The following is a 115343-nucleotide window of genomic DNA, read 5'->3' as shown; positions in this document are numbered from 1 at the left end:
CACTGCGTACAGCCGAAGTTGCAACAGATTTTGCTTCGTTGCCTTGTTTCGACGCGGCAGTGGATTTAATATCTTTAAAAAATTGTTCCACCTTACCAACCGAACCATTCTCCATAACACTCATATGATTGTTGACAGGAATATCCAGTTTCTTAAGAATGGTGATAATTTCTTTACTGCTCATGTTAAGGGACTTCGCATATTCATAAACTCGCAATTTTTCCTTGTTTTCCTGTTTACTCAATATACTCCACCTCCGACATTATACCGACTTGCTTGGAGATCATTTTTGCAAACCCAAGGTCTGTTACTGCAAGAACAACCCGCGTGTCTTTACCGATGCTTGACCCTATACGGTCACGATCTAGACCGATAAGAAGCGGAACCTTGTAAGTAGCACATTTGTCGCGAAATTTCTTTTGTGTATTCGCCGAGGCGTCACCTGCTACAATAACCATCTTGGCTTCACCTGAACGGATCGCTTTGTGTACAATCTCATCACCTGTAAGAAGTTTACCAGCGCGCATGGAGAGCCCGAGGTAAGATAACACTTTCGTATCACTCATGCTCTTCACGCTCCTGTGCAGCTAAGAATTCATCCTCAACTGCAACGAAATCCGCAGCGAGTTGTTCATAGATTTCTGGTGAAACTTTGCCCTTAAGTGCTCGATCCAGCGCCCGATTTTTGAGTGCAAGCTTGAAGCAAGACTCTTTGCCACACAGATATGCACCGCGTCCAGACTTTTTACCAGTCAAATCAATCAACACTTCGTCCTCTGGCGTTTTAACGATGCGAATCAGTTGTTTTTTGGGCATCATTTCCTGGCATGCCACACATTTACGCAGCGGCACTTTTTTAGGTTTCATACGTCAGCGCCCCCCCGTGCTTTCCTTTAGTCGACGGAGACGGAATCCTGATGCATTTCCGAAGAAGAATCTTTTTCTCTGCCGAATTCCTGCTCCGCCTGGCTCTCGCTCTTAATGTCGATTTTCCAGCCCGTTAATTTGGCTGCCAATCTGGCATTTTGGCCTTTAATGCCAATGGCAAGGGACAGTTGATAGTCAGGAACAATCACCCGAGCCATCTTTTCTTCCTCGAACACATGGACTTCCAAGACCTTGGAAGGACTCAATGCATTAGCCACATATTCATCCACTTGTTCGGAATAACGAACGATGTCGATTTTCTCACCGCGCAGCTCACCCACAATGGTCTGCACGCGCATTCCTTTTGGACCTACACAAGAACCTACTGGATCAACTTCCTCGTTGCGAGAATGAACTGCAATTTTGGAACGGAATCCTGCTTCGCGAGCAACGGAACGAATCTCAACGACACCATCAAAAATCTCAGGTACTTCCAGTTCAAAGAGACGTTTCAAGAGGCCGGGGTGAGTACGAGACAAAATGATTTGCGGCCCCTTAGTCGTGTTTTCGACTTTGGTAATGTACGCCTTGATGCGGTCACCGTGAACGAACTTCTCATTTGGCATTAATTCGGTAAGCGGCAGTGCCGCTTCGATTTTGCCCAGATCGATGTAGATATTGCGCAAATCCTGACGCTGCACTACTCCCGTAACGATATCTTCTTCCTTATCCACGAAAGCATTGTAGATCAGGCCGCGTTCGGCTTCACGAATCCGCTGGGTAACAACCTGTTTGGCCGTCTGTGCGGCGATACGTCCAAAGTCACGCGGCGTAACTTCAATCTCCGCAATATCTTCCAACTGGAAGTGTGGGTTAATTTCCCGTGCAGCAGGCAACGAAATTTCAGTGCGTGAATCCAGAACTTCTTCCACGATCAGTTTGCGTGCATATACGCGAATAACCCCCGTATTGCGGTTCATGTCAACACGTACGTTCTGTGCTGTATTAAAATTACGCTTGTAACTGGAGATAAGTGCAGCCTCGATCGCTTCAAACAGCACATCCTTGCTGATCCCTTTTTCCCGTTCCAATTCATTCATTGCTTCAATAAAATCCATACTCATGAATGTTGATCCCCCTTTCAAACATGGCATCCCATACGTAAAACGGCGAAAGGCTCGAAACTTGTGAGCACCTTGCCGTTATCGTGAGATGTGTCTTTTTCATTAATCAAGTGAACAAGGCACTTTAAAACAAAATGGCCAAGCGCGCACTGGCAACCTTCTCGTATGAAATGGTGTGCTGCTTCTTGCCTGCTTCAATCACAAGCTCCCCATTATCAAAAGAAAGCAGCTTGCCTTCGAATTCCTTCAATTTATTCACCGGCTCGTAGGTTGTAACAAATACGTTTTTGCCTACGGCTTTGGCAACATCCTCCGCTTTTTTTAGTGGACGCTCCGCACCGGGAGAAGACACTTCAAGGAAATATACAGACGGAATCGGATCGTTCTCATCCAGCTTGACGCTCAGCTTTTCGCTGATCAAGACACAATCGTCGATGTCGATTCCACCCTCTTTGTCGACATACACCCGTAAAAACCAGTTGCTGCCTTCTTTGACGTATTCGATGTCAACCAGCTCGAAGCCTTGTTCATTCAAGTAGGGTTGGATCATTTCTTCCACGGTAGATTTAATATTCGTTGTGCTCAAAACCGATAACCTCCAACTTAGGTCACACCAGCTCTAATCGCTGGCTGATGATTAAATACCCAAGATTCTTGTATACCAAAGACTAAAGAGTGGGTTTCCCCACTCTTCAGAAATTCGTACTATCTCGTTCACTTCAAAAATTATAACATAGTCTGGTAATAGTGACAAGTAACCATCCTTGGCACAGCAAACCATACTAATGAAGGAAAAATCAAACTCTGTGGCCTCAGTACAGAACAAATGGGTTCATCCTGCTATTTTTTTTCATTTAGAACAAGGAGAGTTGATTGCTCTCAGGTAAACCACGGAAACATCCCATATTGGTCAGCAACTCAACGATCGTTTTAGTCGCTTTGGACTTCTGCTGGAAGTCCTCAATCGACAGAAACTCACCATGTTCTCGGGCTGCAGCAATGTTACGAGCGGCGTTATCACCAATACCTGCCAGTGCAGAGAATGGAGGAATCAGAGACTTCTCGTCCACGATGAATTTTGTCGCTTCCGAGCGGTACAGATCAATCGGTTTAAGCGAAAAGCCACGGGCAGCCATCTCCAGTGCCATTTCAAGAACAGGAAGGCTGTTTTTCTCCTTTGGCGGCGCCTGGAACCCGAGCTGTTCGATCTCTACGATTTTGCGATAGATGGCGTCATAGCCTTGGCACACCAGCTCAATATCCAACTCGTCTGCACGAACGGTGAAGTAAGTCGCATAATATTCAATCGGATGATACAGTTTAAAATATGCGGTACGCACTGCGGAGATAACGTAAGCAGCCGCGTGGGCCTTTGGAAACATGTATTGGATTTTGAGACAGGAGTCAATGTACCACTGTGGCACTTTGCAGTTTTTCATCTCATCGATCCATTCCTGTGGAAGACCGCGTCCTTTACGTACACTTTCTGTAATCTTAAAAGCTAGACTCGCATCCATTCCCGCTTTGTAAATCAGGAACAACATGATGTCATCCCGGCAACCTATTACCGTTTTGATGTTACATGTACCGTTCTTAATCAAATCTTGCGCATTACCAAGCCATACCCCCGTACCGTGAGATAGCCCCGATATCTGCAGTAAATCGGCAAAAGAGGACGGCTGGGATTCGACAAGCATCTGACGCACGAATTTGGTCCCCATCTCCGGGACACCGAAGGTAGCAACAGGAGAGCGAATTAACTCTGGAGTTACGCCAAGGGCATCCGTTGAGTTGAACATGCTCATTACTTTAGGATCATTCATCGGAATTGTCGTTGGATCAACGCCAGTAAGATCCTGCAGCATACGCATCATGGTCGGATCATCATGCCCCAGAATATCAAGCTTAAGCAAGTTTTCTTCAAAAGCATGATAGTCAAAGTGGGTTGTTTTCCACTCGGCTGTTACATCATCTGCTGGATACTGAACAGGTGTGACATCTTCCACTTCTATATAATCGGGAACAACGACAATGCCGCCGGGATGCTGTCCCGTGCTTCGCTTCACACCAGTACAGCCGGATGCCAGACGGTTCAATTCGGCCCCGCGCCATTTTTTGTGATGTTCTTCTTCATATTTTTTGGCAAAACCAAAGGCTGTTTTCTCAGCGACCGTTCCGATCGTGCCCGCACGGAACACACTTTTCTCACTAAACAGCACTTTCGTGTAGTTATGGGCATGGGGCTGATAATCCCCCGAGAAGTTCAAGTCGATATCGGGAACTTTATCTCCTTTAAACCCAAGGAAAGTTTCAAATGGAATATCCTGTCCTTCCCCTTTGAGTTTCCCACCGCAATCAGGACATGGTTTCTCTGGCAAATCAAATCCACTCGGTACACTACCGTCAAGGAACCATTCACTATGCTTGCACTCGGAATTCACGCAGATATAATGCGCAGGAAGCGGATTAACTTCCGAAATCCCAAGGAAGGTTGCTACCACAGATGAACCAACTGATCCCCGGGAACCTACCAGATAGCCATCCTGATTTGATTTTTTCACCAGACGTTCCGAGATCAGATAGTTAGCAGAGAATCCGTATTTGATAATCGGTTGCAATTCTTTTTCCAAACGGGCAATAATAACTTCTGGCAGTTCTTCACCATAGATTGATTTGGCCGTGTTGTAACACGTATTACGGATTTCCTCATCTGCGCCCTCCAGAATCGGGGTAAAGAGTTTATCTGGGAAGAGCTTAATTTCCTCAAAACGATCAGCAAGCTGGATCGTGTTAGTTACAACAACTTCGTATGCCTTGTCCTGTCCAAGAAACTGGAATTCCTCCAGCATTTCGGCTGTCGTTCTAAAGTGAGCATCAGGTTTGCGCTGATCTTTAAGCGGACTGAACCCCGTTATGCCATGAATCGTAATATCCCGATAAATTTTATCTCTCGGCTCCAAATAATGCACATTGCCTGTAGCGATAACAGGTTTGTTCAACTTGGCTCCAATATCTATGACTTTACGAACCGCAAGTTTCAATTCCTCGGGTGTGGCAACAAGTCCTTTGTCTACCAGATGCATGTACATCGTCAGTGGTTGAATCTCCAGAATGTCGTAAAACTGGGCGATCTCCTCAGCCTCTTCTACCGATTTGTTAAGTACAGCCTCAAAGAACTCTCCTTTTTCACAACCGGATATGACAACCAATCCTTCTCGCAAACCTACCAGCTTGGACTTTGGTATACATGGAACACGTTTGAAGTACTCTGTATGTGACAGAGAAACCAGCTTGTACAGATTTTTCTTGCCTATATCATTCAACGCGTAAATTCCGCAGTGGAAAGGACGGGTATTCGACAAATCCACTCCAACAAAATCATTCAGGCGATCCAGCATTGTCAGACCTTTTAACTGAGCTGCATCATTGATAAGTCCATTCAAGATACCCGCGAGAGCAATCGTATCATCAATGGCCCGGTGATGGCTTTCCAGTGCAACTTTGTACTTGTCTGCCAATGTATTCAGCCGGTGATTTTTCATTTTTGGATATAAAAGACGAGCAAGTTCCAGTGTATCTAGCACCGGATTTGGCAACTCAGGCATGCCCAGATTTTTGAGTGAAGCCTGAATAAAACCCATATCGAATCGTGCATTATGCGCGACCAGTACACCATCCCCTGCAAAGGCAACAAAATCACGAATAACCGGCTCAAGCTCAGGTGCATCCTTAACCATCTCATCGGTAATGTTCGTCAACTGTTGGATGTTATATGGAATTCGTTCGTGCGGATTAACAAAAGTAGCAAACCGGTCTACTTCTTTGCCCTCTTGTACTTTAACTGCAGCGATCTCGATAATTTTGCTTTGTGTAACCGAGAGACCCGTTGTCTCGATATCAAATACGATATACGTAGCCGTCTTAAGATCTATCGGTTGCGGACTTAGGACAACAGCTACGGAATCATTCACCACATTGGCCTCCAGGCCGTAGATCATTTTAATCCCATTTTTTTTCGCTGCCTTGGATGCTTCCGGGTAGACCTGTACACCGCCGTGGTCGGTGACAGCAATCGCCTTGTGTCCCCAATCAGCAGCTGTTTTCACATATTTATCAATGGACGTTACCGCATCCATCGTACTCATTGTGGAGTGCAAGTGGAATTCTACACGTTTCTCCTCCGCAGTATCCTTACGGGATGGAGGTGCCTTGATTTCGGTCAGATCCGAAGGAATCATGGCAAGTTCAGGAATTTGCATAAACCGGTCGTATTCTACACGTCCGCGTACTTTCACCCATTTTCCATTCGCCAGCAAGCTGAGAATTTTGACGTCTTCTTTGGTTTTAGCAAACATCTTCATTTGCATTGAATCCGTAAAATCCGTCAGATAGAAGGTGAACAGCGTATTTCCATTCCGCAGTTCCTTGCGGTCCAGGCCAAAAATCGTTCCCTGAAGTGTGATTTTCTTCTCTTCATCCTGAACTTCCTGCATAGGCACTGCCGGTTCTTTGATCTCATAACCCATTTGTAACCGCACATCACCTTGATCTTCATCCTCAGGCAGTTCGCTTTCTATGACTTCGCTCATCATTTTTTCAATAACTTGTCGTTCTTCTACCTTTTTTTGAGCCTGGAACTGCTCCATGGCTTCCTTGTTGCTTCCCGCTTCGCCCACCTGCATTTTCACACGTAAAGGCAAGTGGAAATACTTCTCGTAGAACCTGGTAATGGCCTGGTCAATCTGTTTCTTGCGTGCCAGTTCCATGGATGTGGAATCACTCATCGTTAGTTGCAGCAGATCGGCTTCACATTCTACTGTGGCACGATTCATCCATCCGTTCACAGACGGAATTTCACGTGTAACCCACTCCAGAAATAGGTTCCAGTACTCATTCACAATATCGCCAGACAGAACCTTGTCCGTATATTTGAAGGCAAAAGTAATTTTGGCAATATGATTCATCTTCTCCTGAATATGCAGACTGAACGTTCGATAGATCGGTGCTGGTACCAGTGTATCCTTTCCAATCTGGATATGCCATTCGCGATTCGTACGATTGGTCTCGACCTGTTCAATCCACCCATCCAGGAAATAAGGGTCAGTCAAACCTGCCGGAAGTTCTGCCTGTTTCAACAACAACTCAAACCGTTTTCTTTTCTCCTCAATTCCACTCATTGTGTTCCTCCTGTGCCCCCTTAAAACGTGAAAAGCCTCTGCATTCAAAAATGTCCCCGATCCGAACCCGCACCGATCCATTTTATCCGACAGAAGCTCTTCATTCATTGCTAAACCGGTGAATAAGCTTTCAAAATCAAGCCATTGACTAGTATGCTCTTGCAAACACAACGGTGTGCTGTGCTTTTTCGCCACAAGCCAGACATGTGTGCTTTTCTTCCGCTGGCTGGAACGGGATGTTCCGGCTCGTTGCACCCGTGACTTCTCTTACTTTATCTTCACATACTTCCGATCCACACCATCCTGCCAGTGTAAATCCACGTTTGTTTTCCATTAATTCTTTCATCTCATCCAATGTATCCACGGAGTAGAAATTATCTGACATAAATGTACGCGCACGATCAAGCATGTCAGCCTGTACTTGTGTCAACATCGTTTGAATTTCTTCAACCAAGTTTGCCTGCTCAACCACTTTCTTTTCTCCGGTAATCCGCGATACAAGCACACATACGCCGTTTTCCATATCACGAGGGCCTATCTCCAAACGGATCGGCACACCGCGCATTTCGTATTCGTTAAACTTCCAGCCTGGACGAACATCGCTGCGATCATCCATCTTCACACGAATACCAGCCTTTTTCAGTTCTGCGAACAGTTCATCCGCACGACCTACAACGGCATCACGTGTTTTTGGCGGTCCAATCGGAATCATCACCACTTGCGTTGGTGCCACTTTTGGMGGCAATACAAGACCACGGTCATCCCCGTGAACCATAATCAAAGCTCCGATCAAACGCGTGCTCGTTCCCCATGAAGTGGTATGGGCAAGTTCCAGAACGTTGTTACGGCTCAAATATTGAATCTCGAATGCTTTGGCAAAATTCGTACCCATGTAGTGAGAAGTACCTGCCTGTACCGCACGTCCATCTTTCATCATAGCTTCAATGGAGAAGGTATCCACCGCACCCGCGAACTTCTCGGATTTTGTTTTCTGCCCTGTAATAACCGGAATGGCAAGGTATTCTTCGACCACTTCACGGTAGATCTCCAGCATTTTCATCGTTTCTTCACGCGCTTCTTCTTCTGTCTCATGCGCCGTATGTCCTTCTTGCCACAGAAATTCACTGGTGCGCAGGAAAGGCAACGTTCTTTTTTCCCAGCGGACAACGTTAGCCCATTGGTTAATCAATACCGGTAGGTCACGATAGGATTGAATCCATTTGGAGTACATATGTCCAATAATGGTTTCTGATGTTGGGCGGATCGCTAAACGTTCTTCGAGTTTTTCTCCACCCGCTTCGGTTACCCAGGGCAACTCAGGGTTAAAACCTTCCACATGCTCTTTTTCTTTTTGGAAAAAGCTCTCCGGGATGAACATCGGGAAATACGCGTTGCGGTGCCCCGTTTCGCGGAATCGGCGATCCATTTCATCCTTAATGTGCTCCCAGATTTCAAAACCGTCCGGTTTAAACACAATACAACCACGAACCGGTGAATAATCCATAAGATCTGCTTTTTTAATAACATCAATGTACCAGCGAGAGAAATCCTCACCCTGTGGTGTAATTTCAGTCACGAACTGTTTATCATTTTCCTTTGACATAAGACTCCAGCGTCCTCCCATAACGACTAGTACTCCATATTACTCAGCACATAGTCAAACCGTAATTATCCGTTAATTAAACGTAGTATATCATTATATGTTACCGCCAGCATCAGCACAAAGAGCATCGCGAATCCGACAAAATGAACCATGCCTTCCCGATTAGGGTCAACCGGTCGACCACGCAGCGCTTCAATTCCAAGGAAAACGAGACGACTACCATCAAGCGCAGGAATTGGAAGCAGATTGAATATGCCCAGATAAAGGCTTAGAATCGCCGCCCATCTTGTTAATTGCTCGATACCTTGCTTGGCAATCTGTCCAGTAACCTCAAATGTACGTACAGGTCCACCAATGTCATCCATGCTAAATTGATTAATCAGATGTCTGAACCCTTCAAAAATAACCTTGGTGGTATCCACCATAGCTACTCCTGAAAACTTGAACATCTCCACAAATCCTACAGAACGTGTAGGCAGAACAGGTGCAATTCCTACCTTACCACCTTCCTGACCTTCTATCGCTCGAGGTGTAATGGTGATATTAAGCGTCTCATTCCCCCTGCGCAGTGTCCATTCCATCGGCTTGTCTTTGGATTCAGCAATCATCGTCACCATTTTTTTTGAATCCGTACCGATCACCACGCCATTAATGGTTTCGATAATATCGCCTTTTTGTAAATTAGCCTGATCCGCTGCCCCGCCTTTAAACACTTCGCCAATCTGCAAATTCTTCGGGTTTTCCACCGGCACGCCTGCCATCAGTGCATACGCAGCGAACAAAACAAAAGCAAGAATAAAGTTCATGAGCGGGCCTGCAAAAATAGCCAAGGCGCGTTGAGCTACCGTTTTGCTGCCAAACTGCCGATCTTTAGGAGCAATCTGTGTCTGTTTGCCGCGGCTTACCAGCATCGCTTGCGGATGAATCTGATAGTGTTGTATTTCACCATCCACATCCAGTTGAAGATTAAGTGTATTCTCCATATCGATGGAGATCACTTCTCCGCGAATTACATTTTTACGGTTATCCAGTTGATCCAGATAGATCATTTTGACCTGGTCCTCCACAGCTCGTACCGCTATGGTCTGTCCTTCCTGGATTTCAATCAGTTCCGGATCTTCTCCTGCCATTCGTGCATATCCGCCAAAAGGCAGCAAGCGCAGTGTGAACTGCGTCTCATTTCTTTTATATGAGAATAATTTGGGACCAAAACCGATCGCAAATTCCCGTACAAGAATGCCGGCACGCTTCGCAAAGTAATAATGCCCCCATTCATGCACCGTCACGATGACAAAGAACATCAGCACCGTTAGAAATACCACTTGTATGGTTTCCAATCCCTATTCATCCTCCTTCACGGCACGTACCGCAGTCTGTCCCTCTAGACTATCATTATTCTCTAATGCCGCACAAGAGAATCCCTTCTTCCGGTTTATCTCAAAAAAAGAGATTACAGCAAGGACGCAAGCTTGCGACTGTCCTGATCACAGGCAGCGATCTGCTCCAGATCAGGTTTGTCCACATTCCGGAGCGCTTCCAGCACAGAAGCAATGATATCTTCTATTTTAAGGAACGAAATCTCCTTTCGCAAGAAACGGGCTACAGCAACCTCGTTGGCTGCATTAAAAGCCGTCGTTGCAGTTCCTCCCATTTTACCACATTCATATGCCATTCTTAAACACGGGAAACGGTCCATGTCCATCTCCCTGAAATGAAGCTGTCCAATCTGAGCGAGAGACAACCGTTTTGCAGGAGATGGCATACGATCAGGATAGGTCAGCGCGTATTGAATCGGGACACGCATATCCGGAGTACCTAGCTGCGCAATGATACTTGTATCTTCGAATTCTACATAAGAATGAATAATGCTCTCCGGATGAAGAAGTACGGTAATCTGTTCATAATCAAGCCCAAACAACCAATGTGCCTCAATGACCTCGAGTCCTTTGTTAACCATCGTTGCAGAATCGATCGTGATTTTCGATCCCATTGACCAGTTTGGATGTTTAAGCGCATCTTCTACGGTCACCTGTTGCAGCTGCTCACGTGTAAGATCTCGGAACGAACCACCTGACGCAGTCAATGTAATTCCGGCCACACTTGAGCGGTTCTCTCCGTTCAGACACTGGAAGATCGCCGAGTGCTCACTATCTACAGGCAAAATAGATACGCCTTTTGCTGCTGCTCTTGCGGTCACAATATGACCAGCCGTAACCAAGGTTTCCTTATTCGCAAGACCAATTTGTTTACCTGAATCGATCGCAGCAAGCGTAGACTCTAGTCCAACACTACCTACGACAGCCGTAACAACTGTGTCCGCATCGGTTCCTGCAGCGATCTCAATGAGGCCTTCCGAACCGTAATACACTTTTGTGCCTGCTGGCACATGTGAAGCAACCTTGTCAGCAAGTTCCTTGGAACCTACCGAAATCTTTTTGGGCTGGTAACGTCTTACCTGTTCAATGAGCAGATCTGTATTGCTTCCAGCAGCCAGCGCTTCCACTTGAAAGTGCTCCGGATGCATATCAACAACTTCCAGTGTTTGTGTTCCGATCGAACCGGTCGAGCCAAGAATCGCTATTTTTTTCATTGCTGCACCTCACGTTTAATGAATCCAATGCTTCCAGGCGGTTAACTCGTCATCTTGCACCTGTTTCCTCCTAATAAGGCAATAGCATCAGTATATGTACAAATGGAAACACCACAATCCAACTGTCGCACCGATCCAGAATACCACCATGCCCAGGAAGAAGATTGCCTGAATCCTTAATGTTGTATACGCGTTTGTAGGCTGACTGGATCAAATCTCCCATCTGACCTACTACTGCACAGGCTATCCCGATCACAATCGCTCTCTGCCAAGAGAGCAAGCCATCTGAAACTAGGGCAAACACCACAGAGGTAACAATAGCAATGACAATACCACCGAGCGCCCCTTCCACGGTTTTGTTCGGACTGATTGAAGGCCAGAGTTTGTTTTTCCCAATCCATTTCCCTACAAAGTAAGCTCCAGCATCACTTGCCCAGATTGAACCCAGCAGTAGAAACGTCCAGTACAGGCCATGATGTAGATGTCTAGACTCTGCGATGTAATAGAATCCCGTTCCAATATAGAGCACACCTATAAAAAGCATAGCCACCGTATTAATCGGCAATCTGTTCTTGGTTACAACTGAAGCGGTCATCAAAATCAACATGACTATCCATAAAATTTGAAACAAGGATAAAGGTCTTTCATCCCATACCATTTCCCAAGGAAATACAATAGAGATGATTCCCGCATATCCAATCAGGGCTACACCTGAAAAAGGCTTCACCCCGGTCATTTTTACAAACTCATAATAACCGATGAGAGCCATAAGCAAGACTAACCCGTGATACCAGGGCCCGCCAAGCATGCAAAACCCCAAAAACAACACTCCTGCAATAATTCCTGTCGTTAATCGCTGTTTCAACGGCTTCATCCTCCATCTATTTCAAACCGCCGTAACGCCTTGTTCTGCGCTGATATTCGGCTACTGCTTCAAGCAAATGCTGTTTGCCAAATTCGGGCCAGTATATATCCGTAAACCATAATTCACTATATGCAAGCTGCCATAACATGAAATTGCTCAATCGCAGTTCTCCGCTCGTTCGGATCAACAAATCCGGGTCGGGCAAATCTGCGGTCAGCATATGTTTGTCAATGAGTTCAGGTGTGATATCTTCTGCATCTAATTCTCCCGACTTTACCTGAAGAGCAATCTCTTTCACACACTCCGTCATCTCACGGCGGCTTCCATAGTTCATCGCAAAGTTCAACACCAAACCAGTATTATGCTCCGTAAGGCGAATGGCTTCCCGCAAAGCATTAACCGTATGTGAAGGCAAATGCTCCTCATGTCCCATCATACGGATACGCACATTTTTTTCTATCAGTTCTTCTAACTCAATAGCCAAAAATTCTTGCGGAAGTCTCATCAGAAAATCCACTTCTTCTTTTGGACGCGTCCAGTTTTCTGTCGAAAAAGCATACATCGTTAGATATTTGATGCCCAGTTCATCCGCCGCGATGGTTGCACGTTTCACTGCCTTCATGCCGTTCTGGTGCCCGGCTATACGCGGGAGACCCAAACGTTTGGCCCATCGTCCATTGCCGTCCATGATGATGGCGACGTGCTGCGGGATATTATCTTCGGATATAGTCAGCGTTTCCTGCTTGTCAGCCCCATTCCACCACGACCGAACCCGTTTGATCATTCCTGTTCCTCCAAAATCCCTGAAGTTTCTTCATCTGAAGCTTGGAAAAAGAGACAAAACCCCACCGTATTGGAGGGGCTGCGCTTGTCTTACACTTCCATGATTTCTTTTTCTTTGGCAGCAAGTACCTTATCGACTTCAGCGATAAATTTATCAGTCGACTTTTGAATGTCGTCCTGATGTCTCCGGGATTCATCTTCGGAAATCTCGGACTTTTCCATTTTCTTAATATCATCATTCGCATCACGGCGAATGTTACGAATCGCAACTTTACCCTCTTCGCCAAACTTTTTAGTCAGTTTGACAAGCTCAGATCTACGTTCTTCCGTCAGCGGCGGAATAGCCAGACGAATCATACTGCCATCGTTAGCCGGGGTCAGACCCAAATCTGATTTCATGATCGCACGTTCGATATCACTCATCGCTGATTTGTCCCAAGGCTGAATCATCAGTGTTCGGGAATCCGGTGTACTGATATTCGCCAGTTGGTTCAAAGGCGTCATTGCACCATAATACTCAACTTGTACACGATCCAAAAGAGCAGGGGTTGCACGACCTGCACGCAAGGTAGCCAGGTCACGACGCAGTGCCTGAATCGCTTTTTCCATACGCTCCTCAGCATGTTGTTTAACTGCTTGTGGCATTAATCTACACTCCCTTTAACGATTGTTCCGATACGCTCGCCCAGAACAACGCGTTTGATGTTTCCTTGTTCAGTAATGTTGAATACAATCAACGGAATGTCGTTATCCATGCAGAGCGAGGACGCCGTCGAATCCATTACACCAAGGTTTTTGTTAAGTACATCCAGGTATGTCAACTGCTCAAACTTTTCAGCTGTACTATCTTTGAATGGATCTGCCGAATAGACACCATCCACTTTGTTTTTAGCCATCAAGATTACTTCTGCCTCAATCTCCGCTGCGCGCAGTGCTGCTGTTGTATCCGTGGAGAAGAACGGATTACCTGTACCTGCTGCAAAAATAACGACACGGCCTTTCTCCAGATGACGAATGGCTTTACGACGAATATACGGCTCAGCAATTTGCTGCATAGCAATCGATGTCTGCACACGAGTTGGCACTTCAATCTGTTCAAGTGCATCTTGCAGCGCCAGAGAGTTCATCACCGTCGCGAGCATACCCATATAGTCCGCAGTTGCACGATCAATCCCGTTTTCACTGCCAGCAATACCGCGCCAGATGTTTCCGCCGCCGCATACAATCGCAACCTGCACGCCAAGCGCAACCACATCTTTCACCTGCTCAGCAATGGATGAAATTGTTGCTGCATCAATGCCATAGCCGTTTTGACCGGAAAGTGACTCTCCGCTCACCTTTAAGACAACACGTTTAAATACTGGCTGTTCCAATTGTTCACCCTCCACTTTGAATTGAACACCTTTCAGTGTCCAACCAACAAAACTTTCTCGCGCATGGACTCCTGCTTAAAAAGAAAGGAACACAGAAGTGTTCCGCTCTTTTAGGAAAAACGTTCAACCGATAAGTTCCTGTTTTCCTGAGATATAAGGGAGTTTACGCTTCGAAGTTTCATCATTCTTATATCTTCGAAAATCATTCCTGCTTTGTCGGCTTGATCAAACGTCTTATTTGTTAACTTGGGACATAACTTCTTCTACGAAGTTATCCACTTTTTTCTCCAAACCTTCACCCAGTTCATAACGCACGAAACGACGAATGGAGATATTTTCACCAATTTGGCTGATTTTTTCATTCAGCAATTGCGAAATTGTTTTGTCTGGATCTTTAACGAAAGTTTGCTCCATCAGGCAGTATTCTTCGTAGTATTTACCGATACGGCCTTCAACCATTTTCTCAACGATTTTTTCTGGTTTACCTTCGTTAAGTGCTTGAGCTTTCAAAATTTCTTTCTCTTTTTCCAGCTCTTCTGTAGGAACTTCTTCACGTGTAACGAATTTAGGGTTAGCAGCTGCGATTTGCATAGCTACATCTTTAACGAAATCTTTGAATTGGTCTGTTTTACCAACGAAGTCTGTTTCGCAGTTAACTTCAACCAATACGCCGATACGTCCGCCAGCATGGATGTAAGATTCTACAACGCCTTCAGTAGCTGCACGTCCTGCTTTGCTTGCTGCTGCTGAAAGGCCTTTCTCACGCAACAATTCAGCTGCTTTCGTGATATCACCGTTTGCTTCTTCCAGTGCTTTTTTGCAATCGAGCATTCCTGCGCCCGTTTTTTCGCGAAGTTCTTTTACTGCGCTCGCATTAACTGCCATTATAAATTCCCTCCAGATTAAGTATTGTACATACACGTACACTCTAAAAAAAGGGCAGTGAGAGGTTATCCACCTACCAACCACCCTTTTCATTTAATTCATGAATGTTATGTTCGAAGACTATTAAGCGGAAGTTTCTTCGCCTTGGTTAGCTTCGATAACGGCATCAGCCATTTTACCTGTCAGCAATTTAACAGCGCGGATCGCGTCGTCATTACCTGGGATAACATAATCGATCTCGTCTGGATCGCAGTTAGTATCAACGATACCAACGATTGGGATACCCAATTTGCGAGCTTCAGCAACAGCGATACGCTCTTTGCGTGGATCGATGATGAACAGGGCGCTAGGCAGGCCTTTCATATTTTTAATACCGCCCAAGAATTTCTCAAGACGATCTTTTTCTTTGCGAAGCAAGATAACTTCTTTTTTAGGTAGAACAGCGAAAGTACCGTCTTCTTCCCAAGCTTCCAACTGCTTCAAACGATCAATACGTTTTTGAATAGTAGAGAAGTTAGTCAGGGTACCGCCGAGCCAGCGTTGGTTAATGTAGAATTGACCAGCGCGTTCAGCTTCTTCTTTAACGGAATCTTGAGCTTGTTTTTTAGTACCTACGAAAAGAATAGTACCATTCTCGCCTGCGATTCCTTTAACAAAGTTGTAAGCCTCTTCGACTTTTTTCACCGTTTTTTGCAAATCGATGATATAAATTCCGTTTCTTTCAGTGAAGATATAACGATCCATTTTTGGGTTCCAACGACGAGTTTGGTGACCGAAGTGTACCCCAGCTTCGAGAAGCTGCTTCATGGAGATTACTGCCATCTTCACACACCTCCTAATATGGTTTTTTATTGTGTCCTCCGCCAGCATCATTTTTCGCTAAGACTCTCCATCAGGAAAGCACCCTCAACAAAATTAGCACAGCGTGTGTTTTAACACCGTTATCTAATATAGCATAAGTGAAAGCACGTTGCAACATTATTTGAATCTAAATTTATGGTTTGGTAGATCTATGGAAAAACGCTTCGATCATCAAAAAGAACCGTCCAGTCCGAGCTTGCATGCTCAGCTTGACGGTTCTTTGGTGATTTTGGCGATAATTGACTTAAAGCTCTCACCTGTTTGAAGAAAATAAGTACCTACTTGGATCTTCTTATTAATTCCTTGAGCTTTGCCTGCCTTGATAAAGGCTTGTGCATCGTCCACTATGCCAGCTTCCTTCAGTTTTTCGGCAACCATAACCAAACTATTTCCGGAACGCACCTTAAACGTTACAGCAGGTTTATTAGGATTAGTTGGCGTCACAGGTGTATTTGTCTTAGGTTGATTTGTCTGTGATTGGCTTTTAACATTACTGGACTCCGGCTGCTGTGGTTGCTTTGGTTCTGCAGGTTGGGCAGCAGAAGTAGCTTGTTCTGGTTTTTCAGCCGACTTCCCTTGCATCTGGCTGCTTTCCTGCTTTTTCTTGTTCACCCATTCCGCTTCAGTATACACCTCGTCTTGGGCACCGACCAGTTTCATATCCAGGCTCTTTGCTGCGGTTTCCAGTTGTTCTTTCGTCCAATTGTCAGTCTGCATCGGATCAAGATTACTGTCAGAAAGAGCCTTTTGTCCTACTGTGGCCAGTTGAAGCAAAATTGCACCAATAATCATGCCACTCCCTATCCCAATCCACAAAGATCGCTTGTCCATGGTCAGATCTCCTCCTGCTCTGCAAGTTGCAGTATTAATTGCACCTCACCAAGCTGTATGCCTGTTTGTCTAGAAATAGCATCCATAGACTTTCCTTCATCATGAAGTCTAAAAAGCTCTCTGTAACGATCTTTAATAGATTCACGCTTCGGCTCTATAATAGGCTCGTTCTCAAGTTGTAATGCCGATGCTGTTTGTTGATTCACTTCAGCCCTCACACTATCCCTGAGACTCTGTGCTTGTAAACCTTGTGATCCCTGGCCCGTTACAATATCTGCAGGTGGTAGCGAGATGGGTTCAGCAGTCTTTGCTTTTTCCTGTTCCAGTTGATCCAGCCGTTGTTGCAATTCCTGAAGCTGTGACTGCATCCGCTGATCTGCTGCTGTGGCTTCCCCTTTAAGTTCAGCCACACGTTGAATAAGTGCATCGTTATCTTGTTCAATCTCTGTCATGTAATGTTCGAGTGTTGACTCCATCTCCTGCACCAGCTGATGCGATGGCTGCTGTATCTTGTCTTTTCGAGGCATAATGAATGCATAAGCGATAGCACAAGCTCCTAATATGACAATAATAATCCATGGTGACAAATTGTTTCGCTCCTTTTGTTACGACCACACGGGGGCGCAACCTTTCAGCCTGTGTATACTCTTTTACATAGACAGGTCAATGTGTTTGCCTTTGTATGGATGCTCGGCAGGTTTGAGATGCTCCTGCTCCTCGGTCGTATCCCGTCCATCCGTCCCACTATGCTGATCACCGCCGCCCGCATGACCATCACGCACCGAAGTATGCGCTGTTTCTGCCATGGCCTCGCTGCGCTGCCTTGCTTCATTCGCTTCTTTCGTCGTCTGTTCAGCGAGCAGATTCTGGTCGGTAACCGGCCTCTGCTGGGCTTCACTTTGATATCGTCCCGCTTCACTGGTTCGCGGCACCGCAATCTGCAGCTCCACTGCTTTGAAACTCATACGCTCACCTCACGGTTTCGAATGGATTCCCTCATAAGCTTGTAGCAGGTTTAAACGTACGGCACCATGGTAATATCACCGTCTTGATAATAAAATGACATTCGACTAACAGGATCTTTAATAAATTTCGTATATCTGCCGATAACTATTTTAGAGCCTCCATAGATCATCTTCAAAATATCAACACGAGCTCTGCTTGTATCTTCAAGTACCTTTTCAATTTCCAAGATACGCATTTTCATTTCTTCGCTTTGATGAAGAGCTGATTTGTGAGTTGAGTTTAATTTGATTCTCATGGCCATCTTGTCTGGCGTTAGTTGTCCTGCTGCAGCCAGCTGATCCAGGAGAGTCAATGCTTTCTTGGTTTTATCCAAGGAGTCCATCTGTTCTCTAATTTCCTTACGCAGTTCATTCATTTCGTTTCGGAGTCTTGGTAGCACGCCAACCTCAATTGAGGTAACTGTAGACATCGTGTTGCCTACAACACGCGCTGACACATGCTCTCCGGCTTGTATTGAGCCTCCAACGATAAGTCCTTTTGTTCCTGCACAGATTACAGCATGACCCGCACGGACATTAGAGTGCATAATACTTTGGGATACAAGTACATCTTCACCTGCATCAACATTGCCATCTTGAATGAATGTGCATTTCACATGGTGTCCAGCATGAATTAAACCTTTGTTGTAACCGATGATCCCGCCGGTAATTTCGATAGAGCCGCCTGCCTCCAGTTCCGCTCCTTCGACACCTCCGACGACACGAATGTCACCTGCCGCTTTTACTTTAAAGCCAGTAAGTACATTACCTCGGATAACCACGTTACCCACAAAGTCGATATTCCCATGTTTATAATCGACATCGCCATTAACTTCGTATACAGGAAATACATTGAGTTTGTTTCCATCTGTTCTGCTCACTAGGCCGTCAATTGCAGCATACATCGCAGAGCCATCTGGACTCACAACAACATTTTTTCCAATTTTAAATCGAGCTTCTTTTCCGGGACGAAAAGGAATTTCCTCACCAGTCACTGCTTTGCCAGGCACACCATCAACAGGATCGATACGCTTGGCGATGATCTGACCGCTGCGTACATTGTCTAACCGGATCAGCTCTTTGTAATCCACTTTTCCATCTTCTGCTTCCAGTGGCCGCTGTTCGCTGTCATCTTCTTTGCCAATCAAAACCYGAATATATCCATCGATTCCTTGTACAGGAGAAACGCCTTCGGCTATCTTGCATTTATCTTTCAGGTAGGCAGACGGGTTATTCACAAAAACTAATAATGCTTCTCGCAATAGACCATGTTTAATGCCCTTGCTCTCCACAAATTGTTCAAGCTCTTCCGTGGTGCAGGAAAAGCCTTCTTCTTCATTGTAATATTCAAGATAAGCGGTACATTTATCATCGGATAAAACAACGTTTAGTGATTTTTCCATAACAGTCCCTTGTGTCAACGCAGATCTTCCTCCTTATTAGCCTGTCCACTCCCTATACATGTGGTTAATTTCTGCTCTCTAGTCTTTACGCATCAGTAAATCTTTTTGCTTATCTAGTGTGCCACGAAGCCGCAAGATGGCTTTGGAATGTAATTGGGATATACGAGACGGCGAAAGAGACATAACCTCTGCGATTTCACTGAGAGAAAGGTCTTCGTAATACAAAAGAGAGACCACTGTTCGTTCTTTCACTGTCAGCTTTTCAAGCCCTTGTACCAGCGCATCTTTTAGATAGAACTCATTGACCTTATAATCTGGATTTTTGGCTTTTTCATCTACCATTAAAGAGAGACGTGTCTCTGACTCTTCTTCTCGGATCGGATCTTCCAGTGAGCAGAGTGACATCACTGCCACCTCCTGAAGCATATGTTGAAAATCCTTAGTTGACACGTCCAGATACTGACTCATTTCTTCATCACTGACAGAACGCAAATAGGTCTGCTCCAATTGTTGGTACGCATCTTCAATCCGTTTCGCTTTCTCACGCACAGATCTGGGAACCCAGTCCCCTTGACGTAAACCGTCTAGTATTGCTCCGCGAACCCTCCATGAAGCGTAGGTCTCAAATTGCAATCCTCGTTCATAATCGAATTTTTCCAATGCATCAATAAGTCCCATTACCCCATTGCTTTCCAAGTCATCTTTCGGGACATTTTTGGGTAAACCAACTGCCAGACGACCTGACACATAGTTAACAATATGAAGATATTTTTCGATCAACATTTTTTTTGCTTCAAGATCTCCGTATTCTTTCCACTTTTCCCACAGATCTGAATGGTTCAAATGTGAAGCTTTACGCTCGTTCAATTGATTTCACCCTCCTTATTTGTCTGTCAGGTGACGAACGGCCTGCGCCAATTCCTCCGGGTCCTTGGTCCGGACGAGTTTAGGCGGATCCAATGGGGCAAATCCCGTTGGAGCTTTCGTCTCAGATGGCGGATGATCAGCCCCGGCGGAGTCGCTCTGTCCATTCTTGAGCAAGTCATTCAGCTCTTGTCCATCGTCTTCGAGTTTGATGTCCACCTGTGAACCTCTTAGATCTTGAATACCCTCTGAATCATAAACAGATCCATTTTCTACACGAGGACCAAACAATATTCCCAATCCCCAACGCAAACCATATGCAAGGACATACCAGGCTGCGAATCCTATTAATCCGCGTATTAAACTGGTCATCAACACATTGCTGCTGAATGCTACAAAAAAAGTCAGAACGAATCCGACTATGCCTGCTCCAAGATTAATGCGGTAGTTTCCTATCATTATATTATAATTCCTTTACACCCATTTGTACGCTGCGAATAGTCAAAAGTCCTGTCTCACAATTCATTTCGATAGTGCGCCCGTAATTTCCTCCTGTATCTTCGCCAAGTAGAGGAATTTTGAGTTGTTCCAACATTTCCCGACAGGAATCTGCATTCCGCGGTCCAATTCGCATCGTGTCTCCTGCGCCTGAAAAAGCAAACATCTGTGAGCCTCCGGCCATTTTAGACACAATTCGTGATTGAGACGCGCCCATCTTTAGCATTTTCTCAAGCAATTCTGGCAACGCTGTATCTGCATACTTTGCCGTGTTTAGTTTACCCTCCCGGGCAATCACAGAACTCGGAAGCATGACATGCGCCATTCCAGCGAGTTTTAGCTGTGGGTCATACATCGTTAGTCCCACACACGACCCTAAGCCAGTTGTACGGATTACGCTAGGAAGTTGAGCGATATTCAGATCCGCCATCCCGACTTTAACGATGCTCTTGTCCTCAATCATGGTCCAGTGGCACCCCTAGCGATTCAAAAATCTTCGCAAATGACGGCGGGTCAGGAATCAGGAAAAACTGTCCCTCCACTTGATCTTCACCCTCAAAGAAAGAAGTATCAATTAATAATGCGGCATCGCCCATCTCTCCGAATTGCAGCAACCCATAACTAAGAATCGCTCCAGCCATATCAATGGCCAGCCCTGGAACCGTTGGATACATCGACAGCTTCGTGAAATCCGCCAGAGAAGACAGGTAAGATCCGGCCAGGATGTTCCCGATCTCAGACAGAGCGGAGTGTTCCATATCCGTGAACGCCAAACCCTCTTTTAGCTCAAAACCAGCAAGACGGTTCAATAACAATTTTGCAGCCTCAGGTGTCATCATAAAGAAAAGGTTACCTGGCGCTTCGCCTTCAACACGAAGAAATATTGTAACTACAATACGCTCATCACCACCCACTTTTTCAGCAATCTCCTCAAACGGAAGCATCTGAACGGTGGGTACACCCATATCAATCGGTCTATTAAGGAGCTGAGACAACGCCGTAGCGGCGTTGCCTGCTCCAATATTACCGACCTCTTTGAGCACATCCATTTGGAAACCCTCAAATCGGTTAAACATTTCCACGTGCTAGCCCTCAACACTTTCCAGCTGCACAATCTCGCTTTTATTTAATACTTCATTAAGGTTGAGCATAATCAACAAACGACCATCTTCCAATTTTGCAACACCACGAAGATATCTTGCTTTCACGCCACCAACCACTTCTGGCGGAGTATCGATCGAACTGCTCTTAATGTCAATAACATCATTGGCTGAGTCAACGATAAAACCAACCTGCATATCGTCAACCCCTACAATAACGATCCGTGTTTGATCTGTATACTCCGTTTCCGCAAGGGAGAAGCGTCCGCGGAGATCAATAACCGGAATAACAACACCACGCAGGTTGATAACTCCTTTTACAAAGGAAAGTGTTTTGGGAACGCGGGTAATCGGCATCATGCGCTCAATGGTCTGAACCTTGTCTACCTCAATTCCATACTCTTCGGTTCCCAATTTAAAGACGATGACTTTCAACTCTTCTTCCATGTAAAAAAACCTCCCTATTCGAATTAAAACTCTATCATCATGCTTATTTAATAAATGCGTTTGGATCAAGAATCAGTGCTACTTGCCCATCTCCAAGTATAGTCGCACCGGAAATTCCTTCAATCGCAGGAAGATACGTGCCCATAGACTTCAGAACAATCTCGCTCTGGCCAATGAATTCTTCAACAGCGACAGCTGCCAGACGCTCCCCTTTTCGAATCACAACAATCTCGGTTTCTTTCTCATCTGCATCGTTGAAATCCGGCACTCCGAAAACTTCGCTTAATGAAAGGTACGGAATCAACGACTCACGGAACGTAATCATTTTATTGCCATGGATATTACGCACTTGCTCACGCTGTACAATCGCGGTTTCTACGATCGAAGACAATGGTACTGCATACTTCTCTGAACCAAGTCGTACAAGCATCGCAGCAATGATAGACAGAGTCAATGGAAGTTGTACAGAGAAGTTTGTCCCTTTACCTGGCGTGGACGTAATCGTTACATTACCGCCAAGCGAAGTGATTTTCGACTTTACAACGTCCAGACCAACGCCCCGACCAGAAATATCCGAGATTTTATCAGCCGTACTGAATCCTGGAGCGAACAACAATTGATTTACCTCATCATCGCTCATTTTCGCGCCTTGCTCCTCCGTCACAACACCGCGTTTGATCGCTGTTTGCAGGAGTTTGTCACGATAAATCCCTTTACCATCATCTTCAATCTCAATAAATACGTGGTTACCACTGTGGAAAGCTCGCAGATTAACTGTACCCAATTCCGGTTTTCCAGCCGCAACACGCTCCGAGATAGACTCTACACCGTGGTCAACCGCATTACGCAACAGATGCACAAGCGGGTCTCCGATTTCATCAATAACTGTTCTGTCCAGCTCTGTTTCAGCACCTGTTATGACGAGATCGATCTTTTTATCCAATGTTTTAGCCAAGTCACGAATCATTCGTGGGAAACGGTTAAAGACTGTGTCTACTGGAACCATCCGCAATTTCAGTACGATGTTCTGCAAGTCCGTACTCACACGGCTCAAGTGGGCTACAGTATCCGACAGATCGTTATTGCCTGTCTCACTTGCTAATTGTTCAAGGCGTGAACGGTCGATCAACAGTTCGCTGAACAAGTTCATCAGCACATCAAGTCGCTCAATGTCAACACGAATCGTACGTGAAGGTGCGGCTGCCTGTTTCGGTGCTGCCGTCTTCGCGGAAGTTGCTTTAACTTCTTCTTGAGGCACAGAATCTAAAACTGGGGCATCCTTATCAGCTAAAGGAGCTGGTTCAGCTTCTACCGCAACGGCGGCTGCAACCTGATTCGTCATCTGCTGTAACGTTTCCTGATCCAGCTGAATCAATTTGACACTCTCGATTTCAGAGATGCTCATAATGCCCTTTTCCAGTTCTTGCGCCTCTTTGGTCGTTATGTAATACAACGAGAAACTGCGCTCAAACTTTTCTTGCTCGATATCCTGAACAGAAGGATAAGCTTTAACAACCTCACCTGAACGCTCAAGCATGTCAAACACCATGTATGCCCGAACACCTTTTAACTGGCTATGCTCACTTACAAGGACGTCAACATAGAATACGCGGTGTCCTTCTGCTATAGACTGATCAAGCACTGAATATTGGAATTCGTCCAGCTCTACAGCATTGGAGATCGTTGCATTCGTTTGCTTATCTGCCTTTGCAACTGGAGCATTCCCTCCTGTCCATTCACCACTTTCAATCGCCTGGAGAGAAGCAACAATAGAGGTGACATCCGCTTTACCTTCCCCGCCTCCGGTAATATCCTGAACCATATTCTCCAAGGCATCCAGACTCTTGAACATGGTATCAAAAATATAATCCTGCATTTTCAGTTTTTCATTACGCACCATATCGAGTACATTTTCCATTTTGTGTGTCAGTGAAGCCAGATCTTCGAATCCCATCGTTGCCGCCATACCTTTGAGAGTATGAGCTGAACGGAAGATAACCTGCACTATGCCCAGATCTTCCGGATTCGCTTCAAGTTGTAGCATGTTTTCGTTAAGGGATTGCAGATGATCATTAGACTCATCAATAAACATGGATAAATATTGGTTCATGTCCATTGTGAGGCACCTCCTCCGTAAGTTACACTCCGTTATTTCACTGCTTGAACAAGTCTTGGCGCAATCTCCTGCAGTGGCAGAAGATGACGCACGCATTGCAGCTCTACAGCTGAACGCGGCATTCCATAGACAACACACGTTTCTTCATTTTCGGCAAAAGTCGATGTGACTCCGGTCTCGTATAATTTTTTCATCATACGCGCCCCGTCGCTTCCCATACCAGTTAGAAGAACAAGATGTCGTTGTAAAGATGTAAACGGCAGAAGCGACTCAAACATCGTATCCACTGAAGGTCTGTGACCATTCACCTGTTGATCCTCACTCAGCTTCAAGATGAATCTACCATCTGCTGCCTTCTGTACTCTCAAATGGAATCCACCAGGCGCGATATAAGCCGTTCCCTTCTTAAGCATCATACCGTCTTCTGCCTCAACCACATGGAGCGGACTGAATGTATTCAACCGTTGAGCCAAGGAACGGGTGAAGTTAGGTGGCATGTGCTGCACAATAATTACCGGCGCTGGTAAATCTGCTGGCAGCTGTTCCAGTAAGGTCTTGAGAGCTCTTGGTCCACCTGTAGAAGAACCGATCGCAACAATTTTGTTGAAAGATCCTTCCATCCCACCCGAAGCTTTATAAGCCGTGTTAGGTTTGATCGACTCTTTCGCAGGTACAGGCATAGAACTGGCTGCTGGCTGCTTTGTCGTGAGCCGAGGTGCATCCGGTGGTCTGACCTCTTTGCGAGCTTGCAGTGGACTTACAGGCGGCTTGCTGGCTTTATCCATTTTTGAACGAACAGGTTGATCAGGCTTAGCTATGATTTCCTTTTTAGTGGTCGTTCGATCCGGTTTTGGCTGAATCGATGGGACACTTGGTTGCTTTTTAGCCTGTACCACTTCAGCACGTTCTTCGAATGAACGCTCACTTTTCGAGAGTAACGGCGGAGCCATCTTAGGGATCGGTTCACCATTTCCCCTCGCTCGCTCTTCTTTCTTAGCCAGTTGTACCGGAGGAATCACAGTATTGCGAGACGCCTCCATTTTCTTGATCGATTCTTTTCGTTCAGCTTTTCGCTTCACTTCTTGCATGGCTGCACGCATTCGTTCGATCAGCGCTTTGCCAACCTGAGCAATATCTTGATCATGCACGACAGACGGCTTACGAATAAAGTCAAATGCGCCAGCTTCAAGAGCCATAATGGTCTCTTTCATACCTTGTTCATTAATACCAGAGAGCATAATCACAGGAATGAAGGAATCCTCCATAATTGATTTCAGCGCATCTAGTCCATTCATTTCGGGCATTTCAACATCCATCGTGATCACATCAGGTTTCAGCTCTAATGCTTTTTGAATGGCTTCTTTGCCGTTTGACGCAGTGGCTGTAACTTTAAACTCTGAGTCCGCTTCAATTAAATCCGTCACAATTTTGCGCATAAAAGCGGAATCATCGACAACCAATACTTGATAGACCGCCATATTGTGTCACCTCTGTTTCCTTTATTCAGAAATCATGTTGTTCGTTTAAGCCACTTTTTCATAAATCCCCTGATTCCTGACAAGGTTCCGGATTCCGGAGTTGCAGGTACAGCCAGATATCGAAGGGCAAGTTTCTGTATATCTTTAGAAGCCTTGCAATGGGGATAGGCTAAGCGATAAGGCATCTGTTTCTTCACCGCTGTAACGACCTGAGCATCCTCAGAGATATACCCCAAAAGCGGAATATCTGTTTGCAAAAACCTTCTCGCCACTCCAGCGATTTTATCCGCTACACGCTCCGCCTCCTTTTCGTCTTCAACACGGTTTACGATCATTCGAAAAGGTGTTGCGTGCTCCTGGCTGTGCATTACTTTGACTAAGGCATAGGCATCGGTTATTGAAGTCGGTTCAGGTGTAGTTACAATCAGGCATTCATCAGAAGCACTGATGAATCTCATATTTTCCCTGGAAAGGCCAGCCCCGGTGTCGAAAATGACGTAATCCATCTCTTGCGCGATGTCCTCTACCTGACTAGCAAAAAATTCCAGATCACGATCAGACAAGGAGAATAATTCCTTCATTCCCGACCCCCCTGCAATATATGGCAGGCCATCAGCACCCAGTTGTATGATTTCCCTTATAGTTTTATGTCGGTATAATAGATGATACAGATTATAGGAAGAAGAAGTTCCCATTAAAACATCGATATTTGCCATACCGATATCTGCATCAAAGACCAGTACCTTTTTCCCCATAGAGTGCAGTGTCAGTGCAAAGTTTAGTGTAAAGTTGGACTTGCCTACCCCGCCTTTACCACTAGCTACCGTAATGATTTTCGAAGAACGGTTGCTCGTTTTGTTTTCATCGCTCTCCAATGGCGCCGAGACCAAACTTCGGAGTGATGCTGCCTGATCCTTCATTGTTTTCCTTCTCCCAATAATACATTGGATAACCATTCCACATCTGGCTTAAGCAGATCGTCTGGCACATTCTGACCATTTGCCACATAAGCAAGTTTGAGCGGGAAACGATGAAGAAGATTAAACAACGGACCGCAGGTTCCTGTTTCATCCATTTTGGTGAAAATTATTTTATCCAGTCCATATTTACTGAAATGCTCAGTAATCTGGACCATATCCATGCTTTTCGCGGTCATACTCATCACTAGAAAGGTTTCACTGTTCTCAACAGGAGCAAGCAAACTCTGTAGTTCAGAGACAAGTAATTCATTTCTATAGTTTCTACCTGCAGTATCCATAAAAATGAGATCACAATGTTCTAATCGGGAAATGGCACGCTGTGTATCACCTGGGGACTGTACAACTTCCAGCGGCACATTCAAAATCGATGCATACGTTCTAAGTTGTTCAACCGCAGAGATTCGGTACGTATCTGAAGTAATGAAACCCACTTTACGTTGATTTTTAAACATCTGCTCCGCAGCCAGCTTGGCAATCGTTGTCGTTTTACCGACTCCCGTTGGGCCAGCCACGTAAACAATGCGAGTACTCGGCAAGATGCCCTCTTGAATGCGATCTTTTAGAAAAGTCGCTACCTCTAAACGCAGCGCCTCATTAACATCGGATTCTTGCATTTCACTCTGGGCTAACCCCTGCTGAATGGGCTCAAACCAAGATTCCCATACTTCAGGCCAGATTTCTTGTTCAGCCAATCGCTCTTGAATATTCAATAATTCTTCAGAGATCGTTGACTCAACTGTACCTTGCTTGGAAAGCTTAGTCATCATCTGCTTCAAGTCCTGTAGCTCATTCATCAGCTTGTCCTGTTGCTGTTCCACACCACGATCCTGAATACTAGGCGTTGAACCCGAAAAATCCGCCCCTTGCGGTCGCGGTTTATGCTCACTGTTCAGAAAATCTGAACCGTAATCCATCTTTTCATCTGTACCGCTTAACTTGGATACAGATGGAACAGCCGCTGTTTTCCCCTGCACACTTTGGTCCAGCGCCGCTACAGCTTCCGCTTCTTCGGAACCAGCCACAAATGAACGAGCGGTTTGAGCATAAGCTTCAGGTACAAACGAACGAGGCACAGGCGTAAATGATTGTTGACCCTTCTTAACAGAAGATCCCTTCGCCTGATTAGGCTGTTGTTTATCAACTGCTGCAACCACTTCGATCCGTTTTTTACGGAACATCCCGAGCACTCCGCCCACCTTTATTTCTTTGGTGGACAGAATGACGGCGTCACTTCCCAGGTCTTTGCGAATTTGAAGCATAGCTTCGGGCATGGTCTCAACAACGTATTGTTTTACTCTCATAAGTTCACCACCCCGATACTTTGAATTTCAACATTCGGCTCCAACTCACTATAGGAAAGCACCGGAATATCCTGCATCGTTCTTTCAATCACCTGACGCAGATACATTCGAATGGTTGGAGAAGTTAACACGATAGGCTGTTGACCCGATTGAATTAAACGATTTACTTGTTCACTCAACTTTTGGTAAACACTTTGCGTAGATACTGGGTCCAGTGCAAGATAGCTGCCTTGCTCCGACTGTTGCACACTTTCAGCAATTTTCTTCTCGAGTCCTGGTCCAACCGTAATCACCCGAAGCGTTTCCCCTTTTTGCGAAAATTGTTGTGTAATCTGGCGCGATAAGGATTGTCTAACATATTCCGTCAACACGTCAGGATCCTTCGTATACGTTCCGTAATCTGCAAGTGTTTCAAAGATTGTTACCATATCTCGGATGGATACTTTCTCACGAAGAAGCTTGGCAAGCACTTTTTGTACATCACCAATCGAGAGAACTGAAGGGATAAGTTCATCCACCAATGCAGCATAATTCTCTCTAAGGTTATCCACAAGCGCCTTCGTTTCTTGTCTTCCAAGGAGTTCGTGCGCATGTTTCTTAATGAGTTCTGTCAGATGAGTTGCAACTACAGAAGGAGGATCCACCACTGTATATCCGGCGAGTTCTGCTCGATCTTTGGTGACTTCATCAATCCAAAGTGCAGGCAATCCAAAAGCTGGCTCTGTTGTTTCTATTCCTGTTACAGACTCTTCGTCATAACCAGGACTCATCGCGAGATAATGGTTCAGGAGCAACTCTCCGCCCCCAACCGCGTTACCCTTAATTTTGATTACATACTCATTAGGCCTTAGCTGAATATTGTCGCGAATACGAATCACAGGTACCACCAAGCCCAGTTCAAGAGCACACTGTCTTCGAATCATAATAATCCGATCGAGCAAGTCTCCGCCTTGTTGATTGTCAGCCAGTGGAATCAAGCCATAACCAAACTCGAATTCGATCGGGTCCACCTGAAGCAAGTTAATAACACTTTCAGGACTTCTGACCTCTTCAATCTGTTGCTCTTCTTCCAACTGCTCTTCTGCTTCCTGTTTCATATTCAGATTGTTCTGCATTCGCCAAGCGGCAAAAGCAAGCATACCTGCGAGCGGAAGCGTTGTAATCACATGAATTGGCGTGAAGAATCCCAACATTGCAATAACAAAAGCTACGATATAGATAAGTATCGGATATGTAAACAACTGGCCGGTAATATCTTCTGCCAAGTTTCCTTCCGATGAAGCTCTGGTCACGATCAGCCCCGCCGCTGTTGAAATGAGAAGTGCAGGAATCTGACTAACCAAACCGTCCCCTATAGTCAATACCGAGTATGTGGAGAGTGATGTTGCAAAATCGAGACCGTGCACTGTCATACCGATGATAAAGCCACCGATCAGGTTGATCAGGAGAATAATGATACTTGCAATGGCATCCCCTTTTACAAACTTGCTGGCACCATCCATCGCTCCATAAAAGTCCGCTTCACGTTCAATTTTGGAACGACGCTCACGTGCTTGCTGTTCATTGATCAAACCGGCATTCAAGTCCGCATCAATACTCATCTGTTTACCGGGCATTGCATCGAGTGTGAACCTTGCTGCTACTTCAGCTACACGCTCAGATCCTTTGGTAATAACGATAAACTGTACGACCACCAAGATCAAAAACACGATAAATCCAATGGCTATCTGTCCGCCAGCTATCCAGCTACCAAAGGTAGCAACAACAGCTCCCGCATCACCTTTACCAAGGATTAGCTTCGTTGTTGAGATGTTGAGCGCCAGTCGGAACAATGTAGTAATGAGCAGCAAAGCCGGAAATATGGAAAATTGCAATGCTTCTTTGCTGTTCATGGCAACAAGCAGGATCATTAAAGCAATAGAGATGTTGACAACAAGCAACATATCGAGCAGCCAGATCGGGATCGGGAGAATCATCATCAACACAATGCCGATAATCCCCGCAAGGATAGCTAAATCTTTTGTTTTCAATGAATGTACGGCCTCCGATCCCTTTTATTTCGTTCTGCCCTTAAGTTTATATACATAAGCCAGCACTTCGGCTACAGCTTGGAACAAATCGGCCGGTATAGCGTCACCAATCTCAGCTCTCTGGAACAATGCCCGTGCCAGTGGTTTGTTTTCCATCGTAATTACACCATGTTCTTTGGCAATTTCTTTAATCCGCAGAGCAACATAGTCCTGTCCTTTAGCAATAATTTGCGGAGCCTCCATCTCAGATCCCTCATACTTCAGCGCTACTGCAAAGTGTGTCGGGTTTGTGATGATTACATCTGCGTTCGGTACTTCCTGCATCATGCGTTGCATAGCCATACGACGCTGACGCTCCCGAATTTTGCCCTTGATCAGCGGATCGCCTTCCATTTTCTTATACTCATCCTTGATATCTTGCTTTGACATGCGTATATTCTTCTCATAATCGTACTTCTGGTACATGTAGTCGAATACGGCAAGCACTAAGAGTGCAACTGCAATTTTGACACCAAGATTCAAAGTAATTGAAGCGGCGAACTGTAAAATCGCATCCATTGAAAAGTGTGATAATGAAGCAATATCAGACTGGTAACTAATAATCGTGCTGTAGACAAGGTAGCCGATGATAGACATTTTCAATATGGATTTTGCAAATTCCACTAAGGAACGAAGTGAAAAAATATTTTTAAAACCTTTGATTGGATTTAATTTCTCAAGCTTCGGCTTTAAACCCTCACCTATAAGAAGAAACCCCACTTGCATGTAGTTAACGATTAACGCAATCAGTGCTGCGCCAAGCAAAACGGGAGCGAGCAACAACATCACTTCAATCCCGTAACGCATCATCAGTGCCATCACATTTTCTTCAGTAACATTCATGCTGAGTCGGTTGATAAAAATATCAGTAAACAGCTTTACCATGCGCTCTTTATAGAACGAACTAAACATCATCATGGTCAGAAATGTAAACAGGAGAATCGAGGCACCGGATAACTCCATACTTTTAACGACCTGGCCCTTTTTTCGTGTATCCTGCCGCTTTTTAGGGGTTGCTTTCTCTGTCTTCTCCCCAGAAAATAACTGGAGATCAAGTTGAAGTTTCATCTGGATCCTGTCCTCCGTTTCACTCATGCTGGCCTTTGTCCGATCGTTCCAAGCAGTTTTTCCATCGAACGGAACATGACCTCAAACAATTGGCCAAACACAAAGGCGAAGCTGGGAACCAGCAGGAGCAAAATAGCAATTCCAACGAGTACCTTGAGCGGCATACCTACAGCAAATACATTAAACTGCGGAGCCGTTTTGGCTAAAAAGCCTAACCCTACATCGGTCAGAAACAGCGCGACCACAATCGGGGCTGCCATCTGGAATGCGAGCATGAATGACTCACCTAACGTACGTATGAGGAATTCCGCAATGCTACCATCAGCCATCTTCAATAAGAATACATTCGATAACGGAATCCACCGATAACTGTATACGATGCCATCCAGCAGATAATGATGTCCATTCATAGTTAAAAACAATAGTACAGCAAAGGCATATTTAAAGTTACCTGTAAGAGGTGCAGATGCACCTGTCATCGGGTCATACACATTAGCTATACCAAAACCAATTTGGATATCAATAAACGCACCTGCAGTCTGCACAGCCGTCATCAAGAGATAAGCCACAAATCCCAGAAGCAGACCGATGAGGACTTCTCTGATGATCAACAGGATATAACTCAAGTCAGTTGGAACAGTCTGATGAATGCCAAAGGTCATATAAACCGTCAACGTAACAAAGGCAGATATTCCCACTTTAAACGAAGCAGGTACATTTCGAGCTGAAAAGACTGGTGCAGTTACAAAAAATGAGCCTATTCGACAAAACATAAGCAGAGCGACAGGGAAACTTTGCAGCAATGTCTCCATCGGCTAAAGCCTACCCTATGTATCTGTACAAATTATCGAGTATGTTGAACGTGAAATCGATTAATATATTCAAGATCCAAGGACCGAACAAAAGCACCGCGAGCAGTACTGCGACAATTTTAGGTACAAAAGCAAGGGTCTGCTCTTGAATCTGAGTCGTTGCTTGGAAAATACTAATCATAAGTCCTACAACCAGAGCTAGTATGAGCATAGGTGCACTGGCCAGCAATGACGTGTATACTGCTTTTCCGGCCAGACCGATAATAAACTCCGAAGTCATGACCGTCCTCCTTTAACTCTCCGGTTCAAGTATTAAAACTTAGCAACAGTGACTTGACTACCAGATACCACCCATCCACCAAAACAAAAAGCAGTATTTTAAAAGGTAATGAGATCATGACCGGGGGAAGCATCATCATACCCATGGCCATGAGTGTACTCGCAACAACGATGTCGATTACCAGGAAAGGAATAAATATCATAAACCCCATCTGGAAAGCTGTTTTGAGCTCACTGATTGCATATGCCGGTACCATTACCGTAATTGGAATATCCTGATACGATTTCGGCTGTTCCGCCTGATTGTATTTCATGAAGAGCATGATATCCTTCTCACGCGTATGAGTAAACATGAATTTCTTAATCGGATCTGCTGCCTTTTCCAGCGCCTCCGTTTGGGTCAAATCTCCTTTAAGATAAGGCTGCAATGCAACCTGATTAATGGAAGACAACGTTGGAGACATAATGAAAAGCGTTAGAAAAAGAGCCAGACCGACCAATACCTGATTCGGAGGCATTTGCTGGGTTCCGAGTGAAGTTCGGACAAACCCAAGCACAATCACAATCCGAGTAAAACTGGTCATCAGTACCAGCAATGCCGGGGCTATGCTAAGCACCGTAATTAAAAGAATAATAGATAATGAACTAGTACTTGGCGTACTGCCATCACCGTTCCCAATCTGTATATCAATGTTAGGAATCGGCTCGGCAAAAGCCACCGTAACGGATGCTAGGCTGATAAGTCCTATGAAACAACACGCTAACCAAATCTTTTTCTTCATGAATCCCTCGACCGATCTGTAGTATTGTCTTGATCCAGGATCTTCTCCATCTTCTCTTTACGGTTTGGCATCTGCCGAAGTTTGGATTCAAACATCTCATGAAAAGAAGCAGTATCCTCAATTTCCAATTCGCGAGGCGGCTCTTCTTTACGAAGACGTTTAGCGAGCTTGGCAATGATCGGTGGAAGATTTCCTTGCTGTGAAGCAGCGTCCCGTTCAAAGGAATCTACAATTCTCTTCGCTTCTTCCAAATCCGAAACTTTATCCAGCAGCTGTATATTCTCGCCAACACCAATCAAATAAACGTTTCCGCCAATCTCTAGAATTTGCAGTGACTTATTCTGTCCTAGTCCGACCCCGCCCAGAATGCGAATGGTTCCGCTACGAAACCATTGCTGATTTCGTTTGTTCAAGAATCGGATCAGGTAGACAATAAGAACCAGAATGACGGCCAGGACAACAATCACCCATACTAGCTGTAGATAATAATTGATTCCCGCGCCAGCTGGTTCTGGAGTACCACCCTGAGCCATCAACATGTTTCTTAAGCTCCCAGTGTTTTGCTGATTGCTTCGATAACCCGATCAGATTGGAAAGGTTTAACGATAAAATCTTTAGCTCCAGCTTGGATAGCATCGATAACCATCGCTTGTTGTCCCATTGCGGAACACATAATTACTTTAGCATTTGCATCTATTTTTTTAATTTCTTTCAATGCAGCAATACCATCCATTTCAGGCATTGTGATATCCATTGTGATCAGGTCCGGACGAAGTTCTTTAAATTTCTCAACAGCCTGTGCACCATCTGGTGCTTCTCCTACGACTTCGTACCCATTTTTGGACAAAATGTCCCGGATCATCATTCTCATAAATGCAGCGTCGTCTACGACTAAAATTCGGTTTGCCATGTTGGTTCAAATCCTCCCTAGATTTTGCTTATTGTAATTTCTGAATACGGTCCCATTGGCTTAGAATATCTATAACACGAACACCGAAGTTTTCGTCAATGACGACAACTTCTCCCTTGGCGATCAGTTTGTTATTGACCAAAATATCGACAGGTTCACCAGCTAACTTATCCAGTTCAACAATCGAACCTTGTGATAATTCCAATATATCTTTAATTTGCTTTTGGGTCCTTCCTAATTCTACGGTGACTTTAAGGGGAATGTCCATCAATAAATTCAAATTGTTCTCGTCTACATGAGCAAAAGCCCCATTTTGCAAATTGGCGAATTGAACAGGTTGTACATTCACATTCCTATTTGGTGCACCACCATAGTGTTGAGGCTCACCGTAAGCTGGCTGTGGTGGCATATTGTATGGCTGCTGTGGTGGCATACCATATGGTTGCTGTGGAGGCATCCCCATCGGAGCTTGACCATATCCACTATAGTCCTGAACAGGCTGCTGTGGAACATGCGGTGGTATCTGTTGCTGAGCTGGCGGCTGTTCCATAACCGGTGGCGGTGTTGGAGCAGAAGGCGCAACAGGTGGTGCTGGTTCTGGTGTCGGCGCCGGTGTTGACTCAACAGGTGCACTCGATGTGGACTCCTGAGCTCCTCCTATCAGCATATCTACCATGCTTTTAGCAAAATCCACAGGGAGCAATTGCATCAGATTAGAGTCAATCAAATCCCCTACTAATAGACGAAACGAAACTTGAATAAGTGTTTCATCTGGCGGGAGGTTGGTAACACCTTCGCCACTTTCCAAATTGAGAATATCAATCCCTGGAGGAGAGATATTAACAAAACGGTTGAAGATCGTCGACATAGATGTGGCAGAAGATCCCATCATTTGGTTCATTGCTTCCTGCACGGCACTAATGTGAATCTCGTTCAGATCTTCATCAGCAGGATTCCCCTCGCCACCAAGCATTAGATCAGCGATAATTTGCGCATCTCTCTTTTTAATAACCAGAGAGTTAATTCCCTCAAATCCATCGACGTAATTTACATGCACAGCAACGTGAGGTTTAGGGAATGCCTCTTCGAACTCTGTTCGACTAATAATGGATACTTTAGGTGTTGTAATATCCACTTTGAGGCCAAGCAACGTAGACAACGCAGTTGCGGCACTGCCAAATGTAATGTTACCAATCTCCCCCAGGGCATCCTGTTCCAGTTCCGTCAGAAAATCATCCACCGTTTTCTGAGCAGGCTCGGAACTCGATATGGATTCCGATTGCCGAAGCAAAGCATCAATCTCTTCCTGGGATAAATAATCCTTACTCGTCAAATTCCTCAACTCCTTCGGTGACAACTTGATCTATTTGCACAGCCACACGGTCCTTAATGGTTCCCGGACTGCCGATATACTTCAGCCTGTCACCAACTTTAATGGAAAGCCCCTCTTCCACCGGTTTATTAAGCGTAATCACATCGCCAACCGATAACCCTAAAAACTCAGCTATCGAAATTCTGGATTCACCAAGTTCGGCTACAACTGGTAGTTTGGCTTTGTTTACTCGTGATCTCAACGCATCGTACTCTTCCGGAGCTCTTGTTTTCTTCTCCGAAACAAACCACTGATGCGTTGACAACCGGGACATAATAGGCTCAAGAACGACATGCGGTATACACAAATTGATCATGCCCGTAGTATCGCCAATTTTGGTACTTAGCGAGATCAAGGCAATGGTCTCATTGGGGGATACAATCTGCATAAACTGCGGATTCGTCTCCAACGCTTCCATTCTTGGCGAGATATCCAGCACTGTCTTCCAAGCTTCCTGCAAACTTTCGAAGGCTCGGCTGAAAATCCGCTCCATAATTGTCGTTTCAATTTCCGTCATGCTTGCAATTTTGGTCGGAGCACTACCCGTACCTCCAAGCAAACGATCCAGCATCGCGTATCCCACGTTAGGGTGAACTTCCATTACCATTCGTCCCTGTAATGGTTCCGCTTCGAAAATGTTCAAAATCGTCATTTTGGGAATAGAACGGATAAACTCGTCATAAGGCAACTGTTCTACCTGCACGACATTGATCTGAACGAACGTCCGCAGCTGGGCCGAAAAATAAGTGGTGAGAAAACGAGCAAAGTTTTCGTGAATACGAGTCAGACTTCGAATGTGATCCTTGGAGAAACGAACCGCCCGTTTAAAATCGTAAGACCTGATTTTCTTCTGAGTTTCTTCCTTTTTCAATTCTTCGGCGTCCATTTCGCCTGAAGAAAGGGCTGCTAATAGGGCGTCAATCTCGTTTTGTGATAATACATCCACCATGTCCTCACCCCCTTACCAATCTACAGCTTGTTCTATTCACTATAAAGGTGCTATAACAATGTCTGATACGCTAGTGCTTTTCAAATTCGGCTCAGGCAATGCCTCATTAATTAGCCCTGTCAGTCGCTCATTGAATTGTTTCATACCTTTGGCCGAACCAAGCTCCTCGGCTTTGGTGTCTGCTAGAGCCTGAATAATAATTGGTTTCACTGTAATACTTTTAATTTTCTCAAAGTCTTCTTTGGCTTTCTTATCCGCTAGCTTGAAAGAGAAGCTAACTACAATAATACGGTCTGCATCAGCCAAATTGGTCTTAATCTGTCCAAGCTCGGACGAAACCTCTACAATTTCATCTGCAGTCAGCTTTTTTTCTTCAGCAGCTGCCGCCGTATGTGTATTGTCGTTCTTGCCTTGACCTTGCATAAATACAAAAACTACGACCACAATGAGTGTGATTGCAAGCAATGCTGTTGCAATCCAGGGCATCATCTTTTTCATCAGGACTCCTCCGTTTGCTGCACTTTAATCGTGGCTGCCTGAACTCCAATTTCACGGTTGTATTCTTTGATCTTGGAAATCACTTCATCGGCCTTCTCAAGCACGATCAGTCTTTTTCCCGTTACCAGAGTAATATACGTGTCCGGCGTCTCTTCCACGATCTCGACCATCAGCGCATTTAACCACATGGGAGAACCATTTAACCGCGTAACTGAAATCATGCTAAGCCCCCTCAATCAGAGTGGAGGAGCAAGCTCCCCCACCATTCAAAATTACTATCAGTTATTAACGTTTCAGGTTAACGACCTCTTGGAGCACTTCGTCTGATGTTGTGATGATCCGGGAGTTCGCTTGGAAACCGCGCTGAGCAACAATCATCTCGGTAAATTCATTCGTCAAATCAACATTGGACATTTCGAGCTGGCCCGCAACGATAGCACCCGTGCCGTTTTCTGCACTATTTGCTGTCACCGGTTCAAGCGCACCATCCGGATTGGCATTCGCCGTCATACGATACAAGTTGCCGCCAATTTTCTCAAGGCCTGATGGGTTCACTACCTTACCAATACCAAGCTGTACGTCAGCCCCAGTTGTTCCGTCAGCCATCGTTTGGTTAATCGATCCATCTTGACCAATTGTGAATGAAACAACGTCTTCACCAATCTGAATGTTCCCTCCACCACTATCTAGTACAAACAAACCATCAGAGGTAACCAAGTTGCGATCAGCATCAAGTGTAAAGTTACCTGCACGTGTCAAGTATGGAACCTCTTGATCCTCACTCAGACGAACCAGAAAAAATCCATCTCCGTTAATGCGAAGGTCAGTAGGTCTATTCGTAGTCATAGGACTGCCTGCCAAGTGTAATGTGTCAATGGAACCTACCGACACACCTAGGCCAATCTGCTGCGCATTAACACCACCCGATGGGGTATCCGTTGGAGCAGTGACGCCTGAAGTCGTTTGGCTCATAATATCTTTGAACATCACACGGCTTCCTTTAAATCCAACCGTATTTACGTTCGCAATATTATTACCAATAACATCCAGCTTCGTTTGAAAACCCCGCATCCCGGAAACACCTGAGTACATCGATTTCAACATTTTACAAAATCCTCCCAGCATTAAAATGGTTACCGCGTCAATCGGTCAGCGGCATTCCGGCTCCCGAGAAGGGCCAGCCGGTCAAGAAATAATTACAGCACTATCGATTTGAGTAAAGACATTGTCTTTCATACTTGCACTATCCATCGCTGTAACAACAGTACGATTTTTGACATTCACGATAAAGGCCATATCCTGCATCAAAATGAGAGACTCTTTGGCTCCCTTGGCAGCAGCCTTGTCCAGAGCAGAACCGATTTGTTTCATTTGCTCGGTTTTCAATTCAATACCACGCTGTTCTAATCGTTTAGCCGCATGGTTGCTAAGTTTGAGCAGATTATCTTCCAACACTTGAGCAAAGGGCTTGGTCGGCGCACTAGATACTTCTCCCACTTGGGGTTTGCGGAGCAGATTGGGAGTGACAGGTCCTGTATACAATTGACCAACTGTTATACGGTCACTCATATGCTTTGCTCTCGATCTTCTTCAGGTTCACTCATTTCGGCATTAACATCGGATGGATCACTGACGTTAGAATTCACAGTCTCATTTTGAATGTCCTGAACAGGGGCTTTCGTCTCTTCCTCCTGCTTCGCACGGTTCACTTGAATAATTTCATCCAGCTTGATTTCGTCTTTGCCCACTTTCGCGTACTGCACACCATCCCGCACAATAATAGAGTCCACGATACCTTGACGAAGTGCACCACTGTCTGTTTTGTCAGAAGAAAGCCAGCTGATCTCCATACCAATCATACCTGATACGGCCCCAAGTGACTGATTCAATGTTTTAAGCTGTGTAGAGATGTTTACAAGTTGCTCCACGGAGCTAAATTGGGCCATTTGAGCGATGAACTCTTTATCTTCCATCGGCTGCATTGGATCTTGATTCTGCAACTGAGTAATCAATATTTTGAGAAATTGATCTTTACCAAGCTCTTTGGTTGCAGCACTTGTTGTCGCTTTATTCGCAGCTGAGTAGTTGGGCCACACATTATTTGTAGAGAAAATTTCATTTGCCATATATTCACCTCATCCCTGTTTAAGCCTCTGCACTAAATGAATCTCGCCTTATTTCATTACCTTCCACTTGTTCACTACGCCAGTTGCGCAACTCTTCTTGCAGTCCGGCTGCTGTTACAGCTTCATCGGTATGCTCCCCACGCTCACGGGAACGGCGTTGCTGCTGAGATTGGTTTCCTTGTTGACGACCCCCATCCTGATACATTTCGGATCCAAGCGAACTGTTCTGAGTTACTTCGAGTCGCTCCACTTGAATGCCCTGTGACTGTAGCGAGGAACGAAGCTGCATCATCTGTTGTTCGAGCATGTCTTTCGCCATGACATGTTCTGTCATGAACCTAGCAACCAATTGTCCGTTTTGTAACGTGATCTGTACATCCAATTTCCCCAAATGCTCTGGACGAAGTGAGATTGTAGCTTCGGAAAATCCTTTTTGATTCACGATATCCAGCTTACTCACCACAAACTGTGTCATTTCCTTAGCAAAATTTGTAGCTTGCATAACAGGCTCTGCGGGCTTACCGGCTGTTGTACCTGAGCTTCGCAAGGATAATTCTCCAGCTGTTACAATGTTAGATTGATGGGTCACCGGATCCACATCGATAACGGATGTTGAATCGGACTTAGCTGTAAGTGCTGTTGCTTTGGATTCTACTTGAATCCCTGATTGTGCAGTGATCTGAGATGTCTTTGCTTCTGTTTTGGACAATGTTGTCGAAGCAGCACCTGATCCTTGAATAGACGGATCTTTTTGCAGTGAGAACGTATCTAGTATCGATTTAAGTTCAGACCAGCCTTTTTTGCCATCCGTTTCGACTCCAGCTTCCTTCAACTGACCTTGTAACTGCTGAAGTAATTGTTGGAATTCAGGAGCACGTTTCAACGCAGCACTGTCTGGTTTTAAAACTTCTGCTGCCAATTGTGTTAACACGTCCTGTAGTACAAATCGGACTGCAGCAGGATGCTGAGAAAGCTCAACAGCAGATACAGATTTAGCAGCTTGATCCAGATTAGAAGTGACTTCGCTCAACGTTGTCTGCTGATTGCTGTCTGAATTATTATTTAATAGTGCATACAATTGCTGGATCAACGATTGAAGACCTGCAAGCAAAGCCGGATCATTTTCCAAAGCTTCATCTAACGTATCCAGATCACCAAATAACTTTTCAAGCTTTCCACTTAAATCCGATGAATCAGTATCAACAAATAATGAACTTAACGTTTCCGTTAAAGATGTGTTACTCCCTTCAGTGTCTGAAGCAAAAGTAAACATCAGGGGAGCAGACGTTTTCGCTGTTACTGTACCATTTGTTGAATCAGTGCTACCTTCGCCTGTTCCACTAGCCAATGATTGTGCCAGTGTCTGCAAGAACTCGCCGCCAGTTTCTGTAACTGAACCTTTGGACTGTGCTGTAGATGCCTGCGTAGAACCAGAAGTTTTTGAAGAAGCTCCGGCATTCATTTGATATACGAGTGACATTTTTTCACCTCCCCTCCATGCGGTAAGATTAAAACTGTTACTTGTTCCCCATCAGCCGATTCAACACCTTGGCTGTTGCAACCGAATCTTCTTTTGACATATTCTCAAGCAGTTGTGATCGTGTCGCATCATTGACTGAGTTAAGTATAGTCAATGTTTTGTCCGGGCTTATTTTATACGTTTCGAGCAAAAGTTTGGCTCCGCTTGATGCAGACATGGAGGCAAAGGTTTGGCTCAACTGATTTTTATCCAAATTTTTACTATTAGAAGTCGTTGTAGATGCCGCTGCTGTTTCCTTTTTCAAACGGGACTGTAGTGCATCCAAAGCAAGATCGCCTGAAGGTTTGGCATCTTTCATTAGCATGCTCACATCAGCTGCCGTTTTCGGATCCATCTTTTCCAGCACCTTCGTTCGGGCAGTCGACTGCATCGCGTTTAACATAAGCACCATTTCTTCATTTGTCATATTTTGCAGAATCGGTGCGGCTTTGCTCGGGCTCATATCAGCATACATCTTAGCCAGGCTTTTTATCTGTTTCTGATAGTCACTTTCGCTCTCTGGTTGTGCAGTTGCTACCGTTTCAGCTGCCTTGTTAGCGTCATCCAGTTTCTTTTGCAATTCAGCCGTTTTTTGCGTCTCCGCGGAAGCTGCATCTTTAGCCGCTTTCAGTTCAGCTTCTTTCGCAGTTACTTGGGATTTCAATTTCTCAATCGTTGCTTCTGCGCTTTCAACCTGCTTTTCGCTCTTCTCCAGCTGCTCCTTCTCAGGATCAAGCACCGGATCGGGCACCCAGTTTTTGACTACAGGAATTTTTTTGGCAAGTTCAAGCGCGTTATTCCGAACATCTACATTAAATAGGGTAAGCAATACCCCTAACAGCACAACCGTAAATACAATCGGGATCGAGATCATCAGAAACTTTTCCCATCCACTCCCGGATTCTTTTTCGATATCAGTGTCATTAACAGCCACCGTTCATTCCTCCTTCACGAGACAACTTCGCATCCCGGCTCACATCAGTTCGCGCGAGCTTTGGCGGCGAAGCGTACAGTAGCCATCTCGTCCAGATCGTTCTGTTCCCGGAGGAGCATCTCCTGTTGAAATCTGCCTTTGGCCTTATCTCTCGCTCCAAGCCACACTTTTTCGTCAATCACTTTACCATTCAGAAAGTTCTGATTCCGCTGCACATTGACTTGAGCGTGCTCGACATCACTGTTCTTACGCGATATACATTCATCAAGATGATAAGCATATCGCTGCATTTCCTGCAAACTGGATACGGAAGCACAGTTTTCAGTTGCTGATTGAATAATGTTCATCAGATTAGTTCGATCATTGATCAATTGCAACAAATGTTCTTCTTCCGTCTGGAGTTTACCAATCGCTGTGGATAACATCCATTCTGCCTGTGTCTTCTCATTGCTTTTCAGGTCAACAACCTTCTGGAAATGATATCGAAATTTCATCGTTCACTCTTCATCTCCTTGCGAATTCAAGAATCAAACGCTCCTGCACTTCACTTAACGTTACTTTTTCATCGACTTTTTGCTTCGTAAAATTCCAGATATGATCAATTTGATCCATTGCTTCATCAATGGCTGCATTTGATCCACGTTGATAAGCACCGATGTTGATTAAATCTTCGGATTCCTTGTACACCGCCATCAAACGTTTCATATTGTTGACCGCATCAATCTGGTCTTCGGGAGCAATGTCCTTCATGACCCGACTGATACTTGCAAGTACATCAATCGCTGGAAAATGACCTTTATTGGCTATCGCGCGGTTCAACACAATATGACCGTCCAATATTCCCCGGACTGCATCTGCAATCGGTTCGTTCATGTCATCCCCATCAACCAAAACGGTATAAAAGGCGGTAATGGAACCTGTTGGCCCTGTTCCTGCGCGTTCCAGCAGTTTTGGAAGACTTGCAAAAACGGAAGGCGTATAACCTCTCATCGCGGGTGGTTCCCCTACAGCCAAGCCGACTTCCCTCTGAGCCATGGCATAACGGGTAACCGAATCCATCATTAACATCACGTTCATGCCGCGATCTCTGAAATACTCCGCAATCGTTGTTGCTATTACAGCACCCTTGATTCGAATCAGAGCCGGCTGGTCTGATGTTGCCACGATGACGACAGAGCGTTCAAGGCCTTCCGGACCAAGGTCACGCTCGATAAAGTCACGAACCTCACGTCCACGCTCACCCACCAGTGCAATTACATTCACATCTGCTGCCGTATTACGGGCAATCATGCCCATCAAAGTACTTTTACCAACGCCTGAACCGGCAAAAATACCAACCCGTTGCCCTTTACCTACAGTAAGCAAACCGTCAATTGCTCTCACGCCCACACTCATCGTCTCAAGCACACGTGGTCTGTCCATAGGATTCACAGGTGTGTTTGAAGTGGAATACATCGGCATCCTGGATGGCAACAATGAACCGTCAAGCGGCTGACCAAGTCCATCCAGCACTTTACCGAGCAATTCAGATCCTACTTGCACACCTAGCGGTTTACCTGTTCCGACTACATCACAACCGGGACCGATGGATTGAAGTTCCCCCAGAGGCATAAGCAACACCTTGTTATCCCGGAACCCTACAACTTCAGCCTGCAACGGCTTGGCAGATTTACCAGGGTAGATGTAACACACATCCCCAATGCTGGCGTCCGGACCCTCTGATTCCACCATAAGTCCAATAACCTGAGTTACTTTTCCGTTTATACGCACAGGATCAAATTGTCGCAGATGCTCCATATAACGCTGTGAACTAAGAACCTTCATGTTGATGTCTTCGCTCCTCATCCTCAAGTGCTATGCGGATCAGTTCTTTTTTGATCTCGGCAAGCTGTGTATCAATTCTTGCATCAACACTTCCAAATGAAGAACGGATGACACAACCCTTATCTTTAACCGTAGCATCAGGCAAAATTTGCAATTCTGCTTGTGAATCAATCGAAAGAGCCAGTTCCTCCCGGGCAGCCTGTACAAAAGAGAACTGTTCAGGTGCTACACAGAGTGCGATCTGTCCTTGCTCTCTTTTTCTAGACAAACTCTGACGTATCAGCTCAAGCGTGTGTTCAGGCTCTACTGTAAGCTGTTTATCTATAACTTTCTCCGCGATGCCGCATGCAAGTTCAACAAGAAACGGCTCTGCTTCCTGAATAATCTGTTCTTTGGCAACATAAGCTTCCTGAAGCACGCTTTGTGCTTCGTTCATCATCTCTTCGATCTTCACCTGGAGATCCAGTTCGGCCTGTGCTCGTCCCTCTTCAAACCCTTGCTGAAAACCTTGGGCGCGGAGAGCTTCGGTCAGATGTTCATCCTGCTCTCGTTGTTCCTGCCACCAGCGATCAATCTGTTCTCGGGCTTCCAGAAGCATTCGCTCTGCTTCTTCCGAAGCATCACGCACCTGCTTTTCCGCAAACTCCTTGGCATCCTCCAGCATTTCAGCAGTGAGACGTTCTGTCTCTTCATCCACTTGTGCCCGAAGCTCTTCCACTTCAGAAACTGCCGTGCCGTCCTCATCCAATCCCGTCTCATCCTCACCACCATAATAGTGATGATTTTCGAGCTTCTTATGGTCTCCGACTGGGACATACTGGAAAGATTTAATCAAATTAGACAATGATATCATCTCCTCCGCCACGAGCGATAATGATCTCACCAGATTCTTCTAATCTGCGGATCGTACCTACGATACGTGTCTGAGCTTCCTCCACATCACGCAGCCGCACAGGGCCCATGAATTCCATCTCTTCCTTGAATGTTTCAGACATCCGTTTCGACATATTACGGAATACAGCTTCACGCACTTCTTCGCTCGCGACTTTGAGTGCAAGCTGCAGATCCGCATTGTCGATATCCCGAATAATACGTTGAATGGAACGATCGTCCACATTGACGATGTCTTCGAACACAAACATCCGTTTTTTGATCTCTTCTGCAAGTTCCGGATCCTGAATCTCGAGGGAGTCCAAAATTGTACGTTCCGTCCCCCGATCGACACCATTCAAAATCTGAACGATGGATTCGATACCGCCCGCATTTGTGTAATCCTGTGTTACTGTCGAGGACAGCTTCTGTTCCAGCACACGTTCCACCTGTGAAATAACTTCTGGTGAAGTACTGTCCATCACGGCTACTCTGCGAGCAACATCGGCTTGTTTCTCCTGAGGAAGGGAGGAGAGAATTGCTGCCGCTTGCTCAAATTGCAGATAAGACAACACAAGCGCAATCGTTTGCGGACTTTCATTCTGAATAAAGTTCAGAATTTGAYTCGGATCAGCTTTCCGCGCGAAATCAAAAGGTCTAACTTGCAGCGTAGCTGTCAAACGATTGATAACTTCAAGCGCTTTAGTGGAACCGAGTGCTTTCTCCAAAATTTCTTTAGCATAGGTAATACCACCCTGAGAGATGTACTCCTGCGCCAAGCAAATCTGATGAAACTCCGACATAATCATGTCTTTTTCGGATGCGTCAACCTTGCGCACGTTGGCAATTTCCAACGTAAGCTGTTCAATCTCCTCATCACGCAAATGTTTGAAGATTTGAGCAGATACTTCCGGACCTAATGTAATCAACAATATTGCTGCTTTTTGTCTGCCAGTTAATCCTGCATTGCCTGCTTTTGCCAATGTCTTCACCTCTATTCGTCAGCCAGCCACGTACGCAGCAGATTGACGAATTCGTCCGGCTTTTTCTTGGCCAAACTCTCCAATTGTTTGCGTACCTGACTTTCGTTCGTCACACTGTCCAGTGTTATGGACGGGAACTCTGTTGCTACTGGAAGCGGAATTTCTTCCTCTTCTAGAATTTCATTTTGTTTACGACGACGACGTACCAACAAAATAACTACTGCTGCGATTAAGACCGCAATCAGCGCTCCTCCACCCCACATCATTGCAGGTGTTAACTGGAAGCCCGTATTTGTATCTCCAGCCGTTGCAAACCCTTGTGACATAACTGATACTTTCTTTGTTAGGTCTGCGTCAGTTATTGTTGTGCCTGAGTCTGCCAATGATGCTCGAACGATATTAACTAGAATATTTTCAATTGCATCTCGAACGGGCTGTTGCAACTCATTTTGCCCTGCGGGTGGTTCAACCGCCACGTTGATGGTTAAATCTTTTACAGTATATGGGCTTGAAATGATATCTCTAGCAATTCGATTCACTTCATAGTTGATCGTGCTTGATGATTCTTCAGAATTCGCATTGCTATTTGAATCAGAAGAAGGATACCCCGGAACGTCCTGTTGGCCAGTTCCTGCTACACCACCTGTCGGAGTTCCTCCGCCAGTGTAACTCTTCTGAATTTGCTGCACGCTGATTTCGATGCCCTTCATATTCTCTTGATCAACAGGCGAAACCATGTTTTCTTTACTGGTTACTTTATCAAAGTTCAGTTTTGAGAAAACCAACACGTTGACCTTGTCCTCACCTACAATTTGAGAGAGGAATTGTTTAACGTTGTTGCGCACTTCGCTCTCAAACTTTTTCTGTAACGCCATGTTTTCCTGGACTTCAGATGACAAGCCGCCACTGCCACCGCGAGCGGTTGGAATCAGTTCAGCCTCATCCGTGTTCGTGATGGTGATATTCTCGATTGGAAGGTTTGGAATGGCTGTTTTAACCAAATTAAAATACCCATCCACTGCTGCCTGGTTAGGATGGTACCCTGGTTTAAACTGCAATGCTACGGAAGCCGATGCTTTATCCTGCTCTTCCAGACCTGCAAAAATGTTATCCTTTGGCATATTGACAAGGACTTTCGCATCTTGAATCCCCTGCATGCGCTGAAGCAGTTTTTCAACTTCTCCGTTTAACGCATTGTTATATTTCACATCAAACTCTTTATCCGTCATTCCGATTGGTGATGATGAGCTTTCAAATGCTTTATAACCCAGCGAACCGTTTTGAATGATACCTTGAGACCCGATATTTACTTTGGTTAAGGCTACATCTGTGCTAGGAACAGAAATGCTTTTTCCGTCCTCGCTAAGTTTATATGGGATATTAGAAGAGTTCAGATAATTGATTACACCAGCTGAATCACTTGCATTTAAATCTTTGAACGCAACTTCATACTCTGTCTTGGATAACTGCATCGTGAGAACCACTGCTGCCAAAATCAGAAATAAGAAGGTTGAAATAAATAATGTTTTCTGCTTTTTGCTAAAGCTATTCCAGTACTGTGATGCCTTGTCTCTGTACTGGGCAATTCTCTCATTCACTCTGTCACCCCATCCGAAACTTTGCTTAGTCTGTCCTGACAAAAGCCCGAGCGTTCTCCTAGCTTTGATCAGGAGCAGCATCGCAGCTGCTTGTCGTAATGATCAGCGCTACAGTGTGCGCAAATGAACTCTTATAATTGCGTGCGCATAACCTCTTGATATGCCTCAACCACTTTGTTGCGTACCTGAGTGGTGAATTGCAGACTAAGCAGAGCTTGTTCCGAAGCAATCAACACCTGATCTACATTCGCCTTGCCTACCAAAAATTGATTTGACATTTCATGCGCCTGAGTTTCCTGTGCTGCGACAGAACCCAACGCATTTTGTAAGTATGTACCGAAGCTCTGAATGCTTTCGGCTGGTGTAGAAGGTTTGTTTTCAGTCGCCGCGCTCTTCATCTGCAACGGCTGAACTCCCTGAGTGTTAAACATATTGTTCTGAATCATGAATGTCCCTCCCCTTATCTCTTCTATTTATTGGTTGTCGAAGGATGCAACAGTTAGCCTTTTCCAATTTCCAGTGCTTTGGAAATCATCGCCTTCGTTGAATTCAGTGCAGTAACGTTAGCCTCATAAGAACGCGAAGCCGAGATCATATCGACCATCTCTTTTGCAATATCCACATTAGGCATGAATACATAACCTTCTGCATTGGCATCCGGATGAGTCGGGTCATAGACCGGTTTGAAAGGTGACTGATCATCCCGAATCTCAGTTACTCTGACTCCGTCACCTGAACCTCCGCCACGCATCTGATTTTGCAGCATCGTACTAAAGGACGGTTTATTCGGTTCAAGCACCACCATTTTCCGTTTGTACGGAACTGCGACCCCATTCGACATGCTCGCGCGCGTGGTTTCAGCATTGGCAATATTGGAAGAAATGACGTCCATACGCAAACGTTGAGCCGTAAGAGCCGAGGCACTGATTCCAAAACTGTTGCTAATGTTCAACGTGGTTATCTCCCTTCTACGCCTACTCGCATCATTTTAATTTGTTCGTTAACCTGCTGAATATAAGCGTTATAACGCAACTGATTGTCCGCCAGAAGGCTCATTTCTCTATCGATGTCCACGTTGTTCTGGTTGTTATTCATGGAGGTGGACTGGTCCATATTAACTACTGGTGTTGGTACTGAAGAGGAAGGACCTATGACAATGTGCCTCGGATCCGTTACTTTACCTTTAAGAACAGGCAAATCACCGTTCATCTGTTCCTGTAACATTTCTTCAAAAGAAACGTCTGATCGCTTGAAATACGGGGTGTCAGCGTTCGCTACGTTGTCAACAATCGTTCGTTGTCTCATGTTCGACGCATCGAGTGCACCTTGTAATCTTTTAAAGCTAATATCATTTAAAAGATTCACGATACCCCTCCTCTCATTAGTATATATGGAAAAAGATTGAATCATTTTGTGCGAAAATACTGTTGTTTTTTCGACAAAAACATTCGTGTTTACACGGTTTTCTAGGACTTAAGTAGAATTAACTCTGATGTTGTCGTATAACATAAGTTTCTTCGAGTTTGGGATATATTACAATAAGAAAAAAGCCCTATCTTTTCTGAAAGAGAGGGCTTTTTGTGTATTTTCTGCAAATTATGATTTTTTTCGTAAATATTCAGTCCCAAATCAAAAATGTGTTAACAATCTAGTGGTCCATCCTTAAACATTCTTAAAATAAAACTCATTTTCCCTGCTTGCTTTTCGGTCTAAACACATCCAAATGCACGCTACTTGAGAAGGATAAATGTTTGTTAAGTTTAGCATTTTTTACCGCCACATTAAGGTTTTAAGCTCATAACAAAATGTAATTTTATGAAGTCAAATCTGTTTTTTTCCGTGTTTCATGTATAAGAATTCATTGGATACCTCATTTTTCACGCAACACTTTCTTAACAATTGTATGGGTCACTACTAATTTATAATTGTAAATCAATTGATGCCTTCTCCGTTTTCCACAAAACGACGTTTTGCGTATTTGCGCAAGTTTTCTCAGTTAGAATACATAACAACAGATAACATTTAAATAATTAAAATTCTTTTAATGGAAATACATGGTGGATGAAAAATGAGAATGCCCACTAATCCACTACCCTTTATATCAATACTTATGCGGCACAAGTCCTAGATTCTAGCACCAATGATTACCACTACTCTTTTATCGGTCTAATGATCGAAAACTGTTAGATGATAATAAAATAAAAGGGTTGTACTGATAAACAGAACATCTGCACAGCATAATCTGCAATAAATACAGAACATGTTGATGAATGCCCCTGCTTCTCAGGTACAACCCTATTTTCCAATTAAAATAATGATCTTATGACTTGGTATAGTTACATAGACTTAAACGCAGATGACTATGATTAAAGAATATACTGGCTTAAATCCCGATCAGTTGCGATATCATTTAACTTTTCACGTACATACTCCGGTGTAATCACCATGCGCTCTAGCGTAAGCTCAGGAGCCTCAAAGGACAAATCCTCCAAAAGTTTCTCCAAAATAGTGTGCAGACGACGAGCCCCAATATTCTCTGTATTTTGGTTCACTGATTCCGCCAGTTTGGCAATCTCCCTGATCGCCTCTTCAGAAAACTCAATCTCAATATTCTCTGTTCGGAGCAAATCAACATATTGCTTCGTTAGCGCATTCTGAGGTTCGGTCAGGATAGAAACAAACTCCTCCAGAGTAAGACTGTTCAACTCTACACGAATAGGGAAACGGCCCTGAAGCTCAGGAATCAGATCCGAAGGTTTGGCCACATGGAATGCACCTGCCGCCATAAACAAAATGTAATCCGTTTTGACAGGCCCATACTTGGTCATCACCGTCGAACCTTCTACAATCGGTAGAATATCACGCTGAACACCCTCACGGGAGACATCCGGGCCACTTCCGCGGCCTTGACTGGCTACCTTGTCGATCTCATCGATGAAGATAATGCCTGTCTGTTCTGCGCGTCTTATGGACTCCTGCGTCACATCATCCATGTCAATTAATTTGCTCGCTTCTTCCTGGATAAGCACTTTACGAGCTTCCTTAATGGCCAGTTTACGTTTCTTCGTACGACGCGGAAGCAGGCTACCAAACATCTCTTGCATATTCATGCCCATCTGATCATTACCCTGACCAGCAAACATATCCATCATGTTCGGTGTACTGTCTTCTACATCAATTTCAATAATGTCATCCTCCAGTTTACCAGACAACAGATCAAATCTGATTTTACGACGACGTTCCGCAACACCTGAATCGGGTTCTGGCTCTTCTTGCTCCTGAGCAGTATTTCCATTCCCGTTATTACCAAAGATCATCTCAAACGGATTACGCTGGCTTTTGGACTTAGACTGGGAAGGAGCCAAAATATGTACGATGCGCTCATTAGCCGCTTCTTCCGCTTTATCCTTCACTTTTTCAGTGCGCTCCAGCTTGACCATACGCAGAGATGTTTCGATCAAGTCCCGAACCATGGATTCTACATCACGCCCAACATATCCCACTTCGGTAAACTTGGTAGCTTCAACTTTGACAAAAGGCGCCCCTACCAGTTTCGCTAGACGACGTGCAATCTCCGTTTTACCAACACCCGTAGGTCCAATCATCAATATATTTTTAGGTACGATATCATCCTGTGTATGTTCTGGTAAAAGGCTGCGCCGATAGCGATTACGAAGCGCTACTGCTACTGATTTTTTTGCCTGTTTTTGACCTACGATGTATTTATCAAGTTCGGTAACAATCTGTCTTGGCGTTAAGGCTTGAGTGTTCATATGCTTCCCTCCTGCAAATATGTTTACATCCATTTCGCTGCAAGAACAAAGAATCTCCTTAACGTAGACCGGAGCAGATGCAGCATCATGATCCTGTACGGGAGATTTCTTCGTTCTTACAATTCTTCGACGATAATATTACTATTCGTGTATACACAAAGCTCTGAAGCCACCTGAAGAGACTCACGCGCGATATCTTTTGCTTCCATCTGTCCAGCATGACGTTTAAGTGCCCGCGCAGCTGAGAGAGCAAAATTACCGCCTGAACCGATCGCAATGATATCATCATCCGGCTCAATAATCTCGCCACCACCTGAAATAAGCAGCATTCCTGTTTTGTCCATTACAATCAGCAATGCTTCGAGTTTCCGCAGAATCCGATCTTGCCGCCAGTCCTTCGCAAGCTCTACCGCAGCCCGCTGCAAATTCCCATGATGTTCTTCCAGTTTACCTTCAAATTTCTCAAACAGGGTAATCGCATCGGCCACTGAACCTGCAAATCCGGCAACAACCTGTCCACGATATAAACGTCTTACTTTTTTGGCTGTGTTCTTCATTACAACGCTCTGGCCCATGGTTACCTGACCATCGCCCGCAATCGCAGCCTTGCCATTATGACGAACAGCACAGATCGTTGTAGCATGAAATGACATATCCATAATATCAGCTCCCCCCACGAATAATTTATACGCGTTCCGGAACGGTTAGACCTTCTGAAGCAGCAAATCTGGCGATCCCATCCAGTGCACGGTTAGCAAGTGCTTCATTTTTTTCTTTTTTGTTACGTATTCTAGTTTCCAACTTCGGTAGCAAACCAAAATTAGCATTCATTGGTTGGAAGTGCTTGAAATCTGCAGTCGTAATATATTGAGCCATGCTGCCTAATGTAGTTTCCACAGGCAGGACGACAAGTTCCTGCCCGAGCGCCGCTTTAGCTGCGTTCATCCCAGCAATAAGGCCGGATGCTGCTGATTCAACATATCCTTCTACTCCTGTCATCTGACCAGCAAAGAACAGATTAGGACGTTCCTTAAACTGGTACGTTGGACGAAGCAGTTTCGGCGAATTAATAAATGTATTCCGGTGCATAACACCGTAACGAACGAACTCTGCATTCTCAAGACCTGGAATCAAAGAGAAGACACGCTTCTGTTCTCCCCATTTCAGATGGGTTTGAAAACCAACCAAGTTATACAACGTGCCCGCCGCATTATCCTGTCTGAGTTGCACTACAGCATGAGGCAATTCACCTGTATGCGGGTTAAGCAGACCTACCGGTTTCATTGGACCAAACAACGCCGTTTGTTTACCCCGTTTCATCATGACTTCAATGGGCATGCAACCTTCGAAATAGATTTCTTTTTCGAATTCTTTAAGCTGTGCAACCTCCGCGGTAATAAGAGCTTCATAAAAAATGTCAAACTCTTCCTCCGTCATTGGACAGTTCAGATAAGCCGCTTCTCCTTTGTCATAACGAGAGGCAAGATATACCTTGTTCATATCGATTGAATCTTTTTCAATGATCGGAGCAGCAGCATCATAGAAATAGAAGTATTCCTCACCCATCAATGCCTTAATCTGCTCGGACAATGCTGGCGAAGTCAATGGACCAGTCGCAACAACAACAATCCCGTCCTCTGGAAGTGAAGTAAGTTCTTCGTTTACTACTTCAATAAGTGGATGCTGATGCAGGGTTGATGTAATCTCACCCGAGAAACCGTCCCGGTCAACAGCTAGTGCTCCACCTGCCGGTACAGCATGTCGATCGGCTGCACCCAGCACGAGCGAGTTCAACATTCTCATTTCTTCTTTCAACACGCCAACTGCATTAGCCAATCCATTGGCACGCAGAGAGTTACTGCAGACGAGTTCTGCAAACTTATCCGTATGATGAGCCGGCGTTTTGACAACCGGTCTCATCTCATACAATTTCACACGTACACCGCGGCTGGCAATCTGCCATGCTGCTTCTGATCCAGCCAGTCCGGCACCGATAACCGTTACTACTTGTTGTTCACTTGTCAAAATCGTTTACCCCCATAATATGCTAATCCGTTGATTCATCATCCGGCTCTTCTACCGGCTCCTGATGATCACATGAAGTACATTGTAATCTTGTCCCTTTTTTGTTCCGTTTCTCAATCATTAACGATCCGCAGCTTGGACAAGGCTTAGCTGAAGGTCTATCCCATGAAACAAAATCACATTCCGGATATTTGTCACAACCATAGAATATACGACCTTTTTTACTTCGCCGTTCTACGACATGCCCTTCCTTACACTTCGGACAAGTTACACCGATATCTTTAATGATTGGTTTCGTATTGCGGCAGTCAGGGAATCCTGAGCATGCGAGGAATTTCCCAAAACGACCTAGTTTATAAACGAGAGGCTTGCCACATTTCTCACAGATCTCATCCGATACCTCGTCTTCAATCTCGATCTCTTTCATTTCTTCTTCGGCGAACTCCAGCCGTTTCTCGAAAGATTCATAGAATTCAGCCAGCACTTTAACCCAGTCTTCAGAGCCTTCCTCCACATGGTCGAGATCGCCTTCCATGTTAGCGGTAAACTCAACATTCAGAATTTCCGGAAAAAACTCTTCCATCTGTTCGATGACCAGCTCTCCCAGCTCTGTCGGCATAAATTTCTTCTCTTCGATCGCAACATATCCGCGTTTCTGAATGGTCTCCAGTGTCGGCGCATAAGTACTCGGTCTACCTATACCGAGCTCTTCCAAGGTTTTAACCAGCCGTGCTTCTGTATAACGGGGTGGAGGCTGCGTAAAGTGCTGTTTAGGCTCGATCTCCTGCTTTTCCAGCACGTCCCCGCTTTTGAGTGGAGGCAGCAAACGATCTTCCTCTGTTGTACCATCGTCGTTACCTTCAACATACACTTTCATGAATCCCTGGAAGCACACCTTGGAACCTGCTGCACGGAAAATCGTATCTCCAGCAGCAATATCTACCGAAAGTGTATCCAAAATAGCAGAAGACATCTGACTTGCTACAAAACGTTCCCAAATTAACTTGTATAAACGGAACTGATCGCGACTCATGAACGATTTAATCGAATCTGGATCACGCAAAATGGAAGTTGGACGAATTGCTTCGTGCGCATCCTGCGCGTTTGAAGCCTTTTTGGAGTAATTCCGCGGGCTCTCGGGTGCAAACGTCTCCCCATACTTGCCAATGATGTATTCTTTCGCTTCTTCCTGTGCGGAAACGGCGATACGAGTCGAGTCTGTACGCATATACGTAATGAGACCGACTGTGCCTTCTTTTCCAAGATCTACACCTTCATAAAGCTGTTGTGCAACAGACATCGTCTTGGAAGCCCGAAAATTAAGTTTACGTGCCGCTTCCTGTTGCAGTGAACTTGTCGTAAATGGCGCAGAAGGATTGCGCGTGCGCTCCTTCTCTTTCACTTCCTTGATCGTAAAGTCGGCGCCTTCGATCTGTTTCAGAATCGCTTGGACTTCCTCTTCACTGCCAAGCTCGGTTTTGGTTCCGTTTAACTTATGAAACTTCGCTTCAAACGGATTGCCATCGGCACTCAGTTTGGCAGTAATGCTCCAGTACTCTTCCGGTTCGAATTCATCAATCTCATTTTCACGATCCAAAATAATTTTGACCGCAACGGATTGAACACGTCCCGCAGATAACCCTTTTTTCACTTTCTTCCATAAGAGTGGACTGATCTTATATCCAACGAGCCGATCCAGAATCCGTCTGGCTTGTTGAGCGTTGACCAAATCCATATTAATTTTACGCGGCGTTTTGAAAGCGTCCTTAACCGCCTGTTTGGTGATTTCATTAAATACGACCCGGCAATCAGCCGTGTCATCCAGTTCAAGCGCGTGTGCCAAGTGCCAGGCAATGGCTTCACCCTCACGATCCGGGTCAGCTGCGAGATACACTTTTTTCACTTTTTTACGTGCATCCTTAAGTTCCTTCAGTACTGAACCTTTACCGCGGATCGTAATATATTTCGGATTAAAATCATTCTCTACCTCAACGCCGATCTGACTCTTTGGCAAATCACGTACATGTCCCATCGAAGCTTTCACGATGAACTTGCTGCCTAAATATTTGCCTATCGTCTTCGCCTTTGAGGGCGACTCCACGATTACGAGTGCATCCGCCATAGGTTCATCCTCCTCTCAGTCATGAAACTGTTTCTTGCTATATAAGTTGAATTTAAGATTTCACACTAAACACTCCGATGACAGAATAACCTTCCGATCGCTGTTATCCCCAGATTTTTTATTCCTTTATTCAAGGTTAAAATCCAGTGATAAGCTTATGCTTCCGATGCAGCTTTCTTTCAGAAAGCTTTTAGGCGAACACTTCGTTTCTTCAGGTTTTTTCTGTCCTCTCCGTTGTTGTGTAAGTTAAGCGTTCAAATTATATAGTTAAATACTTCACTTCATACTTCGTATTATATACTCCACATACTGCACAGGTTGCAGCATCGTCATACCCTAGCATATTTGGTTCCTGGTAATTGGCTAATCTGCTTTTTTATGATTAAAGATAACAGAACTGAATGTAAATGTCCAAAATCCCAACCTAACCGATCAATCAGTTGGTCCAAAGATTGCTCTTCCTGCTCAAGTAAAACGATAATACGTTGTTCATCTGTAGAAAGCTCTATATCTGGAAACAAACCTTGCTCTGCTGGTCCCGAGTTTTCTGCCGAACGTCCTCTATTGTAAGGAAGTTGTTCTGCATTTTGCAAGTCCAAATGGTACTCTTCCAATAAATCAGCCACACAAGTGACTAATTTGGCACCCTGCCTTATTAAATTATGTGCCCCTCGACTCTTCGGAGAAGTAATCGGCCCTGGAACAGCAAATACATCTCTGCCTGCCTCGAGTGCTGCATCCGCGGTAATGAGTGAACCACTTCGTATATCCGCTTCTACAACGAGCGTCCCCAATGTTAATCCTGCGATAATCCGGTTTCGCTCAGGAAAAAGCCCCTGACGAGCCCTCGTTCCCAGAGGGTATTCAGACAAAAGCAGACCCGTTTCCGCAATTTGTTCTGCAAGACTCGTATTTTCAGGTGGATAAACCGTATCTACCCCTGTACCAAAAACAGCAATGGTTTTACCACCAGCTCTTAATACAGCTTCATGACACACGCGATCAATCCCCCTGGCAAGTCCACTTACAATGGTTAACCCCGCTTGAGACAATTGTTCAGCAAGCCTTTCACCAACCTTACGCCCATAAACTGTTGGCATACGTGTCCCAACCATCGCAATTGAAGGTGTATTCAATAACTCAATGTCTCCTCGAGCATACATAATCCAAGGTGGCTGGACGGTTTCCTTCATTAATATGGGATAATTCGAATCCAGATAAGTAATAACCTCGATTCCACGATCATAAACCTGTTCTCTTCTGCTTTCAATCCAGTTGGCATTAAAACCCTTCGTCAAACGAGCTGCCTGATCTTTTCTAAGTCCAGCCGCAATCCAGTCTCCTTCCTCATAATAAAGCAGTTCCTGCAGCGAGTGCTGGCCTGTCATCAATTTAGAAATACTTTTCTTCCCAATGCCATCCATTTCATAAAGCCCAAACAAAATCCAACGTTCTTCCATGTTTCTACCTCCCGTAAAGGAGAGAAAAACTCCCCTCATATTGTGTGATAATCAACGATAAAATGCAAGCGGTTGCACTAATTGCACCTTGAAGCTCATCTGCATTTCTTAAAAAAACGCAAAAAAGCAACCCTTCGCCCTATTAAAAGGACAAAAGGTTGCTTACCTTTACCGTCTGCTGAATCAACGACTCCAGAAATGAGTCATTTCCGAGCTGTTTCTTCTATTATAACGGAATAGGATTAATGTGTCGTGCACAAATTCAAGATACCACGTTCTTCAAGCACACTCACCAATGTAGAGCCCATTTCAGCCGGTGTTGGAGCAACTTTGATACCGCATGATTCCAGCTTTGCAATTTTCTCTTTGGCAGTTCCTTTACCGCCAGAAATAATTGCACCCGCATGACCCATACGTTTGCCTGGAGGCGCTGTAACACCACCGATGAATCCTACCACCGGTTTAGTCATGTTAGCTGCCACCCATTCTGCTGCATCCTCTTCCGCAGTACCACCGATCTCACCAATCATGATGACAGCGTGCGTCTGTGGATCTTCATTGAAACGTTTCAAGATATCGATGAACTCGGAGCCCTTAACTGGGTCTCCCCCGATACCTACCGCAGAAGATTGGCCAATGCCACGAGTTGTAAGCTGATGAACAGCCTCGTATGTCAGTGTTCCACTACGTGAAACGACGCCAACATGTCCTGGCATATGGATGTAACCAGGCATAATGCCGATCTTACACTCACCCGGAGTAATAACACCTGGACAGTTAGGACCAATCAATACTGTATTTTTTCCGTCCATGAAACGGTCTACTTTGACCATATCCAGAACCGGAATACCCTCAGTAATACAGATGACCAAATCTAGTTCTGCGTCAACGGCTTCCATGATGGAATCTGCTGCGAATGCAGGAGGAACATAGATGACGCTCGCTGTTGCGCCAGTAGCTTCCTTCGCTTCCTGCACCGTGTTGAATACCGGCAGGCTGACTACTGAACCGTCTTCCAGCGTGATGTCAACATTGGTTCCGCCTTTACCTGGCGTAACACCGCCTACCATCTGGGTTCCATAGTCCAATGCGCCCTTCGTGTGGAACATTCCCGTTGAACCCGTAATGCCTTGCGTAATGACTTTTGTATTTTTATCGATCAAAATACTCACGTTGCTTCACATCCTTACGGTTATTTTTCAATTCCCGGACAGCTCCGGTACGAAGGAATGAACCTATTTTACGAGGGCAACAATTTTCTGTGCTCCATCGGCCATGGAATCAGCAGGAACGATATTCAGGCCGGATTCACCCAAAATGCGTTTTCCCAGTTCCACGTTAGTTCCTTCAAGACGAACAACCAGCGGTTTGGTCAGGCCAAGCTGCTTCGCGGCTTCAACAACCCCGTTGGCAATGACATCACAACGCATGATACCACCGAAGATGTTAACAAAGATTCCGGCTACTTTGGCATCAGACAGAATGATCTTGAATGCTTCTGTAACTTTCTCTGTTGTTGCACCGCCCCCAACATCAAGGAAGTTGGCCGGGTCTCCACCGTAATATTTAATGATGTCCATCGTAGCCATCGCAAGTCCCGCACCGTTAACCATACAGCCAATGTTGCCGTCAAGCGCTATGTAGCTGAGGTCGTATTTGGAAGCTTCGATTTCTTTTTCATCTTCCTCATCCAGGTCACGCAGTTCTTGAATGTCCTTGTGACGGAAGAGTGCGTTGGAGTCGAAATTCAGCTTCGCATCCAGCGCGATAACGTTTCCATCTCCGGTAACAACCAGCGGGTTGATCTCGGCAATAGAGCAATCTTTTTCGACAAATGCCTTGTACAATGCAAGCATGAACTTTACAGCTTTATTCACGAGTTCATTCGGAATGTTAATGCTGTAAGCCAGTTTGCGTGCCTGGAACACTTGCAACCCGATTGCAGGGTCAACTACCTCTTTGAAAATTTTCTCAGGTGTAGCTTCAGCGACTTCTTCGATCTCTGTACCGCCTTCTTCGGAAGCCATCATGACTACACGTCCTGTAGCACGATCGACAACAACACCCACATAATACTCTTTGCGGATATCGCATCCTTCTTCAATCAAAAGACGTTTCACTTCTTTACCTTCTGGTCCTGTTTGATGGGTTACTAATACTTTGCCCAAAATTTCGGATGCATAGGCACGAACTTCCTCAGTGCTCTTTGCTACTTTCACGCCGCCGGCTTTACCCCGACCCCCTGCGTGAATTTGCGCTTTAACAACAGTCACCGGACTGCCCAGTGCCTCTGCGGCCGCAACCGCTTCATCGACTGTATAAGCAACCTTTCCGTTTGGAACGGTAACTCCATACTGTTTCAGTACTTCTTTTCCTTGATATTCATGGATATTCATTCTCGAATCCTCCTATCAACATGACTGCAACAAGGCGGGCTGGTAGACGAACAAAAGACATATGTTGACTATTTTCACTTAAACCCAATTCATTGTAACATGTTTTTAAAACGCTTTCCTTAAAAAATTAATGGTTAATAGACAGCTTTTTGATATGGATATGATCCCTTTTTGTGAATGCTTGGATATATATGGAAAAACCTCAGCCGAATAGACTAAGGTTTTTCATCACGTAGAGACGTTTATTATTATTTTTTAGCGGTATTCATATTCGTTTCATGAACTTTTTCGAGCAAGCCTTTAAACTGTCCCAGCAAAGCCTCAAATTCTGTGCTGTTCAGGCATGCATCTCCCTGAATGGCATCAGGTATGGATAATGCTTTATTCTTAAGCTCACGTCCCGCATCGGTCAGTGTAATCATCACTTTACGCTCGTCTTGTGCAGAACGCTCACGATGGATGAACCCGGCTGTTTGCAAACGTTTAAGAAGAGGCGTCAGCGTACCTGAGTCGAGGTATAAAGCCTCACCGATTTCCTTCACCGTGCATTCCTTCCGCTCCCACAACACCATTAAAACCAGATATTGAGAGTACGTCACACCCAGCACCTCCAGATAGGGCTGGTACAATTTTGTGATTTCACGTGAACACGCGTATATGGCGAAGCATAATTGATTATCTAGCTTTAAACGGTCTGTTTGCATGTTATCTGTCTCACCTACCTAATATACTTTAAATTAGTTGTTTTAGGGTTTAAATATACTTCTCTACCATTGTTTATGGCGATTGGAGTTCCCCTTCTTAGTATATTATCACAAAATAGATTAAAAAAAGAATAATTGAGCACAAATTATTTTACTTTGTTATTTAATCACGTTAAATTAAGTTGTATAAAATATAATTACAGGTGGCCAAATATAACAAAACAATCGATTTACTCATGTAAGTTCGAAAAGGACAATTCAGGAATAGGGGAAACCTATTGTTGCACATTCATGCCGGGTTGACGCTCTGATTCCTTTTATATAAAATGCTAGTAGAAGCTGAGGAAGCACCTTAATTCGAGACTGGCTCGCCATGTGCGAAGCCTACAATTCGAGTGAGGTGTTTCTTTGTTATGTATGGAAAATTGTATAGCTCATGTCTGTACGGAATTGACGGCGTATTAATTGAGGTGGAAACGGATTTATCCAATGGTTTACCTCTAACTTCCATTATCGGACTACCTGATTCAGCGATCAGAGAAGCAGTGGAACGGGTTCGTGCAGCAATAAAAAACTGCGGTTATCAGTATCCTTTGCAGCGCATTACAATTAATCTGGCCCCGGCTGACCTGCGCAAGGAAGGTTCCTCCTTTGATCTTGCTATTGCAATCGCTCTACTTACGACCAGCGGGCAGGTTGTTCTGCCTCCACAAGAACGCACTTTGGTACTCGGGGAGCTGGCTCTGGATGGCTCAATTCGGCCTGTGCCGGGCATTTTATCCATGGTTGACCTGGCTAAAAGGCAAGGATTCACCTCTGTTCTTCTTCCTTATGAAAACGTGGAAGAGGCTTGTCTGATCCGCGACATCGGGATTTATGGGATTCGCCACTTGAAAGATCTGGCTCCTGATCCCACGAATACATCTCAATGTTTAAAGTCCAGCATAGCCGGGGAAGCAACAAAAGCAGGCCCTCTCATTTTAAGGGACTACAGTCATCTGCGTATCTCCGGTATGCCCGGTGGACGTTTAACTCAAGGGAGACTGACCTGCTCTTCCTCATCCGAAGACTACAGCGATGTGCTTGGACAACACCATGTTAAACGAGCACTGATGGTTGCCGCTGCCGGAATGCATAATATTATGCTAGTCGGCCCGCCTGGTACGGGTAAAACGATGTTGATCAAACGACTACCGACGATTTTGCCTCCTTTATCGGAAGAAGAAGCACTGGAAGTAACCAAAGTTCTAAGCGCAGCTGGTCATTTAAAAGAAGCTCCGCCTGGACTGATCGCAGACAGACCTTTTCGCTCGCCCCATCATACGATATCCACCTCGGGCCTGATTGGGGGCGGTGGGATTCCAAAGCCAGGAGAGGTCAGTCTCGCCCATCGTGGAATTTTGTTTCTCGATGAGTTGCCGGAATTTCAGCGTCAAGTTCTTGAAGTGTTGAGGCAGCCGCTTGAAGATCAAACGGTTACAATCAGTCGGGCAAGAGCTGCGTTCACATTCCCTGCACAATTCATGCTCGCATGTTCAATGAACCCATGCCCCTGCGGATATTTGTCGGCGCAGGCAGAGGAGCAACGCTGCATCTGCAGTCCAGCACGCGTCGCAGCATACCGGGCGAAAATTTCCGGCCCACTGCTGGATCGAATCGATCTGCAAGTCGAAGTCCCGCCGCCCGGAGATTGGCGTAAGTCAGGGACTTCCCCTTCTTCCGTCGAGATGCAGGCCAAGGTGATGACTGCTCATTCCATTCAGGCCAAACGTTATGCAAAGCGTTCCATCCGTTGGAACAGCCAGCTCTCCGGCACGTTTTTACGTAAAACCATTAATCTTCCTCATGAAGCAGAACAATTGTTGGATCAAACATTACAGACGCTGAATTTAAGCATGCGGGCTCATGACCGAATAATGAAAATGGCTCAAACCATCGCTGATTTGGATCATGAAGGTAAGATTTTGACTGCACATGTGGCGGAAGCGATCCAGTATCGTCAATTAGATTTGAGTTTATTTTAATGCTGATGTTCAGCTACTATATACAGCCGTATAAGAACTCTTTTTTCAATAAGTAATGAAGAGCACCTATACGGCCTGGTTGACATGAAGAAGCACTTCTAAAAGTGAGCCGGCAGGCAAACGTGATCATAAGATGTCAAAGCCGAAAGACAAGAAAACGATTAATAGAGATTATTTAAGCATGCTTGAGCAGGTTTTAAGCAGGTTTTAAGCAGAGCAGCTCATGACGTTACATTGTCCAGAATCTCAAGCGCTGCCCATCTTCAGCATTTGTCCTCTTTGATTGCGCTTTAATAAGTAGATTCTATTGCAAAATCAGGACCACCCGTTCTGCCCAAAACTTTCGATTGCCGTATTTATACTTGAGCTGGGCATGTTTCTCGAATATCATGAGTGAACTTTTTCCCTTTAGATATCCCATGAACGTGGAGACTGCCATTTTCGGTGGGATCGCTACCAACATGTGAACATGATCGGGCATCATGTGACCTTCTATAATTTCTACTCCCTTGTACTTACATAGACGTTTGAAAATTTTGATTAAATCTTTTCTCACTTGATTATAGATTTCTTTCCGTCTATACTTCGGGGTGAATACAATGTGGTATTTGCACATCCACTTTGTGTGAGCGAGGCTTTAGCTCTTGTTTGCCATCTAAGACCATTCCTTTCTTTTGAGCCTGAACATCTCAATTTTATCGGAATGGTCTTGGTGGTCAAACCACAGGTCCCTCCACCCGCATAGCGGGTGGTTTTTTGTTTCGCGCGTTTCACGCACTCAACTGGCTAAAGCCATAATAAAAAAGACCACATGAATGTGGTCTCTACTAATTTATTATTCAAATAACGTTAGCTTGTCCTTGGCAGGGGTACGCTCTTTCGCTGATGGAATGACGTCTGGATAACCCATATAGATCATGCCAATTATTTTTTCCCCAGCCTTGATGCCAAGTGACTTTCGAAACTTAGGTGCATATAAAAATGGTTTGGTTACCCAAAACGTACCAATCTTTTCACTCCATGCTGCGAGCATAAAGTTCTGGACCATAGCGCTAACCGCGGCAAAATCCTCATCCCAAATCGCTTGTCTCGGGTCTTCCTCCAGAACGACCAGCAAAACGGCAGGTACCTGCTGTACACTGGACGAATATTTGTTGTCCTCGCCCATCTCGCCTTCAATGGCCTCTGCGAGCTTTTTGCGTCCTTTGCCATTGAACAATACAAATCTCCATGGCTCACGCAATTTATGGTTAGGCGCCCAAACGGCTGTATCCAGCAAATCGATGATCTGCTCCGTTGGAACAGGCTCTTTTTTGAATTTTTTGACGGTGCGGCGATTCTCGATCGCATGACGGACTTCGTTGTTCGTCTCCTTCGTTTTACCCATGGGTCATGCCTCCCTCTCCAAATAGTACACGTCAGGTTACAGCCTCCATTATACACCCTTATGCTGAGAAGATTCAAAGAACGGGCAGATAACGAAAACTTCATTTTTTTCGCTAGTTCTGTGAAATTCAATATGACATGTGAACTTTCACATTGAAAAGGGAGAAACATTGTTATACCTTAGGAAACGGATAAAATTAAAAAAGATGAACTTTAGACAGTAGACTTGTCTAAAAGCTCATCCCTTTATCGTTTAACTCCAAGTTAAAATGCATTCTCTAGATGATTTACGGAGATAATCTCCCCTAGATGATTAATTATCACGCCAATTACGTCAAATCGAATCTGACGACGATGTTCTCCGCTCATTTGCATATAAACTGCTGCCGTTGAACGCACCTGTAGCATTTTACGCTGATCGACAGACTCTTGCGGGGTTCCGAACCCTGAATTGGAACTTCGGCTTCGAACCTCAACAAAAATCAACAAATCTTCAAAAGATGCGATAATGTCCACTTCACCACTACGACAACGCCAGTTCTGCTGAAGGATACAATACCCCTGTCCCAATAACCAGCGGCAAGCTTCCTCTTCGCCGATCTTTCCCTTTTGCTGACGAGTCAGCTTGCCTTCCGGCTTCCGTCCAGATCCCCGTTCTACCATGATTCGTCATCTCTACGGCCAGAGGCAAGCCGATCGGCTTGATAAACATAAGTAAGTACTTCTGCCACCAGCTGATACAGTTCAGCCGGAATCTGTTCATCCAAATCCAGTTTGGAGAGCACTTCCACAAGTGCCGCATCCTCCTGTACGGGTACGCCATTTTCCTTTGCCTTGTCTAGAATGGCTTCAGCTACTTTGCCTCGGCCTTTGGCTACGACGACAGGCGCTTCACTTTCCCCTGGAACATATTTTAGTGCAACTGCTTTTTTAGATAATAGATCCGGCTGCGGTGATTCCTCTTTCATACCTTGAAATCCACCCCTTTGTATCGCTCCGGGCTATAATCTGCTGCTGTCATCTTACGCTCCATGCCATGCTCCTGCCCTTCAGGCCAAGGTTCTGCACGGAAACTCAATAACTGATATCCAAGCTTGTCGAGTGATTGAAGGATCACTTCACGTCCACTCTCCAAAATCGCTCCCATTTCCTCACGATCATTAAGTACTCGCAAGCTGACAATATTATTTACTACATGTACATCGACAAGGGTATGTCCCAGACTTTTCATGTCCAGATCAAACAGCAAACGGCAATTGGACGCATCGAGTTCTCCGCGCTGACCGCGGCGTGACTGAATTTGCACAGAAGCTGTCTGTTCTCCATCCGGACCCGTGATGGGGATAAACCAGTGCATCTGTGCAAACGCAGCACCGCGATCCGTTGTAAGCAATAACTGCTGGCCTGTCAAATATTGTACAGCTTGATTGGCGGCATCTTTCAGCGCCGCCGGAGCACTGTCGCTGCTGGCAAGCTGCAGCAGCAAGCCCTTGAGCGAGTCCGCGTTTGTCGGACTCGCTGCCTCACCCACGCGCGGCTGCATCGCCGCGCCGTGAACGGCCTGCTGCTCGTGCTCCGCACCGAGCAGCTTCAGCACGCGCCCCACCCACGGGTCTCCCCCGTGGGTGACAGGCGCGTGCGCTGCCGCCGCTCCCGCAGGTGCGGCGGCAACACCGCCAGCCGGCGGCGCATCAGCGCCGGCTGGCAAGGTCTGCGGCGAGCCTGCGGCAGCCGCAGCCGTCTGGCCGCCCTGCTGCGCAGCAGGGGCGGCTTGGGCTGCCGCGCCCGGCAGTGCCGGTGCGGCAGTGGACGCGCTGCGCAGCGCGTCCAGCAGCGCCAGCAGCTTCGGCGCCAGCTGAGCTGGCGTAGGCGCCGCGGGCGCTGCTTGCCCTGCTGCGGACGCTGTCGCAGCCGCAGCAGGCGTGTCTGTAAGGCCGTCTGCACGCACGGCCGCCCCTTCTGGCTGGCCCACACTTGCGCGGCCAGCCGCAGCTTCTGCCGCCCCCGGTGTACCCGGGCGGCTCACAGCCTGGCCCGCATCAGTAGCACGCGGGCCCTCGCCTGGTATTCCGGTACCCGCCGGAATACCGGCATTCCCTTTGCCAGCTGTCTCAACCTGGCTGGCAACACCCTTCGCAGTAGCCTCAGCTCCTGACTGATTACCATTCGTCTGGCCTGCATTCAGCGGTACGTTATCTTTAACCTGCTGCTGTCTGCTTTCCCCTGTACCTTCCGCGCCAGCTGCCTGCGTGGTCTGAACCAGATTCGGCTGTGACGACAAAGGAGATGTAGCTGTTGGTCCAGTTCCCGGGCGGTTCACATTCCCCGCAACGACGCCTTCCTCCGGTTGAACAGCAACACTGGGAAGTGTTACAATCGCTGCCGCCTGTCCTGTTGCTGTTCCTGCTTTGGACCCTGCAGCTGCTTCTCCACCAGAAACCGATTTGCCTGACGCCTGAGCCAACAATGACTCAAGCTGATCCGTAAGACCACTTAACAACTGATGCAAAGGTGGCCCAAATACGGTCTGATGTAATCCTTTCACCGTTTCTGCTGTAACAGGAAGGCCCCGCTGAAAAGCAATCCCTGTCGCCTGTACCCATTCCTCCACAGGCACTTGTACAGGTTTGGCTGTCATCATATTTTGCACCATAGCTACATTATCCTTAGTCAGCGGAAGCCCACTGCGTTGCATGGCAAGGAGTAGTTCCCGATTGTCTTTAGTATCAGTCAAGCCTACTTCTTGCAATAAATTATTAAATGAAGCCTGCGGTATTTCTGCAAGAGAACCAGCAACAGGTTTCATTACGGTTATACCATTTTCTCCAGGAGGCTGAACCTGTAGAAGTGTCGTCTCACCAGGACGGAGCGGAGTCTCAAGTTTGGCACGCACCTGCACGCCTTGGATCTGGAGTACAGCCTCTCCTCCATCATCCGATACACTGACAACAGAGCCGCGAACGACCTGGCCTTCCTTTAGTTCAAGAGACTTGGCATTTCCGGGTTTATTGTCTCCCATTAAACCACGAATCATCGAGCTGATATTCACCGCGTCCCCATCCTTTCCGTTTCCTTTCAGTTAAAACAACGTTTGTTGTTCACCAAGTAAATTACCGAGAAAGCTACGTCGATGCATCGGAGTTGCCCCAAGCGCCATAATCCGTTCCCGATGAAATTGCGTTGCGTAGCCTTTATGTACAGAAAGACCATATTCAGGATATAATGAATCCCATTCTTCCTTGCACAGCCGATCTCTCGTTACCTTGGCAACAATTGAAGCAGCTGCGATAGATTGGCTGTTTGCATCCCCTTTAATGATTGACAATTGCGGTATATTCAAATCTACCTTTTCAGCATCTACCAGCATGTAATGAGGCATTACATCAAGTGCCTCTACCGCACGTTTCATCGCCAGTCTGGCGGCTTGCTTAATATTCAGACGATCAATTGTTTCCGCATCCGCATATCCTACCCCTACAGCCAGCGCATTTTCCATAATGATGTCATACAACATATCACGCTTCTTTTCCGATAGCTTTTTGGAATCATTGACCCCTTCCAAAATCAGCCCTTGGGGCAGGATCACAGCGGCCGCTACAACATCTCCAAACAAACATCCGCGTCCCACTTCATCGATTCCTACAATATATTCAAACCCGCTGCCCCAGTACTCCCTCTCATACAACAACAGATCCCGGGGTTCGCTAGCTTCTTTTTTCTTTTTCTTCGTCTTGCGCTGCTGATCTGGCAGTGCAAGCTCCGGCATTTCATGGTTTGCTGTCATTCTGTTCATCTCCCATGCTCCATTCAACGTTGTAATCCCATGTAATGTATATAATTAGACTTAGATAGCACATCTTTGTTCTGCTTATCTGTCCTGCACAATGTTTCAATTTAGAAGTGTATTAAAAAAGATCCTGATGTCTTCATTTATCGGCTGTCATGAAGATAAATTGAATACATACAAACTCATGTTCTGCAAATTTTAATCATCATTTATCATATCATGATTTCAGGAGACCCTCCCATACTGAGCAAACAATTCCACTAAGCACACTTTAATTCACTTTTTTACCAGTGGTATAGCTATTTCCGTATGCTGTTTCGCCTTCTAGAGTAAAGGGCTGGGTTTAAACCAGCCCCTCCTCATCAAACCGTACGTGAGGTTTTCCCTCATACGGCTTTCCGATGTTCTTCGTTCATGGGCATGCAAATTACAACAGCGTTTTTAATCCATATTGGGCAGCGATATATTTAACCTCTGCTACTGAACCCATCCATTTTCTGTGTTGTCTCTTCTTCGCGTACCACCGGGTTAACCGTTGCAAMATGTACCAGTCCAGCTTGGCTAGTCTCTTCTGGCTGTAATTCGTGTAGTAATAATTTCTCCACCCTTGAATCTTCGGATTGAGCCATTCCACATGTTCTGCAAACGATCTGGATCGCATGCTCGGCGGGGATAATCGCTCTTTAACGACTCCACGAATACGTTCTTCTGCCTTTCGGCTTAGCCATTGTTGCGTGGTGTAATATCCCTTTCCTTGCGACGTTTCTGCTTTCGCTTTTCGGTGGTGTATTCCTAGGAAATCGAACCCCTCGTCTCCTGTCCATTGACCGACAATGCGGGTTTTGGTCGGATGTAGGGTGAGTTCCAGACGTTCCATGATTCTGCGGATAAGTTCATACGCATGTTCCGCGTCCTTTTTCGTTTTGCAAACCACCACAAAGTCATCTGCATACCTTGTCAGCTCGCCCACTCCACTTCCATATTTCTCCCATAGTCGGTCAAAATAGTTCAGATAGATATTTGCAAGCAGTGGAGAGATCACACCACCTTGCGGTGTCCCTAAATCGGAGCGCCTTACGCTTCCTTCTTCCATGATTTCCGCTTCAAGCCACTTCCGGATCAACTTCAAGATTCGCCTGTCGTTGATCCGCATCTGCACCAACTTCATCAGCTTCTCTTGATTGATGTGATCGAAGTAACCTTGGATATCGACATCGACACAGGTACTTTCGTCGATACGCTTTTACGCACAGATTTCGCCATACGCAAGTATCCTAGCTACGCAGGGGCTTGGCCCCTCCTGCGACCGGACTTTCACCGGCTAGAAGATGCGTGCTTACCTGGGCACGCCAAAACACAAAAATGACCGTTCCCGGTAACCCGGTAACGGCCGCTTCTTTCGGCTCTTGTGGAACTTTTTTTGATTAGGGCGTGTCTGAAAACTCTGAAGAAGCAGATTTTGCCGAATTTTCGTTCCAAGCAAGGAAGTTTCCCGCAGGCGTGCCGAGGCACGTCAAGGGGAACTGACGTAGCAGGGGGCGAAAAGGGGGTAAAAGATGCACTTCAGTAGGTTTCAAGACACGCCCTAGTAAGGAGCTTCCATTGAGAAACGTCCCATTTTACCCGCACGTAATTCCCTTAGAAATGCTCGTGATGCCTTCTCCAGATCAATACGCCCACCGCTAATCACACACCCACGGATTCGGCCGACCTTCTCCATAATAGCAATAACGCTATCCGGATCGTCTGCATCTTTAGAGAACTCCTGAAGACCATATCTCTCTTCCAGTGCGTCCCAATAATAACGCATCAGATAACTGATTCCAAAGAACGCAATATCTTCTGCATTCAGAATTTCTTCTTTGATCGCACCCGTTACAGCAAGACGGTAACCGACATTTTGATCTTCAAACTTCGGCCACAAAATACCTGGCGTATCCAGCAGCTCCATTTCCTTACCCACTTTAATCCACTGTTGCCCTTTGGTTACACCCGGACGGTCTCCCGTTGCTGCAATGCTCCGCCCTGCCAAACGATTGATCAATGTAGATTTACCTACGTTGGGAATACCGACAATCAATCCTCGAACCGCTCGGGGATTAATGCCTTTTGCCAGTTGACGATCAATCTTTTCCTTAAGAATAAGTCTTGCCTGAGCAGGAATATCTTTGACATTGGTTCCTGTCGAAGCATCTACAGGAAAAGCGGTAATGCCTTCTTTTTTAAAATATTCAATCCACTCTTGGGTCACTTTGGCATCCGCCAAATCCGACTTATTGAGCAAAATCATGCGGGGTTTATCCATCAGAATCTCGTCAATCATCGGATTTCGGCTGGAGACAGGAAGACGGGCATCCAATAGTTCGATGACCACGTCAATGAGCTTCAACTTGTCCTGAATCTGGCGTCTGGCTCGGGTCATATGACCTGGAAACCATTGTATCGTCACCTTGTCTTCACCTCATTTAATACATACTTTGAATCTTAGTGGTTAATCCACTTAATTTCTCCAACTGGCCAGAAAATAACATCCGCACGGCCAATAATATCCTTCAATGAAACATAACCAATCATCCGGCTGTCCGTACTGTTCGGTCGATTATCCCCCATTACAAATACATGACCCGGCGGCACTTTGCCATCAGGGAATTGTTCATTCGGAAAATTCTTCACATTATATGTTCCACCATTGGCTTCAGCAGCATCAATAGCACCTTGAATATAGGTTTCGTTAACCTTTTGTCCGTTAACCGTTACCGTATCACCCTGAACCTGTACCGTATCTCCAGCTACTGCGATGACACGTTTAATGAAATCCCGTCCTTCCGAAGGTACATGGAAGACGATAACTTCACCACGTTTCGGCTCACGGATATCGTACAGAATCTCATTAACAATGACACGTTCTCCTGTCGAGAAATTTGGCTGCATGGACGGCCCGTCCACCACAAATGGCTTAAAAAGCAGCCAGCGAATCAAAATGACCAGTACAAGTGCAATGACAATGGCTTTCAGCCACTCGACTATTTCATTTTTGGCTTTTTTAGATCGATTATTTTTTTCTTCGGCAGGTCTGCCCTGGTCCTGTTGAACTTCTTGTTCCATTCAAGATCTTCCTCTCTTCATAGTACATGATTATAGCAGTATACATTCAGCTCTTTTCGTCTTCCCTGCATAGTGACTAGGGAAAGCAAAACCTCAACCAGTTATGTAATTCTTGCAGCCAAGCATTACAACCATACATTGAACCACAATTCAAATGCCTTGGATAACTGATGTCACAATCCTCCCGGACTTTACGCCGCATATCCGCCATACCATTTTACTCGGAAGTGTACCTCCGGTTCAACTTTTCCCGGACAAAAACGAAAAGGGCTTGTCTCCAAGCCCTTCCCGGTATCCGTTATATTAACGAATTTCTTTAATTCTCGCTGCTTTACCGCGTAGTTCACGAAGATAATAAAGCTTCGCACGACGCACTTTACCACGGCGAGCCACTTCGATTCTATCGATTTTAGGGGAATGAAGCGGGAAAGCTCTTTCCACACCTACACCGTAAGAAATTTTACGAACTGTAAAAGTCTCACTGATTCCACCACCACGGCGTTTAATCACAACACCTTCGAACAATTGGATACGCTCACGAGTTCCCTCGATTACCTTAACGTGCACTTTCAAAGTGTCACCAGGACGAAAACTCGGAATATCTTTACGAAGTTGTTCTTGTGTAATCGCTTGAACGATATTCATCTATGACTCCCTCCTTCCGTACAGGCGTTCATACTTCTTCCAGAGATCACCTTGTCTCCTTCATTATCCATAGAGGACCGCCGTATTCCACACAACAGACTTATTGTATCACGCACTATATCAAAACACAAGCAGAAATAAATTATGATCCAATGGTGCATACTCATCAAAATTTTCTTACTAACGGCTTACTTAAACAGTTAATATGTAGCCAATTCCTCAGATCCCGCATAAGTGGTAAAGATTTCAGATCAATTTTAAAAATCAACCTCTCTGCAGGATAAAATAATGTAACTTTCCATCATAGAAGATCGTCTATCATATAGTTAAAAGCTAAAAGCTCATAAACATGAGTTACTCAACTTTTATAGAAATAAATGAATGTTAAAGGAGAACCAGAAGAAACATGAAGTACTCAAAAAAAATCTTACTAGCTGCACTTGCCTTGCTCACAAGCACCATTATACTATACGCGTATGCTGTTAATCATCCCACCAACACATTATCTCACAAGGCTTGCTCGTCTTGGAATATCGTACAACGTAAATTCTTTACGTTAACTCACTCTGACTTTTCTATGTATTCCAAGCTGGATGCCTCAAAGTTGAATATCAAAGAAGGCACGGCTACGAAAGTTCCAGTACTCATGTATCATTACGTTACACCTAAAATAGACAATCACGAGCCAAAGAATAAATCCATCATTGACTTGGATGTGTTCGAGCAGAATATGAAGTATTTATACGAAAACGGGTACCGAACCGTTACTCTGGCTCAGCTCGAACAATACGTAAACGGCGAAATCTCGCTACCTGAGAAATCCTTTGTCATTACCTTTGATGACGGATACCAAAACAATTACACATTGGCTTATCCCATACTCAAAAAATATCATTTCCACGCCTCCCTTTTTGTCATAGGTAGCCGAATTCAATCCAAACCGGTCGCTTTTGACTCCAGTAAAAAAAGCGATATCTCCAAGCAAGAGATGGCCGCAGGAAGCGATGTATTTGAGTACAATAGCCACACCTTTAACCTGCATCACAAAGGATATACGGTATGTGGAGACGATTTGCCAGTTACGCTGGATACCAGCCTGCTGGATCATGATATTGAACAAATCAAAAATATAGGTATCGATACGCCATATATCGCCTACCCTTACGGGTATTTTAGTGAACAGATGATATATAAACTCCATCAACATGGATATCGTATGGGCTTCACGGTTAGACCTGGATTCGTTCATCCTGGGGATGCACCTATGGTTTTACCTCGTTTAACCGTTACAAATGATACTGATCTTCCTACCCTGCTGCGAACGGGTTCCAATATACTCAGTGAGCGGTTTTAAGCAAGTAATGTCTTCAACGATTCGATCAAACCTTGGTTAAATCAAAAAAAGCCGATGGTACAGTGTGAACTGTCCTCGGCTTTATCGTTATTATTTCTTATCTTTTTCAGATCGGTATTGCTCCAGCCACTTTCGTTCTTTCTCCGTCAGATCAGCGGTCTCAAGCAGTTCCGGCCTGCGCTCCAACGTACGAATCAGAGACTGCTCTCTGCGCCAAGCCTCGATATTCAGATGATGTCCGGATAAGAGCATATCTGGTACCTTCATGCCTCTAAATTCAGGTGGACGGGTGTAATGAGGGTATTCAAGCAAACCTGTACTGAAAGAATCCGTCACCGCACTTGTCTCGTTGCCAAGAACACCCGGAATCAGTCGTACAATGCTATCAATGGCCACCATGGCAGGAAGCTCTCCGCCCGTCAGAACATAGTCACCAATGGATAGTTCATCCGTCACCAGAAATTCACGAATACGTTCATCATACCCCTCGTAATGACCGCAAATAAAGATCAGGTGATCCTCTTGAACCAGTTCTTCCGCTTTTTTCTGTGTAAATGTCTCACCCTGTGGACACATCAGAATAATCCGCGGAGCTTTCATCATGGCGGCAGCCTCTCCGCGCTGCTCCAGGACATCTTCTACCGCAGCAAAGATCGGGTCAGGTTTAAGCACCATGCCCCCACCCCCGCCGTATGGAGCATCATCTACAGTGTTATGTTTATTGGTTGCGTAATTCCGGAAATTGGTCGCCCCCAGCGAGACAAGCCCCTTTGCCTGCGCTTTACCGAGAATGCTCGTTCCAAACACACCATCGAACATTTCCGGGAATAACGTCAATACATCAACCTTCATGTTACAGCAGTCCTTCCATCAGGTGAATCTTGACCTGCTTTTGTTCCACATCAACATCCAGAACGACATCATCTATGACAGGGATCAGCACTTCTTTTCCAGCTGGAGTTTTGACCACCCATACATCATTTGCGCCCGGGGTAAGAATCTCCGAGATCGTTCCGAGTGTTTCCCCCTCTTCCGTAAGCACAGTACATCCTACGATCTGGTGAAAATAATACTCGCCATCCTCCAGTTCAGCAAGGTTTTCCTTGGACACTTTCGCAATGCTGCCCTTGAATTTTTCTACTTCGTTAATGTTTCCATATTCTTTCAGACGAACGATATACATATTTTTATGCAAACGCGAAGATTCCACCGTAACGAGTACGGGATGATTATCCGGGGTAAACAAATACAGTTCAGCATTTTTCGCGAAACGAACTTCCGGAAAATCAGTCAAAGGCATGATTCTCAACTCGCCACGAATACCGTGAGTATTCACAATTTTACCTACATTCATAAACTCTGCCATACAATCCTCCTACGAAATTCAATCAAACTAAACAGGTACTTCGACTCTCGCACAGCCGTTCCGGCGACGGTTCGTTCTTCCGATCGCTGTTACCCCCTCATTTTTTGAACTATTTTGAAAAGGTGAAATTGAGGTGATAAAGGCGAACGCTAACGCTTCTCCAGAATCGATTCCGTCCCCTCCACTGCTCCGAAGTCACTCATACCCAAAAATATTTTAATTTAATATCTAATCCAACATATTAAGTTCAGCATGCACGAAAAGGGGCTAGGACATGCATCCTAACCCCCTTTCGTATATCTTTAAGATATGATATCAACGGTAACCCGTTTATCCATCTTAACTGCTGCTGATGTGACGACCGTACGCAGAGATTTTGCGATTCGTCCCTGTTTTCCGATCACCTTCCCGACATCGTCGGGATGCACGGTTAACTCATAAACGACAAGCCGGTCTTTCTCAACCGTCCGAACCGCCACATCATCCGGATGATCGACCAAAGCCTTAGCAATTATGCTTACTAATTCTTCCATAGATGACCCTCCGAATCAGCACCTTATTTAGATAATTTAGACTCGTGGAATTTCTTCATCACGCCCGCTTTGCTCAGCAAGTCGCGGACAGTGTCAGATGCTTGTGCACCGTTTTGAAGCCATTGCAATGCTTTATCTTCATCGATCTTAACAACAGCCGGTTGTTCAACCGGGTTGTAGTAACCGATCTCCTCGATAAAACGACCGTCACGTGGGGAACGGGAATCCGATACCACGATGCGGTAGAAAGGAGCTTTGTGAGCACCCATACGTTTCAGACGAATACGAACTGCCATTTGAAAATTCACCTCCTTCAATGAAATCTGGTTCTTAAGCAGCTTCACATTCAATCAACGGAAAGGAAACTTCATTCCTTTACCAAGACCTTTCAACTGCTTCATCGCTTTGTTCTTGCCGCCTTTAGGTCCCATCATATCCGAGAACTGCTTCATCATACGCCGCATCTCGTCAAACTGTTTGATCAGACGATTCACCTCTGCGAGCGATGTACCACTTCCGGTGGCAATACGCTTCCGGCGACTATGGTTAATCATGTCCGGGTTCCGTTTCTCTTCGGTTGTCATCGAATAGACAATCGCTTCGATCCGGCCCATCTGTTTGTCATCCACCTTCAGGTCTTTCGCTTGTTTCATCTTGCCCATACCCGGAATCATATCCATGATCTGGTCAATCGGTCCAAGCTTCTTCACCTGATCCATCTGCTCCAGGAAATCCTCGAACGTGAATTCTGCATTCCGCATCTTCCGTTCCATTTCCTTGGCCTTTTCGGTATCGATGTTAGATTGTGCCTTTTCAATCAGGGACAGCATGTCACCCATACCGAGAATCCGCGAAGCCATACGTTCCGGATGGAAAGGCTCAAGTGCATCAAGTTTCTCTCCGAGAGAGGCAAACTTGATCGGGCAGCCTGTGACAGCTTTGACCGAAAGTGCCGCACCACCACGTGTATCGCCGTCCAGTTTGGTCAGGACAACTCCTGTCAAATCAAGTTGCTGATTAAAGTGTTCCGCCACGTTAACCGCATCCTGACCTGTCATGCTGTCGACAACAAGCAAGACTTCATCGGGATTCACTACGCTGTGAATCTGACGCAGTTCTTCCATCAATTCTTCATCGACATGCAATCGTCCTGCTGTATCAACGATAACATAATCGTTTCCGTTGTCTTTTGCATGTTGCAGACCTTGACGTGCAATCTCTACCGGGCTTGTCTGATCACCAAGGGTGAATACAGGTGCCTTAATCTGTTCTCCCAGCACTTGTAGCTGTTTGATCGCAGCCGGACGATAAATATCACCCGCAACCAGCAAGGGTCTGCTGTTTTGCTTTTGTAACATCTTCGCCAATTTACCCGAAGTAGTCGTTTTACCCGCACCCTGTAAACCAACCATCATGATGACCGTAGGTGGTTTGTTTGCCTTGGCCAGTTTGGCTTGACTTCCACCCATCAGATCCGTTAACTCTTTATTAACGATGTCAATGATGACCATTCCGGGTGTGAAGCTGTCCATCACTTCTTTGCCGACAGCTTTCTCTTTCACTTTGGCGATGAATTCCTTGACCACTTTGAAGTTTACATCCGCTTCAAGCAGTGCCAAACGCACTTCACGCATCGCTTCAGCTACGTCTTCATCAGACACCTTGCCTTTGCCGCGCAGCTTGCTGAACACATTCTGCAATCGGGTCGTTAATCCTTCAAATGCCATGATCCCACCTCCTTAAGCTTGAATACGTTTTGTTAGAACGATTCGTCCCACTTCACTGTGAACAATAGTTATTCGCTCAGTTGTGCAACGAGATCGTGTATTGGTTTGTTGTTTTCCTTGGTAACGCCAGCGCGTTCCAGTGCATGTTGTAAATCTTCAAGGCAGCGGCTGCGTCTTTCATACTTCTCCAGCAAACCCAGCTTGCTTTCGTAGTTTTCAAGCACTTGCTCAGCACGCTTAATATGTTCGTATACCGCCTGGCGGCTGATCTCAAACTCGGCTGCAATTTCACCAAGTGAAAAATCATCATGAAAGTAATATTTCAGAAACGTCTGCTGCTTCTCAGTAAGCAGTGATTCATAAAAGGCAAAAAGCAAGTTAATCCGGTTTGTCTTCTCAAGCCGGTTTTCTTGACTCATATCGGGGCACTCCCTTCGTCAAGGAAAAACACTTTACACTCTTGCAACGTTCCTAATAATACCTAAAACAAATCAGGATGTCAAGCAAAAATACTTGTCACAATAAAAAGAGCTTCGAACACGGTCTATAAGAGTTGAAAAATGCCATATTGAGGCTCTATAGAACCTTTATTCACTCTTTTCCCTAATTGGGATTGAAACTCTAATTACCGAATAAACAAAATAAAAACGAATCGTCTCCATTATAGGGTTGAGACCATTCGTTAAGATAGGTAGTGACCATTCGTTAACGCTTCTAACGAAGCGGTGTCAAATAGACGATGACCGCAAAGAAATGCAGAATGCTACCCGCGAGTACAAACAAATGCCAGATCGCATGATGATACGGGAATCCTCTCCATACATAGAACAAGGTACCCAGCGTATACATTAGACCTCCTGTAACCAACAGCACGATTCCACCTGTCGGAATAACAGCCACAAGAGGTTGCCAGGCAGTAACGATTAGCCATCCCATTGCGATGTAGAAAATTGTGGACATAAACAGGAACTTCTTAGTGAAAAAGGCTTTGAAGATGACTCCAGCCAGAGCAATGCCCCAGATGATACCAAACAATGTCCAGCCAAGTGTTCCTCGGACAGCGACGAATAAAAATGGCGTGTATGTTCCTGCGATAAACAGGTATATAGAAGAGTGGTCAAAAAACTCAAATAAATCTTTGGCCTTCCCCTCTTTGAGCGCATGCACGAGTGTTGAATTCGTATAAAGCATTAGCATCGTAATACCATAAATCGTAAAACTGACAACATGCCAAGCCGTGCCTTTCATACTGGAAAATACAATCAACAGCACTAACGCAGCCACACTAAGCGCAGCACCAATTCCATGTGTTACAGCATTTGCGACCTCTTCACGGCGGGAATAGGTATAAGTATTGGCCATATCAACCTTCCTTTCTGACCCATTACRATTTCGATTATCTTCCATTATACACGTATTGCCGATGACATTACACGTGATCTCTCACATGATGCAGCGGCAATACGATGAACATGATTATTTATTTAAGCCCGAGGTCAGGCTTGTGTATTCTCGTCTTCGGCGACCTCTGCTGACTGCTCCTGAATTAATCCGGCAAACAGCGCGTGTACAAACTGCTCGGAATCGAACTCCTGCAGATCGTCAATCTTCTCCCCGAGACCAACCAGCTTCACAGGCAAATCCAGTTCCTGCCGAATCGCAACTACGATTCCGCCTTTCGCTGTTCCATCCAGTTTTGTTAAAACTAGACCCGTCACACCACTTTTCTCTCCGAAAAGTTTAGCCTGATTCAGGGCATTCTGTCCTGTCGTTGCATCCAGCACCATCAGCACTTCATGCGGCGCACTCGGGATCTCACGCTGAATGACACGATAGATTTTGTTGAGCTCGTCCATCAAATTGCTTTTATTTTGCAAACGACCTGCCGTATCACACAGCAGTACGTCGGCCCCACGCTGTTTCGCAGCTTGGACCGCATCATACATGACAGCCGCCGGATCAGAACCGGATTGTTGCTTGATCACATCTACTCCAGCACGCTGTCCCCATACTTCAAGCTGCTCGATTGCTCCGGCACGGAACGTATCTCCCGCAGCCATAATCACTTTTTTCCCTTGCTGCTTGAAACGATGCGCCAGCTTGCCGATGGTTGTTGTTTTACCAACACCATTCACACCGACAAACAAAATGACCGTAATGCCGTCCGGATTCATTTTCAGTTCATTGTTTTGCTCACCGCGAAGCAGATCCGTCAATTTCTCAGACAACACCGGCTGCAACTCAGCCGCATCCTCAATTTTACGTTTTTTCACTTCTACACGCAGATCTTCAATGAGATTCATGACGGTGTTGACTCCTACGTCTGCCCCGATCAGAATCTCTTCCAGTTCCTCGTAGAATTCCTCGTCTATTTTTTTGCGGCGAATAACCAGATCGGTTACTTTCTCCACAAGCCCTTTACGCGTCTTTTCAAGTCCGTCTTTGAACTGTTTGGTTACCGACTCCGTTTTACTTGCGATGCTGTCTCTCAGCTTTTTAAAAAAACTCATAAAGCCCCTCCATCGTGTACATGATCAAATCGTAATGGTAATGATTTTTATAAGAAATAAAATGAGTCCTGCTTTAAGGCAGCAAAACAATCTCGATTCAGTCAGGCAATTTCAGCTTCGTCGTCTTCCAGCTTAACCGAAACGAGCTTAGATACTCCACCCTCTTCCATGGTAACCCCGTACAGGACATCTGCTTCTTCCATCGTGCCCTTCCGGTGGGTAACCACAATAAATTGAGTTTGTTCAGAAAACTCACGCAAATATTGTGCAAAACGAACAACGTTAGCCTCATCAAGTGCAGCCTCTACTTCGTCCAGTACGCAGAATGGTACAGGTTTCACATGCAAAATCGCAAACAGCAGAGCCATAGCCGTTAAAGCTCGTTCTCCACCAGATAACAGCTGCAGGTTTTGCAGTTTCTTGCCTGGCGGCTGGGCTACAATATCAATCCCTGTATCAAGAAGCCTTTCAGGGTCCATCAAAACAAGGTCGGCACGTCCTCCTCCAAACAGTTTCGTAAAGACGGTACCAAATTCACGGCGTATGGCATCAAATGTAAATTTGAACCGTTTGGCCATTTCATCTTCCATTTCTTTAATGACCTGATACAGCGTTGTTTTGGCTTCCACCAAATCATTCTTCTGTTCGTTCAGGAACTCATACCGCTCATTCACCCGCTGGAATTCTTCAATCGCGCCGAGGTTGACATCACCGAGAGCGGAGATAGCACGTTTCAGCTTCTGAACCTCTGCCTGTGTACTCTCCACATCCTCCGGTACCGGATAACGTTCTTTGGCAAGTTCATAACCCAGTTCATATTCATCTGTCAGCTTGCGCAAAATATTTTCCAGTTCAACATCCAGCCGGTTTACAGAAATTTCAGTCTGACGCATCTGCTCTTCTACCGCTTTGAGCTGTGTGCGCTGTTCCTTCGTCTCACTCTCGGCCAGCTCCAGCTTTTTCGACAATTCACTTCGCGCAGCACGTTTGAAATCGAGCTCCTGCGAAGCCTTCGTCTTCTTCAGCTTGTACTCGTTTAGATCTTCAATCTGTTTTACACTCTCGGTCTGCGTTTTCTTGAAATCAGCTTCCATCGAAGCTAGCAACGTTCGATTCTGACGAAGATCTTTTACAAGAGAATCGACTTCACGTTCAAGCCTCTGTAGTTGTTCCTCATTCGAAAAGCGTTCCTGATCCAGCTTGCCTTCCCGCACTTTCAGTTCGGTCAGCTGAGTCTGCAATTCTTCTTTTGCGGATTCATTGGCTTTCCGAGCAAATTCTGCTGCATGAATGGCACGGTGAGTTGCTTTTTCTTCTTCCTCAAGCTGCTCGAGCTTTTTCTCAGCTTCAACCCGAGACTTGTCGAGTTCCTTGATCTCTTCGGTAAATCCACTCTTTTCCTGACCTGCCACAGCAACCTGCTCCAAGACATGGCGCAGTTCATGTTCAACCTGCTTCATCTCCATCGAGGCTTGCTGTTCCGCATTCCGGGTATCATCACCAGACTGGCGCAACTGATCCAGCTTATCCTGACACTGTTCTAGCTGAGCTTTGACATCCTCCACACTACGATGCAGCTTCACAATCTGCTGCTCAGTGTCCAGAATATCCTGATCCAGCTGATCCAGTTGTCGCTTGCGACTGAGCAAACTGCCATTCTTTTTGTGCTGACTGCCGCCTGTCATGGAACCGCCCGCGTTGACGACATCCCCTTCCAGGGTCACAACACGGAAACGATATTGACAGCGTGCTGCAATTTTATTTGCAAACTCCAGTGTTTCCGCAATAATGACATTACCAAGCAAACTACCGATAATCGAGGCATATCTTGTATCATACTGCACAAGTTCTGCGCCGATACCAACGAAACCGTCCATACCCTCAACCATCGAACGCTCTGCTGCCCCAATTGCCCGCGGACGAATAACATCCAGTGGCAAGAAGGTGGCACGCCCCAACTGACGTTGCTTCAGGAAGGCGATAGCCTGTCTCGACACCGCCTCGTTCTCCATAACGATATGCTGCAGCGCAGCACCCATTGCCGTCTCTACTGCAAGCTCGATCTTCTCAGGAACTTTAACGAGTTCTGCTACTGCGCCATGTACTCCGTCTAACGTCCCTTTTCGAGAAGCTTTGAGCACTTCCTTTACACCCAGCATGAAGCCGTCAAAATCATCCTGCATTTCTTTCATCGTGTCCCGGCGGGACACCTGTGCTTCACGCTTTTGTTCCCATTTGCGTACGGTGCTCCGGCTTTCTTCCAGAAGCTTTTGCAAAGACTGCAACCGCTCGCTTTCCGAAATATATCCCCCGCGCAATTCACTGATTTCCTTACCTAACTGAACAACTTTTTTCTGGATTTCCGCTTTTCGGCTTTCCAGGGTTTCTTTCTGTTCTTCCCATTTGCCGGATTCTTCTGATGCACGGTTCATTCTGCGCTCCAGCGTTTCTTTTTGCTGGTCCACATACCGAATTTCGTTTCGTGCCTGTGCCATCTGATTCATCAGTTCCAAGAGGTTTCCTTTGAGACTTTCCTCCTGTTGCTGACTAATTCCGCCGGTAACACCGACCAGCTTGGCTTCTTCTTCAGCCAAACGATTCTTCACATCAGCCAGTTCCAGTTCAAGCTTGCCAAACTTCTCACGTAAAGTAAGCAGTTCCCCTTCACGCTCACGATGTCTCTCTTCACTCACCGCCAGCGTTTCCCTCAGTTGCTCCTGGTTCGCTTGCAGATTACGCGCACGTTCCCGAAGAAGTTCTCCATGCCCTTCACTCTTCTCTGTTGCCTCACTGAATTGCAGCAAAGCAGCCTGAAGTTCTTCCGTCTCCGTTTCCAGCAGACGCAGGGCATTTCGATCATTCTCAAGCTTCGCATCATGTGTGGATACAATCGCCGCTAGTCCAACTTCTTCATGTTTGAGCGACTCCAGACGTTCACTCGCCTTACTCCAGGAAGCATGGATCTGTTCAATCTGATACACATACATTGAAATTTCCTTCGATTTGAGTTCAGAACGAAGCTGTTTATAATGCATAGCTTTCTCAGATTGTTCCTTAAGCGGACCAATCTGATCTTCCAGTTCAGTAACAAGATCGTGAATACGCAGTAGATTCTGCTCCGTTTCATCCAGCTTGCGTGTGGCATCCCGTTTACGAGATTTATATTTAACAATTCCTGATGCCTCTTCAAAGATTCCCCGACGATCCTCGGAACGAGTACTCAAAATTTCTTCAATTCGTCCTTGTCCAATAATTGAGTAAGCCTCTTTACCGATCCCCGTATCCATGAACAGCTCGGTTATGTCTTTCAGACGACAGGATTGTTTATTAATAAAATACTCACTGTCTCCGCTGCGATGAACACGACGGGTTACGGTTACTTCACCAAAATCCAGAGCTAATGCATGATCCTCATTATCGAGCGTAAGCGAAACCTCTCCGTAGTTGACGGCTTTACGCGCATCGCTACCCGCAAAAATAATATCTTCCATTTTACCGCCACGCAGTGACTTGGCACTTTGCTCCCCCAATACCCAGCGGATACCATCAGATATATTACTTTTACCACTTCCGTTCGGACCTACAACCGCTGTAATGCCACGAACGAATTCCATTTCCGTTTTGTCGGCGAATGACTTGAATCCACCCAATTCTATTCGTTTCAGAAACATAGGGCTTCTCGTCACCTCCTCTTGCAAATTTCAAATAATGCTTGTAGCACCTAGTTAAAGATCTGAAGATTTCCTCCCGAGTCTCTTTACAAAAAAAAGAGCAAAAAGCAGTCCGGCCGATTACTTCCGCCGGGGCGGGCCCGCGGGCTGCTCTTTGCTCTTCGTTTGTCTAAGCGCTGCCTGGTGTAATTCAGGCTTCCGGAAGCTTCAGCCGTTCAAGCGCCGCAGATGCCGCCTGTTGTTCCGCCTCTTTTTTGGAACGTCCTGTACCTCGGCCAAGCCGTTCTTGACCCATATGGACCTCCGAGACAAACTCACGTTCATGGGCTGGTCCCCGCTCTTCGACGATCCGGTATTCCAGAGCCCCCATATTGTGATGCTGTGTGAGTTCCTGCAATTCTGTTTTGTAATCACTCATTTGTAGCTTGCTGCCAACAACGATTAACGGGAAAACATGCTGATCCAGAAATGCTCGCACAGGTTCAAGACCCTGATCCAAGTATAATGCACCAATAAATGATTCAAACACATCCGCTAGCAGAGCCGGGCGTGTACGTCCCCCAGTTAATTCCTCACCTTTTCCAAGAAGTACATATTGACCAAAACTAAGCGCTTCAGCAAATTTGACAAGGGAAGGTTCACAAACAATGGATGCTCGCATCTTTGTTAGTTCTCCTTCCGGACGGTTAGGATACAGATGATACAAGTACTCCGATACAGTCAACTCCAGTACAGCATCGCCCAAAAACTCCAGCCGCTCATTATCCTGATGTTGACTGAATCGGTGTTCGTTTACATAAGAAGCATGGGTAAACGCTTGTTTTAGAAGCTGCCTGTTGTCAAATTTGATTTGAAGTTTTTGTTGTAACTGCTTCAGATCTTCACTCAAACGAACTAGCCCCTTATGCTTCAAATTTTTTAAGAATGATGGTAGCATTGTGACCGCCGAATCCAAATGAATTGGACATCGCTACATTCACTTTAGTTTGACGTGGAACGTTAGGCACGTAGTCCAGATCACATTCAGGGTCCTGATCCTCCAGGTTAATCGTTGGAGCCAGTGTCTGATGTGTCAGAGATAATCCGCAGATTACAGCTTCCACACCACCTGCAGCACCAAGCATATGACCTGTCATGGATTTCGTCGAACTAACTGCAAGCTTGTACGCATGATCACCAAACGCCTTTTTGATTGCCAGTGTTTCGGAACGGTCACCAACCGGTGTTGAAGTTCCGTGTGCATTGATGTAGTCCACTTCTTCTGGATTAATGCCTGCATTGCGAAGTGCCATCGTCATACAACGAGCTGCTCCATCTGGATCTGGTTCGGTCATATGATGTGCATCACCTGTCAGACCATAACCGATCACTTCACCATAGATGCGTGCACCACGAGCCTGAGCATGTTCCAGAGATTCGAGAATCAGAATACCTGCACCTTCACCCATCACAAATCCGTCACGACCTGTATCAAAAGGACGGCTTGCCTTCGCAGGATCATCATTACGTGTAGACATCGCACGCATCGCGCAGAAACCTGCAAGTCCAGTTGGCCTAATGGTTGCTTCAGCACCGCCGCAGATCATCGCATCTGCATCACCATTTGCAATCAACTTGAACGAATCTCCAATGGAGTGTGTTCCTGTTGCACAAGCGGTAACAACATTGATATTGGGACCTTTGGCACCAAGTGAAATCGACATCTGTCCAGACGCCATGTTTGAAATCATCATCGGGATAAAGAATGGACTAACGCGTTTAGGACCCTTTTGCAAGAGCGCATTGTGCTGATCCTCCCAAGTCCCCAATCCACCGATACCAGAACCAATGGATACGCCAAAACGTTCTGCATCAATGTTCTCGTTGATCTTGAGACCACTGTCTTCTACGGCTTTGAAACCGGCTGCTACAGCGAACTGTACAAAACGATCCATCTTCCGTGCATCTTTTCGATCCATATACTCTTCCGGGTTGAAATCTTTGATCTCGGCTGCAATCTGTGTCGTGTATTCACTAACATCAAACGCCTCAATCTGAGAAATTCCGGACTTTCCTGCCATTAAACTGCCCCAGAACGTTTCTAAATCTTTTCCGAGCGATGTCATTACGCCCATTCCGGTAATTACGACTCTTTGTTTCAACCGACTCACCTCTATATCGACTGCATTACGCAAGTATTTTGTGGGAATATCCGCAGACTCTGATGCAAGACGCCTTTCCAAAGATCAGCGCAGCATCCCCGTCTGCGGGATGTGAAAAACCAATGAATGATGAGAAGTCCCGCCTGTTCAAAAACAGGAGCGGGACTGAATTGACTTTAGGTATGAGATTGTATGTAGTTTACAACTTCACCTACGGTCGTAATTTTTTCTGCATCTTCATCAGAGATTTCCAAATCGAATTCATCTTCCAATTCCATGACCAATTCCACTACATCCAAAGAATCAGCACCCAAATCTTCTTTGAAAGATGCTTCAAGTGTAACTTCAGCTTCGTCTGCGCCCAAGCGGTCGACGACGATGCGTTTTACACGCTCCAATACATCGGACATCCGGTTCACCTCCTCCTTGGTATTATACGAGAATCGCAGGCAAAATGCCATAGAAGACATATGCGGCTCCCGGCCGGGGAACCCGGCCTTTTTCCGGCATTTCGGATCGTCCAGCACCCGTTCCCCGACTGTAAGTTCAAGTCCAGGAAATTTACATGTACATGCCGCCATCGACATGCAGTGTTTGACCTGTCATATAAGATGAAGCTTCTGATGCCAGGAATGTAACCACTCCTGCAATTTCATCCGGCTGCCCCAAACGGGACAACGGAATGCCACTAAGCATACCATCGACCAGCTCTTGAGACAATTCCTTTGTCATATCGGTTTCAATGAAACCTGGTGCAACACAATTCACCGTAATCCCACGAGAAGCAAGCTCTCGGGCAGAAGCCTTCGTTAAGCCAATAACTCCCGCCTTGGCAGCTACGTAATTGGCTTGACCTGGATTACCCAGAACACCGACAACAGAAGAAATGTTAATAATTCTTCCTGAACGCTGCTTCATCATCGGACGTGTTACTGCTTTCAAACAGTTAAACACCCCTTTGAGATTTGTTTCGATCACCTGATCGAACTCCTCTTCTTTCATACGCATGATGAGGTTGTCCCGGGTAATTCCTGCATTGTTTACCAGAATGTCGAGATTCCCCCACGCTTCAAGTGTCGTTTTAACCATTTGCTCCGCTTCACCCATCAGACCTACATTCGCCTGAATGGTAATAGCCTGAACACCCTTTGCTCGAATCTCGTCAGCTACCGCTTCTGCAGCAGCCTGACTGCCAGCGTAGTTTACAGCCACATTCGCTCCAGCTTCTGCCAGGGCAAGCGCAATGCTACGACCGATTCCGCGGGATGCTCCGGTTACCAATGCATTTTTACCTTCTAACGGTTTAGACATAACCATTCCTCCTCTCCTTGAATCTACACAAGTTAGACCTAAGTTATTTACACAAGCACTAAGGTGACAGAATAACCTTTCAATCGCTGTTATCCCCAGATTTTTTCATCTCCCTTTCCAAAGGGGAAAATCCGGTGATAAAGGCGAAGCCTATGCTTCCGATGCAGCTTTCTTTCAGAAAGCTTTTAGCTTCGCTTTTCCAGTTTTTTTCTGTCCTCTCCGTTAAAGTGTAAATAAATAGTTCTACTTGTGTGATTTAATTATTATTTTTAAGATCAGTTACGGTTGCTTCCAAGGTTTCGAGACTGTTTACATTGTATAATTTTACGGTTTTATCTGTTTTTTTAATCAAACCGGTTAATACATTGCCTGAACCAATCTCAATAAACGTATCCACACCTTGCTCAATCAGCCATGTCACACTGTCTTCCCATAAAACCGGAGAATAGACCTGAGATGTAAGCAAGTCCTGATATTGTCCATCTTCAGCAGGTCTTGCAGTTACGTTAGCTACCACAGGAACCTTTGCAGATGAGAACGTCACTGTACTCAACTTATCGGCCAGCCTTTCAGCAGCACCCTTCATCAATGAAGAGTGAAACGGACCACTAACTTCAAGTGCAATTGCGCGTTTGCCACCTGCCTCTTTCACCCGTTCTGACACGGCAGCAACACCTTCTTTTACACCTGAAATAACGATTTGTCCAGGACAGTTAATGTTGGCCAATTCAACTGTATGTCCGCTCTCTGACACTTCACGGCAAAGCACCCCCAGCGCTTCCCGATCTGCACCCAGTACAGCAGCCATTGCTCCCTGTCCACCTGGAACTGCTTCTTCCATATATTGACCACGTGCACGAACAATTTGCACAGCATCCTCAAAGGAAAGAACCCCTGCTGCCACTAATGCGCTATATTCGCCCAAGCTATGACCTGCAGCGTAGTCTGCTTCAATCCCTTTTTCTTTGAAAGCCTCTAGTAGTGCAATACTCGCAGTGAGCAATGCCGGCTGTGTATTGGATGTCTGTTTCAGCTCCGTGTCTGGTCCTTCAAAGATCAGGTTGCTCAGCGAGAAACCTAAGGCTTCATCTGCTGTGCGAAAAATGGTTGCGGCTGCAGGTACAGATTCATATGCATCCTTCGCCATACCTACTTTCTGTGATCCCTGCCCAGGAAATACAAAAGCGACTTTACCCATTTCATTCATCCTCCAGCTGTCTAGTTTACCATACGAGTACGGATGCGCCCCAAGTCAAACCGCCACCGAAACCGACCATCAAAACAGTATCTCCTGCTTTCATACGGCCTTCTTCTGCTGCTTCAACCAGTGCAAGTGGAATAGATGCTGCCGACGTATTCGCATACTTGTCTACATTGACAACCACTTTCTCTTCCGGAAGCTCCAAACGCTGCATTGCTGATTGAATAATTCGTACATTCGCCTGATGCGGAACGAACAAATCTACATCGGTACGATCCATACCAGCTTTGCGAAGAACTTCAATCGTTGCTGTTCCCATAACACGAACGGCAAATTTAAAGACTTCACGGCCGTTCATATAGATATAATGCTTTTTGTTCTCAATCGTTTCCGTACTTGCTGGCAGGCGTGAACCACCGCCCTCAATGTTAAGAAGACTGCCTCCTGCCCCTTCTGCACCGAGATCAAATGCTTTGAATCCACGGCCTTCCGGAACTTCACCAACGACTACAGCACCCGCACCATCACCAAAAAGAACACAAGTGTTACGGTCTGTGTAGTCTGTAATACGTGAAAGGCAGTCCGCACCGATCACAAGTGCATTGTTATACATACCACTTTTAATAAAGCTGGTTGCCGTAGCAAGGCCATATACGAACCCGGAGCAAGCAGCGGACAAATCAAATGCGGCAGCTCCCTTGGCTCCCAGTTTGTCCTGCAGAATGCAAGCTGTTGACGGGAAAGAGGAGTCCGGTGTAATCGTTGCAACAATGATCAGATCCAGATCGCTACCAGTCATACCAGCCGATTCAAGAGCCTTCAATGCTGCTTCATAGGCCAAATCAGAAGTAGCTTGATCCGGTGCAGCAATATGCCGCTCCTTGATGCCTGTACGGCTGACAATCCACTCATCATTCGTATCGACCATTTTTTCCAAATCACTGTTTGTCAAAATTTTCTCTGGCACATATTTACCTGTACCAATGATCCCTACTGGGCGCAAATTATTCATATCGTCAYTCACTTCCCGCTAATTTCCTTAGATATGCTGTCCACCAACTGATTTTGCACTGCAATCCGCGCCTGACGCACGGCATTTTTGATCGCATTGCCATCGGCCGAACCATGACTTTTCACGACCAGTCCACTTAAACCTAACAAAGGGGCCCCACCGTGCTCCGTATAATCAAGTTTGCTCTTCAGACCACGCAATTCCGGCATAAGCACCGCCGCAGCCAGTTTATTTTTGAAGGACGAAGTAAACTTCTCTTTGAGCAGACCAAAAATAGCACCTGCCGCACCTTCCAGCGATTTGAGCAAAATGTTACCTGCAAACCCGTCACACACGAGCACATCACAGGCGCCAGTAAGTACATCCCGTGCTTCTACATTCCCCACAAAACGAATAGGCAGCTGTTCCAGCAGCGGATAGGCATGCTTGGTCAGCTCATTTCCTTTGCCTGGCTCTGTCCCTACATTGAGCAAGCCCACTCTTGGAGAAGCAATACCTTGTACTTTTTGTCGATACAAACTGCCCATCAGCGCGTATTGTGCCAAATGTTCCGGTTTAGCATCCATGTTCGCACCGAGGTCGAGTGCAAGCACGCCCACATCATCCATGGTAGGGATCATCGGGGCAAGTGCAGGACGTTCAATCCCGTCCATCCGGCCTACAACGAGCAAACCTGCTGTCATTAACGCTCCGGTATTTCCTGCCGAGATCATCGCGTCGGCTTCCTTCTCTTTGACCATACGTCCAGCTACAACCATCGAGGAATCCTTTTTGCGTCGTACCGCTTTTACCGGTTCATCATCTGAACCAATCACCTCGGAAGCGTGCCGAACGCTCAAGTTGGACGGCCTTGCTCCAGACTGACTTAAAAGAGGTTCAAGCTTGGCTTCATCGCCAACCAGGACGATCTGTGTATCCGCCCATTCCGTAGCCGCGGCAACAGCACCTTCTACGGTTGACGCAGGGGCATTATCGCCGCCCATAGCATCAATGACGATTCTCATTCCAAATGACCTCCTTCTTTGCTGTCTTCTCCACCTGAATGATAGATCACAAAATTACCTTGAAACACCATTTCTTCACCAACATAGGTGAACACTTCAACTTTGGCTTTCCCCTTCTGACCGGGGATGGATTTGACATAAGCCTTGGCGATGCATTTCTCTCCCAAACGAACCGAACGAACAAAACGGATATCTGCCGAAGCAGTTAATGCAATCTCATCATTAATGACAGCGACTGCCAGTGAATTGGCTTGTGCGAAAACATAATGACCACGGGCAATACCTGTTCTAGAGAAAACATGCTCCTCTTTGATCTCAAATAAGGATATTCCGCTCTTGTCCAGTTGCAAATCAACGATATCTCCAATGATCTCATGCAGGGGCAATGAGCGCACCTGATCATAAGAGCGCTCCGCCATCAGTTTCATCCGTTCCCGAAGCTCGGGTATGCCAAGTTCCAGCCTGTCAAGACGGATCGTCTGAATACTTACCTTTAATTGACGTGTAAGCTCCTGATCTGTCACAAACGGATTCTCGTCTATCATTTTGGTTAACTGTTGTTGCCTCTGTCTCTTCGGTAAACGCTCGATGCCTGACACCCCCCGCTGTATCATTTCTGGAACCGCCCCTTCGGTCAGGTTCAGTCATTCAAGTCTTACTTCTCTATATCCTGCAACCCCCGCTCACCCAAGGGAGCTTCTCATAAAAGTTTATGATGATCTGTATGTAACGTCAAATATTAGAACCTGGTACTAAACTATAGTATATCTCATCCTGTGTCAAAAAGAAAGGCTGGTGTAACAAATTCACATCACTTCATCAAAGCGCTGATGAACAAACGTGTTAAGCATAACAACCCGCCCGAAATATGGTATTCGTTGCATCTTTTCTCACACAAAAAAGCAACACCTCATTGAAATGAAGTGTTGCTTCATGTCTAGCTATTATTGAGAGATAATCTCTCTTGCTTTGTACGTTCCGCACACTTTGCACACGTGGTGACTCAGTTTAAGTTCGCCACATTGTTCACATTTCACCATGCCCGGTACAGCCAATTTAAAGTGAGTACGACGTTTGTCGCGACGCGTCTTGGACGTTCTCCGTTGAGGTACTGCCATTATTCCCACCTCCTTATCAAAATCAACCTTTGCAGGTAGTTGTTACGTTCGATTTTCAATCATGCTCATTTAAAAAAATCCTTGAGTCCTGCAAGCCGCGGATCGATAACCTGGGTATCACAACCGCAGTCACCTTCGTTCAGCTCATGGCCACACTTGGGACAGAGCCCCTTGCATGTATCACTGCAGAGCGGCACAAACGGAAGATCCAGCAGAAAAGCTCCCTCGGCATAAACCTTCAGATCAACGCTATCCCCATCCACATAGAGAGTATCGTCATCCTCAGATAATTCCTCCGGCTGTTTTCCCTGCTTGAATTGCTCATGAAAATCAATATGAAAATGTTCACTTAACGGCTTAAGACAACGGGAGCATAACATGTCCACTCCTACTGTCAGTTTGCCATGAACATCCACAACGTTCTCCTCTCTGATCTCTGCAGACAAATCCGCAGTCAGCGGGGTAACGGCTGTGATATCTTGTCGGTTAGAAACCAGATGTTGAATATCCCATTGATCATTAAACTTTACGGGACGATCACTGGTCGCCACTTTGCGAAATGGCATTAACATGTTTCATCACTCCAAACGAAACCAATTTCATAAATAGTTACCCTACGAATGGCGGCAGTATACAGTTCAAGACGATCCTAATATGCGCGTTCATTCCTGACTGTATGTATTATGGCTGTCACCCGCAAAAGATTTATGAAACTGACTTAACAAACAAAAATCATTATACCGATTTTCCAAGAGGTTTGTCAACACTTTTAACTTTACACCCTTTTGGGAAAACGGTAGCTCCGACGAAACCGTCACATCTGATCTATTATAGACCTACTCCAGAATAACTACAAGTCATCTCTAGATGTATACCAGTGAAACTATTTTCTACTTACACCTCATATGCTTCTCTCCTTAAATATTGGTCACTAATCGTTAACGAATGGTGTGATCTATGTCACACAGGCCATTTAACCTGCTGTCTATACTTGCTATAAATCGAAAGCACAATTAACATACATGAGCATTTTCACAAGCTACCATCTGCAGACCATATGTCAACAATAATCGGGAGGGGAATTATATGTTAAGCCAACAAACGATTGCTGTAATCAAATCTACTGTACCTGCACTTGAAGTTCACGGTGAGGCAATTACACGCCATTTCTACCAAACGATGTTTGCGGCTCACCCGGAGTTATTGAACATTTTCAACCACGCTAACCAGAAACAGGGCCGTCAGCAAGCCGCGCTTGCCAATATGGTTTACGTCGCAGCCCTGCATATTGATAACCTTGCTGCCATTATACCAGCCGTTCGCCAGGTAGCTCATAAACATCGCAGTCTGGGCATCGTGCCTGAGCAATATGCTATTGTAGGTACTTACCTATTGCAAGCCATTAAGGATGTACTCGGTGATGCCGCGACGGATGAAATCTTGACCGCATGGGGTGACGCCTACCAAGTTATTGCGGATGCCTTCATAGGCATTGAGCAGGATATGTATAAGAAAGCGGCGAATCAAACAGGCGGATGGGACGGTTTCAGAAATTTCAAAGTTGCGAAAAAAGTGCAAGAAAGCGAAGTCATCACTTCATTTTATCTCATGCCGGAAGATGGCAAGCCTATCGCTTCATATCAACCAGGGCAATATATCAGCATTAGAATCCAGCCTGATGGACAGGATTTCACTCAGATTCGTCAGTATACCCTTTCCGATGCACCCGACAAACCCTATTATCGTATATCTGTGAAACGCGAATTGGGTGGATCGGATCGCCCAGGTGGATTGATCTCTAACTACCTTCACGATCACATCGCAGAAGGCAGTCTGATTGAACTTTCCGCTCCAGCTGGTGATTTCACCTTAGATACAGAAGTTGCGCGTCCTGTTGTACTTGTGAGCGGCGGCGTAGGCTTAACGCCAATGATCAGCATGTTGAATACGCTAATTGAATCAAATGACCGGCGTTCGATTACCTTTTTACACGCCAGCCCGAACGGAATATCTCACGCATTCCGCGATCATGTGAACCAACTGTCTCAAGAGCATTCTAATCTAAAGGCATACTATTGTTACACGGCTCCTGTTGATTCCGATCTGGAGAACAAATTGGTTTACAAGCAGGGATACATGGATGCGGCATGGCTTCGTCAGGTCATTCAAGAACTGGATGCGAACTATTATTTGTGTGGCTCTGTGGCGTTTATGCGTTCGGTATATACAGAGCTACTCTTGACCGGGGTAGCAGAGGATCGTATTCACTATGAATTTTTCGGACCAAAAGCCAGCCTAGCTGCTGCTTCGGAAAATGTTTGAGCATATAACATGGCCGAAAAATGTGTAGAATTCATCTGAGGGCACAAGCATTGATTATGGTGGAAGTGGTGCTTAATTCATAGGTAATTTCCTAATAAAAGTTTTCTTAAAGATATTCAGGGCTAAATTTTAGGTACAGGCGGTATCTGCGGATGCTGATCCTGTGCCTTTTTTTCATGATTTGCTCTAATTCCTGCTCTCCTCTATGATGGAAGAGGTACCCATGACCTTTGACGGTCCACGATTTTTTTTGAATGGGATACTGTAAAGATTATATCAATGGATTCATTTTATATGCAGATACAGAGAGCAAAGAAAAATGTGAAAAACGAATTGTAAACTCTAAACCTCCTTTTGAAAAAAGGTGGATACAATTAAATTAAGAAAGGAGTAACATTCGTGAAAGCTGTGGGGGTTATTGTAGAATACAATCCGTTACACAACGGACATGTGCATCATCTGAATGAATCTCGGCGGCTTAGCGGAGCAGACGCCGTTGTGGCCGTGATGAGCGGCCCTTTTCTCCAGCGTGGCGAACCCGCCATCGTTGGTAAAAGGGCCCGCACCGAGATGGCGCTCCATGCTGGCGCCGATCTGGTGCTTGAACTGCCGGTTGTGTATGCGGTTCAACCGGCGGAGTGGTTTGCCTTTGGTGCGGTATCACTGCTGCACCGCACCGGGGTTGTGGACTCGCTCTGCTTTGGCAGCGAGTCCGGCGACATCGACAGCCTGCAGCGCATTGCGCGCGTGCTGGCTGTGGAGCCCGCAGGGCTGCGCGAGGATATCGCGCGCCGCCTGCGGGAAGGCGCCAGCTACCCCGCCGCGTACGCAGGCGCGGCGGCAGCGCTGGCGCCCGGCGGCGTCGATGCTCACGACGCCGCTGCACTGCTGGAGCAGCCCAACAATTCGCTTGGGCTGCACTACCTCATCGCGCTGCAACGGCTTGGCAGCGCGATCCAGCCCTTGACGGCGGCGCGTACCGGTGCCGCCTACCACCAGGCGACGCCCGGCCCGGGGGCGATCGCCAGTGCCACTGCCGTCCGCCGCCTGTTGCTGGCGGACGGACCTAACGCCGCCGCACCATACGTACCGGCGGCAACCCTTGCCATTCTGCAGCGCGAATGGCAGGAAGGGCGCGCTCCCATGCACTGGGAGCGCTTTGCACAGCCGCTGCTGCACATGGCGGCTACCCGGCGTGCCTGCGAGCTGGAACGCATCGCCGAAGTCACGGAAGGACTGGAGCATCGGCTCATTCGTTCACTCGCCAAGCTCCCGGAGCCTTCAGTCGAAGCTCTCCTGAATGCGCTCAAAACCCGGCGATATACGCGCACCAAACTGCAGCGTATGCTCGCCCACCTGCTCCTGAATCACACGAAGGACGAGTGTTCACCAGAGCAATTAGCGAGCGGACCCGGATATCTACGTGTCCTCGGCTTTACTTCGAAGGGCCAGAGCCTGCTCAAAGAGATGAAAAAAACAGCTTCTCTGCCCATTGTCATGAAGCCATCCACGTTTGATCACACTCAACTGGAGCTGGACATTCAAGCGCAAGCCGCCTACGCGCTTGCACATGAACAGCATGATGCACGCACCATATCACGCGTCATGTATAGCGACTACTACGATTCACCAGTCAGAATGTGATGGAACATCTGCGTGAATAACACCTCATTCGATACATAGGTGCAATAACACTTGCTATAACATCCAGCAAAAAATCCCTTGTGCGCTGCCAATCCGGCCGTCATCACAAGGGATTTTGTCATTTGTTTTTTCATTTTTTTCTGAGCCTGTTTCCTCTGCCTGGATACTCTACTTCATTACGATTTTACAGACAAGCTATTCAGATAAGTCAGAGCATCGTCAAGCGTACTTACAGGTACGAGCTTCATCGGGGTATGGATTTCTTTTGCTTTGGCCTCGGCTTCTTTGTAGTTATCTTTCGGAACAAAGAAAATCTCAGCATTTTTACGATCAGCAGCAACAATTTTATGTTGAACACCACCTATGGCACCTACGATACCATCTTTCGTAATCGTGCCTGTGCCAGCAATACGATGTCCTTTGGTCAGATCTCCGGGAGTTAACTGATTGTAAATCTCAAGCGTAAACATCAGTCCCGCAGATGGCCCACCCACCTGAGTGCTCGAAAATGTGATCTGTTTATTCGGATCTTCCGGTTTCACCTTCTGAACCGAACCGATCATCACCCCGAGGCCCGTTCGCGTCTTGCCTGTCTTGCTGTCTTTGACTTCAACCAGCGTGACATCCCGGCTGATCGTCTCACCGCCCCGTTCCAGCTGCATCTCCACGGTATCTCCGGCTTTTTTATCCTTCAGCTGTTCGGCAAGGACGGTGTTATCCGGTGTAGCTGTTCCGTTTACACCCATAATAATGTCTCCCGGCTCAATATCTCCATCCGGCTTCGGATTTTCCGAGAGACCAAATACAAAGATATGCTCAGGTACAATGGAGTACGCGACACCTGCTTTTTCATACGCTGCTTCCATGGCAGATGATTGCGAGTCACTCATGAACCAGACCTGTTCAGCCGAGTATTCTGCCTCGCTTTTGCCACGCAGACGATCTTCCTTTTTATCCACTTGCGCATTTTTATCAAAATATGAAGTACCTAGCAAAAATAAATTAGCATACGTCGCCGACACGGTGGTCATCATGAATACGCCTTTTTCATCTTTGTCACCGTCCTTCACGGTAACCATGGGTTTAACTTCATCCGCGCTTCCAGGCTTATATATAATATATGGCGTTGGCATGTATACCGTAAGGTAGACGATCAGAGCCACCGCGATCACATAGATTGAAGCTCTGAAAGCGCCCGATTTCCGGAACCTATTCATCTATTGAGCCTCCGTTCTTTGTATCTCCAACTCCACGAGGGTTGCTTTCGTGTAAATATTTAGCTCATCTTATTTTATATTATGTTTAATGCAAGTCTAACACCTTGCCATTCCTGCATACAATGGTACAGGCCGGATAGGCCGCTGTATCGCTCACTGTCTGTCTGGTCAAGGCCGAAACGTTCACGGACGTCATTCGGCCGTCCACTACAATCTCAATGCCTGAAAGGCATTAATCGATATGAGGTGAAACGATGTCCGTATCAAGTGAGGTTCGAAGTCCGGGTTTATTGCGAACCGTATTTCTGAGCAGTAGTGCTTTCTTGCTGGTTATTGCAATAGTTGCATCTCCAAAGGATGCGTTTGATGCCTCGATTCAAGGTCTGGACATCTGGTGGAAAATTGTATTTCCTGCTCTGTTGCCATTCCTGATGTTATCACAAATGCTGACCGCGTTTGGCTTTACCCACGCTTTGGGCGTGTTGTTGGAACCCTTAATGCGTCGTTTGTTCAAACTGCCCGGCCACTCCGGCTTCGCTCTCGCCGTAGGCATGTGTGGAGGATTTCCGGCCGCTGCTGATGCGGTATCCCGATTAGTCAAGGATCAACAAATGACCGCCAGACAGGCGGTTATTATTGCTGCGGCAGCTCATTTTGCCAATCCGATGATGATTCTGCTCGTTGTGGGAGGCGCTTTTCTTCATCAGCCTGCCGCCGGATATTTTCTACTGATTATACACTGGATTAGCGGCTGGATCGCAGCGGCTGTCGGCATTCGTCTCCTCCCATCATCTCACAAAAAAAATCTTTTCTCAGGCTCGTCATCACCCAACAAAAGCGCCCAATCTCAAACATTAGCCCACAATCAAGCACAGACGGCGAAAAGTCAGCCGTCCTCCTTACCTCCAGAGGCTCGAAACAGCAATATCGGTTCTCGTATGTTGCTTGCAGCCAGAGAAGCACATAGCCGGGATGCACGAGGTTTTGGCAAATTGCTGGGCGATACCGTATCCCAGGCAGTACAGACACTATTGTTAACCGGAGGTTATATCATCGTTTTTGCTGTATTTATTCGGTTACTCTCGATTTATCTAACCCCTGGAATTTCAGCCACATTTTGGCCATCCTTGCTTGAACTTCATCTGGGCACATATCACATCAGCAAAACGCTACTAGCTCCCACCATACTTCTGGCATTTCTGGCAGGAGCACTTGGCTGGGGTGGATTATGCTCGCATTTACAAGTCTCATCGATGCTGAGGACAGCGATTCCTGGACTGCAATCCATACTGTTTTTTGTACTCGTTCGATTGGGACACGGATTAACTGCCTTCTGCCTTACCCTCTGGTTATGGGAGCCATTTAGCCGAACGACCACAGAAGTTTGGACTACCTGGCAGACCGTCGCAGTGAAGCGCTCAGACTCTTTATTCTCTTGGGCATTCCTGTATTCTTCAGATACCACGAGTACATTACCAAAGATCTGGAGCACCTTCCCTGCGGCAATGATAAGCCTCTCTTTACTTCTCGGGGTGATGATTGCTCTTTCAGGTCTTACTATATGGATTAACCGCTTTTTTTCTCGCTGATCTTCTGACGAAGTGCTGCTTCTACTTCAGGCGATACCAGATCCGTTACATCCCCATGATAGTGGGCGATTTCTTTAACGATACTGGAACTGAGGTAGGAGTATTTCGGGTTGGTCATCATAAAAATCGTTTCCGCATCCGGGTTCAACTTGCTGTTGGTTGACGCGAGTTGCAACTCATACTCAAAATCGGTTACGGAGCGGATGCCGCGAACGATAACCTGCGCTTCCTTTTGCCGTACATAATTAGCGGTCAGATCACGGAAGCTATCCACTTCCACATTTGGCAGGTGGCTGGTTACAGTGAGAATTAACTCTTTGCGTTCCTCTACCGTGAACAGCGGATTTTTACTCATATTGTTCAATACAGCGACGATGACACGATCAAACTGTTTAGACGCTCTCGCAATAATGTCGAGATGTCCCATCGTTACGGGATCAAAGCTTCCTGGGTATACGGCAATGCGTTCCTGCCGATGGATCATTTCAGTCATGAGGAGCCTCCTCTTCTGTGATGCTGTTTTCTTCATCCTCTGCCGCACCGGGTACATAATCGTAAATGGATACAGCTGTCTCCCCGTACACCGCTTTACGCGTCTGTTCAAACGGGCCAAATTGCTCCGGGTATTCATGTTTGGATTCATACTCAAGCACCATGGTTGCACCCTCTTCAAGCAGTTCCAGTTCGTGCATCGTTAACATTAACTCGTGTCCGTTCTTCATGCGATAGGGCGGATCGAGAAACACCAGATCAAATGTCATGTTACGTTTGGCCAGTGCTTTGAGCGCACGACCTGCATCATTTCGATATACAGCCGCCTGACCCTCCAGCTTCGTCGCCTTCAGATTTTCGCGGATCACTTCAATACTTTTCGGTTCCAGATCAACAAAAACAGCCTTGTCCATGCCGCGGCTCAGCGCCTCGATGCCGAGACCTCCACTGCCTGCAAACAGATCCAATGCTGCTCCGCCCTCAAAATAAGGGCCAATCATACTAAACAACGCTTCCTTCACCTTATCAGTGGTTGGACGCGTACCTGTGCCGGGAACAGCCTTCAGCGGTCTGCCCTTCGCACTTCCAGATACCACTCTCACGAATGTGTCACCTTTTCTCTCTATGTAAGTTTATTGATAAATCTATCGTACCACACTCCGGTTCTGTTTGAAAAACACTGCTTCTGCCTATACAAAAAATTGTTGACGGATATGTATAAAAAGGAAACCTTTAGGCTATTCTATAATTATCGACATCACAAGTGTCGTAGACAACCGCGGAGAAGACTTACGTTTCCCCATAAGCTCTTCGTCCGGTTTCTCCTCTCCCATGAAAAAGAAGCTCTCGAAAGAGGGCTTCTTTTTGTTGAGCAATTTATCGAGAGAAAAATTGGGTTAATGTGAAAAGTACAGACCATAAAATGATCCCAACAAAAATAAAAATCAGGAAAACTTTAAAAGCATCGAAAACAGAATTAATCGTAAACCAGCCACTTAACATCAAGATCGGATAAATGGTTACAAGCATTAGAATAAAATGGATACCGCTTTTTTTCGCCAAACTCCAATGTTCTATGTTATAAATAACAGTTGCAGCACCGACAAAAAGAGCAATCAGACTTGCAACAAATGTGCCTTTAGCGTCAGCATATTTTCCTTGAGAATAAAGGATCAGAGCGATACCGCTCATAATTACGAAAGGTATCCCACCTCTTAATAGTGCATTCGTCACCAAGATTTCCAACCTTCTTTCTCAAAAGAAATAGATATACCCTTCTTCAATTTCCCAAAATCGCTACAGGAAGCATAAAAAAACATCATTGGCATATCCATCGGTTCCTTGTTGTTTATATTTTCTTAATATTACTATATAAGAAAGTTGATGTGTTTGAATATCCAAACATGGAAATCATGTGGTATCTAATAAAAAGAAGTCCAGGTCTCGCATTCTGACATATATTAAGGAGAACATAAAAAAATGACTCCTGTGCAATACAGGAATCACCTTTTAAGTGAGGCTTAAAATGATTTAATGTCCTCTGCAATTTTACGAACTGGAATCCATACCTCGGTGATGAAATTTTGATGCTTATCATCCACCCAGTAATATTTCTCTATACAGGGTCCTTCCACTTGTTCAAAACTCGTTGACGGGAACCACTCGGTGTAGATCCGTTTCCAAATATCCTGAATACCTAGATCAATCTCGACATCATCTGTCATCGTACCTCGGCTGTCAAAACGGCATAAGTTTGATCAGGTATATGAAGAACGGTAAATTCATCCGGTACCTGAATGTCCTCTGGTGCTTCTGCCCCCATCAAATACCGCTTCGAACCATCCTCAGCAAAATCATAATGATACCCATATAGCAATGTTCCATCCGGTTTCTCTAACAACTCGAGTATCTGACCATGAGTCCCATCTTTCCAAATTCCCTCCACAAATACGGGGATCTCTTTATAAGCATCTTAATGGATGATAACACTTTTTCCAAATACAGTAGAGCCTTTTTCCTCAACAATTCGATAATCCATCTCTGATTCCCCTCTAACCTGAATTTGAAAGGAGATTCGAGGAAATGCTTTAAGTTTCACATTCATTTTCTTCGCCTCAAGAGGTGTTACCCCATGCATCCTTTGGAACGCTTTTGTAAATGCTGCTGGACTTTCATAACCATACTTAAGTGCAACATCAATAACTTTACAGTTTGTTCCCGCTAACTCCTGAGCCGCAAGTGTAAGCCTTCTATTTCTTACGTACTGGGTAACCGTTACGCCGGTTACTGCATGAAACATTCGCTGAAAATGGAATTTCGAACTCAAGCCTGCCCTAGCAATATCTTCAATCTCAATCGGCAAATGAAGATGTCGTTCCACATAATCAATCGATTGGTGAAGCAGTTTAAATATTTCCAGGATCTCTCATCTCCTTTCTTCTACAGTGTAAAAGAACCCTTCATGATCTTCTTGCTTAGAAATGCTCTACTTTGTCTATTAATAAAAAAACCGACTAATCAGTCGGCCAGATGCTACTATTTTGACATTTCACTTATTTCTTGTAGGATACTCTAAGAATCATTGAACTCATCGGTTTCTACTCATACTTCTCCTGCATATCATCCAGCTCTGCTTCCTCTTCCGTCTGCAGCCACCCAATTTCCTGAAGCCACACGCCCATATCTGTAATAAATGTATTCATTTCCAGGTGATCTATCTTATACTTCCTTATCTTTTCGCTTAGCAATGTATAAAACGCATGGCTTAATGCATGTCGCTGTTTACTTTTGCTCCAGGTCTTATAACGGTCTTCGCTAACCGTCATATCGAAATAGATCACCTTTTCTGCCTTTACGTATCTCGCACTTGATTTGCGCCCGTATTCATCGGGAAGGCAGCGGAACACAAAGTACAGTTCAATGTCACACGAAGCATACTTTTCAGCGGCTTTGTCAAAAACAGGCTGCAATTCATCGGATAGGCCCGCAACTTGGGTCAGCCCTGACGTATCGGTTGTTTTGTCCAGAATCAAAGCACAACCTCCTTGTCTCAACAACTCAAGATTCTTGTTTAACGCGTTCTCTTTGTTTGCGATTGGAAATTCGCATATTCATCGAAGTTACGAGAAGTATGAGACACGACAAAAACGTAGAAGATGATCCCGATCTGATCGAAGAGAAGGCAACAAAAATCAGTGCAAGCCAAGATATGATTTCTACTATTTCCAACTTGGTTAGCATCACTTTAAAAGCCCTTTTTGAAATCAAGCGAATTAAGAAATAAGCAATTGAGCTGTAGAAAGCAACCATACCCAATATTGCAAGAAAAACGAGTAACACCATCGTTTGCATATTATTCAATCCTTACTTTTTTCCTTCATTTTACTATAAATACACAATCATGTCTTTTTAATTTTTGTTTCTCGCTCCTGATTGCCCAGCCCTCTTCACTTTTCTTCCGTCACAATCGTTGCATTATAGATCACAATACGTTTCCCATTCAGGTCAAACAGTACTTTATTGCCGTACTCCGTATCCTGTACATCAATCTTGCCTTCGTACGTCTGAATCAATTCTCCTGAATTGCTATACACCTTCACTACACGTTCCAACCCACCAGCATTATTCGATCTCATCGTTTTAAGTGCGCGTTCACCGGAAGCCGTATTAAAATACCAAATAAATGATCCAACAATGATTCCCAGGACGGCTATCACCATCACCCAAACCCCTGTTTTTGCTTTCCTGCTCATCCTGTCCCCTCCTCAGTCTCTTTGTCCTCTACATTACGAAATGGAACGAGAACGGTTTCATTGCGGCAAAATTCAGGCCTTGCCTACATACTGCTCTTATATACTAAAACCCAAAAAAACAGAGGCTCCCATCTAGGGGGAACCTCTGCCTTAAATTTCTCATGCTTCAAGTCTCTGGTTACTGCTACATTGACACAATGGTAACAGCACTTGTTCTTCACGCCACACACTTTCTTCCTTTACAGTGAACGAATAACGAATTCAAAGCTCAGCTCACCATTGGAAGGGATTTGATATTCCGGATGTACCGGAGCGCCCCAGCTATCGTCACCGCCAACACCCATTTGTTTGCCGGCTACCGTAACAACAGTGTAATGCACGGGTGGCAACTCATACACATGCTGCGCATTCTCCAATTCAAACGCTGTATATGGTGATACATTCAACTCTACTGGTGTACCGGAAGCTTCGATTTTGAAACCACGTCCTGCATTGTCCGTCAGCTTAGCCCAGCGTACACCTGTACGGTTGCCCGACTCCTGCGGTACAAGATATGGAGCCATCGTATCGGCTACCTTGCTGCCATGGATGCCTAGACGTGCGCCAAATGCGCGATCCGAATAGTTTTCCTCTGGTCCCATCGCCAACCATTCCACGTTCTCATAATCTGGAGACGTTCTGAACGACAATGCGTGGATTGGCAGGTTTGGCAAACCTTCGGTACCTTTGTACGTGTTATGCACATGTACACTTCCATCCGCAAGCACCGTATAGATTACTTTCACATCTACATCGGCTGAGATGTTCAATTTATATGTGAACTCAATCCGGTATTGATCCGATTTTTGCTCATGTTTCCATTCTACAGAACGCGGCAATAGGCTGGCAGCATACCATGCACCAAGCTCAAAGCCCATTGCTGTACCTTTATCATTGTCTGTCGCTGCACGCCAGAACAATGGTGCAGGTGGGATCGCAATCGTTTCGCGTCCGGAGAATTTCAGGGAAACCAGTGTTCCAAACTGCTTGGAGAACAATGCATGCGTCTGACCAACGCGAACGCCGATGTTGACGTCACCTTCAACCACCTGAATATCGCTCACAACGTTTTTATCCGTTGCAACAGAGGCTTGGCTACCTTCTTGTGTGAAAATAAACTGGCCAAATGCTACTTCGTCACCTTTGTCAGCCCACAGCGTTGCTTCTTTCAGTACAAACGCCACGTTTACAGCGTATTCGCCGCCTTCAAGAGCCTTTGCATTTAAAGGAAGCTCTACCACGGTCTCACTCTCCGCAGCGACATTTACATCCAGTGTGCCGCGCAATACTTCATGTCCTTCACGCTCGAGGCTGTACACCAGTTCAAACGCGGAAGTATCTGCGAACAGGTTCTGGTTCACAATTTTAACGCCGTCACGGCTTGGGAACAGTTTAATGTTCTGATACAGGAATTTAACCTCCTGCATTTTAGCTGTCACTTTACGATCTGCGTGTACAATCCCGTTGCCGCAGAACGAATAGTCTGATGGACGATCCCCAAAATCACCACCGTATGCCAGGTATTCTTTACCGTAACGATCTTTTTTGTAGATCGATTGGTCGATGTAATCCCAGATGAAGCCACCTTGATACATTGGGTATTTGTCTTCCAGTTCCGTGTATTTATGCATACCACCAATGGAGTTACCCATCGCGTGCATATACTCACAGCTAATATAAGGTTTGGTCGGGTTATCGTTCAGGAACTCTTCGATGTCAGCCGGTTTTGCATACATCCGAGATTCCATGTCGCTTGTGTCATTGAAACGGCGGTCGTGGAACACCCCTTCGTAATGAACCATACGTGTTGGATCTGCCGATTTGAAGTATTGTGACACCTTGTAGATCACTTCACCACCGTGAGATTCGTTACCACAAGACCAGATCAGAATGGACGGATGGTTTTTGTCACGCTCGACCATCGAAATTGCACGATCCATAACAATGTCATGCCATTCCGGCTTATCGCCAGGGATTACCCAAGAAGGCTCTACCGCACCAAGCTTTTGCCAAGAACCGTGAGTTTCCAGGTTCATCTCATCAATAACGTAAAGTCCGTACTCATCGCAGAGCTCATACCACAGGCTTTGGTTCGGATAATGTGATGTACGAACTGCATTCATATTGTTTTGCTTGATCGTACGTACATCCCACAGCATGTCTTCCTTCGTGATCGCACGACCACGACGCGGGTTGAACTCGTGACGGTTTACGCCTTTGAACACAATACGCTTTCCATTAATGTGCATCACTTTGTCGATCATTTCGAATTTACGAAAACCAACAGCTTGAGGAACAACTTCCACAAGGTTGCCTGCTGCATCATACACACGGATGTACAGACGATACAGATACGGAATCTCTGCGCTCCAAAGGTTTACTTTACCGATTTCTTCGCGAAGTTGAACCAGACCATTATCAACGACATTACCGCCAAAACTTTTGACTGTATTTCCGTCCTTGTCCATAAGTTCAGCTTCGATCCGCGCGCCTGCTGCCGCTTTTCCTTCCAGTTTCAAATCTAGTTCCAACGAACCGTTTGTATAGGAAGCATCCAAATCCGTACGCACATGAACATCACGAATGTGTGCAGCCGGAACAGTATACAGATACACATCTCTGAAAATACCGGAGAAACGCCAGAAGTCCTGATCCTCTAACCAGCTGCCTGTGCTACGTTGATACACTTCAACTGCCAGTTTGTTCTCTCCATCTTGGAGGAACGGTGTCAGGTCAAAGTCTGATGGTGTGAAGCTGTCTTCCCCATATCCCACAAATTGACCGTTAAGCCACACATAAAATGCGGATTCCACACCTTGAAATGAAATGTATACCGGGTTTGCTTCCCAGCCTGTTGGCAGATGGAATGTACGAATGTAGCTACCTACTGCGTTTTTATCCTGTGGCAGAGCCGGCGGACGAAGTTCATTCAATCCATCCCACGGATATTGCGTGTTCACATATTGAATCTGTCCGTACCCTTGAAGCTGGATATGTCCTGGCACTTCAATATCATCCCAGCCTTCGCTGGAGTACTCGGAAGAATAAAATAATTCTGGACGGCAATCCGGACGAATCGCATAGTTGAATTTCCATGTTCCATTCAAATCGTAACGCATTGACATCGTAGCGGAGGCCTTTGCCTCCTCCATCGTGCTGTAATAACGGTGATCGGAATACGCATGAAGACGGTTGACCTCAAATACACTTACGTCACCTAACCAGTTGATATCTGCCTTTGTTGCTTTCATCGGCTCTCTCTCCCTCTATAATACGTCGTTATGAGTTTTCGTTGTGAGTACATTGAAGTTTACGCTCAGTTTCTCGATCTGCATCTATACAAAAAAGATAGAGGTACGCCTGTACAGGCGTCCTCCCTTCTTTCCTGCATTCGTCCAATTGGACGTGATATGCACTTATGCTTATTTTACGGAACCAACCATACCTGCAACAAAGTGTTTTTGCATGATGAAGAACACAATTGCTGTTGGCAGTGTTGCAATAACAACTGCGGTCATGATAACCCCGTAATCCGGAGCATAACCTGCACCCAGGTTGGAGATCAGGAGCGGAATGGTCTGCTGATCCGGAGTTTGTAATACGATGAGCGGCCACAGGTAGTTATTCCAGCTGCTCATGAATGTAATGATCGCTGCTGCTGCATATGTTGTTTTCATCGTAGGCATATAGATTTTCAAGAAAATCCCTAGTTCACTCAGACCGTCAATACGTCCTGCTTCCAGCAAGTCTTTCGGGAACATTTTGGTGTTCTGACGGAAGAAGAAGATCAGGAACGCTGTTGTGATGGTCGGGATAATAACCGAAGCCATCGTATTAATACCGATTGCCGGTGCTGCACTCGAAATGGTTGCAAACATCCGATAGAGCGGAATCATAATCGCTGCAAACGGGATCATCATCGACATCAACAAGATGTTAAACACGATATCGCGGGATTTCGTACGATATACTTCAAACCCGTAACCTGCCATGGAACCAATCAACAAAGCCAGAATCGTGGAAACGATCGAGATAATCGCTGAATTCCCCAGTGCCTGAATCAGATTCGTTTCGTCAAGCAGTTTGTTAAGGTTATCGATTAGAGCAGAGCCAGGCAACAAAGTACCTTTAGTCACGTCTACCGATTTGTTTGTAGCGCTGACGATCATCCAGAAAAACGGGAAGATGGAAATAAAAGCGACGAGAGACAGGAAAACATATGTGAAAATGCGTTTTGCTCTTGGTTTAGCCATTTTTATTATCACCTGCCACTTTAAACTGAATGATGGACAATATAATGATCAGAATTACAATAGAATACGAAACGGTTGCTGCATAACCGAAGTCCGGTGAATATTTGAACGAAAGGTTGTAGATGTATTGTGAGATCGACATGGTCGCGTTACCCGGACCACCTTTGGTAATATTCATAATTTCATCGAAGATTTGCAATGTACCAATCGTTGATGTAATGGACGTGAAGAGAATGATCGGTTTAAGCAATGGTACAGTAATTTTGAAAAATTGAGTGAAAGCATTCGCTCCGTCAATCTTCGCTGCTTCATAGATCGATTGATCAATGTTCTGCAAGGATGACAAATAGAAAATCATATTATATCCGGTCCAACGCCAAGTAACGGCGATTATGATCGTAATTTTAGCCCAGAACGGGTCAGTAATCCATTGAATTGGAGTGCCGATAATGTGCATCCCCAGCAATGCCTGGTTCACCATACCATCCGGTGCAAACAAATATTTGAATACAACCGAATAAGCAACAAGTGAAGTTACACAAGGCAAGAAGATTGCAGTACGGAAAAAGCTGCGGAAACGCAGTGTGCTGTCATTCAGCAATACGGAAATGAACAAACCGAGAATGATCATTAGAGGTACTTGAATGATTAAGTAAATAAACGTGTTGGATAATGCCGTACGGAACGTGGTATCAACGAGCAATCTTTTGTAGTTTGCGAGGCCCGAAAACTCAAGGTTGGCACCTTTGCCTGACTTGAATGATAAGAGCAGCGCTTGAATCATCGGATAGAAGTAGAATGCTACAATTCCGACAACAGCCAGCAAAACAAAAGCCCATCCAGTCAAATTATTTTTCTTTTGGAGACTGTCTCCTGTATTTATGGCTTTCACAGTATGGCTCCTCTCTCTCCATGCAACATGGTTAGAACCTACAGAGCCTCTCGCCATGTCCAGCTCGACTTGCGCTAGACAAGGGAGACGGCTCCGTTGTTTCCTAGGTTCTATAAGTTACCTTGGGATATTAGTTTAATTGTGCCTCAGCTTGTTTTTGTGCATCATTCAGAACGTCGTCGATTGATTTACCGTTCAGGTATGCTTGCATTTCAACAACCAAGATATCTTCAATTGCATAAGTGTTGCTACCATAGTTTACTTTTGGAATTTCTTTTGTCCAGTTAGCGAAATCAGCGAAGATTTTTTGACCACCGAAGAATTCGTCTGGTTTGTTGTATGCATCACCATCAACAGCTGGTGTGTACGTACCGATTGCACCGATTTTAGTCAACAATTCTTGATACAACTCTTTGTCTGAACCAAACGTTTTAGCCATGAAGTCAGCCGCTTGATCTGCACCTGGAACATCGTTCATGATATACCATGAGCTACCACCCAAGTTGGATGCGTGTACAGAGTTTGCTTGACCAGCCATTTTTGGCATTGGAGCTACAGCCCATTTACCGGATTGGGAAGCTTCTTGACGAACGGATGGTGAGAACCAGTTACCTGTAGGAATTGTTGCTACAGCACCGCTGTTTGCGTTGGCAACGAATTGGCTCCAGTCGGAGTGCAATTTAACAACGTTAGCATCCATCATTTTTTTGTATGTTTCAAAAGCTTCTTTCAATGCAGGGTTATTGTTCAGATCAGGTGTTTTACCATCTTCAGCTGTGTACCATTTACCTGCAGTTTGGATCATCATACGGATGATACCCAGATCGTTCGGGTCAAGAGAAAGAAGCTCTTTACCTGTTTTTGCTTTTACAGCTTCACCGATTTTGATGTAATCATCCCACGTGATATCTTGCAGGTCAGCAGCTTTGTAGCCTGCTTCCTCAAGCAAGTCTGTTCTGTAGTACAAACCAGCTACGCCGGAGTCAAACGGAATACCGTATTGTTTACCTTCATAAGAAGTTGGTCCAATTTTATACTCTGCAAAATCGGATGCTTTGATTGTTGAAGACAAATCCTTGAACGCATCTGGATAAGCGCTCAGGAAGCTTTGTGCACGATAGTCTTCAATCAGAACTACGTTTGGCAGACCGCTGCTTGTTCCGGAGTTCAATCCAGTGTTCAGCTTCTGAATGATCGCATCTTGAGCGTTCTCAATGATGTTGATTTTCAGATCAGGGTTTTCTTTTTGATAAATGGCTTTAGCTTGCTCCAGAGCAGCGACGTTAAATGCTTTATCCCAAGCCCAGATCGTAATTTCTTTTGCTTTCTCTCCGCCAGCACCGTTAGCAGCTTCTTTACCTCCACCGCCGGATGAACATGCGGACAAAAGCAATACGGTTACGAGCATCAATACCCACATTTTTTTCAAAACATTCAACTCCCCTTCGACCTCTTTGTTTGTAAATTTGTTTGCGTTTTCTGAAAGCGGTTGCTTTCGATGTATTCATCTTATCATTCCCATTTCTCCATTCGTTAGTAAAAATTTTGTGTAGATTTGTCTTCTTATTGCCACAATGAAAACCTTTACAGAAAACGGTTGCACATACTTTAGTTTTTTGTACTTTCTTTTGATTTTGTACTATTTTGAGCTGAAAATTTTACAACTATGCAAAAAGTCCATGAATTTGCATGCGAAAAACCCCTCATCTCTGGACTTCAGAAATGAAGGGTTCATGTCATTTTGGAATTTCTATAATCTTTTTAACTTGTAATCAGCGGCAGCGTTACAGTGACTCTCGTCCCCTCGCCAACGGTGCTCATAATCGTCACACCATAAGGTGAGCCATACAGAAGTTCAATTCGGTCATGGACGTTTCGGATACCTATTCCGCTGAACAGCTGACGGTTATTCTTTGGATTGGGCAGTGCCCCCTCCATATTAAGTCCTTCAATACCATCTCCATTATCCATGATCTCGCAAACCAGTGATTCCCCTGCGCGGGAAACCATCACATGGATCGTGCCCGTTTCTTTTTTGATAAACCCATGGAAGAAGGCATTTTCGATAAATGGCTGAATCACCAGCTTGGGGACATGATAGTGCGTGCAATCCGGAGCTACGTAAAAAGCCGCTTTGATCCGTCCGCCATAACGCACATGGTTGATGAAGACATAATTTTTCAGGTTCTCGACCTCTTGCTCTACCGGTACCGTTTCTCTGACATCGCTAATCGTATTTTGCAACAAACCAATTAGCGCATTAATCGTTTCCGCAGCCCGATCTTTATTGCCTTGCTGCACCAGAACTTTGACAGAAGCGAGGGTGTTATACAGGAAATGAGGGTTAATCTGGCTTTGCAGCGCCGCGAGCTCGGCATTACGTTGCTCCCGCTGCGTCTGTACCAACTGGTCCACATAATCATGTAGTTCATCTAACATGTAATTGTATGCATGACCCAGTTGTCTGCTCTCATAACTTCCACTGATCGGGATATAGTTATCCAGATCACTCTTCGTAATGTTGGACATCTGTTTGACCAGTCTACGTAGCGACTTCGTCATCTGACTCGTAATCAGGAACACCAGCAACAGAGCCGCAAACACAATCGCAGCGCAGATCAAGGCGACCGTTTTCATATCAATCAGCTGTCCCATCGCAGATTCCTTATCCACGATGTTCACCATGTACAAACGGTAAAACGGTAAATATTCAGATACGATGATGCTTTCCTGCCCCATGACTCGTGCCGTAATATTTTTGGGTGCTGTCTCATTCATCGTCTTGGCATAAGATAACAGTTCACGTTGAGTCGTACCGATCCAGTCTTCCCGGTTCGAGGATACGATCTCCCCTTTTTCGTTCATAATGACGACATCATTGCCTCGACTTGTAAAATTGGCATAAAAATTACGAAATGACTCTTCTCTCATCGTTATATAAACGGTACCGTAAATCCGGTTCCTCGCTCGATCCGTCAGCGCTTTGGTCGCAGAGATCATTTGCAATGTACCCTCTTTGGTTTGGGCCTGATAGTCATCAAAGATCAGACGGCTCGGTGACTCGGTCGCTGCCTTCGTGATCTGATCCTGTTTTAATTCTTCCGCTGTTTTCTGAATGTATGAAGGATTGGTTGAAAAACTTCGTCCATTGACACCCGCAATGGTAATACCTACTTCATAAAACTCAATGATGGATTGAACCCGCTTCATCGTTTCACGCATACTGTAATACGATCTGGACATGGTAACCGAATTTCCATCTCCATCCGATAGAAACCCCCGAATCGCTCCACTTTGGGCCACATTGTTGGTCACCGCGGCAATGGAGTCGTTAAACGCATCAAAATTCGTTTTGATCTGACTGAGCACCTTCGAATTAGTGATACTGAACGTTTCTGTAAACAGGTTGGTTGACATATGAATCGTTGTCCACAATATAAGCACCGAAACCAGGACAATGCTTACAACCATAACGAGAATTAGCTTGGGGAATAATCCGAGACGCGACAAGCCATTTTTCAACTTTTTCATGAAGTAATCTCATCCATTTCTAGTTAAGCCCAAAATTTACGCCGATAACGACTTGGAGATAGTCCTGTGAATTTTTTGAATACTTTACAGAAATAACTGTGATCTGAATATCCCACCATGCTGCTAATTTCCGATATCGTAACATCATCCGATCGCAGCAATTCCTCCGCTTTTTCAATGCGAATCTTGTTCAGATATTCATTAAATCCTTCTTTTTTATGTGAAGAGAAGTAACTGGATAGGTATGAAGGGTTAAAATGGAAATGTTTAGCCACTTCGGACAGCCCCAATGGCTGATCATAGTGTGCATGCATGTAATCGAGCAACATGGTCATATTCGGGTCACTTCGTTTGCCTCCTGAACCGGAAACACATTCCTGAACCTCCGTCATGAATTGATCCAGAACCAGCATCACTTCGGTAAGGGTCGAGGCTCCATCCACATTTTTAAAGTACGTATATTTATTCTCTTCGAGCCCAGCTGACTGCACATCCATATCTGCCAGGGTAATCGTGACATTGAAGATCAAGTTACCCAGAAACGATTTGATCTCAAATACATCAGCAATATAGTCTCTCCCGAGTGTCGCTGCATGTTCATGCAAATATTCTTTGGCCGTTTCCACCCGATTGCGTTTTACATGCTGCAAAAACATATTAACGTTGAATTGATACCCAGCAGGATGCATCGGGGGAAGCTCACCATCAATCAAAATTGCACGATTTGTATAATAGAAGGAAAACTCCATTAATTTAATCAGACGATCACGATAGATTCCACCCATCTTTTCAAAGGAGTTAAATCTCTCACTGAGCACCCACACTGGAGTATTTTGCCCAGATCCTGCTTCCTCAGCCCATCTCTTGATCTGGTCCACCATACCAACGTCTTGTTCAGGTTTTACATTTAACAACATAACAGGCAGCCGGCTATCTGCTGGTAAAACGGCACATTTGATCTCAGGCATACGACTCCGGACTTGGGCTTCAATCTGTTCATGATCCTGATTTTTCAAATTGCGATCAGCAGGCTGAAATGCCAGTAAACGAAAAGCACCTAACGGGAAACTTTCCCGAATCACCGGCATTTCGTTGTCTTCATCCAGCGTAAAGCCAGACAACATTTTCTCCATTAATTGGCCAAGCCGCCATCCATCATGAGAAGGCTCGTATTGAAGCTCAGGTATTTTGCCAGCAGTGCGTCTTAGCACTTCCAGAAGTTCATTGGTGTCCAGCTTGGGCTTCAATATGTAATCTGCCGCTCCATGCTGCAACGTGGATCGAACATATTCAAATTCACTGAAACTGCTCAGCACAATGACCTCAATATGCGGATACCCCGCTTTGAGTGTACGAACAAACGTTTCACCGTCCATAACAGGCATTACAATGTCGGTGATGACAATATCCGGTTTTAAACGCTCCACTTGTTGCAAGCCCTCTTCGCCATTGGATGCTTCTCCAACAATATTAAATCCTTCAGCTTCCCAATTCATGTGATGTTTGATGCCCTGTCTAACCAAAAATTCATCGTCAACAATCAGTACCTTGCATAACCGGTTCATGATCGCGACCCCCCTGTCTCATCTATCGCTCTATATCTATACGGTTTAGCCCTCTATATGTTGGTTATCAAATTCTCCCCTTGTTAGCGGTTACATGAACAATATAATAATCGTACATATTGTTATATCTTAAATCCTATGTTTAAGCAATAGTTACTACCTATAGTTTACACTATAATTCGACAAAACAAGAAGTCCCAAAACGCCGTGACCTACTCAGGCATCTTGGGACCTCTTCTTCATTCTTATTTTGTCAATTCATTCACGAACAGAATGTTACGGCTCCATTCCCCATTCAAGCTGACCGACAACATATCCTGTTACTTTAGACCAATCAGCATAAGAGGTACGCGTTCCTTCGTAGGAGTAATCGTCTGTTTGATTGTAATTAGTCCAATTGTCTTTGGAAAAGCGAGTCTGTATTTCCGTGCTCTGTCCTACGTTCAGTGTCCCAGCTGAAGCCTTGAATCCGACCTCTAACACATGATCCGCTCCTGGCAATGCCGGAGTAATGGAACTAAACGTACCGGTAATGTTGGCACTTCCAGCAGCAGCCCAATCGCAGAAAAAATTTTGAGGCTGACTACCGTCAATTGTATAGTAATATCGAATTTTTACATCGGACAGATCGAGTGGAGTCGTGCCGGTATTGGTTAATCTGAATTTGGGAGTGATTGAACTGCCCGTAGCTGACGTTGTACCGTTGTACATCTCAATGCGAATCGTTCCACCTGGAATCACAACCGTTGTGTCCTTAATAGTCAGATTCAGCGCTGCAGGATTGCCTGCACTGAACTGAAATGTCAACACAGCAGCCCCTTTAGGCAATGTGGCTAAATAGCTTTGTTGAAGCACAACCTCATTACCGGCGACGGTATAGTCAGTGCCAGCCGTAAGTAACATGTTTCCATTACGAATCGAAGTCAGTGTATTGCCATTGAGAGTTAACGCGACAGGGATGTTAGCCTGATAAACCGGATTCAGATCAAATTGAGCTGTAACCGGGGTAATTGTCGAGTTCGGTACCGTTGGTGTGCCGCCATTACCGTTTACCGGATCCGCATAAAATATTCCTCGTCCATTGGTACCGAGATATGCTCTGCCATAAATGCGCGGGTCACCTGTAATTGTAGTTACGCGCGCGTATTGATGCTGAWCATCGTTAATCCGCACCCAGTTCGCCCCACCGTCATCCGATCTGAAGAACCCGCGGGTTCCATCGATTTGCGCAACGATATACAAGGCGACAACACTTTGTCCTGGAGCTGCTTTACCAAAACCAACGCTGTCCGCTTCCTCTACATTGGCAAGTTTCGTAAAGGTAGCTCCAGAGTCTGTTGAGTGCCACAAGCCATACGGCCCCTGCTCCTCGCTTCCTCCTGCAAACCACAGTTCACCTTCTACACCTGGCACAGCATCGAGATCCGAATTGCCTTCAGCCGGAAGCCCGGAAGCCGGAGATACTGTGAATGTTGCTCCACCATTAACACTAACGTAGATCTTACCTGCGGCAAATCCATAAAACTTGTCAGGATTGACCCGGTCGGAAATCACTTTGGCTCCCGCAGGTATACCTGTACTTGCCGTCCATGAATTACCGCCAGCAGAGTAGAACACCCCGCGATCCGATGTACTCCATAACAGACGATTGCCTGTGGCTGAAATGGCTACTGTTCCGCCTCCTGCTGTACCTGAAGGCTCCGCACTAGCTTTGTACCACGTTTTTCCTCCATCACTGGATAAACCAATCGATTTTGCGTTGGGATCAACAGTATAATCTGCTTTGCCCACACGTACCATCGTGTTCGGACTAAGCTCAGCAAAATCAAGACTTTCCGTTGAAGGATAGTTGGGATTGGTGAACATGGTGACTGGAGCTTGAGTCAGATCGTCATGACGGAACCCGGCAACGTCACCCAATCCGCTAACTAAATGTGCCCCACTTGGCGGGCTGATCAGATCGATGACATTGGTTTCTTCAATGCCTTTGGCCATGACCGAAATGTTGATTTTCTTGTCGTCATCCCAATCAGTCAGATTGTTGGTTCCGTAAATCGTCGCACCCGTTCCATACATCAACCGATCCGAATCAAACGGGTCAATCTCCAGCGCAGCAATCATCCAGCCCAGCTTCGGTGAAATTTCGGGCGGAGCAGGATTCACACCGAAGGTTAACCAAGGTGCTGCGGAAATATCCTGCGTATATCTGAATTTGCGGTCAGGATACCCTTCAAAGTCCCATATGCGTGTCCAGGTGTCCCCACCATCTTTACTTCGGAACAAAATGGCATCTGGCCACCAGGAATTGAGCGTAGCAACCATAATTGTGCCAGGCTCCTGTGCATCAATGGCCAAACCGCCATATCCATAATAGTTATCCGAATTGCTGCTTGGTACAGGACTGATATTCTTCCATACTCCGGTTGCTGTGTTCAGCTTCCAGACGTCCCCTTTCGTTCCGTCATAGGGTCCAGCACCGTTACTGTACGTAATATACAAACTTCCATCCACATCCATTTTTCCGTGATGGGGCAGATAACCTGTAGGCTGTCCGGTAATAGCATTCCAGGTCAAGCCCCCGTCGGTACTGCGATATATGCTTTCACTTTTATCAGCTACGCCGACATAAATGGTTTGTGAAGCCTGTCCCGCAGAACCGCTCCTTTCATCAAAGGTGATCCAGGCCAAGCCTATAATGTCACTCGTATACTCGTTGGCTGGGTTTTCAACATAATTACCTGGGTTCGGAAAACTGGTTACTTCACTCCAGGTTACCCCATAATCCGTACTTTTCCATAATCCGTTGCCACTGCGAGCTCCGAAATACAAAATGCTGTTATCATTCGGGTCAACAACCAGACGCTCCCCCATGGAACGTCCAGGCATGTTCCCCCCTACCTTGAAAGGTAGCTCGGTTTTCTCCCACGTATCTCCGCGATCAGTGGAACGGAAGATATATCCGTTGTCCTTCACCCATGAGTTCGTATACGTCCCTACAGCCATATACACCCGATCTGGATCAACAGGGTCGGAAGCGAGTGCATCTACCCCGTTATTGTTCCAGTCGTCCCAGCCTACAAAATCAGTAAGCGGAATCCAGCTACTGTCCACCGGGTTCCAGCGATAAGCTCCTCCTATATCAGTGCGCGCATAGATCAAGTCCTTTTCAGATTCATTAAAGATGATGCCGGGTATAAAACCTCCGCCTCCGCCAGTAACGACGTTTTTCCATTCGTAGGCCTCACTTGGCGCTGCCTCTGAAGTTCCTGCCATCCCCAGACCACCCAGTGAAGCTGTAACAATAGCCACACTTAAACTCAGGATTCGGAACTTGCTCATCCACGTTTTCATCTCAACAACTCCTCCTTTTCGCGTTTGTACTTCTTGGCAATTCGGTCTATCCCCGCTGTCTCATCCTGCTGATGATGGCGTATCAGACGAATCTATACCTTTAAACTGGTACCCATAGACTGGACACTTTGAAAAAAAAAGTGCCTGGCTATGGGTACTTTTTGTATACTGGAAGATACATCGGAGGGATGACATATGAGCAAAAAATTATTTAGTAAAACGGAGCGCGAGATGCTATCTATGAATTCATATATTGCTAAGGTTAGTGAAAAATCGTTGACCTATACAGATGAATTCAAACACCTTTTCATGGATCAATATTTGCTTGGAAAAACACCTAGAGATATTTTTGAGACGGCGGGATTTGACCTGTCTCTCATTGGCATGACACGGGTAGAGCAATGTGCAGACCGCTGGAAAAAAGCGTATGAACGAGATGGCATCATTGGGCTCTCCGACTCCAGAAAAGGAGCCTCTGGACGCCCTAGGCAAAGAGAACTGACTTCTGCTGAAATCATTGCTAAACAGGAAGCTAAAATTAAACTTCTCGAATCTCAGCTTGATCTACTAAAAAAGCTCGACAAGAACGAAAGGAGGCTATCCTCAGAGAAAAAAAATCTAAGCTTAAGCCTTAAATTTGAACTTATCCATCAAGCCATAGGCCTTGGTTTAAAGCGGATGACCCGGTACTTTTGTAAGCTCTTAGGGGTCTCCAGCTCCGGTTACTATCGCTATCTTCAAGCAGCCGATACACGCTTAAAGCAGGCTCAGAGGGATGAGGACGCCTTTAAATGGGTGAAGAAAGCCTTTCATCGTCGAGGTTTTAAGAAAGGTTCACGTTCCATCAAAATGACACTCCATCATGAGTTTGGTATCGTGTATAATCTCAAACGAATTCGTAGATTAATGAAAAAATTTGGTTTGGTCTGTCCTCACCGGAAACCTAATCCATACAAACGGATGGCGAAGGCGACTCAGGAGCACCGGACACTACCCAACTTGTTGCAAAGGGACTTTCGAAAAGAAACCCCAGGTCTCGCTCTTCTGACGGATATCACCTACCTCCCTTATGGCCATTCCCAGATGGCCTATTTGTCAACCATACTGGATGCGTCTACGGGTGAAGTGTTAGCTCACCATTTATCGAACCGAATCACCCTGGATTTAGCTACAGATACCATAGAAAAGCTGGTTAAAAAGAGAAGAATTAAACTTCCGAAAGACGCCTTTATCCATTCCGATCAAGGCAGCCATTATACAAGCCCTGTTTTTCAAAAATTGCTGAAAAAATACAAGCTAGGACAATCCATGTCTAGAAGAGGAAACTGTTGGGATAATGCGCCGCAGGAATCCTTCTTTGGTCATCTGAAAGACCATGTAGATCACTTAAACTGTCCTTCCTTGGAGATCCTTAAACAGAAAATCCATCGATACATACGTTACTACAATAACCACAGATATCAATGGGGACGTAAAAAGATGACTCCTGTGCAATACAGAAATCATCTTTTGTCTGTGGCTTAATATGAACTTCAAGTCCTTTTTTTCAAGTGTCCTTGACAAGGGGTACAGATTAGT

General features: G+C 45.6%; 108 protein-coding genes and 2 pseudogenes (1 of these 110 running past the window's edge). 6 read left to right on the top strand and 104 right to left on the bottom strand.

Annotated features, from left to right (window positions below; all coding sequences use genetic code 11):
• The 60 genes from infB to AB4Z30_RS20030 form a co-directional block, all read right to left on the bottom strand.
• Positions 1-244, bottom strand: partial view of a translation initiation factor IF-2 gene (gene infB, locus AB4Z30_RS20325; RefSeq protein ID WP_441929293.1) — the 5' end (the start) only. The gene continues 2384 nt to the left of window position 1, outside the view; only the first 244 of its 2628 coding nucleotides appear in the window; the start codon lies at positions 242-244; its stop codon lies off the left edge, out of view.
• Positions 237-566, bottom strand: coding sequence for a L7Ae/L30e/S12e/Gadd45 family ribosomal protein (locus tag AB4Z30_RS20320; protein WP_123064487.1), 330 nt, complete (start codon positions 564-566; stop codon positions 237-239). The genes infB and AB4Z30_RS20320 overlap by 8 nt, the downstream gene beginning before the upstream one ends.
• Complete coding sequence (rnpM, locus tag AB4Z30_RS20315) at positions 559-867, bottom strand: RNase P modulator RnpM (RefSeq protein ID WP_441929292.1); 309 nt, start codon at positions 865-867, stop codon at positions 559-561. The genes AB4Z30_RS20320 and rnpM overlap by 8 nt, the downstream gene beginning before the upstream one ends.
• A gap of 26 nt (positions 868-893) precedes the next feature.
• The gene (nusA, locus tag AB4Z30_RS20310) at positions 894-1991 is read right to left on the bottom strand and encodes a transcription termination factor NusA (RefSeq protein ID WP_090923835.1); all 1098 of its coding nucleotides are present in this window, start codon (positions 1989-1991) and stop codon (positions 894-896) included.
• Positions 1992-2115: 124 nt separating this feature from the next.
• On the bottom strand, positions 2116-2577 hold the full coding sequence (gene rimP / locus AB4Z30_RS20305; protein WP_441929291.1) for a ribosome maturation factor RimP: 462 nt from the start codon (positions 2575-2577) through the stop codon (positions 2116-2118).
• A 268-nt stretch (positions 2578-2845) separates the two neighbouring features.
• Positions 2846-7168, bottom strand: coding sequence for a PolC-type DNA polymerase III (locus tag AB4Z30_RS20300; protein ID WP_441929290.1), 4323 nt, complete (start codon positions 7166-7168; stop codon positions 2846-2848).
• A gap of 148 nt (positions 7169-7316) precedes the next feature.
• Positions 7317-8771: a proline--tRNA ligase gene (gene proS, locus AB4Z30_RS20295; RefSeq protein WP_154886350.1), complete on the bottom strand. Its 1455-nt coding sequence runs from the start codon at positions 8769-8771 to the stop codon at positions 7317-7319.
• A gap of 65 nt (positions 8772-8836) precedes the next feature.
• The gene (gene rseP, locus AB4Z30_RS20290; protein ID WP_441929289.1) at positions 8837-10108 is read right to left on the bottom strand and encodes an RIP metalloprotease RseP; all 1272 of its coding nucleotides are present in this window, start codon (positions 10106-10108) and stop codon (positions 8837-8839) included.
• A 113-nt stretch (positions 10109-10221) separates the two neighbouring features.
• Positions 10222-11361 carry a 1-deoxy-D-xylulose-5-phosphate reductoisomerase gene (locus AB4Z30_RS20285; RefSeq protein WP_441929288.1) on the bottom strand — a complete coding sequence of 380 codons (1140 nt, stop codon included), beginning with the start codon at positions 11359-11361 and terminating at the stop codon, positions 10222-10224.
• A 70-nt stretch (positions 11362-11431) separates the two neighbouring features.
• Complete coding sequence (locus AB4Z30_RS20280) at positions 11432-12226, bottom strand: phosphatidate cytidylyltransferase (RefSeq protein ID WP_441929287.1); 795 nt, start codon at positions 12224-12226, stop codon at positions 11432-11434.
• A 16-nt stretch (positions 12227-12242) separates the two neighbouring features.
• Positions 12243-13010, bottom strand: coding sequence for an isoprenyl transferase (locus tag AB4Z30_RS20275; RefSeq protein WP_441929286.1), 768 nt, complete (start codon positions 13008-13010; stop codon positions 12243-12245).
• A gap of 89 nt (positions 13011-13099) precedes the next feature.
• Positions 13100-13654 (bottom strand): ribosome recycling factor, encoded by a 555-nt coding sequence (frr, locus tag AB4Z30_RS20270; protein ID WP_441929285.1) that lies wholly within the window; start codon positions 13652-13654, stop codon positions 13100-13102.
• Positions 13654-14382, bottom strand: a complete 729-nt coding sequence (gene pyrH, locus AB4Z30_RS20265; RefSeq protein ID WP_441929284.1) for a UMP kinase — start codon at positions 14380-14382, stop codon at positions 13654-13656. Before pyrH ends, frr begins: the two co-directional genes overlap by 1 nt.
• A gap of 234 nt (positions 14383-14616) precedes the next feature.
• On the bottom strand, positions 14617-15267 hold the full coding sequence (gene tsf, locus AB4Z30_RS20260; protein WP_342555489.1) for a translation elongation factor Ts: 651 nt from the start codon (positions 15265-15267) through the stop codon (positions 14617-14619).
• Positions 15268-15390: 123 nt separating this feature from the next.
• The gene (rpsB, locus tag AB4Z30_RS20255; protein ID WP_024630243.1) at positions 15391-16089 is read right to left on the bottom strand and encodes a 30S ribosomal protein S2; all 699 of its coding nucleotides are present in this window, start codon (positions 16087-16089) and stop codon (positions 15391-15393) included.
• A gap of 243 nt (positions 16090-16332) precedes the next feature.
• Positions 16333-16959, bottom strand: coding sequence for an endolytic transglycosylase MltG (locus AB4Z30_RS20250; protein WP_441929283.1), 627 nt, complete (start codon positions 16957-16959; stop codon positions 16333-16335).
• Positions 16960-16961: 2 nt separating this feature from the next.
• The gene (locus AB4Z30_RS20245; RefSeq protein ID WP_441929282.1) at positions 16962-17546 is read right to left on the bottom strand and encodes a hypothetical protein; all 585 of its coding nucleotides are present in this window, start codon (positions 17544-17546) and stop codon (positions 16962-16964) included.
• A gap of 63 nt (positions 17547-17609) precedes the next feature.
• The gene (locus AB4Z30_RS20240; protein ID WP_441929281.1) at positions 17610-17924 is read right to left on the bottom strand and encodes a hypothetical protein; all 315 of its coding nucleotides are present in this window, start codon (positions 17922-17924) and stop codon (positions 17610-17612) included.
• Positions 17925-17974: 50 nt separating this feature from the next.
• Positions 17975-19384: a DUF342 domain-containing protein gene (locus AB4Z30_RS20235; RefSeq protein WP_441929280.1), complete on the bottom strand. Its 1410-nt coding sequence runs from the start codon at positions 19382-19384 to the stop codon at positions 17975-17977.
• 60 nt (positions 19385-19444) lie between these two features.
• The gene (locus AB4Z30_RS20230; RefSeq protein ID WP_441929279.1) at positions 19445-20233 is read right to left on the bottom strand and encodes a FliA/WhiG family RNA polymerase sigma factor; all 789 of its coding nucleotides are present in this window, start codon (positions 20231-20233) and stop codon (positions 19445-19447) included.
• 15 nt (positions 20234-20248) lie between these two features.
• On the bottom strand, positions 20249-20689 hold the full coding sequence (locus AB4Z30_RS20225; protein ID WP_441929278.1) for a hypothetical protein: 441 nt from the start codon (positions 20687-20689) through the stop codon (positions 20249-20251).
• A 4-nt stretch (positions 20690-20693) separates the two neighbouring features.
• Positions 20694-21191 carry a chemotaxis protein CheD gene (locus tag AB4Z30_RS20220; protein ID WP_441929277.1) on the bottom strand — a complete coding sequence of 166 codons (498 nt, stop codon included), beginning with the start codon at positions 21189-21191 and terminating at the stop codon, positions 20694-20696.
• Positions 21184-21804 (bottom strand): chemotaxis protein CheC, encoded by a 621-nt coding sequence (locus tag AB4Z30_RS20215; protein ID WP_441929327.1) that lies wholly within the window; start codon positions 21802-21804, stop codon positions 21184-21186. Before AB4Z30_RS20215 ends, AB4Z30_RS20220 begins: the two co-directional genes overlap by 8 nt.
• 9 nt (positions 21805-21813) lie before the next feature.
• Positions 21814-22275 (bottom strand): chemotaxis protein CheW, encoded by a 462-nt coding sequence (locus AB4Z30_RS20210; RefSeq protein ID WP_123064468.1) that lies wholly within the window; start codon positions 22273-22275, stop codon positions 21814-21816.
• A gap of 43 nt (positions 22276-22318) precedes the next feature.
• Positions 22319-24391, bottom strand: coding sequence for a chemotaxis protein CheW (locus tag AB4Z30_RS20205; protein WP_441929276.1), 2073 nt, complete (start codon positions 24389-24391; stop codon positions 22319-22321).
• A gap of 32 nt (positions 24392-24423) precedes the next feature.
• Positions 24424-25869 carry a chemotaxis protein CheB gene (locus AB4Z30_RS20200; RefSeq protein WP_441929275.1) on the bottom strand — a complete coding sequence of 482 codons (1446 nt, stop codon included), beginning with the start codon at positions 25867-25869 and terminating at the stop codon, positions 24424-24426.
• Between the two features lie 32 nt (positions 25870-25901).
• Positions 25902-26789 carry a MinD/ParA family protein gene (locus AB4Z30_RS20195; protein ID WP_441929274.1) on the bottom strand — a complete coding sequence of 296 codons (888 nt, stop codon included), beginning with the start codon at positions 26787-26789 and terminating at the stop codon, positions 25902-25904.
• The gene (gene flhF, locus AB4Z30_RS20190; protein WP_441929273.1) at positions 26786-28150 is read right to left on the bottom strand and encodes a flagellar biosynthesis protein FlhF; all 1365 of its coding nucleotides are present in this window, start codon (positions 28148-28150) and stop codon (positions 26786-26788) included. Before flhF ends, AB4Z30_RS20195 begins: the two co-directional genes overlap by 4 nt.
• Positions 28147-30180, bottom strand: a complete 2034-nt coding sequence (gene flhA, locus AB4Z30_RS20185; RefSeq protein WP_441929272.1) for a flagellar biosynthesis protein FlhA — start codon at positions 30178-30180, stop codon at positions 28147-28149. Before flhA ends, flhF begins: the two co-directional genes overlap by 4 nt.
• A 24-nt stretch (positions 30181-30204) precedes the next feature.
• On the bottom strand, positions 30205-31314 hold the full coding sequence (flhB, locus tag AB4Z30_RS20180) for a flagellar biosynthesis protein FlhB (protein WP_123064462.1): 1110 nt from the start codon (positions 31312-31314) through the stop codon (positions 30205-30207).
• Positions 31311-32099 carry a flagellar biosynthetic protein FliR gene (gene fliR, locus AB4Z30_RS20175; protein ID WP_441929271.1) on the bottom strand — a complete coding sequence of 263 codons (789 nt, stop codon included), beginning with the start codon at positions 32097-32099 and terminating at the stop codon, positions 31311-31313. The genes flhB and fliR overlap by 4 nt, the downstream gene beginning before the upstream one ends.
• A 10-nt stretch (positions 32100-32109) precedes the next feature.
• Positions 32110-32379 (bottom strand): flagellar biosynthesis protein FliQ, encoded by a 270-nt coding sequence (gene fliQ, locus AB4Z30_RS20170; protein ID WP_123064460.1) that lies wholly within the window; start codon positions 32377-32379, stop codon positions 32110-32112.
• Between the two features lie 25 nt (positions 32380-32404).
• Complete coding sequence (gene fliP, locus AB4Z30_RS20165; RefSeq protein WP_441929270.1) at positions 32405-33160, bottom strand: flagellar type III secretion system pore protein FliP; 756 nt, start codon at positions 33158-33160, stop codon at positions 32405-32407.
• Positions 33157-33693: a flagellar biosynthetic protein FliO gene (locus AB4Z30_RS20160; protein WP_441929326.1), complete on the bottom strand. Its 537-nt coding sequence runs from the start codon at positions 33691-33693 to the stop codon at positions 33157-33159. Before AB4Z30_RS20160 ends, fliP begins: the two co-directional genes overlap by 4 nt.
• A gap of 11 nt (positions 33694-33704) precedes the next feature.
• Positions 33705-34070 (bottom strand): response regulator, encoded by a 366-nt coding sequence (locus tag AB4Z30_RS20155; RefSeq protein ID WP_090923862.1) that lies wholly within the window; start codon positions 34068-34070, stop codon positions 33705-33707.
• Between the two features lie 28 nt (positions 34071-34098).
• Positions 34099-35403, bottom strand: a complete 1305-nt coding sequence (fliY, locus tag AB4Z30_RS20150) for a flagellar motor switch phosphatase FliY (protein ID WP_441929269.1) — start codon at positions 35401-35403, stop codon at positions 34099-34101.
• The gene (gene fliM, locus AB4Z30_RS20145) at positions 35393-36391 is read right to left on the bottom strand and encodes a flagellar motor switch protein FliM (protein WP_441929268.1); all 999 of its coding nucleotides are present in this window, start codon (positions 36389-36391) and stop codon (positions 35393-35395) included. The genes fliY and fliM overlap by 11 nt, the downstream gene beginning before the upstream one ends.
• Before the next feature lie 39 nt (positions 36392-36430).
• On the bottom strand, positions 36431-36889 hold the full coding sequence (locus tag AB4Z30_RS20140) for a flagellar basal body-associated FliL family protein (protein WP_441929267.1): 459 nt from the start codon (positions 36887-36889) through the stop codon (positions 36431-36433).
• On the bottom strand, positions 36889-37110 hold the full coding sequence (locus AB4Z30_RS20135) for a flagellar FlbD family protein (RefSeq protein WP_056700597.1): 222 nt from the start codon (positions 37108-37110) through the stop codon (positions 36889-36891). Before AB4Z30_RS20135 ends, AB4Z30_RS20140 begins: the two co-directional genes overlap by 1 nt.
• A gap of 64 nt (positions 37111-37174) precedes the next feature.
• Entirely contained in the window at positions 37175-37993 is an 819-nt protein-coding gene (flgG, locus tag AB4Z30_RS20130; protein ID WP_441929266.1) for a flagellar basal body rod protein FlgG, read from the bottom strand.
• 81 nt (positions 37994-38074) lie between these two features.
• The gene (locus AB4Z30_RS20125) at positions 38075-38458 is read right to left on the bottom strand and encodes a TIGR02530 family flagellar biosynthesis protein (protein ID WP_441929265.1); all 384 of its coding nucleotides are present in this window, start codon (positions 38456-38458) and stop codon (positions 38075-38077) included.
• Positions 38455-39015: a flagellar hook capping FlgD N-terminal domain-containing protein gene (locus AB4Z30_RS20120; RefSeq protein ID WP_441929264.1), complete on the bottom strand. Its 561-nt coding sequence runs from the start codon at positions 39013-39015 to the stop codon at positions 38455-38457. Before AB4Z30_RS20120 ends, AB4Z30_RS20125 begins: the two co-directional genes overlap by 4 nt.
• A 19-nt stretch (positions 39016-39034) precedes the next feature.
• On the bottom strand, positions 39035-40495 hold the full coding sequence (locus AB4Z30_RS20115; protein ID WP_441929263.1) for a flagellar hook-length control protein FliK: 1461 nt from the start codon (positions 40493-40495) through the stop codon (positions 39035-39037).
• A gap of 37 nt (positions 40496-40532) precedes the next feature.
• A complete protein-coding gene (locus AB4Z30_RS20110; protein WP_441929262.1) occupies positions 40533-41468 on the bottom strand; it encodes a MotE family protein in 936 nt (311 codons plus the stop codon).
• 44 nt (positions 41469-41512) lie between these two features.
• A complete protein-coding gene (gene fliJ / locus AB4Z30_RS20105) occupies positions 41513-41962 on the bottom strand; it encodes a flagellar export protein FliJ (protein WP_441929261.1) in 450 nt (149 codons plus the stop codon).
• A 10-nt stretch (positions 41963-41972) separates the two neighbouring features.
• Positions 41973-43292, bottom strand: a complete 1320-nt coding sequence (gene fliI / locus AB4Z30_RS20100; protein WP_441929260.1) for a flagellar protein export ATPase FliI — start codon at positions 43290-43292, stop codon at positions 41973-41975.
• Entirely contained in the window at positions 43279-44136 is an 858-nt protein-coding gene (locus AB4Z30_RS20095; RefSeq protein ID WP_441929259.1) for a FliH/SctL family protein, read from the bottom strand. Before AB4Z30_RS20095 ends, fliI begins: the two co-directional genes overlap by 14 nt.
• Positions 44129-45154, bottom strand: coding sequence for a flagellar motor switch protein FliG (gene fliG / locus AB4Z30_RS20090; RefSeq protein ID WP_441929258.1), 1026 nt, complete (start codon positions 45152-45154; stop codon positions 44129-44131). Before fliG ends, AB4Z30_RS20095 begins: the two co-directional genes overlap by 8 nt.
• A 2-nt stretch (positions 45155-45156) precedes the next feature.
• Positions 45157-46743 carry a flagellar basal-body MS-ring/collar protein FliF gene (gene fliF / locus AB4Z30_RS20085; RefSeq protein ID WP_441929257.1) on the bottom strand — a complete coding sequence of 529 codons (1587 nt, stop codon included), beginning with the start codon at positions 46741-46743 and terminating at the stop codon, positions 45157-45159.
• Positions 46744-46874: 131 nt separating this feature from the next.
• Complete coding sequence (fliE, locus tag AB4Z30_RS20080; RefSeq protein ID WP_441929256.1) at positions 46875-47189, bottom strand: flagellar hook-basal body complex protein FliE; 315 nt, start codon at positions 47187-47189, stop codon at positions 46875-46877.
• 53 nt (positions 47190-47242) lie between these two features.
• Positions 47243-47695, bottom strand: a complete 453-nt coding sequence (gene flgC, locus AB4Z30_RS20075) for a flagellar basal body rod protein FlgC (protein WP_441929255.1) — start codon at positions 47693-47695, stop codon at positions 47243-47245.
• A gap of 5 nt (positions 47696-47700) precedes the next feature.
• On the bottom strand, positions 47701-48108 hold the full coding sequence (gene flgB, locus AB4Z30_RS20070) for a flagellar basal body rod protein FlgB (protein ID WP_441929254.1): 408 nt from the start codon (positions 48106-48108) through the stop codon (positions 47701-47703).
• Positions 48109-49109: 1001 nt separating this feature from the next.
• Positions 49110-50516, bottom strand: a complete 1407-nt coding sequence (gene hslU / locus AB4Z30_RS20065; RefSeq protein ID WP_441929253.1) for an ATP-dependent protease ATPase subunit HslU — start codon at positions 50514-50516, stop codon at positions 49110-49112.
• A 116-nt stretch (positions 50517-50632) separates the two neighbouring features.
• Positions 50633-51175, bottom strand: a complete 543-nt coding sequence (gene hslV, locus AB4Z30_RS20060) for an ATP-dependent protease subunit HslV (protein WP_090923879.1) — start codon at positions 51173-51175, stop codon at positions 50633-50635.
• Between the two features lie 25 nt (positions 51176-51200).
• The gene (gene trmFO, locus AB4Z30_RS20055; protein WP_441929252.1) at positions 51201-52541 is read right to left on the bottom strand and encodes an FADH(2)-oxidizing methylenetetrahydrofolate--tRNA-(uracil(54)-C(5))-methyltransferase TrmFO; all 1341 of its coding nucleotides are present in this window, start codon (positions 52539-52541) and stop codon (positions 51201-51203) included.
• A 22-nt stretch (positions 52542-52563) separates the two neighbouring features.
• Complete coding sequence (gene topA / locus AB4Z30_RS20050; protein ID WP_441929251.1) at positions 52564-54663, bottom strand: type I DNA topoisomerase; 2100 nt, start codon at positions 54661-54663, stop codon at positions 52564-52566.
• Between the two features lie 329 nt (positions 54664-54992).
• The gene (dprA, locus tag AB4Z30_RS20045; RefSeq protein ID WP_441929250.1) at positions 54993-56123 is read right to left on the bottom strand and encodes a DNA-processing protein DprA; all 1131 of its coding nucleotides are present in this window, start codon (positions 56121-56123) and stop codon (positions 54993-54995) included.
• Positions 56124-56365: 242 nt separating this feature from the next.
• A complete protein-coding gene (gene sucD, locus AB4Z30_RS20040; RefSeq protein WP_090923883.1) occupies positions 56366-57295 on the bottom strand; it encodes a succinate--CoA ligase subunit alpha in 930 nt (309 codons plus the stop codon).
• A 63-nt stretch (positions 57296-57358) separates the two neighbouring features.
• Entirely contained in the window at positions 57359-58519 is a 1161-nt protein-coding gene (sucC, locus tag AB4Z30_RS20035; RefSeq protein WP_090923884.1) for an ADP-forming succinate--CoA ligase subunit beta, read from the bottom strand.
• Positions 58520-58767: 248 nt separating this feature from the next.
• A complete protein-coding gene (locus AB4Z30_RS20030; protein WP_441929249.1) occupies positions 58768-59223 on the bottom strand; it encodes a MarR family winged helix-turn-helix transcriptional regulator in 456 nt (151 codons plus the stop codon).
• 413 nt (positions 59224-59636) lie between these two features.
• Here AB4Z30_RS20030 and AB4Z30_RS20025 point away from each other — a divergent pair, with 413 nt between their 5' ends.
• A complete protein-coding gene (locus AB4Z30_RS20025) occupies positions 59637-61247 on the top strand; it encodes a YifB family Mg chelatase-like AAA ATPase (RefSeq protein ID WP_441929248.1) in 1611 nt (536 codons plus the stop codon).
• 328 nt (positions 61248-61575) lie between these two features.
• Here AB4Z30_RS20025 and tnpA read toward each other — a convergent pair.
• From tnpA to rplS, 10 genes and pseudogenes are all read right to left on the bottom strand, one after another.
• A pseudogene (gene tnpA, locus AB4Z30_RS20020) lies at positions 61576-61902 on the bottom strand (IS200/IS605 family transposase); the annotation flags it as partial.
• Positions 61903-62082: 180 nt separating this feature from the next.
• Entirely contained in the window at positions 62083-62634 is a 552-nt protein-coding gene (locus tag AB4Z30_RS20015; protein ID WP_441929247.1) for a nitroreductase family protein, read from the bottom strand.
• Positions 62635-62897: 263 nt separating this feature from the next.
• The gene (locus AB4Z30_RS20010) at positions 62898-63296 is read right to left on the bottom strand and encodes a YraN family protein (RefSeq protein WP_441929246.1); all 399 of its coding nucleotides are present in this window, start codon (positions 63294-63296) and stop codon (positions 62898-62900) included.
• Positions 63290-63601, bottom strand: a complete 312-nt coding sequence (locus tag AB4Z30_RS20005; RefSeq protein ID WP_441929245.1) for an EscU/YscU/HrcU family type III secretion system export apparatus switch protein — start codon at positions 63599-63601, stop codon at positions 63290-63292. The genes AB4Z30_RS20010 and AB4Z30_RS20005 overlap by 7 nt, the downstream gene beginning before the upstream one ends.
• Positions 63598-65682 (bottom strand): DNA ligase, encoded by a 2085-nt coding sequence (locus tag AB4Z30_RS20000; RefSeq protein WP_441929244.1) that lies wholly within the window; start codon positions 65680-65682, stop codon positions 63598-63600. Before AB4Z30_RS20000 ends, AB4Z30_RS20005 begins: the two co-directional genes overlap by 4 nt.
• A 30-nt stretch (positions 65683-65712) precedes the next feature.
• A complete protein-coding gene (locus tag AB4Z30_RS19995) occupies positions 65713-66417 on the bottom strand; it encodes a ribonuclease HII (protein ID WP_441929243.1) in 705 nt (234 codons plus the stop codon).
• A 430-nt stretch (positions 66418-66847) separates the two neighbouring features.
• Positions 66848-67657, bottom strand: coding sequence for a reverse transcriptase domain-containing protein (locus AB4Z30_RS19990; protein ID WP_441929325.1), 810 nt, complete (start codon positions 67655-67657; stop codon positions 66848-66850).
• A 348-nt stretch (positions 67658-68005) separates the two neighbouring features.
• A complete protein-coding gene (gene ylqF, locus AB4Z30_RS19985; RefSeq protein ID WP_441929242.1) occupies positions 68006-68869 on the bottom strand; it encodes a ribosome biogenesis GTPase YlqF in 864 nt (287 codons plus the stop codon).
• A 35-nt stretch (positions 68870-68904) separates the two neighbouring features.
• Complete coding sequence (lepB, locus tag AB4Z30_RS19980) at positions 68905-69525, bottom strand: signal peptidase I (RefSeq protein WP_441929241.1); 621 nt, start codon at positions 69523-69525, stop codon at positions 68905-68907.
• Between the two features lie 303 nt (positions 69526-69828).
• Positions 69829-70170 (bottom strand): 50S ribosomal protein L19, encoded by a 342-nt coding sequence (gene rplS, locus AB4Z30_RS19975; RefSeq protein ID WP_024630190.1) that lies wholly within the window; start codon positions 70168-70170, stop codon positions 69829-69831.
• Positions 70171-70576: 406 nt separating this feature from the next.
• Here rplS and AB4Z30_RS19970 point away from each other — a divergent pair, with 406 nt between their 5' ends.
• A complete protein-coding gene (locus AB4Z30_RS19970; RefSeq protein WP_441929240.1) occupies positions 70577-71524 on the top strand; it encodes a polysaccharide deacetylase family protein in 948 nt (315 codons plus the stop codon).
• Between the two features lie 90 nt (positions 71525-71614).
• Here the strand turns inward: AB4Z30_RS19970 and trmD are convergent, their stop codons facing one another.
• From trmD to AB4Z30_RS19875, 19 genes are all read right to left on the bottom strand, one after another.
• Positions 71615-72376, bottom strand: coding sequence for a tRNA (guanosine(37)-N1)-methyltransferase TrmD (gene trmD, locus AB4Z30_RS19965; protein WP_441929239.1), 762 nt, complete (start codon positions 72374-72376; stop codon positions 71615-71617).
• A 1-nt stretch (position 72377) separates the two neighbouring features.
• Positions 72378-72890, bottom strand: a complete 513-nt coding sequence (rimM, locus tag AB4Z30_RS19960) for a ribosome maturation factor RimM (RefSeq protein WP_441929238.1) — start codon at positions 72888-72890, stop codon at positions 72378-72380.
• Positions 72891-73192: 302 nt separating this feature from the next.
• The gene (locus AB4Z30_RS19955; RefSeq protein WP_123064426.1) at positions 73193-73423 is read right to left on the bottom strand and encodes a KH domain-containing protein; all 231 of its coding nucleotides are present in this window, start codon (positions 73421-73423) and stop codon (positions 73193-73195) included.
• A gap of 23 nt (positions 73424-73446) precedes the next feature.
• A complete protein-coding gene (gene rpsP / locus AB4Z30_RS19950; protein ID WP_441929237.1) occupies positions 73447-73719 on the bottom strand; it encodes a 30S ribosomal protein S16 in 273 nt (90 codons plus the stop codon).
• A 54-nt stretch (positions 73720-73773) separates the two neighbouring features.
• Entirely contained in the window at positions 73774-75150 is a 1377-nt protein-coding gene (gene ffh, locus AB4Z30_RS19945) for a signal recognition particle protein (protein WP_441929236.1), read from the bottom strand.
• A gap of 68 nt (positions 75151-75218) precedes the next feature.
• On the bottom strand, positions 75219-75569 hold the full coding sequence (locus tag AB4Z30_RS19940) for a putative DNA-binding protein (RefSeq protein WP_441929235.1): 351 nt from the start codon (positions 75567-75569) through the stop codon (positions 75219-75221).
• A gap of 295 nt (positions 75570-75864) precedes the next feature.
• Positions 75865-76512 (bottom strand): PAQR family membrane homeostasis protein TrhA, encoded by a 648-nt coding sequence (gene trhA, locus AB4Z30_RS19935; RefSeq protein ID WP_441929234.1) that lies wholly within the window; start codon positions 76510-76512, stop codon positions 75865-75867.
• Positions 76513-76646: 134 nt separating this feature from the next.
• On the bottom strand, positions 76647-77660 hold the full coding sequence (ftsY, locus tag AB4Z30_RS19930; protein WP_441929233.1) for a signal recognition particle-docking protein FtsY: 1014 nt from the start codon (positions 77658-77660) through the stop codon (positions 76647-76649).
• Between the two features lie 101 nt (positions 77661-77761).
• The gene (smc, locus tag AB4Z30_RS19925) at positions 77762-81331 is read right to left on the bottom strand and encodes a chromosome segregation protein SMC (RefSeq protein ID WP_441929232.1); all 3570 of its coding nucleotides are present in this window, start codon (positions 81329-81331) and stop codon (positions 77762-77764) included.
• Between the two features lie 190 nt (positions 81332-81521).
• Positions 81522-82220: a ribonuclease III gene (gene rnc / locus AB4Z30_RS19920; protein ID WP_090923901.1), complete on the bottom strand. Its 699-nt coding sequence runs from the start codon at positions 82218-82220 to the stop codon at positions 81522-81524.
• 13 nt (positions 82221-82233) lie between these two features.
• Positions 82234-83472, bottom strand: a complete 1239-nt coding sequence (gene fabF, locus AB4Z30_RS19915) for a beta-ketoacyl-ACP synthase II (RefSeq protein ID WP_441929231.1) — start codon at positions 83470-83472, stop codon at positions 82234-82236.
• A gap of 176 nt (positions 83473-83648) precedes the next feature.
• Positions 83649-83882 (bottom strand): acyl carrier protein, encoded by a 234-nt coding sequence (gene acpP / locus AB4Z30_RS19910; RefSeq protein WP_024630176.1) that lies wholly within the window; start codon positions 83880-83882, stop codon positions 83649-83651.
• Positions 83883-84033: 151 nt separating this feature from the next.
• On the bottom strand, positions 84034-84783 hold the full coding sequence (gene fabG / locus AB4Z30_RS19905; protein WP_441929230.1) for a 3-oxoacyl-[acyl-carrier-protein] reductase: 750 nt from the start codon (positions 84781-84783) through the stop codon (positions 84034-84036).
• A 256-nt stretch (positions 84784-85039) separates the two neighbouring features.
• Positions 85040-85981: an ACP S-malonyltransferase gene (gene fabD / locus AB4Z30_RS19900; RefSeq protein WP_441929229.1), complete on the bottom strand. Its 942-nt coding sequence runs from the start codon at positions 85979-85981 to the stop codon at positions 85040-85042.
• Positions 85982-86006: 25 nt separating this feature from the next.
• On the bottom strand, positions 86007-86996 hold the full coding sequence (locus AB4Z30_RS19895; protein WP_441929228.1) for a beta-ketoacyl-ACP synthase III: 990 nt from the start codon (positions 86994-86996) through the stop codon (positions 86007-86009).
• A gap of 8 nt (positions 86997-87004) precedes the next feature.
• A complete protein-coding gene (plsX, locus tag AB4Z30_RS19890) occupies positions 87005-88000 on the bottom strand; it encodes a phosphate acyltransferase PlsX (RefSeq protein ID WP_441929227.1) in 996 nt (331 codons plus the stop codon).
• Positions 87997-88614, bottom strand: coding sequence for a transcription factor FapR (gene fapR / locus AB4Z30_RS19885; RefSeq protein ID WP_441929226.1), 618 nt, complete (start codon positions 88612-88614; stop codon positions 87997-87999). The genes plsX and fapR overlap by 4 nt, the downstream gene beginning before the upstream one ends.
• Before the next feature lie 330 nt (positions 88615-88944).
• Positions 88945-89118, bottom strand: a complete 174-nt coding sequence (rpmF, locus tag AB4Z30_RS19880) for a 50S ribosomal protein L32 (RefSeq protein ID WP_017689233.1) — start codon at positions 89116-89118, stop codon at positions 88945-88947.
• A 65-nt stretch (positions 89119-89183) separates the two neighbouring features.
• Positions 89184-89690 (bottom strand): YceD family protein, encoded by a 507-nt coding sequence (locus tag AB4Z30_RS19875; protein ID WP_441929225.1) that lies wholly within the window; start codon positions 89688-89690, stop codon positions 89184-89186.
• Between the two features lie 514 nt (positions 89691-90204).
• On the opposite strand from AB4Z30_RS19875, the gene hmpA reads away from it, so the two are divergent.
• Complete coding sequence (gene hmpA / locus AB4Z30_RS19870; protein WP_441929224.1) at positions 90205-91440, top strand: NO-inducible flavohemoprotein; 1236 nt, start codon at positions 90205-90207, stop codon at positions 91438-91440.
• 399 nt (positions 91441-91839) lie between these two features.
• Positions 91840-93084, top strand: a complete 1245-nt coding sequence (locus AB4Z30_RS19865; protein WP_441929223.1) for a nucleotidyltransferase — start codon at positions 91840-91842, stop codon at positions 93082-93084.
• A gap of 176 nt (positions 93085-93260) precedes the next feature.
• Here AB4Z30_RS19865 and AB4Z30_RS19860 read toward each other — a convergent pair whose 3' ends face one another.
• Positions 93261-94301, bottom strand: coding sequence for a SepM family pheromone-processing serine protease (locus AB4Z30_RS19860; RefSeq protein WP_441929222.1), 1041 nt, complete (start codon positions 94299-94301; stop codon positions 93261-93263).
• Positions 94302-94555: 254 nt separating this feature from the next.
• Between AB4Z30_RS19860 and AB4Z30_RS19855 the strand changes: the two genes are divergently transcribed.
• Positions 94556-95890, top strand: coding sequence for a nucleoside recognition domain-containing protein (locus tag AB4Z30_RS19855; RefSeq protein WP_441929221.1), 1335 nt, complete (start codon positions 94556-94558; stop codon positions 95888-95890).
• Here the strand turns inward: AB4Z30_RS19855 and coaD are convergent.
• The 14 genes and pseudogenes from coaD to AB4Z30_RS19785 form a co-directional block, all read right to left on the bottom strand.
• Positions 95868-96374: a pantetheine-phosphate adenylyltransferase gene (coaD, locus tag AB4Z30_RS19850; RefSeq protein ID WP_441929324.1), complete on the bottom strand. Its 507-nt coding sequence runs from the start codon at positions 96372-96374 to the stop codon at positions 95868-95870. The genes AB4Z30_RS19855 and coaD overlap by 23 nt on opposite strands.
• 1 nt (position 96375) lies before the next feature.
• Positions 96376-96984 carry a 16S rRNA (guanine(966)-N(2))-methyltransferase RsmD gene (gene rsmD / locus AB4Z30_RS19845; protein WP_441929220.1) on the bottom strand — a complete coding sequence of 203 codons (609 nt, stop codon included), beginning with the start codon at positions 96982-96984 and terminating at the stop codon, positions 96376-96378.
• Between the two features lie 274 nt (positions 96985-97258).
• Positions 97259-97615 carry a DUF3021 family protein gene (locus AB4Z30_RS19840; protein WP_441929323.1) on the bottom strand — a complete coding sequence of 119 codons (357 nt, stop codon included), beginning with the start codon at positions 97613-97615 and terminating at the stop codon, positions 97259-97261.
• A gap of 287 nt (positions 97616-97902) precedes the next feature.
• Positions 97903-98327 (bottom strand): annotated as a pseudogene (locus tag AB4Z30_RS19835) (GyrI-like domain-containing protein).
• 27 nt (positions 98328-98354) lie between these two features.
• A complete protein-coding gene (locus tag AB4Z30_RS19830; protein WP_441929219.1) occupies positions 98355-98744 on the bottom strand; it encodes a helix-turn-helix transcriptional regulator in 390 nt (129 codons plus the stop codon).
• A gap of 235 nt (positions 98745-98979) precedes the next feature.
• Complete coding sequence (locus AB4Z30_RS19825) at positions 98980-99414, bottom strand: hypothetical protein (RefSeq protein ID WP_441929218.1); 435 nt, start codon at positions 99412-99414, stop codon at positions 98980-98982.
• A 414-nt stretch (positions 99415-99828) separates the two neighbouring features.
• The gene (locus AB4Z30_RS19820) at positions 99829-100134 is read right to left on the bottom strand and encodes a hypothetical protein (RefSeq protein WP_441929217.1); all 306 of its coding nucleotides are present in this window, start codon (positions 100132-100134) and stop codon (positions 99829-99831) included.
• A gap of 239 nt (positions 100135-100373) precedes the next feature.
• On the bottom strand, positions 100374-103424 hold the full coding sequence (locus AB4Z30_RS19815) for a glycoside hydrolase family 2 TIM barrel-domain containing protein (RefSeq protein WP_441929216.1): 3051 nt from the start codon (positions 103422-103424) through the stop codon (positions 100374-100376).
• 171 nt (positions 103425-103595) lie between these two features.
• Positions 103596-104426: a carbohydrate ABC transporter permease gene (locus AB4Z30_RS19810; protein WP_441929215.1), complete on the bottom strand. Its 831-nt coding sequence runs from the start codon at positions 104424-104426 to the stop codon at positions 103596-103598.
• Entirely contained in the window at positions 104419-105318 is a 900-nt protein-coding gene (locus AB4Z30_RS19805; RefSeq protein ID WP_221790616.1) for a carbohydrate ABC transporter permease, read from the bottom strand. Before AB4Z30_RS19805 ends, AB4Z30_RS19810 begins: the two co-directional genes overlap by 8 nt.
• Before the next feature lie 130 nt (positions 105319-105448).
• Positions 105449-106747: an extracellular solute-binding protein gene (locus AB4Z30_RS19800; protein WP_441929214.1), complete on the bottom strand. Its 1299-nt coding sequence runs from the start codon at positions 106745-106747 to the stop codon at positions 105449-105451.
• Between the two features lie 332 nt (positions 106748-107079).
• Positions 107080-108849 (bottom strand): cache domain-containing sensor histidine kinase, encoded by a 1770-nt coding sequence (locus AB4Z30_RS19795; protein WP_441929213.1) that lies wholly within the window; start codon positions 108847-108849, stop codon positions 107080-107082.
• A gap of 23 nt (positions 108850-108872) precedes the next feature.
• Positions 108873-110414, bottom strand: coding sequence for a response regulator transcription factor (locus AB4Z30_RS19790; RefSeq protein ID WP_441929212.1), 1542 nt, complete (start codon positions 110412-110414; stop codon positions 108873-108875).
• A gap of 276 nt (positions 110415-110690) precedes the next feature.
• Positions 110691-113765 carry a X2-like carbohydrate binding domain-containing protein gene (locus AB4Z30_RS19785; protein WP_441929211.1) on the bottom strand — a complete coding sequence of 1025 codons (3075 nt, stop codon included), beginning with the start codon at positions 113763-113765 and terminating at the stop codon, positions 110691-110693.
• A 195-nt stretch (positions 113766-113960) separates the two neighbouring features.
• Here AB4Z30_RS19785 and AB4Z30_RS19780 point away from each other — a divergent pair, with 195 nt between their 5' ends.
• Entirely contained in the window at positions 113961-115289 is a 1329-nt protein-coding gene (locus tag AB4Z30_RS19780) for an IS3 family transposase (protein ID WP_441929210.1), read from the top strand.
• Positions 115290-115343: the final 54 nt, after the last annotated feature.

It is taken from the genome of Paenibacillus sp. 2TAF8, assembly GCF_052114825.1.
In the GTDB taxonomy this organism is placed as follows: Bacteria; Bacillota; Bacilli; order Paenibacillales; family Paenibacillaceae; genus Paenibacillus.
The sequence above is the reverse complement of the archived record's forward strand: the minus strand, read 5'-3'. Positions and strand labels throughout refer to the sequence as shown.

Coding starts and splice junctions, on each gene's coding strand:
- AB4Z30_RS20285 (WP_441929288.1), bottom strand. CDS start 11,361: ATGAAAAAAATAGCGATTCTTGGCTCGACCGGTTCGATCGGAACACAA.
- AB4Z30_RS20320 (WP_123064487.1), bottom strand. CDS start 566: ATGAGTGATACGAAAGTGTTATCTTACCTCGGGCTCTCCATGCGCGCT.
- ftsY (WP_441929233.1), bottom strand. CDS start 77,660: ATGAGTTTTTTTAAAAAGCTGAGAGACAGCATCGCAAGTAAAACGGAG.
- AB4Z30_RS19955 (WP_123064426.1), bottom strand. CDS start 73,423: ATGGAAGAATTAGTAAGCATAATTGCTAAGGCTTTGGTCGATCATCCG.
- AB4Z30_RS19790 (WP_441929212.1), bottom strand. CDS start 110,414: ATGAACCGGTTATGCAAGGTACTGATTGTTGACGATGAATTTTTGGTT.
- AB4Z30_RS19995 (WP_441929243.1), bottom strand. CDS start 66,417: ATGACAGCAAACCATGAAATGCCGGAGCTTGCACTGCCAGATCAGCAG.
- fliR (WP_441929271.1), bottom strand. CDS start 32,099: ATGGAGACATTGCTGCAAAGTTTCCCTGTCGCTCTGCTTATGTTTTGT.
- rnpM (WP_441929292.1), bottom strand. CDS start 867: ATGAAACCTAAAAAAGTGCCGCTGCGTAAATGTGTGGCATGCCAGGAA.
- sucC (WP_090923884.1), bottom strand. CDS start 58,519: ATGAATATCCATGAATATCAAGGAAAAGAAGTACTGAAACAGTATGGA.
- AB4Z30_RS20200 (WP_441929275.1), bottom strand. CDS start 25,869: ATGGCGGTCTATCAAGTATTGGTTGTCGATGATTCCGCTTTTATGCGC.
- hslV (WP_090923879.1), bottom strand. CDS start 51,175: ATGGATATGTCATTTCATGCTACAACGATCTGTGCTGTTCGTCATAAT.
- AB4Z30_RS20215 (WP_441929327.1), bottom strand. CDS start 21,804: ATGTTTAACCGATTTGAGGGTTTCCAAATGGATGTGCTCAAAGAGGTC.
- fliQ (WP_123064460.1), bottom strand. CDS start 32,379: ATGACTTCGGAGTTTATTATCGGTCTGGCCGGAAAAGCAGTATACACG.
- AB4Z30_RS19970 (WP_441929240.1), top strand. CDS start 70,577: ATGAAGTACTCAAAAAAAATCTTACTAGCTGCACTTGCCTTGCTCACA.
- AB4Z30_RS19895 (WP_441929228.1), bottom strand. CDS start 86,996: ATGAATAATTTGCGCCCAGTAGGGATCATTGGTACAGGTAAATATGTG.
- AB4Z30_RS20225 (WP_441929278.1), bottom strand. CDS start 20,689: ATGATAGGAAACTACCGCATTAATCTTGGAGCAGGCATAGTCGGATTC.
- nusA (WP_090923835.1), bottom strand. CDS start 1,991: ATGAGTATGGATTTTATTGAAGCAATGAATGAATTGGAACGGGAAAAA.
- rplS (WP_024630190.1), bottom strand. CDS start 70,170: ATGAATATCGTTCAAGCGATTACACAAGAACAACTTCGTAAAGATATT.
- rpsB (WP_024630243.1), bottom strand. CDS start 16,089: ATGGCAGTAATCTCCATGAAGCAGCTTCTCGAAGCTGGGGTACACTTC.
- AB4Z30_RS20135 (WP_056700597.1), bottom strand. CDS start 37,110: ATGATTTCAGTTACGCGGTTAAATGGTTCTCCCATGTGGTTAAATGCG.
- AB4Z30_RS20030 (WP_441929249.1), bottom strand. CDS start 59,223: ATGCAAACAGACCGTTTAAAGCTAGATAATCAATTATGCTTCGCCATA.
- topA (WP_441929251.1), bottom strand. CDS start 54,663: ATGGCGGATGCACTCGTAATCGTGGAGTCGCCCTCAAAGGCGAAGACG.
- flhB (WP_123064462.1), bottom strand. CDS start 31,314: ATGAGTGAAACGGAGGACAGGATCCAGATGAAACTTCAACTTGATCTC.
- flgG (WP_441929266.1), bottom strand. CDS start 37,993: ATGTTGAAATCGATGTACTCAGGTGTTTCCGGGATGCGGGGTTTTCAA.
- AB4Z30_RS20010 (WP_441929246.1), bottom strand. CDS start 63,296: ATGGTAGAACGGGGATCTGGACGGAAGCCGGAAGGCAAGCTGACTCGT.
- AB4Z30_RS19860 (WP_441929222.1), bottom strand. CDS start 94,301: ATGAATAGGTTCCGGAAATCGGGCGCTTTCAGAGCTTCAATCTATGTG.
- AB4Z30_RS20125 (WP_441929265.1), bottom strand. CDS start 38,458: ATGAGTGACCGTATAACAGTTGGTCAATTGTATACAGGACCTGTCACT.
- AB4Z30_RS19795 (WP_441929213.1), bottom strand. CDS start 108,849: ATGAAAAAGTTGAAAAATGGCTTGTCGCGTCTCGGATTATTCCCCAAG.
- AB4Z30_RS20140 (WP_441929267.1), bottom strand. CDS start 36,889: ATGAAAAAGATGATGCCCTGGATTGCAACAGCATTGCTTGCAATCACA.
- AB4Z30_RS20240 (WP_441929281.1), bottom strand. CDS start 17,924: ATGAGTTTCAAAGCAGTGGAGCTGCAGATTGCGGTGCCGCGAACCAGT.
- AB4Z30_RS20250 (WP_441929283.1), bottom strand. CDS start 16,959: ATGGACAAGCGATCTTTGTGGATTGGGATAGGGAGTGGCATGATTATT.
- tsf (WP_342555489.1), bottom strand. CDS start 15,267: ATGGCAGTTAATGCGAGCGCAGTAAAAGAACTTCGCGAAAAAACGGGC.
- AB4Z30_RS20195 (WP_441929274.1), bottom strand. CDS start 26,789: ATGAAGGATCAGGCAGCATCACTCCGAAGTTTGGTCTCGGCGCCATTG.
- dprA (WP_441929250.1), bottom strand. CDS start 56,123: ATGGAAGAACGTTGGATTTTGTTTGGGCTTTATGAAATGGATGGCATT.
- AB4Z30_RS20115 (WP_441929263.1), bottom strand. CDS start 40,495: ATGTCACTCGTATATCAAATGAATGCCGGAGCTTCTTCAAAAACTTCT.
- rpmF (WP_017689233.1), bottom strand. CDS start 89,118: ATGGCAGTACCTCAACGGAGAACGTCCAAGACGCGTCGCGACAAACGT.
- AB4Z30_RS19940 (WP_441929235.1), bottom strand. CDS start 75,569: ATGAGTCAAGAAAACCGGCTTGAGAAGACAAACCGGATTAACTTGCTT.
- frr (WP_441929285.1), bottom strand. CDS start 13,654: ATGCCACAAGCAGTTAAACAACATGCTGAGGAGCGTATGGAAAAAGCG.
- fabG (WP_441929230.1), bottom strand. CDS start 84,783: ATGTCTAAACCGTTAGAAGGTAAAAATGCATTGGTAACCGGAGCATCC.
- coaD (WP_441929324.1), bottom strand. CDS start 96,374: ATGATCCATCGGCAGGAACGCATTGCCGTATACCCAGGAAGCTTTGAT.
- fliE (WP_441929256.1), bottom strand. CDS start 47,189: ATGATTCAGAACAATATGTTTAACACTCAGGGAGTTCAGCCGTTGCAG.
- acpP (WP_024630176.1), bottom strand. CDS start 83,882: ATGTCCGATGTATTGGAGCGTGTAAAACGCATCGTCGTCGACCGCTTG.
- AB4Z30_RS19875 (WP_441929225.1), bottom strand. CDS start 89,690: ATGTTAATGCCATTTCGCAAAGTGGCGACCAGTGATCGTCCCGTAAAG.
- flhF (WP_441929273.1), bottom strand. CDS start 28,150: ATGAGAGTAAAACAATACGTTGTTGAGACCATGCCCGAAGCTATGCTT.
- AB4Z30_RS19815 (WP_441929216.1), bottom strand. CDS start 103,424: ATGAAAGCAACAAAGGCAGATATCAACTGGTTAGGTGACGTAAGTGTA.
- AB4Z30_RS20160 (WP_441929326.1), bottom strand. CDS start 33,693: ATGGCTCAGGGTGGTACTCCAGAACCAGCTGGCGCGGGAATCAATTAT.
- AB4Z30_RS20120 (WP_441929264.1), bottom strand. CDS start 39,015: ATGGCAAATGAAATTTTCTCTACAAATAATGTGTGGCCCAACTACTCA.
- AB4Z30_RS20275 (WP_441929286.1), bottom strand. CDS start 13,010: ATGATCAAACGGGTTCGGTCGTGGTGGAATGGGGCTGACAAGCAGGAA.
- AB4Z30_RS20155 (WP_090923862.1), bottom strand. CDS start 34,070: ATGGCAAACCGAATTTTAGTCGTAGACGACGCTGCATTTATGAGAATG.
- AB4Z30_RS20005 (WP_441929245.1), bottom strand. CDS start 63,601: ATGAAAGAGGAATCACCGCAGCCGGATCTATTATCTAAAAAAGCAGTT.
- AB4Z30_RS20025 (WP_441929248.1), top strand. CDS start 59,637: ATGTATGGAAAATTGTATAGCTCATGTCTGTACGGAATTGACGGCGTA.
- hslU (WP_441929253.1), bottom strand. CDS start 50,516: ATGAACACTCAAGCCTTAACGCCAAGACAGATTGTTACCGAACTTGAT.
- AB4Z30_RS19810 (WP_441929215.1), bottom strand. CDS start 104,426: ATGGCTAAACCAAGAGCAAAACGCATTTTCACATATGTTTTCCTGTCT.
- fapR (WP_441929226.1), bottom strand. CDS start 88,614: ATGATACAGCGGGGGGTGTCAGGCATCGAGCGTTTACCGAAGAGACAG.
- AB4Z30_RS20205 (WP_441929276.1), bottom strand. CDS start 24,391: ATGGACATGAACCAATATTTATCCATGTTTATTGATGAGTCTAATGAT.
- AB4Z30_RS19780 (WP_441929210.1), top strand. CDS start 113,961: ATGAGCAAAAAATTATTTAGTAAAACGGAGCGCGAGATGCTATCTATG.
- fliM (WP_441929268.1), bottom strand. CDS start 36,391: ATGGTGGATGTATTATCACAAAACGAGATTGACGCCCTATTAGCAGCC.
- AB4Z30_RS20015 (WP_441929247.1), bottom strand. CDS start 62,634: ATGGGTAAAACGAAGGAGACGAACAACGAAGTCCGTCATGCGATCGAG.
- lepB (WP_441929241.1), bottom strand. CDS start 69,525: ATGGAACAAGAAGTTCAACAGGACCAGGGCAGACCTGCCGAAGAAAAA.
- rimM (WP_441929238.1), bottom strand. CDS start 72,890: ATGGCAGAGTTTATGAATGTAGGTAAAATTGTGAATACTCACGGTATT.
- AB4Z30_RS19820 (WP_441929217.1), bottom strand. CDS start 100,134: ATGAGCAGGAAAGCAAAAACAGGGGTTTGGGTGATGGTGATAGCCGTC.
- plsX (WP_441929227.1), bottom strand. CDS start 88,000: ATGAGAATCGTCATTGATGCTATGGGCGGCGATAATGCCCCTGCGTCA.
- fliP (WP_441929270.1), bottom strand. CDS start 33,160: ATGAAGAAAAAGATTTGGTTAGCGTGTTGTTTCATAGGACTTATCAGC.
- AB4Z30_RS20210 (WP_123064468.1), bottom strand. CDS start 22,275: ATGGAAGAAGAGTTGAAAGTCATCGTCTTTAAATTGGGAACCGAAGAG.
- rpsP (WP_441929237.1), bottom strand. CDS start 73,719: ATGGCAGTTCGTATTCGTCTGAAACGTATGGGTGCTCACAAAGCTCCT.
- AB4Z30_RS20300 (WP_441929290.1), bottom strand. CDS start 7,168: ATGAGTGGAATTGAGGAGAAAAGAAAACGGTTTGAGTTGTTGTTGAAA.
- smc (WP_441929232.1), bottom strand. CDS start 81,331: ATGTTTCTGAAACGAATAGAATTGGGTGGATTCAAGTCATTCGCCGAC.
- hmpA (WP_441929224.1), top strand. CDS start 90,205: ATGTTAAGCCAACAAACGATTGCTGTAATCAAATCTACTGTACCTGCA.
- AB4Z30_RS20220 (WP_441929277.1), bottom strand. CDS start 21,191: ATGATTGAGGACAAGAGCATCGTTAAAGTCGGGATGGCGGATCTGAAT.
- fliI (WP_441929260.1), bottom strand. CDS start 43,292: ATGAAGGTTCTTAGTTCACAGCGTTATATGGAGCATCTGCGACAATTT.
- fabD (WP_441929229.1), bottom strand. CDS start 85,981: ATGGGTAAAGTCGCTTTTGTATTTCCTGGGCAGGGATCACAGAAAGTA.
- AB4Z30_RS19855 (WP_441929221.1), top strand. CDS start 94,556: ATGTCCGTATCAAGTGAGGTTCGAAGTCCGGGTTTATTGCGAACCGTA.
- fliJ (WP_441929261.1), bottom strand. CDS start 41,962: ATGAAATTTCGATATCATTTCCAGAAGGTTGTTGACCTGAAAAGCAAT.
- trhA (WP_441929234.1), bottom strand. CDS start 76,512: ATGGCCAATACTTATACCTATTCCCGCCGTGAAGAGGTCGCAAATGCT.
- ffh (WP_441929236.1), bottom strand. CDS start 75,150: ATGGCATTTGAAGGATTAACGACCCGATTGCAGAATGTGTTCAGCAAG.
- trmD (WP_441929239.1), bottom strand. CDS start 72,376: ATGAAGGTTGATGTATTGACGTTATTCCCGGAAATGTTCGATGGTGTG.